Here is a 96521-nt window from a genome sequence, read left to right on the forward strand (position 1 = left end):
CTTCCCGTCCATCCACATCACCGGCACCAACGGCAAGACCTCCACCGCCCGGATGATCGAGCAGCTGCTGAACACCTTCGAGCTGCGCACTGGCCGCTACACCAGCCCGCACGTGGAGACCGTCACCGAGCGGATCAGCCTGGACGGCGCCCCGATCAGCCCGGAGCGCTTCGTCGAGGTCTACCGCGACATCGAGCCCTACGTGCAGATGGTCGACGCGGCGCAGCCGGTGCCGATGTCCTTCTTCGAGGTGCTGACCGGCATGGCCTACGCGGCCTTCGCCGACGCGCCGGTGGAGGTCGCGGTGGTCGAGGTGGGCATGGGCGGCTCGTGGGACGCCACCAACGTCATCGACGGGGCCGTCGCCGTGATCACCCCGATCGGGCTGGACCACACCGACAAGCTCGGCGAGACCACCGGCGAGATCGCGGTCGAGAAGTCCGGGATCATCAAGACCGGCGCCATCGCGGTGGTCGCCCAGCAGCCGCTGGACGCCGCCCAGACCATCCTGCGCCGGGCCGTCGAGGTCGACGCGACGGTCGCCCGCGAGGGCATGGAGTTCGGCGTGATCCGCCGTGAGCTCGCGGTCGGCGGCCAGCTGGTGACGTTGCGCGGGCTCGGCGGCGAGGAGTACGAGGACCTCTTCATCCCGCTGCACGGCGAGCACCAGGCGCACAACGCGGCGCTCGCGCTGGCCGCGGTCGAGGCCTTCTTCGGCGTCGGCGGCGCCCGCGGCGGGCAGCTCGACGTCGACAAGGTCCGCCAGGCCTTCTCCGGCGTCTCCTCGCCGGGCCGCCTGGAGGTCGTCCGCCGCAGCCCCACCATCGTCCTGGACGCCGCGCACAACCCGCACGGCGCCCGCGCCACCGTCGCCGCGCTCTCCGAGTCCTTCGGCTTCACCCGCCTGGTCGGCGTGATCGGCACCTCCGGGGACAAGGACGTGCCGGGCCTGCTGGAGGCCTTCGAGCCGATCCTGGCCGAGGTCGTCATCACCCAGAACTCCACCCACCGCGCGATGGACGTGGACGAGCTCGCGGCCCTGGCCGTCGAGATCTTCGGCGAGGACCGCGTCCAGGTCGAGCCGCGGCTCGACGACGCCATCGCCGCCGCCGTCACCCTGGCCGAGGAGGAGGGCGACCTCGGCGGCGCCGGGGTGCTGGTCACCGGTTCGGTCATCACGGTGGGCGAGGCCCGCCTGCTGCTCGGGAGGAAGTGACATGAGGACGCTCTGCTCCTCGACGCTGATCGGCGAGGCGCTGCTGGCGCTCTTCGCCGGGCTGGTCGCGATGCGGCTGTCCAGCGTCTCGACGGCCACCGTGTGGATCGTCACGGGCATCGCCATGGCGCTGTGCCTCGCGCTCTGCGGTGTGATCAACCGCCCGGGCGCGGTGCAGATCGGCTGGGCGCTGCAGATCGGCCTGATCGCCAGCGGCTTCATCCTGCCGACCATGTTCGGCCTGGGCGTGGTCTTCGCCGGCCTGTGGTGGTGCTCGGTGCACTACGGCCGCAAGGTGGACGCCTTCAAAGCCGCCCGCGCGGCCGCCGAGGCCCGGGTGGCCGCCGGGGCCTGAGCCCGCGGCCCTACCGGCCCGGGGCGCGGACCGGCGGACCGACACGCCGTGTACGCAAGGTAATCTCTGCCCTGTCGGCCCCGCCCCGCGACCCGACTGCCTGCCGAACCGAATCCCCAGGAGACGCACCGTGTCCCAGCGCACTCTCGTCCTGCTCAAGCCCGACGCCGTCCGCCGCGGCCTGGCCGGCGAGATCATCAGCCGCATCGAGCGCAAGGCCGGGTGGCAGCTCGCCGCCATGGAGCTGCGCACCTTCGACCGGGCGACGCTGGAGCGGCACTACGAGGAGCACGTCGGCCGCCCGTTCTACGAGCCGCTGCTGGAGTTCATGACCTCCGGCCCGTCGATCGCGATGATCGTCGAGGGCGAGGAGGTCGTGAAGGGCATCCGCATGCTGGCCGGTGCCACCAACCCGCTGGAGGCCGGCGCCGGCACCATCCGCGGCGACTACGCGACCATCACCCGCGAGAACCTGATCCACGCGTCCGACTCCCCGGAGTCCGCCGAGCGCGAGATCAAGATCTTCTTCCCGGCGCAGGCCTGAGCCGTCCCGGGCGCGCCCGGAGGACTTCGGCACCGCCCCGGTCGGGACCATTGGCCCGGCCGGGGCATTCTTATCGTGAAATAGGGAACTGAGGACGCCGACACGGCGTCCCAATGCTCGGAGAAGCGATCACCCTCCGGACAATGGACGGTATGCCCCACGTCGATGTCCGTTCCGCGCGGCGTGACTACGATGGACGCGACTCAAGGGCCCGGTAAGGCAGCTCAGCTGGTCTCCGCCCAAGCGCGGGCGCGTGTTTCGTCCACCCTCCATGAACTCCGAGCCCGGGAAGGCACCCACACCCCATGGCGAGCAACCTGTCGTTCATCGGCCGCGACTTGGCGATCGACCTCGGAACTGCCAACACGCTGGTGTACGTCAGGGGCAAGGGGATCGTCCTCAACGAGCCGTCAGTCGTCGCCGTCAACACCAACACCGGCGGCATCCTGGCGGTCGGCGCCGAGGCCAAGAAGATGATCGGCCGCACGCCCGGCAACATCGTCGCCATCCGCCCGCTCAAGGACGGCGTGATCGCCGACTTCGAGATCACCGAGCGGATGCTGCGGTACTTCATCCTCAAGATCCACCGCCGCCGCTACCTCGCCCGCCCCCGCGTCGTCGTCTGCGTGCCCTCCGGCATCACCGGCGTCGAGCGCCGCGCCGTCATCGAGGCCTCCTCCCAGGCCGGCGCGCGCCAGGTGCACATCATCGAGGAGCCGATGGCCGCCGCGATCGGCGCCGGCCTGCCCGTCCACGAGGCCACCGGCAACATGGTCGTCGACATCGGCGGCGGCACCACCGAGGTCGCCGTGATCTCCCTCGGCGGCATCGTCACCGCCCAGTCCATCCGGGTGGCGGGCGACGAGCTGGACAACGCCATCGTCCAGCACATCAAGAAGGAGTACTCCCTCCTCCTCGGCGAGCGCAGCGCCGAGCAGATCAAGATGAGCATCGGCAGCGCCTACGGCCTGGAGGGCGAGAAGGACGAGCACGCCGAGATCCGCGGCCGCGACCTCGTCAGCGGCCTGCCGAAGACCGTCGTCATCTCCGCCGCCGAGGTCCGCGAGGCCATCGACGAACCGGTCAACACGATCATCGACGCGGTCAAGACCACCCTCGACCAGTGCCCGCCCGAGCTGGCCGGCGACGTCATGGACCGCGGCATCGTGCTCACCGGCGGCGGCGCCCTGCTGCGCGGCCTGGACGAGCGGCTGCGCCGCGAGACCGGCATGCCGATCCACATCGCCGAGAACCCGCTCGACTCCGTCGCGCTCGGCTCCGGCAAGTGCGTCGAGGAGTTCGAGGCGCTCCAGCAGGTACTGGACGCCCAGCCGCGCCGTTAGCACCACGACGAGACATCCAATACTCAACTGAACGGGCCGCCGCCCGGGGCCCACAGCCCCGGCGGCCGCCAGGTACGAAGGGGCAGTACCAGCACCGTGAGGGACACACGAGAGAGCCGGCTGCTGCTCATCCTGCTGGTGGCCATCGCCTTCGCGCTGATCACCGTGGACATCAAGGGCGGTGAGGACTCCCCGCTCGGCCCGGCCCGGCAGGCGGCCGCCAAGGTCCTCGGCCCGGTCGAGCGCGGCGCGGCCACCGTCGTCGACCCCGTCGCCGACACCGTCCGCGCCTTCCGCGACACCGCCACCAACAGCGGCCGCACCGACCAGCTCGCCCGCGAGAACACCGACCTGCGGCAGAAGCTCGCCTCCTCCGACATGGCCGCCGGGCGCACCAAGCAGCTGGACGACCTGCTGCGCACCGCCGGCGCCGGCGGCTACACCGTCAAGGCCGCCCAGGTGATCGCGATCGGCCCGGCCCAGGGCTTCTCCTGGACCATCACCATCGACGCCGGCAGCGACGACGGCCTCACCCGCGACATGACCGTGATCAACGGACAGGGCCTGGTCGGCCGGGTCACCACCGTCGCCCCGACCACCGCCACCGTGCTGCTCGCCTCCGACCCCGGCTTCTCGGCCGGCACCCGGCTGGAGGGCAGCGGCGAGATCGGCTTCGCCTCCGGCGGCGGCGACAGCCCGATGAAGGTCTCCCTGCTCAACGGCAAGGCGCAGGTCAAGGCCGGGGACCGGCTGGTCACCTTCGGCTCGCAGAGCGGCCGCCCGTTCGTCCCCGGCGTCCCCGTCGGCAAGGTCACCGAGGTCCAGGCCAACGCGGGCCAGCTGACCAAGACCGTCCTGGTCGAGCCGTTCGTCCAGTTCACCCGGCTGGACCTGGTCGGCGTCGTGGTCGTGCCGCCGCGCACCGACCCGCGCGACGCCGTCCTGCCGCCCGCCCCCACCCCGGGCCAGAGCCAGGCCCCGGCCGCGCCCGCCCAGCCGCAGGCCTCCGGGCCCGCCGTCCCGCCCGCCAAGCCCAATGGGGGGAACTGAGCCATGCGCCTCGCCCGCATCCCCGTCTCCGCCGTCCTCATCCTGCTCGGACTGGTCCTCCAGGTCAGCGTGTTCGGCCGGCTCCAGCTCCCGGGGGCCACCCCGGACGTCCTGCTGCTCGTCGTGGTCGGCCTGGCCATGGTCTACGGGCCGACCGGCGGCTGCCTGGTCGGCTTCGCGGCCGGCCTGCTCGCCGACCTCGCCCCGCCCTCCGACCACGCCATCGGCCGCTACGCCCTGGTGCTCTGCCTGATGGGCTACGTCGCGGGCCTGCTGCGCTCGGACCACGGCCGCCGGCGTTCGGTCTCCGGCGCCCTGGTGGTCGTCGGCGCCGCGGCGATCGCCTCCACCCTGCTGTACGCGATGGTCGGCGCCCTGGTCGGCGACACCGCGGCCCGGCACGTCGGCCTCAGCGGCCTGGTGGTCAGCGCCCTGCTGTACGACCTGCTGCTGGCCCCGTTCGTGGTGCCGCTGGTGATGCTGCTCGGACGCAGCTTCGGCCGCGACCCGGTGACCGCCGCCAGCGACGACGACGAGGGCGGCCCCGGCCTCGGCACGCTGGCCCGCTACCGCACCACGCGTGAGGTCTCGTCCGGCCCGAAGTACAAGAAGCGGCGCGTGCCCGGCTTCGCCCGGCGCCCGTAACCGGCCCTCCCGGGCCCCAGAACTCCCGACCTCCCCGCACCCTGGAGCGCACGAGACGTGAGCAACATCCCCGAGACCGGCCGAACCCGGCGGGTGACGATCCGTCTGGTGGTGCTGCAGATCCTGGTGCTTTCGCTGCTCGCCACCCTCGGCGGACGGCTGTGGTACCTGCAGATCCGCAACGCCAAGGAGTACACCGCCAAGGCGACCGGCAACCACATCCGCGAGGTGGTCGAGCCGTCCGTCCGCGGCGAGATCCTGGACGCCTCCGGCCGGGTCCTGGCCGGCAACGAGACCCGGCTGGTGGTGTCCGTCAGCCGGACCTCGCTGATGCAGCAGAAGGACGGCGGCAAGGCGGTGCTGGGGCGCCTCGCCGACGTGCTGGGCATGCCGGCCAAGGACGTGCAGGAGAAGGTCCGGCTCTGCGACGCCAAGACCCCGCAGCCCTGCTGGAACGGTTCGCCCTACCAGCCGATCCCGGTCACCAAGGAGGCGACCACCCAGCAGGCGATGCAGATAATGGAGCGTCGCGAGGACTTCCCCGGGGTCACCGCGCAGCCCACCGCCGTGCGCCACTACACCGGCGTCGAGGGCGCCAACATGGCCCAGGTGCTCGGCTACCTCTCGCCCGTCACCGACGACGAGGTCAGCAAGACCGCGGACAAGACCGGCCTGGACCGCTACCTGCCGGCCGACCAGATCGGCCGGGCCGGCCTGGAGTCGGTGTACGACCGCGACCTGCGCGGCACCGCGGGCATCACCAAGCTGGAGGTGGACAACCTCGGCCGGGTGATCGGCACCGCCGGCACGGTCGCCCCGCAGACCGGCAACAACCTGGTCACCAGCATCGACGCCCGGGTGCAGAAGGTCGTCGAGGACAACCTCGCGCAGGCCATGGCCGACGCCCGGAAGACCTTCGACAAGGTCACCAACCGCAACTACGAGGCCGACTCCGGCGCCGCCGTCGTGATGGACGTCCACACCGGACGGATCGTCGCCATGGCGAGCGCCCCGACCTACGACCCCAACCTGTGGGTGGGCGGCATCAGCGGCAAGGACTACCAGTCGCTGACCAGCAAGGACTCCAACTTCCCGCTGCTGAACCGGGCCATACAGGGTCAGTCCGCCCCCGGGTCGACCTTCAAGGTCATCTCCACCACCGCCGCGGTGCAGGCCGGCTACTCGCTGGACGGCAGCTACCAGTGCCCGAAGAGCATGACCATCGGCGGCCGCGAGTTCAAGAACTTCGAGAGCGAGAACTTCGGCGCGATCTCCCTGGAGAAGGCGCTGGAGGTCTCCTGCGACACCGTCTTCTACGGCCTGGCGTACGACCAGTGGATGAAGGACGGCGGCATCAAGCCGAAGAAGGACCCGTCGGACTGGTTCTTCAAGACGGCCCACGAGTTCGGCCTCGGCGCCAAGACCGGCATCGACCTGCCCTCCGAGGTGGCCGGCCGGGTGCCGGACCGGCAGTGGAAGCAGTCCTTCTACGACAACAACAAGGACGCCTGGTGCGCGCAGGCGCAGAAGGGCGGCAACAGCTTCTCCGACCAGATCGCCAAGGAGAACTGCATCGACGGCTACCAGATGCGCGCCGGTGACGCCGTCAACTTCGCGATCGGCCAGGGCGACACCCTCGTCACCCCGGTCCAGATGGCCCGGATCTACTCGGCGCTGGCCAACGGCGGGACCTTCTACCGGCCGACCGTCGCCAAGGCCGTGATAAGCCCGGGCGGGGACCTCGTCCGCGAGATCGCCCCGCAGGCGGACGCCAAGTTCCCCGGCGACGAGAAGCTGCTGAGCTACATCAACCAGGCCACCGAGGGCGTCGTCAAGAGCGGTACCGCGGCCTGGAAGTTCGTGCAGGCCGGCTGGCCGCAGGACAAGATCGCGCTGCACGCCAAGACCGGCACCGCCGAGGTCGAGGGCAAGCAGACCACCTCCTGGCTGGCCACGTACAGCAAGGACTACGCGATCGTCATGACGATCAGCCAGGGCGGCACCGGCTCCGGCGGTTCCGGGGACTCCGTCCGCCGGATCTACCAGGCGCTGTACGGCGTGGACGACAAGGGCAACATCGACAACAGCAAGGCGCTGCTGCCGACGCCGCAGGGCGAGCTGCCGAAGTTCAACCCGGACGGCACCGCGGTCATCAAGCCGGCCGCGTACACGATCGACCAGGTGCCGGGCGCCGCCGTTCAGCCCGTTCAGGCCGTTCAGCCCGTGCAGCCCGGCCAGGCCGTTCGGCCCGCGCAGTTCGCCCAGCCCGCGCCCGTCGCCCCGTCCGCTTCCGTCGCCCAGTCCGCGCCGTTCGGGCAGTCCGCCGGGCCGGACGCGGCCGCGGCGACCGCCTGGCTCGACCCGGCGCCGCCGGCCGACAGCCCGGCGCCGTACACCGCGGCCGACGCCGCGCTCGAACCGAACCGCCCGGGAAGGGGACGGGCATGAGCTCCTACGGCTCCTACCGGCAGCTGCGACTGGCCCCCCAGCGCACCGGGGTCTCCAAGGCCCTGTCCAAGGACTCGCCGCTGTGGCGGCTCGACTGGATACTGCTGCTGGCCGCGCTGGCCCTCTCGCTCGGCAGCTCGATGCTGGTCTGGTCGGCGACCCGCGGGCGCGACAACCTGACCCACGGGGACCCGCAGTACTTCCTCTACCGGCACCTGACCAACTTCGTCATCGGCCTGCTGCTGTGCGCCGTGGTGATAGCGATAGGAGCCCGGCGGGTCCGCACCCTGGTGCCGTTCATCTACGTTGCCGTGATGGTGCTGCTGCTGGCGACGCTCAGCCCGCTCGGCTCGACCGTCAACGGCGCGCACTCGTGGATCCAGCTCGGTGGCGGCTTCTCCATCCAGCCCGCCGAGTTCGCCAAGCTCGCCATCGTGCTGGCGATGGCGGTCGTGCTGTCGGACCAGGTCGACGCCGGGGAGCGGGAGTTCCCCTCGCACCGGGCGGTGTTCCGGGGCCTCATCTGGGCGTGCGTGCCGATGGGCCTGGTGCTGCTGATGCCGGACGCCGGATCGACCATGGTGATGTCCGCGATCGTGCTGGGCATCCTGCTCGGCTCGGGTGCCGCCAACCGCTGGGTGCTCGGCATCCTCGCGGCCGGCGTCGGCGGCAGCATCGCGATCTGGAAGCTCGGACTGCTGAGCCAGTACCAGATCGACCGCTTCGCGGCCTTCGCCAACCCGCAGCTCGACCCGAACGGCGTCGGCTACAACACCGCTCAGGCCCGGATCGCGATCGGTTCGGGCGGACTGACCGGCAAGGGCCTGTTCCACGGCACCCAGACCGTCGGACAGTTCGTGCCGGAGCAGCAGACCGACTTCGTGTTCACCGTCGCCGGCGAGGAGCTCGGCTTCGTCGGCGCGCTGGCCATAATCGCCCTGGTCGGCGTGATCCTCTGGCGCGCCTGCCGGATCGCCCGCCAGGCGACCGACCTGTACGGGACGATCGTGGCGGCCGGGGTCATCGCCTGGTTCTCCTTCCAGGCCTTCGAGAACATAGGGATGTGCCTGGGCATCATGCCCGTCGCGGGCATCCCGCTGCCCTTCGTCTCCTACGGCGGTTCCTCGATGTTCGCGGTCTGGATGGGCGTCGGCCTGCTCCAGGCGGTACGCAGCCAGCGACCGATAGCGGCCTGAGCCCGCACGGTGGGGGCCGGTCCGGAGTGCTCTCCGGACCGGCCCTTTTTGCTGCTGTTCAATTAGTTGACAGTGCGTCAGATCTGGTTCAGCAGGCAGTCGGCGGCGGTGAGCACCGCGCGGGTCTGGTGGGCCAGCTGCTCCTGCACCGGGACCCAGCGCGCACCGAAACGGTGGCGCAGCCGGTCCAGGCTGTCGGCGACCACGGCACGGGCGCGCTCCCGGGCGGCCTCGGCGGCCGGCCCGCGGGCCTCGGACAGCAGGCGCAGCAGGACCGAGGCGACCCGCAGCGGCAGCCGGGCGGCGACCAGCCCGGCGGTGGTCGCCCGGGAGACGCTCACCGGCCCCGGGCACCACAGCTCCAGCCACTCCTCGGCGACCCGCGGGGCGACCGCCAGGTTGAACTCGACGGTGCGCACCAGCGCGCCGTGCGCCTCCCCGGCCCGGGCCGGGACCTCGGCGAGCAGCTCGCCGAGCTCCGCGGTGCGCGCGGTCAGCGCACGGGCCGCCTCGCGGACGGCCTGCGGCCCGGCCGGATGCGGGCCGGCGTCGCCGACGGCGTCCACCGCCCACATCGGCACCTCCAGCACCGCGGTGATCCCGCCGTACCGGGCCGGATAGGACCAGGTCGACAGCTCGGGCTCGTCCGGCAGCGCCCGCGAGGCGCGCCCGCTGCCCAGCTGCGGCATCAGGTAGGTGCCGGGCGCGGGGCTGGCCCAGCCGACGGCGTCGTAGGAGTCCACGTCGAGCGGCAGGCCCGCCCGGTCGGCGGAGCGGGCGAAGCGCTCGGACAGCCCCGGCACCGGGCCGGTCAGCTGGACGAAGGTGCCACCGAAGTCCACGCCGTGCAGCGAGCACTGCAGGAACGGGCGCAGCTCGTCGATCAGCCGGGTCAGTGCGAGGCTCTCCGGCATCGGCGCCCGGCCGGAGCCGGGGGCGGGCAGCAGTTCGGGCTGCTCCTCGAAGGCCGGGCGGAAGAAGTGCTCGTAGTGGCGGCCCATGGTGAGCGGCCCGTCCAGCCAGCCCGCGTTGAGCGCGGCGCCGTCCGGATCCAGGCACAGCAGCAGGTGCCAGGACAGGCCGGGCCGGGCGGGGCGCTCCAGCAGCACCTCGGCCAGCCGGACGGCGGCGGCCGTGCCGACCGGCTCGTTGGGGTGCGGGCCGCCCACCACGAGGACGGCCCGCGGGCCGCGGTCGACCGAGAGCAGCAGCAGCGGGCGCCCGGCCCGGGAGCGGCCGACCTCGCGCAGCCGGCAGCGGTCCGGGCGGCGCAGGGCGAGCCGTCGCGCCGCGGATTCGGCCTGGGCCTGCGTGGGGTAGCGGGCCGGCCCGGTGTCGAGGGTCCGCAGGGGCCGGACCCGCCGACCGGTGTCGGTCATGGTTCTCCTTGCGACCGGTCGTACGGCCGCCGGGGCGCGGGCGTGCTGCGCCACCGGACGCGGCCTGCGGGCCGGGGACGGGCTCTGCGGGGCCGGGGGAGGGGGCCTCGCGGGACGGGGGACGGGCCGCCGGGGAGTCGGCGCGGGCCGAGCGTACGACCCAACTCCCGTCTCCGGAAGGGGGTACAGGGCTCGGGCAGGGCCCCGTCAGTACCGCACGCGCCGTTCGGGCGTGTCAACGGCGGACGGCGCCCGGCGGCGCCCGCGCACCCTGCGTGCCGGGGCGGCCACCGGCGGGTGCCGTGGCGGGGACCGCGGCCGGGCGCGCGCCGCGGGCCGGCGCCCGCGCCCGGCTCCCGGGCCGACGGGCCGTTCCCCGGATTGGGCTACCCTTGAGGGTCACCCCTCCCGTGCCGGATCGCGGCACCGAATCACGTCGTAAGGGTTCCTAGTACATGACTGTCGAATCGGTCTTCCCACGCCTGGAGGCCCTCCTCCCGCACGTCCAGAAGCCGATCCAGTACGTCGGCGGCGAGCTCAACTCGACCGTCAAGGACTGGGACGCCTGCGACGTCCGCTGGGCGTTGATGTACCCCGACGCCTACGAGGTCGGCCTGCCCAACCAGGGCGTCATGATCCTCTACGAGGTGCTCAACGAGCGCGAGGGCGTGCTGGCCGAGCGCACCTACAGCGTCTGGCCGGACCTGGAGGCGCTGATGCGGGAGCACGGCGTCCCGCAGTTCACCGTCGACGCCCACCGCCCGGTGAAGGCCTTCGACGTGTTCGGCCTCTCGTTCTCCACCGAGCTCGGCTACACCAACATGCTGACCGCGCTCGACCTGGCCGGCATCCCGCTGGAGGCCAAGGACCGCACCGACGAGGACCCGATCGTCCTCGCCGGCGGCCACGCGGCCTTCAACCCGGAGCCCATCGCGGACTTCCTGGACTGCGCGGTGATCGGCGACGGCGAGCAGGCCGTCCTCGACATCACGGAGATCATCCGCGCCTGGAAGGCCGAGGGCCGCCCCGGCGGCCGCGACGAGCTGCTGCTGCGCCTGGCCCGGACCGGCGGGGTGTACGTCCCGAAGTTCTACGACGTGGAGTACCTCGCCGACGGCCGGATCGGCCGCGTCGTGCCGAACGCCCCGGGCGTGCCGTGGCGGGTGTCCAAGCACACCGTCATGGACCTGGACGAGTGGCCGTACCCCAAGCAGCCGCTGGTCCCGCTCGCGGAGACGGTGCACGAGCGGATGTCCGTCGAGATCTTCCGCGGCTGCACCCGCGGCTGCCGCTTCTGCCAGGCCGGCATGATCACGCGCCCCGTGCGGGAGCGAAGCATCACCGGCATCGGCGAGATGGTCGAGCGCGGGCTGAAGGCGACCGGCTTCGAGGAGGTCGGCCTGCTGTCGCTGTCCAGCGCCGACCACACCGAGATCGGGGAGATCGCCAAGGGCCTGGCCGACCGCTACACCGAGGACAAGATCGGCCTGTCGCTGCCGTCCACCCGCGTCGACGCCTTCAACATCGACCTCGCCAACGAGCTGTCCCGCAACGGGCGCCGCTCCGGCCTCACCTTCGCCCCCGAGGGCGGCAGCGAGCGCATGCGCAAGGTGATCAACAAGATGGTGTCGGAGGAGGACCTGATCCGCACCGTCGCCACCGCCTACGGCAACGGCTGGCGCCAGGTGAAGCTGTACTTCATGTGCGGCCTGCCCACCGAGACCGACGAGGACGTGCTCCAGATCGGCGAGATGGCGAAGAACGTCATCCAGAAGGGCCGCGAGGTCACCGGCCAGAACGACATCCGCTGCACCGTCTCCATCGGCGGGTTCGTGCCCAAGCCGCACACCCCGTTCCAGTGGGCCCCGCAGCTGTCCGCCGAGGCCACCGACGCCCGCCTGGCCAAGCTGCGCGACTCGATCCGCGGCGACCGCAAGTACGGCAAGAACATCGGCTACCGCTACCACGACGGCAAGCCGGGCATCATCGAGGGCCTGCTCTCCCGCGGCGACCGCCGGGTCGGCGCCGTCATCCGGGCCGTCTACGAGGACGGCGGCCGCTTCGACGGCTGGCGCGAGTACTTCTCGTACGACCGCTGGATGGCCTGCGCGGAGAAGGGCCTGGCCGGCACCGGCGTCGACGTCGACTGGTACACCACCCGCGAGCGCACCTACGAGGAGGTGCTGCCCTGGGACCACCTGGACAGCGGCCTCGACAAGGACTGGCTGTGGGAGGACTGGCAGGACGCCCTGGAGGAGGTCGAGGTCGACGACTGCCGCTGGACCCCGTGCTTCGACTGCGGCGTGTGCCCCCAGATGGACACGGCCATACAAATCGGCCCGACGGGCAAGAAGCTGCTTCCGCTGAGCGTCGTCAACAGCGCTGACCAGCAGAAGTAGGCGGCGGCGTGAGTGACACGGTGAGCGAGCTGTGTGACTTACTTCACAGTCTCTCGGAGGGTGAGCGGGAGCTCGTCCTGGGCGCGCTCGGTGTGAGCCGTGCTCCGGACGGGCCCGCCCCCGCCCCCGGAGAGGCCCGGCAAGGCGGCCGGAGGACCCCTCTGCCCGCCGCCCGGAGTGCCCCGGGCGTCGAGTCCTCGATCGAGTGGGTCTGACCCCTTGAGCGATGCGTGGAGCCCTCCCCGATCCGATCGGGGAGGGCTTTGTGCCTGTCGGGCGTCCTTGCTATGCCCGGGCGGGTAGAGAGCTGTCCGGCGCTGGCCGCAGAACGGAGGCCCCGTCCCGAGGCTGCCGAAAGTCGCCCTATCGGCGGATGGGCGCAGTGGCGGCGCTCCGCCCGATTAGGGCGTTGAGCACGTTGAGCGCTGCCTTCTGGCGCTGCGCCTTCCTCGACCAGACGGCTGGGCAGACGACGCCGAAGAACAGCAACGTCACCAAGATCAGGCCTGGCGCCGCTGAGATGACAGCGACTGTGGTGTTGCTCTGGAAGCCAGCCGCGATCGGGCCTACGCCAGTTGCGGCGACGCCGGCCGGAGCTAGCCAGCGGGAGGCTGCCCGCTGCGGTGTGAAGCCCGCAGCTTGGGCGCTTCCGGTGGACACGGGACTCCCCGTACCCTCGTGCATGTAGTTCTCCGGATGTTCTAGATGGGGCTACGAGTGATGACGGCTTCCTGTTGGCGCAGGGAGCCGTCGCTCCTTCCGGGGCGTATGGCTCAACCGACACTGGACACGATGCCAGAGCGCCCGCAGTTCGAAATCCCGCAGAAAACATCGCGGTACTGGGATACCTTGATATAGCCCCAGGTCAGGTGATCATGAGGGCCCATCAGTGTGGCTTGTGTCACAGTCATTGGCGAGGGGATTGTGATGTACTTCACAGTGATGGCGTGTCGCGCAGGCTTCCGTTGAGTGGGAACGGACCCTTGGCGTCCTTCGCTCGCCAGCTCCGCGAACTTCAGGAACGGGCTCAGGGAACCGTTGACTCGGCGGTGGCGCTCGGCGCGTCCCGGACTGCCGTCTACGAGGCGTTGAGGGGATCCCGCCTACCGAGCATCAGGAATCTAGACCTCATGGTCGAGGCTTGGGGTGATCGTGGGCTATCGGAGCGTGAGTCGTGGCGTCAGCGCCGGCGCGCCGCCGAAGAGGACCTAGCGGAGGAGGCTAGGCGTCGAGGTTCGGCGACGGCGGGTCGCACGCCAGAAGAGGAGGACTTCACGCGGAGGCTGCGGCAGCTGTGGGACAGGGCTGGCGGCCCGTCGACTGAGCGAGTGGCCCGGCACTGCGACCTCAGCGCCCGGACGCTCGACTCCTATCTGGATGGACGGACCATCCCGACAGAGGAACGGCTCCGTGAGCTCTTCGAAGGGCTGTCGGAGGTCTGCGATGACGATGGCGAGTGGTTGACTGCTGCCCGCGAGACCTTCATCGGCGAAGTGCTCTTCAGGGCGCGTACAGCGCGGAAAGAGGAGAGGGACAGAGTCAGGGAGATGGCTTCCGCTCTGCCCGCCGGGCAGCCCGCCGTCGAGTACGCCCCCTTCCCTGACGGTATTGGTGCAGTACCGGGTGTTCGTCTGGGGCAGCAGTTCGACAACCGGATGACGCTCTCCCGTGCCCGTGTGCACCGGGCGATGCAATCAGGGATCACAGGAACGGCTGAGCTCGGTGCCGAATCGATTGTGGTCAGCGGAAGGCATGAGGATGACGAAGATCACGGCGATGTGATCATCTATACCGGGCAGGGCGGACGAGACCCTGAGACTGGCCGGCAGGTACGGAACCAGGAACTGACACGCGGCAATGCAGCCTTGGCGACAAGTGCGACCACTGGTGCACCTGTCCGGGTTGTTCGTGCGGTTGACGGTGGATATCGATATGACGGGCTGTTCAGGGTTGAGGATGTCTGGTCGGAAGAATCTCGTTCGGGCTATCGGGTCTGGCGGTTTCGTTTGGTCTCGCTTCCCCCGGGCGGACAGGTGGTGGCTGCTCGAGATGCGGGTTCGGTGGCGGACTCCGTCGTAGGTGAGGAAGCACCTCGCAGCCGGTTGGAAACGGCGATCCAACGCATTGTCCGGAGCACTGCGGTCGCCAACTACGTCAAACGTGCGCACGATTACACGTGTCAAGTGTGTGGTGTCCGACTAGAGTCTCCGACCGGCGCTTATGCAGAGGCGGCCCACATCGTTCCCCTGGGGGCTCCGCATCGTGGTCCAGACATCGTCAGCAATGTCCTCTGCCTTTGTGCGAACCACCATGTGCTCTTCGATTTCGGCATGCTGATGATCAACGACGATCTGACCGTGGTGAAGCGATCTGACAGTTCCGTGGTCGGTCGACTTCGGGAGGTAGCGGGGCACGAAGTCGACCGGAGACGCCTTAGGGAGCACCGTGTGATGCACGGGTATGGGTCGGACGGTGTCCTGCGCTGAACTGGCGGATCTTGGAACGTCTCTCTCGGTTTCCGCCGAGGACGGCGCTTGCGCTTCGTGAGAAGCTGCCCGCTTTTGAGGCCGACCGCTGTTAGCTACCCCCTATGATTGACAGGTGTGCGGCGGCCGACTTGGACAGGCTCTCAAGAATGGCTTTGCCCTTATCCGGTGTTCCGAGCGACGGGCGGCCGATGATGCCGTTCTGGGTGTAGCCGGCCATACCGACGGTGAGGAGGTGGGGGCGTTCCGGGGCATCGTGATCGTCGCCCTCGATGCCGTCGCGGATGAGGTGGGGCGCGCCGTGGAGGAGGAGGGACACCTCAAGCTCTCCGCCATGCATGTCCTCGGCACCGCTGCTTTCCAGTCCGGCGGCTTCGCGGGCTCGGTGCCAGTCCTCGCGGACGGGGAAGAGGGCGATGCGCGGGCCTTCGGTGTTGGCCTCTTGGACGACGTTCGAGAGGACGTAGTTCCCGCCGTGCCCGTTTACGATCAACAGGCCGGGGACTCCGGATGCCCGGAGCGACTTCCAGATGTCGTTGATCACGGCGTAGAGCGTGGCGGCGCCGATGCTGACGGTGCCCGGCATGTGGGCGTGCTCGTGCGAGCAGGACAGCGTGACGGGCGGCAGGAGGAACAGGTCGTAGTCGGTGGCGATCCGTTGGGCGATCAGGCTGGCGACGACGGTGTCGGTGGTCAGGGGCAGGTGATCGCCGTGCTGCTCGAAGCTGCCTACCGGCAGCACGGCGACCTTGGCGCCGCGCCGGCGCTCGTCTGCGGAGGTGGCGGCCGTGATCAGTGCGTCCATGGGGCCAGCCTCTCTCATCAGGTCGGCAACGGTCGAGAGGGAGACCCACCGATCATCAGGGTCAAACGGCCGGTAAACGTGGCTACTTCGGGTACGGTGCTCCACCGGCGGAGCGCCGCACCGGCTGAGGACAATTCGGATATGGCGCGGGCGGACTCGGTGTCGAGGGCGATCGAAAGCGCCCGGTCGGCCGCGGTGGCCGCCTGCTCCGGCTCGCCGGAGACCGCGTAGGCGCGCGCCAGCCGGGAGAGGTACACACCCTGGTCGTTGCGGTAGATCGGCGGCAGGGCCTGGAGCTCGGCCTCGAACATCCCCACGGCCGTCCGGGGATCTCCGAGTTCGATCAGGCAGTTCGCGCGCTGCATCTCGATGTACGTCGGTGTGCAGTACGCCAGGTCGAGCGCGTCGTCCGCGTGCGAGTCATCCGGCTCGGCGGCGAGCTCGTGCGCCTCGTCGAACTTCGCCTGAGCGAAGCGCTGGTTACCCATGAGGGTGTGGCCCTGGGCCTCCTGCTGGGCGGCCAGTGCGCGGATGCGGAGGGTGGCGCCGGCCGCTCGTTGTGCGGCGCGGGCGAGGCTGATGGCCTTCTGGGCGTCGCGTCGGGCGGTGGCCTGGTTGCTCTTGCGGAAGAGCACGTAGGCGGCCATGACGTCGTCACCCGCCTCCTGCGCCCACTCCATGGCGCGGTCCGACCAGTACAGGGCCTGGTCGAAGTCCCCGAGATCCTGGTTCAGCCAGCCCAGGAACTCGGCCGTGCGGGCACCGATGACGAGGAGCTCGTCCCGGTCGCGGCCGCCGGTGTTCTGCTGGATGCGGTCGAGGAACTGGACGTGCCGGGTCACCGCGTCGAGTGCGTGGCGGGAGCCGAGCAGGTTCGCGGCCCGGTAGTGGCCGGGCATGACGCCGCGAAGGTGGCTGACGAAGAACTCGGGGTCGATCGGCGAGTTGAGGCGCCGCCCGTCGGCGGACGGTGCTGGCGCTCGGCGCCCTGGCGACGGGAGGGGCGTCTCCTGCTCCCACTCCCGGGCGGCCAGCCCGAGCATGTGCCCGGGGATGTGCAGCCTGTCCGCGATCCGTTCGATGAGCTCGATCTTCTCGATCCTGCGCTTCCCGGACGCGATCTCGCCGACGCGGCTCGGTGTCATGTCGCAGGCGCGGGCGATGAGCGAGGGGTAGATCCCGGCCAGCTTGAGCAGTCGGAACACCGAGGCGAAGTCTCGTCTTCGGCAGGCCGCGATCATCTCCGGATTGGAGAGCAGACCGGCCGGGAGCCGGTCCGGAACGCGAGCATCGGTCACCACAGCCCCCGCTGTCGATCGATAGACGCTGCAAGGAAGTTGATTACCTGTGAGTTTACCCACATTGGGTAATCACCTTGGGTACGAAGTTCGCACTCTCCCTCGGCAGCCTGGTGATGAGGGCCGGAGCATCCGGGCCTGATCGTCCCCGTGGGCACCGGAGGGTGGTGCGCTTTGATCAGCTTGGGAGAACCCCAGGGCACTGCTGAGTCGCCTGAGACGGACGGCGGGATACCCGCGTTCGAGGTGAGGCTCACCCGGCATCGAAGGTCGGTCGGCGTGGCCCGCCTGCACCTCCGTATCTTCCTGGCCCGCGCGCCGGGCGGACACCTCCTCGCGGAGGACGCCGTCATCGTGCTCGGCGAGTTGGTGAGCAACGCGGTGAAGCACGCCAGGGTGCCCAAGGGGCGGCGGATCTACGTCCGCTTCGAGATGGTGCTCGATCACCTCCGGCTGGAGGTGCACGACGCGAGCAGCGAGAAGCCGGTGATCCGGCGGTCCGTGGGTGTCGACTCCGAGTCGGGCCGGGGGCTGTGCCTGGTGGAGGGCCTGTCGGTCGAGTGGGGCGTCATGCCTCGGCCGGAGGGCATCGGAAAGATCGTTTGGGCTCTGGTGGGCCCGGAAGGCGGTGCGTCGTGAACAAGCGGGCGTCCGGGTCTGCGGCGACCCGGTGCTTCTACTGCGGTTCGGGGCTGTTGAAGGCGGCGACCCGGACCATCGTGGTGAACGGCCGGACGGTCCGGGTCCACCTGTGGCACCCGCGCCGTGCGGGGGAGGTGACCGGGAAGTGATGCCGCTTCGAGACCACGGCGAACCGGGTACGGACACCGTTGCGGCGGCCGGAGGATCCGGTCCGGAGGCGGGCTCCCCGTACCCGTTCCCGGTGATCGTGGAGGTCCGGGGCGTGACCTCGCCCGCGCGGTTCAACAAGCTGCCGGACGCGATGGCCGCGGTTCTGACGACGTTGGACGCACTCCCGCTCAGCCCGGACCAACAGGGGTACTTCGCCGAGCTGCTCGGTCCGTCGAAGGCGCAGGCGATCGGGCACCGGTTGGCGACGCACGGGGAGGTGCGGGCCCTGGCCTTCCTCGACCTGAGCCCGACGGTGGTCCGCCTGTACCCCGCCGGCCCCGAGGAGCCGCGGTGATTCGGCGCCTGCGGGCTTGGTGGAACCGGGCCTCGACCTGGTGGCTGTTGAACGGCCAGTTCTCCTGGCCCGTACGGGCCGTCTCGCCGGGGCGGCGAGTTGCGCACCGTGACGTGATGGCGTGGTGTGACGAGCCGGGCTTCGCTGATGAGCAGCGATCGCAGCTGCTACGGCGGATCTGCCGCGAGGAGTCCGGAGTTGAGGGCCCGCTGCTCAGCCTCAGTGAGACGGAACTGTTCCGCCGGATCTTCGACTCCGAGGGGCCGACGCGGGAGCGCACCTGACCTGATCAGGGACAAGTGAAGACGTGCCGGACCACCCCAAGACCTTGGCGGGAGAGGGGTGGTCCGGTGGGTTGGAACCCGGTGCCGATGGTATCGGGCTCCTCGGCATGTCTGTGCACGGATGGCCGGTTCGCTTCTTGACCAGGGGAGTTGGGGAACCAGTTGGACGGGGACGACGACTTCGGTGCGGAGTTGGCGGCGAGCCTCGACCCGGGCTCGTGGGTGTGGCTGCCGGGCGTGGACTACGCCGCCGGCTGGCGGGCCGCGAGACGGGCCTGTGGCGCGGCCAGTTACGCTTCTACGGCATAATCATTCGCCAGGCGAAGCGCCCTGCGCTGGTTGGTCAAGCTGTTGCTGACGTTTCCGCTGCTCATTCTGCAAGATTTCGACCCGCTCGGTAAAATCGGCAAGCGCATCCTCGTCGTCCGCGATAGAGCGATAGCGTCCGATCTTCAGATTTACCGAATTGAGCTCTTCTTCGAGAGCATCGGCCGTCTGTTGTAGATAGAAGCTTCGCTCGCGATACTTGAAGTAGCCAGTAAATCCAGCAGAGATTCCGACGGAGATGCTGGCGGCCACCGTAAGTAGCTTTCCCCTGGCGATCGAGTCCCCGAGCGCGGCGATCGTTGACGTAGCCAATGATCCCATGATGATCACACTTTGGAACGTATTGTGGATGGCTCTGTATCGAGTCCCACTTCGCTGATATCTCTCGATCGCACTGGGGATGCTCTCTCGATAGATATGCCTGCGTGAAGAGAGGTCGAGATTTAGGTGAGCGGCCAGCAATCTCTTCCTCTCGTGCGCCAGCTCCAGCTCCAGCTTCTGGCTTGCTATGTAACTCGAACTCCAATCTGTCGTATCGGACGCCACCATGCCAATCGCCATCCAAATCAGAATCAAATCGATAGGGATGCATGCAATGTTTATCCGCCACAGGCTAATGTGACCCCAAAATGCGACGTTCCCAATAAATAGGAGGAGGGTGAAGATCGGGGCTGCGGAGTATACTGAAAAATAGCGGAATCGATCAATTTTGGCTTCACGAATGTTTTTTTCGATAACCAGGATGGCTCTGCTCTGTTCAAGCTGGAGCTCAACCGGACCTAGGTCCTGTTCTTCTTGAGTCGCCACCTATCCCCCTCAAGCACCAACACATGCCGTCCCACTGGCCAAGCGCGGAAGATGTTAGCGGCCAAACGCTCCCGTGTCTGTCACTTCGAGAATTCCGCCAGCCTTGACGCGCGGGTGGTGTAGCGGTTTTGGTCGGTGTCCTGCCTGGTTTGGGGTCGAGCATGATCGGGGGGCCGTAAGCTGCTGCGACTCGGTCAGGGCTTTTGGGCCTGACCGCAGTTTGGCCGAGTGGCCCCCCGTTCTTGCTCGACGCGGGTCCCGGCCCGGGGAGGTGGGTAAAACCGCGGAGCCGCCCGGCCTCAGCCACGGCGGGTTCTAACCTCGGCGCCCTCTGGGTCGCACGTTCGGTGGGCGCGGCCTGCCGCCGCCGGCGCGGGGCGGAGACAGGAGCGGCGGCGAGCGGCAGGGCCGCGCGCTGCGCGCTGTGCCCGCCCTTGAGTAAGTGAAGAAGAGTTGCGACGCCTTACGTGCTGACAGCCCGTGCTTCAGGAGAACCGGCACCAGGCGTCGGTGTCGGGAGGTAGGTTCTTGCTCCTAGATGCGGCCACAGGGCGGGGAGTTTTCTCGATCATGTACGACGCTGAAGTCACGGCGGTGGCAACTGGTGCAGCAGGAACGCTTGTTGCGGCGATTGCAACGTGGGGTGCCGGAAAGATGCAGGTCGCAGTCGGTCACTTCTTCCGACGTGGCACGCCCCAGGAGCAGCGCGCAGCGATGGAGGCTGTGAACGCGACTGCGGCTGAGCTGTCTTCTGGCGGGGACGGCGCGAGGGCCGCCGCGGCTGCGGCATGGACGGAAGTTCTGGCGCAGTACCTGTCTGACCACCGCGACCTTCTGGGCGAAGTCGATGGCCTTGGGCGACCCGGGTCTGCGGTGTCGAGTGTGTGGAACCAGCACAACACGGGAACGGGCACCTTCGTTGGCGGGAACGTATACGGCGGTCTGACCATCCAACAAGGCGGCGGTCCTGATGACGGACGGTGAGCCAAAGGAGCAGCACAACCACGGCTCTGGCACGTTTGTTGGTGGAAGCGTCCACGGTGGCCTCTGGCAGATCTTCCTGCCGCCTTACGGCAAGAAGGCCTCTGATCCTGTCTCGTCAGGCGACGGGGTTCCGCAGCCGCAGTCGGATGAGACCGACTATGACGGTGTTGGCGGCTCAATGGTGGCCTGCTTGATCTTCGCGCCAGGCTTTGCTTACGGCAGCCTCCACGAGATGATGGGATGGCCGATGGCCCCAGGTGGGGCAGTTCCCGGAGTCGGCGAGCGAATCGGTATGGGTTTTGTTCTTACCTATGCATTGATAGCCCTTATTGCGGCATTCTTTGCCCGTCTTGCTCAGTTCTTCGAGCTCTGGTCGGAGCGGTGCGCCATCACGGCTTCGCAGACCAGGGGCCGTCTGGTTGCTGCTCCGCCAGCCCTGATGGCTCGGTTCACAGCGACAGTGTCCGCGTGGGCTGCGGCTGTTGCAGGGGTGCTGGCGTCGCTCTATGGCTGGAGTGCCTTTGGCGGGGACGTCTCTCGGCGAGCTCACGTTGCTCGCGTGAACTCGGCAGCCAACGCCACGACAGCCCGTGCCGCTGCCAGACGGGCAGCTGGCGGACCGAGCTAACTCGTCGCAACTTCAAAGACTTGAGCGGTCACGCTCCTGCGGTTCGGCTGGGCTTGTGGGCGTCGATGGCGTAGGTGAGGGCGGTGGTTTCGGCGCCGAGGCGGGTCTCTTCGAGGAGGAGGGGGAGGTCGGTAGCCTGGTCGCAGGTGATGCGGTGGGCGACCAGGAGGACGGCGGCCTCGGAGAGTTGGAGGGCTTCGCGCTCGTCGGGCTGGGGGATGCGGGCGCTGACCCGTTCGCGCCAGGTGAGGGCGTGGCCGGCGGCGGTGAGCGTAGCGTAGGCCTCGGTCGGGGTGGCGGCGGGGTGTTGGGCGAGCGGGGTGGCCTCGATGCGTTCCATGGGGAGCAGGAGGCGGTGGAGGGCGCGGCCGTCGCCGGTGGGGGCGGTGAGGAGGCGGTCGCAGCCGAGCATCAGTTCGTCCTGGTCCATCTCCAGCAGCGGCGCGGTGATGGCGTCGGTGCGGGAGCGGTAGACCGTGGGCTCTTCGGCGCGGTCGAACCAGGCGTCGAAGGGCGTTGAGAAGGTGTTGCCCTGGTCGGCGATGGTCCGGTCCAGGTTGGCGCTCGGGCCGTGGACGGCGGCGCGGACGAAGGTGCCGCGGCCTTGCTTCACGTCCAACTGACCCTCGCTGCGGAGGGCGGCGACGGCGAGCCTGACGGTCGGTCGGGAGACGCCGTAGGTCTCGGCGAGATCGGTTTCGGTGGGCAGCTGGGTGCCGGGGGGCCACTCGCCGGTGGCGATGGACTGGCGCATCGCCGCCGCCACCTGCTTGTGCAGTGCCTCGTTCCGAATGATCGCCATAGTGTTGACCCCTTGGTGCGGGCGCCGGGGGAGGGGCCCGCTTCGCGTGTGCCGTGTCGTTTTCGAGGGTTCGTGTGTGGCCGTTTGCCCTGGTCGGGCGGCATCTCTAGGTCTGTCATCAGTTGCTAGCCGTTAAACGTAAGCATGAATCGCTTGCGTCGGGGCGTCAAGGAGGAGCATCATCGCCAAAGGTAAGTACGTTTGACGGCTGACGTCATGCGGCCTTTGGTGTCAGAGGAGTGTGTGCTCATGCAGTCCATTCCCGTGGACGGAACCCGGCTCGGCACGATGACCTGCATCGTCGCCCCTGAGGCGCGGGTGGCGAACCGTGAGACCGGGGAGGTCAGGAAAGACCGGGACGGCCAGACCGTCTACACGGTCGGGGCCGCGGTCCGGCAGGACGGCCGGCGGGCCTCGATCATCGAGATCAGCGTGTCCGGCGAACCGGTCGGCGTGGTCGAGGGTGTGCGGGTGCACGTCACCGGCCTGACCGCCTTCTCCTGGGCGATGGGGGACCGGCACGGCCTGTCCTTCCGCGCTGACGCCATCACCCCCGTTCCGGTCGCTGCTCCGGCGGCTTCGCGCAAGGGCGGCGACGCCTGATGAGCAGTGCGACCCGCGTGAAGCTGCGGGGCCTGCTGCGAGAACTCGGTGACCTGGCCGAGGAGGTCGACCCGTTCGGGCGCGACGCCGAGGGGGTCCAGCTCTTCGACCACATCGCCGTCGTCGCCACCAAGGCCGCGGGCCGGGCTCGTGATCTGGAGACCGAAGCGCACAACGCGGCGATGGAGAACGGGGAAAGGCCGTGATCGTCCTCCAGCTGCTGTGGGTGATGATGCTGGCGACCGTGCTGATCGCGCTCAGCATGGCTCCGGTGCTGCGGCGCAGCTATCCGTATCTGTGGTGGTACCTGCTCGGCTACCCCGCCACGGTGATCCGCGTCCGTGTGACGTGGCGGCGCCTGACCACGAACCTCGGTCTCGCCGTGGCCAAGCGTCCGTCGCGGGCCCGGGTGGGTGACCTGATGGTTCGCGGGGATCCGCTGCGGCCGACGCCTCCCCGACTTGGTGTGGCGAAGTACCGGCGTGGCGGCGTCGACGTGCGGGTGCGGCTTCACCCCGGGCAGGTGCCCGAGCATTTCGCGGAAGCGATCGACGCGTTCACTCATGCCTGGCGGGTGCACGCTGTGCGGCTGGTCGCGGACGGGCGCGGGTTCGTCACCCTCTCGGCACTCGCCTGGAACCCGCTGATCGCGCCGGTGGCTCCGTACCGCTTGAAGGAACGGCTGCTGCGGGCGGTGGTCGGCCTGCTGGAGGACGGCCGGGCCTGGACGATCGACCTGCGGCGGGCACCGCACTGGCTGATCGTCGGGGCGACCCGCTCCGGCAAGTCCACCCTCATCGCCGCGCTGGTGAAGGAACTCGCCCCGCAGCGCGTCGCCCTGTTCGGCATCGACCTCAAGGGCGGCATGGAACTGTCCCTGTTCGAGGACCGGTTGTCGGCCCTCGCGGCCACCCGGGCGGAAGCCGCCCACCTGCTCGCGGAGTTGGTCGCGGAGACCGAAGCGCGCATGCAGCTCTGCCGCTCGGTCGGGGCCCGGTCCATCTGGGACCTGCCGCCGAAGCTCCGCAAGATGCCCGTCGTCGTCATCGTGGACGAGGTCGCGGAGCTGTACCTGGTCGCGACCAGGGAGGACAAGGCGGAGGTGGGGGAGATCTCCACCAACCTGCTCCGGCTCGCCCAGCTCGGCGCCGCGCTGGGCGTCCACCTGGTGGTCGCCGGGCAACGGGTCGGCTCGGACCTCGGGCCCGGCGTGACCGCCCTGCGGGCGCAGCTGGCCGGCCGGGTCTGCCACCGGGTGAACGATGCCGGGACGGCGGAGATGGCGCTCGGCGATCTCGACAAGGACGCCCTGGCCGCCGCTCAGCAGATCACCGCCGCCGAGCAGGGCGTCGCCATCACGGTCGGCGCCGACGGCCTGTGGATCCGCGCCCGGTCCGTCCGCATCACCCCCGAGCAGGCGCGTCGAGCGGCGCGGAAGTACGCCCGGCTGGCTCCGTCCTGGCCGGGCCTCCACACGGCGGACGAACCGAACGAAGGGGTCTACGTCTGATGGGCGGCGTACTCGTCCTGACCGCAGTCCTGGCCCTCGTCACCTACCTCCTGGTCCGCTCCGGCGAACTCAAGGTCTGGCACGTGCTCCTCGTCGGCGTCCTCGGCATCTACCTGGACCGCATCGGCTGGGCGGACCCCGTCGTCTACGCCGTGACCTGGCTCGTCCAAGGCCTCACCCACACCACCTGAAAGGCGCGATCACCGTGCCAACCCGACCAACCATCCAGCCCGCCCACCCCACCGCTACCCCCGGCCGCGCCACCGCATGTCTGGCCCGGCCGGGGCCCGGCGAACCCTGGCCCTGGAGACACCCGCCATGACCGACAGCTCCAACCCGTACGCCGACCCCACCGCACGCCGCGCCTTCCTCGACCGGGAGGCGCGGTTGCGCCAACTGCCTCTCATCGACCAGGACTTCGTCCGCCTCGGCGCGATGCCGGACCTGAACCGGTGGCTGGAGCAGATCCGCGCCACCGGTGGCTGCGCCGAACCGGTGCACCTCGCCGGGCACACCACCACGGTCGACCCCGACACCGGTGAGGTTCTGCGCCACTACTCGACCGCCACCGAACCCGGTGGCTGGCTCGCCGTCCGCTGCCGCAACCGCCGGGCCTCCCGCTGTGCGCCCTGCTCCCGGGAGCACAGCGGCGACACCTTCCACCTGGTCCGCTCCGGCCTGGTCGGTGGCAAAGGCGTCCCGGAGACCGTACGGACGCACCCGCGGTTGTTCGTCACCCTGACCGCGCCCTCCTTCGGACCGGTCCACTGGGCGGGTAGCTGCCACTCGGCCCGGCGCAGAAGGTGTGAGCATGGGGGTCAGCACGGTTGCGGTCGAACCCATCCGGACGCTGACCCCATCGTCGGGCAGCCGCTTTGCGTGGACTGCTACGACTACCCCAGGCACGTCCTGTGGAACTCCATGGCCCCGGCCCTGTGGAAGGCCTTCCGCGACAACCTCTACCACCACCTCGCTGCCCGGGCGGGCGTCGGCCGGTCCGAGGTGCGCACCCTGGTCAGGGTCTCCGCTGCCAAGGTTGCCGAGTATCAGAAGCGCGGCGCCGTCCACTTCCACGCCGTCGTCAGGCTCGACGGCCCGGATGGTTCCACTACTCCGCCTCCGCCCTGGGCAACAGGGGACCTCCTCTCGGAAGCCGTGCGCTCGGCGGCCACCGCCGTGGCACTCCCGTGCCCCGAGTCGGTGGCTTACGGCGGCGGACGGCTCAGCTTCGGTACCCAGCTGGACGCGCATCCCCTTATATAGGGGGGCGGCGGGCTGATCTCTGACGATGCGGTGGCGGCCTACGTCGCCAAGTACACGAGCAAGAGCGTGGAGGCCGCTGGCGCTGTTGACCGCCGCATCGAGTCGCTGGCGGAGATACAGGCGTTGCGCGTCAGCCCGCATGTCCGTGCCCTCATCGCCACAGCCTGGCGCCTCGGCGGCCTGCCGGAGCTGCGACACCTGCGACTTCGCGCCTGGGCCCACATGCTCGGGTACCGGGGGCACTGCCTCACCAAGACGCTGGCCTACTCCACTACATACGGGCAGCTCAGAGCCGCGCCGGCCGCACACGCCCGCGGCCTCTACACCGACCGGGACGACGAGACCGTGGTTGAGAGTGCCTGGCGGTTCGTCGGAACCGGTCACACCCCGGCCGAAGCGCTCGTCGCCGCCGGTATCGCCGAAGACCTCGCCACCAATCGGGAGGTCGCCCGTGTGGAACGGGCAGGGGAGAGAGCGTGACGGCCGAGCAAGCGGGGGCCAGAGCAGCGACGGCTTCGCGCGAGGCGGTGCCACGGAAGGCGCGCCGGCCCCCAGACATCGAGAGCGAGATCGTCATCGTGGACGATGAGGGTCACGAGGAGCCGTACGACTCCGCCAAGCACTGACCGCGACAGCCCCCGCCACGATGACGGGGGCTGTCGGCGTCAGAGCTTGCTCGCGAAGTCGTCCTCCTTGATGACCAGGCGATCGCGGTAGTCCTTGGGGATCCTGAGCTTGAGGTGCACGGTGGGCTGTCGCTGGCCCGGGACCTTGGTGCGGGTGACCTTGCAGGTAACGCCCACACGGAGCAGGTCGGCTGCCATGGCTTCCATGCCGCCCGCCTCCCAGTGCTCACGGAAGGTCTTGCCGTTGGCGGCGTTGACCCACCGGTCCTGGGTGGACTCGGGGTCGATGGTCGCTAGCTCGTCGATGAGCTGGTTCAGGGTCTCCTCGGCCTGCTCGCGGGTGAAGGTGGTGCGTGCGAAGCGTCCGCCGGGCTCCAGGCCCTTCATGTAATAGGAGATGGACTCCTCCAACTGCTTCTTCCGCTTCAAGGCCTCAGCTCCCTTGGCATACTCCCGGACCATGACCGGTTCGTCGCCGAGCACCTTGAGGACGTCCTGGACAAGTGCGGCGTAGACGCTGTCCGGGTCGTTCACTCCGGCTCCGCCGCCCTTGCAGCCGCCGCAGCGCATGTACTTGTACTGGACGCCCTTGGTGGTCGTGACCTGCACCGTGATGTTGGTGCTGCAGTCGTCGCACACGAAGACCCCGAGGAACTTGGTGGCGCCGCCTTCCTGCCGGGCGGGCTGGTTCTTCCCCCATCTGTCGAGGTCCCTGCCGAGCTGCGTGAACTCGTCCTCCGTGAAGATCGGCTCGGCGACCTTGATCGACCTGCCGTCCTTACCGAGGACCTGCTTCGACTTCCGTCCGATGCCGCTCTTGTCCTCCTCTACCCGGTACCCCATGAGAGCGGGGTTCCTGAGTCTCCGGAGATGGGTGGATGTGGTCAGCCCCTCGGATCCCGGCACGCCTGCGCGCTTGATGATCCGAACCTGACGCGACGCGGAGATCTTCGACGCCCGCCGGCGACTCCAGTGCAGCACCTTGTAAGCGGTCTCGTCGATGGCCAGGACGGTGCGGCCGTGCTCGTCCACGACTGTCCGGTAGCCGTAGGCCGGCTTGCCGACCAGCCACTCCTCCTGGGTCTTGGCGTAGTCCCACAGGCTGGTGACCCGGGTGGAGGTATTGGCGGCCTCGATCTCCGCGATCCCGCCGATCAGGGTGATCATGACTTTCCCGACCACGGTGGTCAGGTCGATGGCGTCGTTCTTGGAGACCAGGTTCTTCCCGTACTTGAGGCACCACTCGATCATGGTGCTGAGGTCCGAGAGGCGGCGTACGAAGCGGTCGAGCTTCCAGAACAGCAGGACGTCGAACTCGGGCGCCCGGTTGTTCAGCCAGTCCCCGAGCTGCTTGCGCTTCCACGGCGGCACCTTGGTGGCGCTCACGTTGAGGTCGCTCGCCACTCCTACGACCCGCACCCCCATGTCTCGGGCCAGCATCCGTAGGTCCAGCTCCTGGCGGACCGGCGACGTGGTCTCGTCCGTGAGAACACTCAGCCGGATGGAGAGGAGAGCCCGAGGAGCGTCCTCGGGCAGGAGCGCCTCCGCCCGCTTCAGATCCTTCAGGAGTCTGAGGTCCGCCGGCGACCACTCGGCGTCCACGTCGTACTGCTGCTGTCGCTGCGCCGATGCGGCGCGCTTCGCACCTCGTCCCATGGCAGGGACGCTAGCGAGACTTTTGGATCCATGTCCATACGGCCGCAGATGGACACTCACATCCAGATCGGCCCCACCGGCAAGAAGCTGCTGCCGCTGACGGTCGTCAACAAGTAGGCGCCGCAGGCCCGTCGGCCCCCGTCCGGTGCGAGCCGGGCGGGGGCCGGGGTGTGTGGCGGGCCAGGGGCGGGGCGAGGGGTGCGGCGGGGCGCGTACCCTTTGAGGTGACAGAGTCCGGACAGTGGCGGGAGCCCGCCGCGCCGGACGGGGAAACTTGACTAAAGGACTGAGCGACCCTGGCACGCCGTACGCCCGACGGTCCGCCGCCCGCGCCGACGGTGCAGCGGATTCGTCTCCGCTACACCAAGCGCGGCCGGCTCCGCTTCACCAGCCACCGCGACTTCCAGCGCGCCTTCGAGCGCGCCCTGCGCCGGTCCGCCGTTCCGATGGCCTACTCGGCCGGCTTCACCCCGCACCCGAAGGTCTCCTACGCCAACGCGGCCCCGACCGGGGTGGCGAGCGAGGCGGAGTTCCTGGAGATCGGCCTGGCCGCCGTCCGTGACCCGGAGCAGCTGCGGGCGCAACTGGACGAGTCGCTGCCGGCAGGTCTGGACGTGATCGACGCGGTCGAGGTGCGGACGCCGAACTTCGTGGAGCGCCTCGAGGCCTCCGAATGGCTGGTCCGGCTCGACGGCGTCGAGCCGGACGAGGCGGCCCGCGCGGTGGAGAAGTTCCTCGCCGAGGAGCGGATCGAGGTCGAGCGCCGGACCAAGAACGGCGTGCGGGTCTTCGACGCGCGGGGCGCGGTGGCCGCGCTCGGAGTCGTCGAGCCGCAGGTCGCCGCCGGTGCGGACACCACCTCCGGAACCGACCACGATGTTCGGACCGGCCGTCCCTGTGCGATACTGCGCCTGGTAGTACGACACGCCACACCCGCCGTACGACCCGACGACGTATTGTCCGGTCTCCGTGCGACGGCCGACCTGGCGCCGCCGGTCCCCGCAGAGGTGACCAGGCTGGCGCAGGGGCCGCTCGACGAGGAGTCCGGCACGGTGACCGACCCGCTGGCGCTCGACCGCGCCGCGGCCCCGACTGGCTGAGAAACGGCCGCCGGGCCGCGCGCACCGCGTCCGCCTAGCGGGCGGAGGCCTGGTCCAGTGCCTCACTGGACCCGACGGTCCTCCAGGGTTCCCGCGGCTCCCCAGGGGAGCGAGCGTCGTCGCAGCACAGGCCGGCCACTCGGGGCCGCCGACCAGGACGGTCGGTGGCCCGGGGCCCCGTCCGGGAGCCACCCGGGGTTGGGGGACGGCGCAGCTTGGGAAAACCTCAGAAGACTGGTCAGACCAGAAGACTTTCGACACCCCGCCGCGTGCGGGGCGCCGAGCGAGACTACGAGCCCCTGTGCGGCCTCGCGTCCGCGCGGCGGCACCGTGAAAGGGTCCGGCCCGAGCATCGTCGAGATGCCGGCCGCCCACCGGTGCCGAGCCGTGCCCGGATGTGGAGCCCGGGGGCCTGACGGGAGATCCACCCGCATGCTCGATAACACCGATCCGCAGCAGACTGCGGCCACGGAACAGAACGAATCCCCCGCCGCCGGCGGTGAGGGCGCGTCCGCCGCGCCGCCGCGCCGTCGTCGCCGGGCGGTGTCCCGCCCGGCGGGCACCCCGCAGGGTGCGGCCGTCGAGGCGGCCGAGACCGTGCTGCCGGCCGAGGCACACGAGGCGCCCGCCGCGGCGGCTCCGGCGGCCGAGCCGGCCCCGGCGGCCGAGAAGCCGGTCCGGGCCCGCCGCACCCGCAAGCGTGCCGAGGCGCCGGCCGGTGCCCCGGAGGCGGCCGTGACCGCCCCGTCCGAGGCCGCCCCGGCCCCAGCGGCGGAGCAGGACCAGCCGGCCGAGCGCGCTGAGCAGGTCGAGAAGAGCGCGAAGGCCGAGAAGGTCCAGAAGGCGGAGAAGGCCGAGCCGGCCGAGACCGCCGAGAAGCCCGCCCGGGCCCGCCGCACCCGCAAGCGCGCCGAGGCTCCGGCCGGCGCGCCCGCCGTCGAGGCGCCCGTGGCCGAGGCCCCCGCCGACAAGTCGGCCGCCGTGGAGGAGCCGGCCGCCGCCGAGCCGGTGGCCGAGGAGGCCCCCGCCGCCCCGGCCCGCCGCCCCCGCCGCCGCCGTGTGGTCGAGGCCGCGCCGGTGGTCGAGGCCCCGGCCGAGGAGCCGGTGGCCGAGGAGCCCGCCGCCGAGGAGGAGCCCGCCGAGGAGGAGGCCGTCGAGGCCCCCGCCGCCGAGCCGGCCGCCGCGCCCGCTCCGGCCGCCGAGGCCGAGCCGCACCACCGGGTGCGCCGCCGCGCCGTCCGCCCGGCCACCGCGGTCTTCCAGGCCCCGGTCTTCCAGGAGCCCGCCCCCTACGTGGCGCCCCCCGCGCCCCAGCAGCCCGCCGCCGCCCCGGCGCAGGCGGAGGCCCCGGCCGCCGCCGAGCGCGAGGACGACGAGTACGAGTACAGCGGCGTCGGCCGTCGCCGCCGGGTCCGTACCCGGGTCGAGCCGAACCGCCGCAAGCCGGCCGCCCAGGCCCCGGTCCAGGCGCCGGTCCAGGCTCCGGCCGTCGAGGCCCCCGCCGCGGTCGAGACGCCCGCCGCCGAAGCCCCCGCCACCGGTCCGGAGACCGAGGGCGAGTGGGAGGAGGACGGCCGTCCGTCCCGCCGCCGTCGTCGGGGCGGCCGTCGCCGCCGCCGTGGCGAGGCCGAGGAACCCGAGGCCGCCGCGGCCGTCGAGGCCGAGCAGCCCACCGCCGAGGAGCCGGCCGAGGCCGTCGCCGAGGAGGAGGACGAGGACGACGACCTGGCCGCGGGCCTGTCCTCGTCGCGCCGTCGCCGCCGCCGTCGCCGCCGCAGCGGTGAGGCCGGTGACGTCGAGGTCGCCGAGACCACCGAGGACGGCGTCCGCACGGTGGTGAAGGTGCGCGAGCCGCGCCGCCGCTCCACCGAGCCGTCCTTCGACCCGGACGAGGTGCAGTCCATCAAGGGCTCGACCCGTCTGGAGGCGAAGAAGCAGCGTCGCCGCGAGGGCCGCGAGCTGGGCCGTCGCCGGGTGCCGATCATCACCGAGGCCGAGTTCCTGGCCCGCCGCGAGTCGGTCGAGCGCGTCATGGTGGTGCGCCAGAACGGCCAGCGGACCCAGATCGGCGTCCTCGAGGACGGCGTGCTGGTCGAGCACTACGTCAACAAGGAGCAGGCCACCTCGTACGTGGGCAACGTCTACCTGGGCAAGGTCCAGAACGTGCTGCCGTCGATGGAGGCCGCCTTCGTCGACATCGGCAAGGGCCGCAACGCGGTGCTGTACGCCGGCGAGGTCAACTTCGGCGCGCTGGGCGGCCACGGCGGCCCGCGCCGGATCGAGTCGGTGCTGAAGTCCGGCCAGTCCGTGCTGGTGCAGGTCTCCAAGGACCCGATCGGCCACAAGGGCGCCCGGCTGACCAGCCAGATCTCGCTGCCCGGCCGCTACCTGGTGTACGTGCCCGAGGGCTCGATGACCGGCATCTCGCGCAAGCTGCCCGAGAACGAGCGCGCGCGCCTGAAGCAGATCCTCAAGAAGATCGTTCCGGACGACGCGGGCGTGATCGTGCGCACCGCCGCCGAGGGCGCCTCCGAGGAGGAGCTGACCCGCGACGTCCAGCGCCTCCAGCAGCAGTGGGAGGACATCCAGAAGAAGGCCGCGACGGGCAACGCCCCGGCGCTGCTGTACGGCGAGCCGGACATGACCGTCCGGGTCGTCCGCGACATCTTCAACGAGGACTTCACCAAGGTCATCGTCTCCGGTGACGAGGCGTGGAAGACCATCCACGAGTACGTCTCCAACGTGGCCCCGGACCTCGCCGAGCGGCTCCAGCGGTGGACCTCCGAGGTCGACGTGTTCGCCACGTACCGGATCGACGAGCAGCTGATGAAGGCGCTGGACCGCAAGGTCTGGCTGCCCAGCGGCGGCTCGCTGGTGATCGACCGCACCGAGGCGATGGTCGTCATCGACGTCAACACCGGGAAGTTCGTCGGCCAGGGCGGGAACCTGGAGGAGACGGTCACCCGGAACAACATCGAGGCGGCCGAGGAGATCGTGCGCCAGCTGCGGCTGCGCGACCTCGGCGGCATCATCGTGATCGACTTCATCGACATGGTCCTGGAGTCCAACCGCGACCTGGTGCTGCGCCGTCTGCTGGAGTGCCTGGGCCGGGACCGGACCAAGCACCAGGTGGCCGAGGTCACCTCGCTGGGCCTGGTCCAGATGACCCGCAAGCGGGTCGGCCAGGGCCTGCTGGAGTCCTTCTCCGAGCCGTGCGTGCACTGCAACGGCCGCGGCGTGATCGTCCACATGGAGCAGCCGAGCACCCACGTCCACGCCCCGGCCACGGCCGCGGGCGAGGCCTCGGGCAGCGGCAAGCGCCGTCGCCGGGGCAAGGGCGGGGCCGGCCAGGAGGAGCCGCAGGCCGTCGAGGCCGCCGTGGCCGAGACGGTCGTGGAGCCCGCCGAGGCCGTGGCCGAGGCCGAGGCCGAGCCGGTGCGCGAGGAGATCGAGGGCCAGCTGGCCCTGGAGGTCCCGGGCGTCGAGGCCCCGGCCGTGGAGGCCGTGGAGGCCGCGGCGGTCGAGGCCGCCCCGGCGGAGGCCCCGAAGGCAGCGGAGGCTCCGGCCGCCGCTCCGGCGGGCCGCACCCGCCGCCGCGCGGTGCGCAAGGCGACGGCTCCGGCCGGCTCGCCGCAGGCCGCCGAGATCGTGGTGCTGCAGGCGAAGGCCGACGCGGCGCTGGAGGCGGCCCTGGCCGCCGCCGCACCGGCGGTCGAGGCCGCCGCGGAGACCGCCGCCGAGGCGGTCGCGGAGGCCGTCGCCGAGACGGCGCCCGGGACCGTCGAGCAGGTCGTCGTCGAGGAGACCGTGGTCGTCGAGCCCGCCGGGGCCCCGGCCGCGGAGGAGCCCGCCGAGGAGCCTGCTGCCCAGGAGCCCGCCGAGGAGGAGGCGCCCGCCGAGGAGGCCCCGGCGCCGAAGAAGCGGGCCGCCCGCAAGACCGCCGCGAAGAAGACCGCCGCCAAGAAGACGGCCACGGCGGCCAAGAAGACCACCGCCCGCAAGACCGCCACCAAGCGGACGAGCGCGGCGGCCAAGAAGGCCGCGGCCGCCGAGGGTGATACGGCGTCCGAGTAGTGCCCGAGCCCGGGGCGGGATCCCTCCCGCCCCGGGCCGTACGGGCCGGTTTGCCCCCCGGGCGGCCGGTCCGTATTCTTGACCATCGGCGTGTCTACGCCACGCTCCCGAGCACATCACCTTCCCGAGGGCAGCGCGCACGCGCGCGGCGATCGGGAAGAGGCCCCTGTGTCCGTACCCAGGTGGCTGGCGTCGGGGGTTCCGACCGAGTTAGGAAAGTGGGTACCGCATGTACGCGATCGTTCGCGCAGGCGGCCGCCAGCACAAGGTCGCCGTCGGCGACGTGCTGGAGATTGACCGTATCGAGGCCAAGCCGGGTGACTCGGTCGAGCTCTCGACCATCCTGGTCGTCGACGGTGACGCCGTCACCTCCGACCCGTGGGTCCTGGCCGGCGTGAAGGCTCACGCCGAGGTGGTCGACCAGACCAAGGGCGACAAGATCGTCATCCTGCGCTACAAGAACAAGACCGGCTACCGCCGTCGTCAGGGTCACCGTCAGAAGCACACCGCGGTGCGCATCACCAGCATCGACTCGGTCAGCAAGTAAGGGGTTAGCGAGATATGGCACACAAGAAGGGCGCAAGCTCTACCCGTAACGGCCGTGACTCGAACGCCCAGCGCCTCGGCGTGAAGCGCTTCGGCGGCCAGGTCGTCTCGGCCGGCGAGATCCTCGTCCGCCAGCGTGGCACCCACTTCCACCCGGGTGCGGGCGTCGGTCGCGGTGGCGACGACACCCTGTTCGCGCTGACCGCCGGTGCCGTCCAGTTCGGCAACCGTCGCGGCCGCAAGGTCGTCAACATCGTGGCCGTCGAGGCCTGAGTCCCCGCGGACTCCCGGGTCGCCTAGCGACCCACAGCGAAGGGTGGGCCGGAATGTTCCGGTCCGCCCTTCGCGCTTTACGCAGCAAGCAAGCCAACTCATCCGCACTGGAGGCACACCCATGACCACCTTCGTGGACCGCGTCGAACTTCACGTCGCCGCGGGTAACGGGGGCCACGGCTGCGCCTCCGTGCACCGGGAGAAGTTCAAGCCGCTCGGCGGCCCGGACGGCGGCAACGGCGGTGAGGGCGGCAGCGTCATCCTCACCGTGGACTCGCAGGTCACCACCCTGCTGGAGTACCACCACTCGCCCAAGCGCAAGGCCACCAACGGCAAGCCGGGTGCGGGCGGCCACCGCACCGGCGCGGACGGCGAGGACCTCGTCCTGCTGGTGCCGGACGGCACCGTCGTCCTGGACCGCCAGGGCAACGTGCTGGCCGACCTGGTCGGCCACGGCACCAGCTTCGTCGCCGCCCAGGGCGGCCGCGGCGGCCTCGGCAACGCCGCGCTCGCCTCGGCCCGCCGCAAGGCCCCGGGCTTCGCGCTGCTCGGCGAGCCCGGCGAGGCCCGCGACATCGTGATGGAGCTCAAGTCCGTCGCCGACGTGGCCCTGGTGGGCTACCCGAGCGCCGGCAAGTCCTCGCTGATCTCGGTGCTCTCCGCCGCCAAGCCGAAGATCGCGGACTACCCGTTCACCACCCTGGTCCCGAACCTCGGCGTGGTCACCGCCGGCGACACCGTCTACACCATCGCCGACGTGCCGGGCCTGATCCCGGGCGCCAGCCAGGGCCGCGGCCTCGGCCTGGAGTTCCTGCGGCACGTCGAGCGCTGCTCGGTGCTGGTGCACGTCCTGGACTGCGCCACCCTCGAGCCCGGCCGCGACCCGCTGAGCGACCTGGAGACCATCGAGGCCGAGCTCGCCGAGTACGGCGGCCTGGAGGACCGTCCGCGCCTGGTCGCGCTCAACAAGGTGGACGTCCCGGACGGCCAGGACATCGCCGACCTCACCCGGGCCTCGCTGGAGGAGCGCGGCTACCAGGTGTTCGAGGTCTCCGCCGCCTCCCGCAAGGGCCTGCGCGAGCTGAGCTTCGCCGTGGCGAAGATCGTCGCCGAGGCGCGCGCCGCCAAGCCCGCCGAGGAGTCCACCCGGATCGTGCTGCGGCCCAAGGCCGTGGACGACGCGGGCTTCACCATTACCGAGGAGGACGGCGCCTACCGCATCCGCGGCGTCAAGCCGGAGCGCTGGGTCCGCCAGACCGACTTCTCGAACGACGAGGCCGTCGGCTACCTCGCCGACCGGCTCGCCCGCCTCGGTGTCGAGGAGCAGCTGTGGAAGGTCGGGGCGCAGGAGGGTGACACCGTCATCATCGGCCCCGAGGAGAACGCCGTCGTCTTCGACTGGGAGCCGACCATGGCCGCCGGCGCCGAGATGCTCGGCCGCCGCGGTGAGGACCACCGCTTCGAGAGCCCGCGCCCGGCGGTCGACCGCCGCCGCGAGAAGCAGAAGGGCCGGGACGCCGCCGAGGCGGAGTTCCTCGCCTTCGAGGCGCTCTCCAGCGGCCGCCAGTCCGCCATCGAGGGCGACGACGAGGACTGACCGGAAGCCGCGCCCACGCGCGAGGAGTGCTGAGCCGCGTGCCGGCTCGGCGGACGGCCCCGCCACCTGTCCCGGGTGGCGGGGCCGTCCGCGTCCGTCCGGCGCGGCCCGGCCGCTGCGCCGTCCGCCGATGACGGGCCACCAGATCTGACGGAGCGTCACGAGCGTTATCGGAAGGTCGGATCGGTGGCCCGGTCGGGGCGGGACCGCGGCCCGGCCCGGTCCACCCGGTGAAACACCCTGCGGGCGACCTGCGCGGATCGCGTAGATTGCGGGATTGACGGCCGGGCCCGGCCCGCCGCACCCGCACCACACCGGAAGGGCGTACAGCGAGATGAGCGAGGACTCACTGCGGGAGGAGGTGCTGACCGCACGCCGGATCGTGGTCAAGGTCGGCTCCTCCTCACTCACCACGGCGGCCGGCGGCCTGGACGCCGACCGGGTCGACGCCCTGGTGGACGCGCTCGCCAAGGTGCGCGCCCGACCAGGAGCGCCCGAGGTCGTCCTCGTCTCCTCCGGCGCCATCGCCGCCGGACTCGCCCCGCTCGGACTCGACAGGCGCCCCAAGGACCTGGCCCGCCAGCAGGCCGCGGCCAGCGTCGGCCAGGGGCTGCTGGTCGCGCGGTACACCGCCTCCTTCGCCCGCTACGGCATCCGGGTCGGCCAGGTGCTCCTCACCGCCGAGGACGCCAGTCGGCGCACCCACTACCGCAACGCGTACCGCACGCTGGACCAGTTGCTGGCGATGGGCGCGATGCCGGTCGTCAACGAGAACGACACCGTCGCCACCGCCGAAATCAAGTTCGGGGACAACGACCGGCTGGCCGCCCTGGTCGCCCACCTGGTCCGGGCCGACCTGCTGGTGCTGCTCTCCGACGTGGACGGCCTCTACGACGGCGACCCGTCCAAGCCCGGCACCAGCCGGATCGCCGAGGTGAGCGGCCCGCACGACCTCGACGGCATCGAGATCGGCAGCGCGGGCAAGGCCGGCGTGGGCACCGGCGGCATGGTCACCAAGGTCGAGGCGGCCCGGATCGCGACCGGCGCGGGCATCCCCGTGGTGCTCACCGCGGCCAGCCACGCCGCCGAGGCGCTGGCCGGACGGCCCACCGGAACGCTCTTCCGGCGCACCGGCAGCCGCACCTCCGACCGGATGCTCTGGCTGGCCCACGCGAGCAGCCCGCGCGGCGCCCTGCACCTGGACGCGGGGGCGGTGGAGGCCGTCGTCTCCGGCGGGGCCTCGCTGCTCCCGGCCGGGGTCACCAGGGTCGACGGGGACTTCGCCGCGGGTGATCCGGTGGACCTTCTTGCCGAAAACGGCCACATCGTGGCCCGCGGGCTGGTCAACTTTGATGCGAGGGAGTTGCCCCGCCTGCTCGGCCGGTCCACCCGTGACCTGGCCCAGGAGTTCGGCGCCGCGTACGAGCGCGAGGTCGTCCACCGCGACGACCTGGTCGTTCTGCGCGGCTGACCGGCCGATCGGCCGGCACCGGCCGTTCGGCGGAGCGCGGCCGGCGGGCCGCTCCGTACCGGGAGCGGCCCGGCCGCGGCGAGGAGGGGCGCAGCCGCACCCGTCGGCCGTGGGCCGACGGGCCGGTGGGGACGACAGGACATCGCCGAACAGGAGGCCGCCGGTGGAACGCAGGCGCGAGGCAGCGCTGACCGGAGGGACGGCGGGCCGGCGGCTGACCAGCATCGACGGCGGACGCGGGGACGGCCCCGCCGAGCCGGCCGGTCCGCCGCCACAGGGGCCCGGGGTGCGCGGGGCGCGGCCGCGGCGCGCGGAGTCGGCGGATCCGCCCGGGGTGCCCGAACAGGCGCGGCTGTGGCACGTGGTGCTGAGCGTGGCCGGGCAGGCCACTCCGCTGCCCGCGCTGCGCGCCTCGCTGGAACGGCTGGCGCACGACCACTCGTTCTTCCTGACCGCCCGGTACGCGACCGACCACGCCGAGATCCGGTACTGGGAGCAGGCCCGGGACCTGCACGACGCGGCGGCGATCGCGCTGCGGCTGTGGGGGGAGCACAAGGTGACCGCGAACCTGCCGCCGTGGGAGATCGTCGGCCTGGAGGTGGTCGACCGGGCGACGTACCACAAGCGGGTGGCGGAGGGCTTCGGCGATCCGCCGCCGCAACTGGGCGGCGTGCACCCGTACTGAGCATCGGGCCGCCGTGGCAAGGGGCGGGCCCGTGGCGAGAGGCAGGCCTGCCCGGGTACCCGTGCCGCGGTGTCCCGGGAGGCTGTTCGGATGGCGAAACGGCGGCGGGGCGGGGCGGCCGCAGTCGCTACCCTTGGCGGCATGACCAGCGACCTCGCCACCGCCGACAGCCCCGTCCTCGCCGTAGCGCGCCGTGCCCGGGAGGCCGCCGCCGTGCTCGCCCCGCTGCCGCGCGGCACCAAGGACGCCGCGCTGCTGTCGATCGCGGACGCGCTGGTCGCCCGCGGTGCCGAGATCATCGAGGCGAACGCCGAGGACGTGGCCCGGGCCCGCGAGGCGGGCACCGCGGAGTCGGTGATCGACCGGCTGACGCTGAACGAGGAGCGGATCGCCGCGATCGCCTCCGACGTGCGCGACGTGGCCGGCCTGCCCGACCCGGTCGGCGAGGTGGTGCGCGGCTACACGCTGCCGAACGGCCTGGACGTGCGCCAGGTGCGGGTGCCGCTTGGCGTGGTCGGCATCATCTACGAGGCCCGGCCGAACGTCACGGCGGACGCCGCCGCGCTCTGCCTGAAGTCCGGCAACGCGGTGCTGCTGCGCGGTTCCGCCTCGGCCTACCGCTCCAACACGGCGATGGTCGCGGTGCTGCGGGACGCCGTCGCCGCGGCCGGGCTGCCGGCCGACGTCGTCCAGCTGGTGCCGGGGGAGAGCCGGGACTCGGTGCAGGAGCTGATGCGCGCCCGCGGCCTCGTCGACGTGCTCATCCCGCGCGGCGGCGCCTCCCTGATCCGCGCCGTGGTCGAGGGCTCGACCGTCCCGGTGATCGAGACGGGCACCGGCAACTGCCACGTGTACGTGGACGCGCAGACCGATCTGGCGATGGCCGTCGGCATCCTGCTGAACTCCAAGGCGCAGCGGGTCAGCGTCTGCAACTCGGCCGAGACGCTGCTGGTGCACCAGGACGTCGCGGACGCCTTCCTGCCGTTGGCGCTGGCCGCCCTGGCCGAGGCCGGCGTGACGGTGCACGGCGACGAGGCGGTGCTCAAGGCCGCCGAGGGCAGCACCGCCACCGTCGTCCCGGCCACCGAGGAGGACTGGGGCGCGGAGTACCTCTCGTACGACCTGGCCGCGGCCGTGGTGCCCTCGCTGGACGCCGCGGTCGAGCACATCCGCCGCTGGTCCTCCGGCCACACCGAGGCGATCGTCACCACGTCGCAGGCGGCCGCCCGCCGCTTCACCCAGCTGGTGGACTCGACCACGGTGGCCGTCAACGCCTCCACCCGGTTCACCGACGGCGGTGAGTTCGGCTTCGGCGCGGAGATCGGCATCTCCACCCAGAAGCTGCACGCCCGCGGCCCGATGGGCCTGCCCGAGCTGACCAGCACCAAGTACATCGTCACTGGTGACGGGCACGTCCGCGGCGAGGCGGCACAGACCGTGGGCGGGGGCGCGGACGCCCGCTGAGCCGGGTTCCCGGGGCGCCCGTCACACGAGTGCCGGACCAACTGCCCTGAGCCACAGACAAATCGCCCGGCCGGTAATACGCTGAGCCCGTGGCTGACGATGTGGGGGGCTTGCCGTACCCCGACGGCGCCGACCACGGTGGTGCGGACGACGAGTTCGCCACCGTGGTCTTCGATGAGGCCTTCGTCCGGTCCGCCGCCGTGCACGAGCCGACGGCCAAGGAGCGGCAGCTCGCCGCAGCCGAGGCGCGGTTCGAGCCGGACACCGCGGGACCGGGCTGGGGCTATGACGTCTCGGCCGGTGACGGGCTGCCGCTGGAGCTGCGCCCGTACCCGAGCGGGCTCGACGAGGACCACCTCTATCCGGACCCGTGGTCGGGGCCGGGCCGGGCGGGCTCCCGCCGGTCCCGCAGCCGGTGGCGCCGCTACGATCCGGTGCGCGCCCGCGGGCGGTACGTGGCCCAGCAGCGCTGGCACCGGCCGGTCGCCTGGGTGCTCGCCGTGATCATGGGCGTGAGCCTGGTGGCGGTGGCCGTCGCGGCGATCTCCCAGGGCGTGGGCGGCGCGCCGCGGCGCCCGGAGTCCGGCAGCAGCAGCGCGGGGGTGGACCCGGGGCCCGCCCCGGCGGAGCCGTCACTGGTGGTCACCGCACCGGCCGGATAGACCGCACGGCCGGACAGCACCCGCCGACACCGGGCCGGGTCGCGCTGCCGTAGTCGGGGGCGTACGCCCGGGGCGGGCGGTCGCGCGGTGCCCCCGGCAATCTGCGCAGGGGCCCTCGTAGCGGGGCCGGTGTACGCCTACCCTGGTGTCATGGGTGACCCGCGCGAGCCTCCTGAGGGTACGCCCGAGGGCGGTTCCGGCAACGAGGACGAATTCCGGTCCGTCGTGTTCGACGAATCGTTCGTGCGGGCTGCCCGGATCCAGGAACTCTCCGCCCGTGAGCGCCTCGCGGGCTCCTTCGGCAAGGCCACCCGGCCGCGGGTCCGGCTCGGCCCGCTGGGCACCGTCCCGCGCCAGGCATTGGCCCTGCTGCTGCTCGTGCTGCTGGCCTTCGGGGCGGCGGTGTACTTCGGGGTGAACTCGCCGAAGGGCGTTCCGGCGCGGCCCGAGGGCAGTCAACTGACCGTCAGCCTGGTCGCGTTGAGTCCGGCTTCGGCCGTGCACCCGGTGGCCGACCCGGCGAACCCGTTCGCCGCGCTGCCGGCCGGCTACGGCGACGGGGCGGTCGGCCTGAACACCCCGGCCGGGGCCGCCACCGAGCACTTCAGCCGGGTCGAGGTGACCAAGGCGCTGGACACCGTGCAGCGCTACCTGATCGCCTCCTCGCTGTCGCCGGCGGCGCTGGTGCAGGGGGACACCGCGAGCGTACGGGCCTTCGTCACGCCGGGTGAGCAGGCGGAGTTCGACGCCGGCGTGGCCCAGCCGGTGGACGACCGGCACCACGCGCTGACCGGCTGGCTGGTCCGCTTCGACCCGGCGCAGGTGGCACTGGCCTCGGAGACCGTGAAGGTGGTCGGCGCGATGCGGATCGACGAGGCGGACAGCGGCACCCTGCAGATCACCACCGACCACACCTTCGTCTACGCGCTGAAGCCGGCCGGGGCGCCCGCCGGGTCGCCGGTCACCCTGGAGACGGTGCGGCGCGAGCTGACCTTCCAGTTCGACCGGGTGGACCTGGCCTCGGCGCAGCTGCGGCTGGTGGACTCGGTGGTGCAGGCCGGGCCGGCGCCGTGCACCGCCTCGATGGCGGACTTCCTGCGGCCGGTGCTGGCCACCGCGCAGGGCACCGTGGTGGCGCCGCCGCCGCCGGTCGATCCGGGCAACCACGCGCGGCCGGCCTGGCAGGTGTGCGGGGTGCTGGCGGGAGGCTGACCGGCCCGGCGGCGGTGGCGGTGGCGGGCCGCGGCGGTGGCCGCAGCCGCTCGGCGCCACGGCGGCCGTGACCCCGGTCGGGCCCCGGCCGCCGTGGCGCCGGTACGGCTCAGCTGCCGTCGCGGTCCGCGGCCGGTCCGCGGCCGGCGCCGGTGAAGGTGTCGCGCAGCTTGCCGCCGACGCTGGCGGCGCCGTCGGCCACGTCCCGCAGCAGGCCCATCAGCGGGTCCTTGCTCTCCTTCACCGAGGTCGTGTAGTGCTCGGCGGCCGCCTTCCACTGCTCGCCGACCGAGGCGTCCCGGTCGTCCGAGCGGCGCGGGTAGGCGCCGGCCAGGATCGAGCGGTACTCGTCGCTCTCCGCCCACTTCTTCAGCTGGGCGACCCGGACCACCGCGAACGGGTGGGTCTGCGGCAGCAGCTGGAGCAGCTTGAGCACGCCGTCGCGCAGGTCGCCGGCCTTCTCGTACTCCTCCGCCTGCTCGAGGAAGGCGTCGACGTTCATCTCGCCGAGGTCGTGCCCGCCGGCCAGCTTCATCAGGGCCCGCATGGACGCCTGGAGGTCCTGCCCGGCCAGCAGCCCGGCCCGGTCGCTGGACAGCTCGGCCTTGCGGAACCACTCCTTGAGCGCGGTGACCAGGGCCATGATCGCCAGGTTGCCGAGCGGCACCCAGGCGATCCGGGTGGCGATGTTGGTGAGGATCATCAGCATCGTCCGGTAGACGGCGTGCCCGGACATCGCGTGACCGACCTCGTGGCCGATGACGGAGCGCAGCTCCTCCTCGTCCAGCAGCTCGACCAGGCCGCTGGTGATCACGATGATCGGCGTGTCGATGCCGATGGTGTACGCGTTGGCCGTCGGGTCCTGGGTCACGTACAGGTCCGGCACCTGGTCCAGGTCGAGCGCGTAGGCCGCGTCGCGCACCATGTCGTACAGCTCGGGGAACTGGCGCTCGGAGGTCTTCACCGCCGTGGCCAGGAACATCAGCCGGATCGCGCGCTCGGAGACCAGCCCGGCGAGCTTCTTCAGGACGTCGTCGAAGCCCGAGAGCCTGCGCAGGGCGACCAGGGCCGAACGGTCGGCGGGGTGCTCCCAGGCCCGGGTGGAGATCTCCGGGAAGCGCTGACGGCGCCGGCTCGGGGTCTTCTCGAACGTGTCGGTCATGGTCTGAGTACCTCCTGGTCGAACGGCGGCCCCGGCCCGGTGCCGGCCCCCCGCTGCTCTTCGCCTGAAACGACTGTCTGTGCAACGTCCGCGGTTGCGTACTCGTCCCCGGGGCAGCGTACGCGGCGGGCGGAGCGGGCAGCAGGGGGCGGTGGGCGGACCGGGCGGCAGGGGTCGGTGAGTCGCGCCGGTGTGAGGCGGGTTTACCCTGAATGACCTGGAACCGAGACCGGACCCGGCCGCGGTAGCGAGCAGTTCGAGGAGCCCTCAGATGTCCACCGACGCGCTGGTCAGCCTGGCCGCCCCCATCTCCGGCGAGGCCGGCCCGGGCCTGTTCCTGCGGATCATCATGATCGCGTCCTTCGTCGGGGTCGGCCTGCTGGTCTGGGCCATGGCCCGCGCCTTCCGCAGCGGCCGGTAGTCGGCCCCGCCGGCTCCCGCGGGCTCACGCCCGGTCAGTGGCGGTGGGCCGCCGAGCGGTTGCCGGGCGGCCCACCGTACGATGACGGGTGGGCCCTCACCGGCCCGGAACCACCCCCAGGTCCGTTCACCGAGCCGAGAAGGTCCCGCCGACCATGAGCACTGCTGCTGCCGCACTCCCCGTTATGAACCTGCTCGCCGAGGGCGAGGGGGGCAACCACGACAGCCTGAACCCGGCCCTGACGGGTGGCGCCGCGCTGTTCATCCTGCTGCTCCTGCTCTTCATCACCACCCGCTTCAACCGGGACCGCTGAGCCGCGTCCACGGACCGCTCGGGGAGCGTCCGGCCACCGGGCCGGCCGCTCCCTCACGCATCTGCGGGCAACCCCCACCCGGCCGTTCCCGCACCGTAACGGGCGTCGCGTAAGGTGTGGCGGCATGGGAGAGCAGGCCGGGACCCCCGGCGGACCGGAACCGGTGAAGAAGCGCCTCGGCGTGATGGGCGGGACGTTCGACCCGATCCACCACGGCCACCTGGTCGCCGCCAGTGAGGTGGCGAGCGCGTTCCACCTGGACGAGGTGATCTTCGTCCCGACCGGGCAGCCCTGGCAGAAGAGCGACCGGCAGGTCAGCCCGGCCGAGGACCGCTACCTGATGACGGTCATCGCCACCGCCGAGAACCCGCAGTTCTCGGTCAGCCGGATCGACATCGACCGCGAGGGCCCGACGTACACCGTCGACACCCTGCGCGACCTCCACGCCCTGCACCCGGACGCCGACCTCTTCTTCATCACCGGCGCCGACGCGCTCGCCCAGATCCTGTCCTGGCGCGACTCCGACGAGCTCTTCTCGCTGGCCCACTTCATCGGATGCACCCGCCCGGGGCACACTCTGTCGGACGCCGGGCTTCCGGTGGGCGGGGTCTCCCTGGTGGAGGTCCCGGCGCTGGCCATCTCCTCCACGGACTGCCGCAACCGGGTCGCCAAGGGCGAGCCCGTCTGGTACCTCGTCCCGGACGGCGTGGTCCGCTACATCGACAAGCGGGCGCTGTACGCGCCGCACGGGACCTGAGCCGGGAGCGCCAGTGAGTGAGCGCAGCGAGGTGGGTGCATGAGCGAGCGCAACGGGCAGCAGCCGGAGGAGTGGTCCACCGGGCAGCACCAGCAGCCCTACCACGGGTATCCGCAGCAGCAGGGGTACGAGCAGCAGCCGGCGCAGTACGACCAGTACGAGCAGTACGACCAGTACGGGCAGCCGGTGTACGGGCAGGGGTCCTACGCCGGCCACCAGGGGTACCAGCAGGAGCAGGGGTACCAGGAGCAGCCGTACCAGCAGCCCTACCAGGGGTATCCGCAGCAGCAGGGGTACGAGCAGCAGCCGGCGCAGTACGACCAGTACGACCAGTACGACCAGTACGGGCAGCCGGTGTACACCCAGGACCCGTACGGCGGTTACCAGCAGCAGGGGTACCACCAGGGCTACCAGCAGCCGTACCGGGACGCCGCGCCGCCGGCCGCCGAGCCGCAGCCCGGGGCCGCCGGTCCCGCTCCCGCCGCTCCCGCCGCCCCGGGGGAACCCGCCGCCCCCGCGCCCGCCGCGGTGCCGCCGCCACGGCCGCGTCCGCGCCGGCCGGCCGCCGAGGCGCCCCCGGCCAAGCCCGAGCCGCCCTCCGAGCAGGTCTCCGGGGCACGGTCCGGCAAGGCCGGCTCCCGGGCGCCCAAGGACAGCTACGCCACGGGCGAGTTCACCTTCGTCGACGAGGAGGCGGAGGAGTCCGAGGACGTCATCGACTGGCTGAAGTTCGCCGAGTCGCGCAGCGAGGTGCGCGCCGAGCGCCGCCGCAAGCTGCGCAACCGGCTGATCGGGCTCGGCGTGGCGGTGGCGCTCGCGGCGGGCGGCGTCGGCGGCTACCTGTGGTTCACCGGCGACAAGCCGACCGCCGCCGCGGCGGCCGGCGGCCGCCAGGTCAACGTCGTCCACCTGCGCGACCTGCAGGGCAAGGTGTCCACCGCGCTGCTGGTCAACGACGCCTCCGGACACAAGGGCACGGTGCTGCTGCTGCCCGACAACCTGCGGCTGCCCGGTCCGGGCGACCCGCCGGTCACCACCGTCGGCCAGGCCATGGACGCGGTCGGCGCCTCGGCGACCCGCGACGGCCTGTCCACCGTGCTGGGCGCCCCGGTGGCGGGCACCTGGCGGCTGGACACCCCGTACCTGGAGATGCTGGTCTCCCAGCTCGGCGGAGTCCGGGTGGACACCAACGCGGAGACCCACGAGGGCGGCAAGCCGGACGGCAAGCTGCTGTCCGCCGCGGGCAAGAACACCCTGCTCAGCGGCAAGGCGGCGGTCGCCTACGCCACCCTGCAGGGGCCCGGAGAGAACCGGGACGCCCAGCTGGCCCGCTTCGGGCAGGTGCTGGACGCGGTGGTGCGCACCATGCCGACCGAGTTCAAGGACGCCAAGGACGACGTGCACCGGATGAACGCGGTGCTCGACCCGTCCCTGCCCGAGGACGCCCTCGCCGGCGTGCTCGCCCAGCTCGCCCAGCAGGCGAAGGACGGACACCTCGGCACCACCGCGCTGACCGTCAAGCCGGACGGCAGCCTGGACGAGGCGACCGCCGGCAAGCAGGTCAAGGACGTGCTCGGCGGCACCGTGAAGTCCGCGGCGGCCGGCGACGCGGCGGCCCGGGTCTCCCTGCAGGACGCCACCGGCAACGACGCGGCCGCGGCCGCGGCACAGGTCCAGATCGTCAACTCGGGCCTGACCTTCATCCCGGGCGGGGCCAAGACCGCCGCCCAGGCCACCAGTGAGATCCGCTACACCGACGACGCGCGGCAGGCCGCGGCGAAGTCGCTGGCGACCAGCCTGGGGCTGCCGGACTCGGCGGTGAAGAAGGTGGGCGACGCCCAGAACGCGGACCTGGTGGTCGTGCTCGGCAAGGACTACCAGCCGCCCAAGCAGTAGAGCGGCGGCCGCCCGGGCCTGGGCCGAGGCCACCCGATGCCGGGGCCCGGGAGAACGGTCCCGGGCCCGGCCGGTGCCGGGGGCGGACCCCGCCCGGTGCCGGTGGCCGACCCCGCCCGGTCCCGGCGGCCGACCGCACCTGCTCCCGGCGGCCCGGGAAAACGGTTCCGGGCCCGCCGGGGCGGCGTGAGATCCTGGAAGGCGACCCCCGGCCGTGTGCCGGGGCCGCCCCAAGCCGCCGAGCCGGAAGAACACCGTGACCGTCACCGACCACAGCCAGCAGCTCATCACCGTCGCCGCCCAGGCGGCGGCCGACAAGCTCGCGCACAACATCATCGCCTTCGACGTCAGCGAGGTGCTGTCGATCACCGACGCCTTCCTGATCGCCTCCGCGAACAACGACCGCCAGGTCCGCTCGATCGCCGAGGAGATCGAGGACCAGCTGCGCGAGCAGCTGGACATCAAGCCGGTGCGCCGCGAGGGCGAGCGCGAGGGCCGCTGGATCCTCCTCGACTACCTGGACATCGTGGTGCACGTCCAGCACTCCGAGGAGCGCTCCTTCTACTCGCTGGACCGGCTCTGGAAGGACTGCCCCGAGCTGCCGCTGCCCGAGGACGCCGTGGCCTCGCGCAACCGTCCCGACGCCATCACCGACGAGGCCGGCAACGCCGTCGCCCCGGCCGACGACTTCGGCAAGCCCGAGGACCTGCACTGAGCCGCGGGGCGCGGGGCCCGCGCATCGTCTTCTGGCGGCACGGCCAGACCTCCTGGAACCTCGAATCCCGCTTCCAGGGCACCACGGACATCGAGCTGACGGGCCAGGGCGTGCTGCAGGCGCAGCGCGCGGCCCGGCTGCTCTCCGGCCTGCGCCCTGACCTGCTGATCTCCTCGGACCTCAAGCGCGCCCGGCGCACCGCCGAGGAGCTGGCCAAGGTCACCGGGCTCGACGTGCAGCACCACGAGGGCCTGCGGGAGACCTACGCCGGCTCCTGGCAGGGCCTGACCAACGCCGAGATCCGCGAGCGCTACCCGGAGGAGTACGCGGCCTGGGCGGCCGGGGAGCCGGTGCGGCGCGGGGGCGGCGGGGAGCTGTCCACCGAGGTCGCCGACCGCTCGGTGCCGGTCGTGCTGGAGGCGGCCGCCAAGCTGCCGGAGAACGGCACGCTGGTCGTGGTCAGCCACGGCGGCACCATCCGCACCATGCTCGGGCGGCTGCTCGGCCTGGAGCCCCCGCTCTGGGAGTGCTTCGGCGGGCTGTCCAACTGCTGCTGGTCGGTGCTCGGCCAGGGGGCGCGCGGCTGGCGGCTGCTGGAGCACAACGCGGGCACGCTCCCGCAGCCGGTCATCGGCGACGACACCTGACGGCTCCGGCCCGGCGCGACACCCGACGGCTCCGGCCCGGGGCGGCACCGGCCGGCGCCGGTCCCCGCGGCTTCTCCGAGGGCCTTCCCGGGAGACTTCTCGGAAGCCTCCCGGGAAGGCCCTCGGGGGTCCTCCGGAGGTCGTGGGGAAGCGGCGGAGGGGCCGCGGACCGGGCGGATTTCGCAGTTCCGGGCCTGACCGGCTAGAGTCTTCCTCGTTCGCACGGAGGGAACGCGGCCCGGAAGGGAAGCGGGGGATCCGGCGAGTGCGGGGCTATAGCTCAGTTGGTAGAGCGCTTGCATGGCATGCAAGAGGTCTGGGGTTCAATTCCCCATAGCTCCACTCCGCATCGGCGGTCGTGGAAATCCAGGGTCGCCCGCGTCGCGGGGCTATAGCTCAGTTGGTAGAGCGCTTGCATGGCATGCAAGAGGTCTGGGGTTCAATTCCCCATAGCTCCACAGCAGTTCAGGAGGCCGTCACCCACCGGGTGGCGGCCTCCGGCGTTTCGCCCGGGCGCTGCCCGGCGCCCACCTCGGCGGGGTCAGGTCAGGCAGGTGTGCGCCCAGCCGCCCTGCGGCAGCGAGTTGAGCGCCTCGACCCGCTCGCGGTCCTGCTCGGCCACGGGGACGTAGACCACGATGTAGCACTCCGGCACGCCCGGCATCGTCAGATAGGTGGCGTTCAGGTTCAGCACGCCCACCTTCGGGTGGCGGAAGATCCGCAGCAGGGTCTCCGCCGGCGCGACCTCCTGGCGCTCCCACAGCCGCCGGAACAGCTCGCTGCGCGCCGACAGCCGCTGCACGTGGGCCTCCCAGGCCGGCTCGCCGACGTGCTTGCCGTACGCCGAGCGCAGCAGCGCCACCATCCGCGGCAGGGTCTCGTCGGGGTTCCCGCAGGGGTTGCAGCACGACGGCGCGGTCAGCATGCACCAGAGGGTGTTGAAGGCGACCCCGTGGAACCGGCCCATCCGCTCGGCGCCGAACAGCAGGCGGTACGGCTCGTTGTAGCCCAGGACGTCGAACCGGGTGTTGGAGACCGCCGCCGGCAGCGGTGCGAGCGAGTCCAGGATCACCTGGATCGACTGGTTCAGCTCCGGCGGGGCGGCCTGGGCGAGCGGCGAGGGGGACGTCCCGGCCAGTCGGAACAGGTGCTCGCGCTCGGTGCCGTCCAGCCGCAGCGCCCCGGCCACCGCCAGCAGCACCTGTTCGCTCGCGTTGATCGGACGCCCCTGTTCGAGCCACGTGTACCAGGTGACCCCGACCCCGGCGAGCTGCGCGACCTCCTCGCGGCGCAGCCCCGGCGTACGGCGGCGCGGCCCCGCCGGCAGGCCGACGTCCTCCGGGGTCACCCGCGCCCGGCAGGCCTTCAGGAAGCGGGCCAGCTCGGTGCGGCGGCGGTGGCGGCCGTCCGACGCGGTGGGGAGCTCCTCCAGCACTGTCATGCCGTCCATCGTGCCGCAGAGCGCCCGGGCGATACAGGTACTGCCGGTACCAGGATCGGCAGGCTCTAACCACCAGTACCGGAACCCGCCCAGGATGGCTGCCATGACGGACCTTCAGACCCGGCCCCGCGTGGCCGGAGGCACCACCACCCGGGCCCCGGCCGTGCGGCCGGGACTCCTCCTCGCGCTCGTCCTGTGCGGACAGTTCATGGCCGTGCTCGACGTCTCCATCGTCAACGTCGCGGTGCCCACCATCCGCACCGACCTGGGCGCCTCCGGCGCCGCCCTGCAACTGGTGATCGCCGGCTACACCATCAGCTACGCGGTCCTGCTGATCACCGGCGCCCGGCTCGGCGCCCGTTACGGCTACAGCCGGCTGTTCCAGCTCGGCCTCGCCGCCTTCACCGCCGCCTCGCTGGCCTGCGGACTCGCCCCCTCCACCGGCTGGCTGATCGCCTTCCGGCTGCTCCAGGGCGCGGGCTCGGCCCTGATGGTGCCGCAGGTGATGAGCCTGCTCCAGCGCACCTTCACCGGTGCCGCCCGCAGCCGGGCGCTCGGCCTGTACTCGGCGGTGCTGGCCGGCGGAATGGCCCTCGGGCAGGTGCTCGGCGGGGTGCTGGTCAGCGCCGACCTCCTCGGCACCGGCTGGCGGCCGGTGTTCCTCGTCAACGTGCCGCTGGGCGTGCTGCTGCTGGCGGCCGGGGCCCGGCTGCTGCCGCGGCTGCCCGGTGACCCCTCGCGCGGCTTCGACGTCCCCGGCCTGGTTGTGCTGGGCGCGGCGCTCGGCCTGCTGGTGGTGCCGCTGGTGCTCGGGCACGAACTCGGGTGGCCGGCCTGGGGCTGGGGGATGATCGCGGGCAGCGTGCTGCTGTTCGGCCTGTTCGCGGTGGTCGAGCGGGGGGTCGCCCGGCGGGGCGGGCAGCCGCTGATCCCCGGACGGGTGCTGCGCGCCCCAGGGCTGCTGCCCGCGGCGGTCGGCCTGTTCGCGATCATGGCGGCCTTCGCGGGCTTCATGTTCTCCTTCGCCCTCCACCAGCAGGCCGCGCTCGGCCACAGCGCGCTGCGGGCCGGCCTCTGCTCGGCGCCCGTCGCCGTCGGCTTCGGACTGTCCAGCCTGCACTGGCACCGGCTGCCGGGCCGGCTGCACGGCGTGCTGCCGGTGATCGCCGCGGTGTCGCTCGGGAGCGGCTACCTGCTGCTGGGGGTGCTGCTCGGCGGCGGCGCCGAGATCGGCGCGGTGCCGCTGGCGGAGATGGCCGCTCTCGGCCTGATCGCCGGCTGCGCGTACGCGCCGCAGTTCGCCCGGGCGCTCGCGGGGGTGGCGCCGGGGGATGCGGCCGATGCCAGCGGGGTGATGGTCACGGTCATCCAGCTCGGGCAGGTCGTCGGGGTGGCGGTGCTCGGCTCGGTGTTCCTCGGGCAGGTGGACCTGCCGGCTCCGGCTGCGGAGTCCGGGCACGCGCTGGAGGTGACGCTCGCGGTCAACGCCGTCGGGGTGCTCCTCGCCGCGGGGTTCGCGGCGCGCAGCCGTCGGGCGGCGCGGTAGGGGAGCGGGCGGTCGGCGGGCTTTCCCGTCGGGGCGGCGCGGTAGCGGAGCGGGTGGTCGGCGGGCCTTCCCGGCGTGCGGTCGGGGGCGTCGCCGGGGCGCGGTGGTGCGTGCCCCGGGGCGCGGCCGGGACACGCTCCGGGGCGCGGCCGGGACATGCTCCGGGGCGGGCCGCCCGGCGCGGCCGGTCTCGCTCCCGGGGCGCGGCCGCCGGGGCGGGCCGCACCTTGGGAAACGGATTTCGGGAGCACGCCCCGGACCGTGTAAAGTAGTCGATGTCGCCGAGGGAAACGGACGGAAACGGCCGAGGAACCCGGTGACATCGCAGGTCAAGGGGCTATAGCTCAGTTGGTAGAGCGCTTGCATGGCATGCAAGAGGTCTGGGGTTCAATTCCCCATAGCTCCACAGTGATCAAGAGCCGCCTCCCGTCACGGGGGGCGGCTCTTCGCCGTTGTGTCCATGCCACCGGCGGGAGGGCCGGAAAGACCGCTACCGTCGTGGCATGGCCGATCTGCAGCGAAGGCGGAACGAGGAGCTGGCCCGGATACTGCACCAGCTCGGCTGGAGTCCGGAACGGCTGGCCCGCGAGGTCAGCCTCGCCCTGCCGCCGGGCCTGGCCATCAGCTCCACAGCCCCGTACAAGTGGCGCGACCGCGGCATGGTGCCGCGCAGTCCGCACGACCAGACCGTCTGCGAGGTGCTCAGCCGCACCCTGGGCATCGCCGTCACCTACGAACAGCTCTGGGGCCGGATGGGCGGCCACCGCGGCGCCAAGATCCTCTCCCCCCGGCTGCTGACCGACCCGTGGACCGCCGACACCGCCCAGACCGCGCTGCGCGAGGCCGCCACCGACGCCGGGCCCGTCCGCCTCACCGACCTGTTCCGCAGCGCCGACCTCGACCACGCCGCCGAACGACTGGCCTCCGCGCCGCCACCGGTCGGCGGCGGCGAGGGTGCGCTGCGCGTCGACCCGGGACTCGTCGGCGAACTCGGCCTCTCCTTCCGCAGCAAGCAGCGACTCGAACGGTCCTGCGGTGGCGGTCTCGTCCTCGGCCCCACCCGGGCCGAACTCGCCATGCTGGCCAAACTGTTGGAACTCGGCGCCTACGACGAACGGCTCGGCCGCGAACTGTACGGGACGGCCAGCAGGCTCGCCCGGCTGGCCGGCTGGGCCGCGTACGACCTCGGCCACGACGCGGCCGCCCAGCGGGCGTTCGTCGCCGCGCTGCGCGCCGCCCACGTCAGCGGCGACCCCCGGCTGGGCGTCGCCGGGCTCGGCGCGCTGGTGGTGCTCGCCACCCAGGCCGGTGGCGGGCGGGGCCTGGACGCCGTCACCGCGCTGCGCACCGCCCTGGAGGCCCACGGGCCCGTGCTCAGCGCCACCTCCCGGGCGCGCCAGCTCGGCCGGATCTCCCGCGCCCACGCCCGCTGGGGCGAGGCGGAGCAGGCGGAGGAGGCTGCCGCCCGGGCCTTCGCCGAACTGGACGGCGTGCCGGGGACCGAGGAGGCCCGGGCCGATCTCGCCGGGATGGTGGGGGAGGGACGGCTGGCCCTCGGCCGGTGCCGGATGGCCAAACCGCTGCTCGCCGAGGCCGTCGCCGGGCTGGGGCCGGGGCGGGCCCGCTCCAAGGCGCTGCTGATGGTCCGGCTCGCGGAGGCCCACCGGCGGCTCGGCGACCAGCGGGAGGCGGCCCGTACGGTGGCGCAGGCGCGCGCGCTCGCGGCGGGGATGCAGTCGGAGCGGCTGGCGAAGGCGCTGCGGGACTTCGACGCTGCGGGACGGGCTGCGGCGCGGTGAGGCGGCGGGGGTCGGTGTGCGGTGGGGCTGGATGGGTGCGGCGGCATACGGCATGCGGCATGCGGCACGAGGCCTGCGGGGTTCGGCGTGCGTCGTTCGATGGTGTAGGCGTGGTGCGGCTGGGGTGCGGCCTCGGGCGGCAGCGGGCCGCCGGTGCGCCGGCCCGCTGCGGTCCGGCTGCGCCGGGTTCCGACGGGCGGTATACCCGGGAGTGGCCTGACCTGCTTGCGGTACCCTGAGCCCATGCGAACCGTGCGCCTGCTCCTTAGCCGGCCGCGCTGACCAGGACCGGCCGCGCCCCAGGGCGGTGCCGGAGTCGGCGTGGCGTCCCCTCCTGCGAGGGGATTTTTTGTTTTCCGCCCCCGCCCGCGTGGTGGGACGGGTCCACGGGCCGCCGCGTGGCGCGGTTCGCCAACTGACATCGATGGAGCTTGAAGGACCATGAGCGAGACGACCCCTGCGTCCGGCGCGGCCGAGACCGCGACCGAGCCGTTCCGGTACAGCGCCGCGCTGGCGGCGGACATCGAGTCCCGCTGGCAGGACCTCTGGGAGAAGGAGGGCACCTTCCACGCCCCCAACCCCACCGGTGCGCTGGCCGACCCGTCCGCGGGCGACGTCGCCGCGAAGCCGCACAGCTTCATCATGGACATGTTCCCGTACCCCTCGGGCGCGGGTCTGCACGTCGGCCACCCGCTGGGCTACATCGCCACCGATGTCTTCGCCCGCTACCAGCGGATGACCGGCCACAACGTGCTGCACACGCTGGGCTACGACGCCTTCGGCCTGCCCGCCGAGCAGTACGCGGTGCAGACCGGCACCCACCCGCGGGTCTCCACCGAGGCCAACATCGCCAACATGCGCCAGCAGCTGCGCCGGCTGGGCCTGGGCCACGACCCGCGCCGCTCGATCTCCACGATCGACCCGGACTACTACCGCTGGACCCAGTGGATCTTCCTGCAGATCTTCAACTCCTGGTACGACGAGGACGCGCGCAAGGCCCGTCCGATCGCCGAACTGGTCGCCCAGTTCGAGTCCGGCGAGCGTGAGCTGCCGGGCGGCCGCGCCTGGGCCGAGCTGTCCGGCGCGGAGCGCGACGAGGTGCTGGGCGAGTACCGCCTGGCCTACGCCAAGGAGGTGCCGGTCAACTGGTGCCCGGGCCTGGGCACCGTGCTGGCCAACGAGGAGGTCACCGCGGACGGCCGCTCCGAGCGCGGCAACTTCCCGGTGTTCAAGTCCAACCTGCGCCAGTGGATGATGCGCATCACCGCGTACTCCGACCGCCTGATCGCCGACCTGGACCTGCTGGACTGGCCCGAGGCCATCAAGCTGCAGCAGCGCAACTGGATCGGCCGCTCCGAGGGCGCCCGGGTCGACTTCGCCGTCGACGCCGGGACGATCACCGTCTTCACCACCCGGCCCGACACCCTGTTCGGTGCCACCTACATGGTGCTGGCGCCCGAGCACGGCCTGGTCGACTCGATCGTCCCCGCCGCCTGGCCCGAGGGCGTGCCCGCCGAGTGGACCGCAGGCGCCGCCACCCCCGCCGAGGCCGTCGCCGCCTACCGCGCCGAGGCCGCCGCCAAGTCGGACGTCGAGCGGCAGGTCGACGCCAAGGTCAAGACCGGCGTCTTCACCGGCGCCTACGCCGTCAACCCGGTCAGCGGCGAGTCCGTCCCGGTGTTCATCGCCGACTACGTGCTGATGGGCTACGGCACCGGCGCCATCATGGCCGTTCCCGCCCACGACCACCGCGACTTCGCGTTCGCCCGCGCCTTCGGCCTGCCGATGCGCTGCGTCGTCGAGCCCACCGACGGCCGCGGCGAGGACCCGGCGGAGTGGGACGACGCCTTCGACACCTACGACTCCGTCATCGTCAACTCCTCCCGGGACGGGCTGACCCTGGACGGCCTGAGCGTCGTCGACGCCAAGGCCGCCGTCACCGCCTGGCTGACCGAGCGCGGCATCGGCGAGGGCACCGTCAACTACCGCCTGCGCGACTGGCTGTTCAGCCGCCAGCGGTACTGGGGCGAGCCCTTCCCGATCGTCTACGACGAGGACGGCGTGATGCACGCGCTGCCCGAGTCGATGCTGCCGGTGGAGGTCCCCGAGGTCGACGACTACTCGCCGCGCACCTACGACCCGTACGACTCGGACTCCTCGCCGGAGACCCCGCTGTCGCGCAACGAGGGCTGGGTCAACGTCGAACTGGACCTGGGCGACGGCGTCAAGAAGTACCGCCGCGAGACCAACACCATGCCCAACTGGGCGGGTTCGTGCTGGTACGACCTGCGCTACGTCGACCCGACCAACGCCGAGGCCGTCGTCGACCCGGCCAACGAGCAGTACTGGCTGGGCCCCACCGCCGCCAAGCCGGCCGGCGGCGCCGACCTGTACGTTGGCGGTGCCGAGCACGCGGTGCTGCACCTGCTGTACGCGCGCTTCTGGCACAAGGTGCTGCACGACCTGGGCCACGTCTCGTCCGTCGAGCCGTTCCACAAGCTGTTCAACCAGGGCATGATCACCGCCGACGTCTACCGTGACGAGCGCGGCTTCCCGGTGCCCGCCGCCGAGGTCGAGGAGCGCGACGGCCGGTACTTCTGGCAGGGCGAGCCGGTCAAGCGCGAGGCCGGGAAGATGGGCAAGTCCCTGAAGAACGCCGTCGCCCCGGACGACATCGCCGACGAGTACGGCGCGGACACCCTGCGCCTGTACGAGATGTCCATGGGCCCGCTGGACGTCTCCCGCCCCTGGGACACCCGGGCCGTGGTCGGCTCGTACCGCTTCCTGCAGCGGCTGTGGCGCAACGTCGTCTCGGAGACCACCGGCGAACTGGTCGTCACCGAGGAGGAGCCGGACGAGGCGACCCTGCGCGCCCTGCACAAGGCGATCGACGGCATTCGCGGCGACATGGCCGGGCTGCGCTTCAACACGGCCGTCGCCAAGGCGATCGAGTTGAACAACTTCCTGGTCAAGCGCGGCTCCACGCCGCGGGTGGTCGCCGAGCAGCTGGTGCTGATGGTCGCGCCGCTGGCCCCGCACATCGCCGAGGAGCTGTGGCGCCGCCTGGGCCACGCCGAGTCGCTGGCGCACGCCGACTACCCGGTCGCGGACCCGGCGTACGTCGTCGACGAGTCGGTGACCTGCGTGGTGCAGATCAAGGGCAAGGTGAAGGCCCGGCTGGAGGTCGCCCCCACCATCACGGACGCCGAGCTGGAGGCGCTGGCGCTGGCGGACCCGGCGGTGGTCGCGGCGATCGGCGACGCGGCGGTGCGGAAGGTGATCGCGCGGGCGCCGAAGCTGGTGAACATCGTGACGGGCTGAGGTCCCGAGCCGGCTGGGGTCGTCGACTCGGTCGGGGGCTCCGAGCCGGCTGGGGTCTCCGACTCGGTCGGGGTCTCCGAGCCGGGTGGGGTCTCCGCGCCGGCTGCGGTTCGCGACCGAGGCCGGCTTGATCGGGCGGGTGTCCTCCGGGGCACCCGCCCGGTGCTTTCCCGGGAGGTCCGGACGGGGCCCCCGACCGGTGCTCCGGCCGGTGCCTGCGCGTTGCCTGCGCCGTTGCCTCTCCGTGGGTGATCTTTCCCGGTCTTCCCTGATCCTCCCTGCGGGAAGACCCCGGATCTGTCCCTGATCCGTGCCCGCGAGCACCCTTCGGACCGCTCCCGGGCCGGTGCGGCGGGCTACGGTGGAACCCTGGGCAGTGCAGCCCGCGTTGGGTCCGATGGGAGCCGGAACGGCGGCGGAAGGTGGCGCGCGATGGACGTGTTCGGCGTGATGATCGGCTTGGTCCTGCTCTTCGGGATCGCGGTGCTCGCCTTGGCCGTGGTCGGCACGGTCAAGGCGGCCAAGGCCGTCACCGAGAAGGTCGGGAAGCACGAGGCGAACGCCCGGCGCGCCGTGGAGACCGCCGCCCTCAAGGCGAGGACGTACACCAGGATCGGCCCGCCGGCGCAGATCGCCAACGTCCGGCTCAAGCTGCGGACCTCGCTGGACGGCACCCGTCAGGTGCTGGAGAGCGGGCTGTCGCAGGACGGTCAGCTCGGCGAGTCCCTCGCGCTGCTCACCCGGCTCGACGCCCACGCGGCGGAACTCGACGGCCAGCTGCGGATGCTGGAGCGCGAGCCGGACACCGCGCGGATCGCGGCCAAGCTGCCGGAGCTGCGGGAACGGGCTGAGCGGATCACCCATTCGGCGGAGACCATGCGCTGGGCGGCGCAGGACCGGATGCAGCGGTTCGCGGAGGACGAGCTGAGCCGGCTGAGCCAGGAGTGCGAGAGCGAGGCGGGGGCGCTGCGGCACTGGGACTCTGCTGGTGCTGGTGCTGGTGCTGGTGCTGGTGCTGGGGGTCTCGGTGCGGGTGCGGGCGTCGGAGCGGCGCGGCCCGGGCTGACGGACGGCAAGGGGCGCCCGAGCGCGGAGGAGCTGCTCGGGCTGACCGATCCGCTGGTGAAGCTGGCCCAGCGGCTGCGGAAGCCGTCGGCCGGCCCCTCGGCGGGCTGATCCACCGCCTCCTCCCGGTGCGGGGAACGGCGCTGTTCTCCCGGACGCGTGGGGAGTAACCTCCGGCTCATGCCCTCCGACCTCGCACTTGTCACCGATTCAACGGCCTATCTGCCGCAGGAGGCCCTCGACCGGCACGGGATCACGGTGGTCCCGCTGAGCGTCGCGGTCGGTGACTCGGTCCTCAGCGAGGGCGTGGAGATCTCCCCGAAGGACGTCGCCGAGGCGCTGCGCGCCAAGCAGCGGGTGACCACCTCCCGACCCAACCCGGAGACCTTCGCCGCCACCTACCGGGCGGCCGCCGAGTCCGGGGCGAAGGGGATCGTCTCGGTGCACATCTCCGGAGAACTGTCCGGCACGGTCGAGGCCGCCCGGCTGGCGGCCGCCGAGGCGCCCGTGCCGGTGCGGGTGGTGGACAGCCGGCTGGTCGGCATGGCGCTCGGGTACGGGGTGCTGGCGGCCGCCGAGGCGATCGCGGCCGGTCGGGGACTGGCGGAGGCGGCCGGAGCGGCGGAGCGGCGGGCGGCCGGGACCAGCGGTTTCTTCTACGTGGACACCCTCGAGCACCTGCGCCGCGGCGGCCGGATCGGGGCGGCCCGGGCACTGCTCGGCTCGGCGCTGGCGGTCAAGCCGCTGCTGCACCTGCACGGGGGGCGGATCGAGCCGCTGGAGAAGGTGCGCACGGCCTCGCGGGCGATCGCCCGGCTGGAGGAGATCGCGGTCGAGCGGTCCGGGGACGGGGTGGTGGACATCACCGTCCACCACCTGGCGGCCGAGGACCGGGCCGAGCCGCTGGCCGAGCGGTTGCGGGCGCGGGTGCCGGGGCTGCGGGAGCTGTACGTCGGCGAGGTGGGGGCGGTGATCGGCGCGCACGTCGGGCCGGGGCTGCTCGCGGTGGTGGTCTCACCGCGCTGAGGCGGCGGGTGGAATGGTCAAGTTTCGCGGGTCGCCACCACTCGTGTGAGTGACGTTTTTTATCCACAACCCCGGAGTTATCCACAGGGTTTCAGTAATTTCCGCGCGGCCGCCGTCGGGCCCCTAGCGTCCTCGCCATGACGACCCTGAACCTGGGCGCGGCGAAGCGCCAGACGATCAACGAGACGGTACGGCTGCGGATGGCGGCGCTGCTGCAGACGGACGATGAGCCGGCGGGCGGCGAGCCGACGGGTGACGAGCCGGTGGACGGCGAGCGGTTGGGCAGTGAGCGGGCGGCCGCCGAGCGGGCGGCCGGTGGGCGGAGGGGCGGCAGTCGGGCCGCCGGCGAGCGGGTGGGCGAGGGCGGGGTGGTCGGCGAGCGGGCGGCCGACTCCTCCGCAGGTCTCTCACCGCCCTCAGTTCCGTCCCCAGCCGCGTCCCTCGCCGCGCCTCCTCCCGCTATCGCCGGGGTGGCACCGCCGGAAGCGGTCCACCTCGCCGAGCCTCCGCCGACCGGCGGCGCGCCGCCCCGGTTCGCCGCTGCCCTGGCGCTCGACCGGCGGGCCGTGGCCGGGCTGGCGATCCTGCTGCTGTTCGCGGTGGGCTACGCCGTGCAGCACTTCTGGCTGGCCAGGCCGGAGGCAGTGGCCGTTCCGGCGCTGGCGGCCGCCTCGGCGCCGTCGGAGCCGGGCCTGCCCGCGTCCTCCTCCCCGGCGGGAGCCGTCGCTTCCGCCGGAGCCGCCACCGCCCCGGGCTCCTCCGGAGCCGGACCGCCCGAGGTGCCCGCGGGTCAGGGCGCCGGGGGCGCCGTCGTGGTCGACATCGGCGGCCGGGTCCACCTGCCAGGCCTGCACACCCTGCCCGGCGGCTCCCGGGTGGCCGACGCCCTGCGGGCAGCGGGCGGTCCACTGCCGGACACGGACACCAGAGGGCTCAACCTGGCCCGGTTGCTGGCGGACGGTGAGCAGATCCTGGTCGGCGAGCCGGCCCCGGTTCCGGCCCCCGCCCCGGTCTCCGGGGGAGGCAACGGACCTTCCGGCGGCGGCACGCCCCGACCACCCGTCAGCCTCAACCGCGCCACCCTTGAACAGCTCGACACCCTGCCGGGCGTCGGTCCGACCCTCGCCCAGCGGATCCTCGCCTACCGCACCTCGCACGGCTCGTTCCGCACGGTCGACCAGCTCAGGCAGGTCAGCGGGATCGGAGCCCGGACCTTCGCCGAGCTCCGCCCGCTCCTGACGCTCTGACACCCGTCCGCTGCCCCAGCCCCTGTCCTTTCTGCCCCCGAACTCCTCCGCCCCGAAAGGAGGTGCCGCCATGACCGCCGCCGCCACCGCGCTGCCGCACACCCGCTCCTCGCCCGCCGACTTCCGACTGCTGCTCCCCGCCGTCTCGGCCTGGGTGGTCACGGCGGTCCTCCTGCCCCTGGAACCGCCGCCCTTCGTCGTGGCCCTCGCGCTCGCGGGTGTCGCTGCGCTCGCCGCCGTCCCGCTGCTCGTCCGACCGGGCCTGCTGCGCCGGCGCGGAGCCGCGGTGACGCTGGCCGCCGTCCTGCTCACCGGAGCAGCGGCCGCGATCGCGACCCCACTGCACACCGCAGACCTGCACCGGGGCCCGCTGCCGGAGCTAGCCCGCGCGGCCGGGCAGGCCGGGCCACGCGCACCCGGCACGACCGCACCCGTGGTCGAGGTGGAGCTGACCGTCACCGGGGACCCCGCGGTCCACGACTCCCGGGGCGGCACCACCGGCGGCCAGGTCCTCCTCACCGTGGAGGCCGTCGCCGACCGCGTCACCGTCCTCCCGGACGGGCATGCCACCCGCACCCACACCCCCGTGACCGTCATGGCCCGAGGGCGTGAGAGCGAGCCCTGGCTGCGCCTGCTCCCCTCGGAGCGGCTGGCGGCGGAGGCAGAGGTCCGGCCACCGGGGGAAGGCCACGAGATCGAGTCCGCCGCCCTGTTGACCGTCCACGGCCCGCCCCGGCGGCTCGCTCCGCCGAGCCTCCCGCAGCGGATCGCCGGGCGGCTGCGCGAGGGACTGCGCACGGCATCCGACGGGCTACCCCCCGATGCGCGCGGGCTGCTCCCGGCGCTGGTGGTCGGGGACACCTCCCGGCTGCCCGACGACCTCGTGGACGCCTTCCGGGCCACCGACCTGCTGCACCTGATCGCCGTCAGCGGGGCCAACCTGGCCATCGTCCTCGGCGCGCTGCTCGGACCGCCCGGTCAGGCCGGCACTCCCGAACGGCGCGGTCTGGCCGCGGTCCTGGGGCTCTCGCTGCGCACCAGCGCCCTGCTGGGGACGGCCCTGACCCTGGCCTTCGTGACCGTGTGCCGCCCGGAGCCCAGCGTGCTCCGGGCGGCCGGGACGGGTCTGATCGGCATGCTCGCCCTGGCCACCGGCCGCCCCCGCCAGGCCGTACCGGCCCTCGCCGGGGCCGTACTGGTCCTGGTCCTGCTGGACCCGTTCCTGGCCCGCTCCTTCGGCTTCCTGCTCTCGGTGCTCGCCACCGCGGGGCTGCTGGTCCTCGGGCCGCGGTGGGCCGAGGGGCTCCGGGCCCGACGCTGGCCGCACCACCTGGCTGGCGCGCTGGCGGCGACGGCGGCGGCGCAGGCACTGTGCTCGCCGGTGACGGTGGTGGTGTCCGGACACATCAGCCTGGTCGCCATCCCGTGCAACCTGTTGGCCGAACTCGCGGTGGCCCCGGCCACGTTGCTCGGTTTCGGCGTACTCGTGCTCCAGCCGTTCCTCCCCGCCGCGGCCCGACTGCTCGCCGAACCGGCCGGAGTGCCGACCGGCTGGCTGGCCTTCGTGGCGCGTCGCGGAGCCGAACTGCCGGGCGGCCAACTGACCTGGCCCGGCGGCTGGCTCGGAACGGCGACGGTCGCCCTCGCCACCCTGGCGGTCTGCTGGGCGGCACCGCTGCTGCTGCCGCGACGGACGGAGCCCGGCAGCTCCGCGCGCGTCCGGCGCCGCCCTGCCCGGGCGCTGGTGACGGGCGTCCTGCTGGTGGTGCTGCTGGCCGTCCTGCTGCGGCCGCCGCAGCTCGCCCGGATCGCCACCGGCTGGCCACCGCCCGGGTGGCGGCTGGTGATGTGTGTGGAATTCCCTATTGAATCTTCGTGTTGCAGCAGCTCGTGTTGCGAGTGGAGAGGGACGTGTTGAGCAAGACCTGGCAGGTGCATTGGGTGATGAGGGGCCAGTCGGCAGTGGTGATTGATCACCCTGTGCTACGAGGCTGGACCGACCTCGATCAGCGGGAGGAGGCCAGCCGGATCGACCCCGGAGACGTCTTCATGACGGACCCGAACTACAGGGTGGACCCCAGGCTGACGCACTTCCTCACGCGCTCCTCCTTCGCGCATCTGGCCAGAGAGACGCGGCGGAACTACGCCGGGGACTGCTGCCTGTTCTTCAACTTCCTTTGGCAGCACGGCAAAAACTGGTACGAGGCTACTCCAGAGGACCTGCTGGACTTCGAGGACTGGCGGCGCTGGTCGCCGCGGAACCCGCAGCGAATCGGCGGCTCGAAGTGGAACAGGGAGCTCGCGGCACTGACCCGGCTTTACAAGTGGGCCGTACGCAAGGGCTACATGGCGGTCAGCCCGGTCGTGGAGCACGAGGTGATGGGCCGCCACGGCGACGTGGTGAGTGTTCCCGCTGCCCGCGCGAAGGACGTGCGGTCGAGCAACGTGAAGTGGCTGACGCCCCGCGCCTACCGGCTGTGGAGGGACGTGGGGCTGCGCGGCTACACCGCGGAGGGCCGCCGCGATCCGTCGTGGCGAGGCCGCAACGACGACCGCAACGCCGCCTACTCCGACCTGCTGTTTTCCTCGGGGATGCGGCGCTCGGAGGGCGGCTCGCTGCTGACGATCGAGGTCCCGGCCCTGGAAGAGAGCGTCAAGCGCTACTTCGACGGGCGCCTGGCGAGGGCGACGACGAAGAGCCGGCGCGAGCGGACGTTCTACGTCGCGGTCGAGTGTCTGCGGGCGATCGACGCCTATGTGAGGACGACGCGGCGGGCGGTCGTCCGCCGGGCCCAGGTCAACGGCCGCTACGAGGCGATGGACGGCATATGGCTGGTGGAGAAGCGTTCCGGCTGGCGGCAGTCGACGCTCCATATCAGGGACGAACGGGGACAGGCGGTGGAGCGGGGGTTGACGACGCTGGATATCGAGGAACGCCAGCGGCTGTTCGTCGAAGGCGAGGGTGGGCTGGAGCCGCTGTGGTTGTGGTTGTCGGAGGACGGCCGGCCGTTCCTGCCGCACTCTTGGGAGGCGGTCTACCGGGCGGCGTCCGAGCGGTGCCAGCGCGTACTGGAGGGCCACGTCGCCCAGCCGCCCTACTTCACACCGCACATGGCCAGGCACTCCTTCGCGCTGAAGATGCTGGTCGCGCTCCAGCACGCGCTCGACAAGCGGTTCGGGCTCACTCCCGAGGAGAGGCGGGACTTCCGGCTCCTCTACGGCGATGCCTGGCGCATGGTGAAGGACCTCCTTGATCACCAGAGCGAGGAGACCACCCGCAAGATCTACCTCGCCCCCGTCTCCGACCTGCAGGTTCGTTCGCTGCTGCTGGACGAGGCCGACCCCGGCACCAACGAGTTGCTGGCCCGGATCGCGAAAATGTCGGAGCGCGTGCTGGACAGCGAGGTCGTGGCATGAGTGCACGAGGACGACGAGCGCCGCTGCCCGAAGGCGAACACCACCGTCGGCAGCCGTTGGAACCCGGCGGCGTGGTGGTCCAGCACGTGGCCGAGGACGGCGTGAGCAAGGCCAGCTACGACTTCGGCCAGTTGGCGGTCGGCCCGCGACTCCAGCGGGAGTTCGCCGAGGTCTTCGCGGCTCAGGCCGGACCCGACGGTGCTTGGAAGACGCTGCCGTCCAGCCGGGAGTCCTGGCTGATCCTGCTCTACTTCAGCCGGTTCCTGGCCGAACAGGACCAGGTTCCCGAGTCGCTGGGCGAGCTGGCGCCCGAGATCTGGGCGGCCTGGCGCCTGAGCCGGATGCCGAACTCGACCGGCTCCCGGCAGATCCGCAAGGTCGCCCGCTTGCTCAGGGACCACCCCGCAGTGCCCGAGGAGACCCGGAGGCTGATGACGAGGCGGGTGCCGAAGGAGAAGAGCACGGAAACGGCCTACTCGCCGGAAGAGTTCGACGAGATCAAGCTGACCGCGACCCGTTTGTTCCGGCCTGCACTGCACCGCATCCGCGCGAACTGGCAGCACCTCCAGGACTGGAAGGCCGGCCGCTTCGACGAAGGCAGCGAGGACTGGCTCGTCGGCGAGGCCCTGGACCACCTGGTCCGCACCGGGGATACGCCGACCTACATCGGCAAGGACGGTCGCCGGCGGCCCAGCTTCCGGCACAGGAACGGGCTGGGCGGGAACTCGGCCGAGAAGACGTGGATGCGGCTGTTCCTGTCCACCGACGAGGCCAGCGCGCTGATGGTCCTGATCATCGCCGCCTACGGCTGGAACGCGACCCCGGTCATGGAACTGAAGGTTCCCGCAGCGAGCCCGGACGCGGGAGGCGAGGGCCAGGTCATCTACCGGGTGGAGCTGGAGAAGCGGCGACGCGATCAGCCTGCGCGCTACGAGACCCGGAACCTGACGGACTGGGGTGCGGACTCTCCGGGACGACTGATCACGCACGCCATCGAGGCGACCGCACCGGCCCGCGCGGCTCTGGAGCATCTGGGGGCGCCCACCGACCGGCTGATTGTCTGGCGGATGGCCCAGTGGCGGGACGTCTACGGCGAATCGGGCGCGGGGATGTTCGACGGCAACATCCACGCCCACGTCTGGCGAAACTGGCGTCGCCAGCTGGGCGACGGGAAGACGCTGAACCTTCGGCGTCTGCGCAAGACCGTGGTCATCGCGCACCAGCGCACCCCCACCCAGCACAGCCAGGACACGCACGACGGCGTCTACGTCCTGCCGGACCCCCGCACACACGCCGATGCCCAGCCGGTGATCACCGCTGGTGTCGAGGAAGCCGTCGCCGCGGCCAAGGCGTCCTTCACGGCACAGGTCACCCGGGCGGAGACGGACGCGGCCTCGGACACGGCGACCGCCAGCTGCAGCGACTACACGCACAGCCCGTTCGGCACACCGGGCCTGCCGTGTCGGGCGTCGTTCCTACTCTGCATGGCCTGTCCGAACGCGGTGGTCACCCCGCGTCACCTGCCGCGGCTGTCCTACCTGCTGCAGATGCTGGAGGAGCTGAAGGCGGTGCTCGCGGCGGACGTGTGGGACCAGGACTGGCGCGAGCACTTCGAGCGGCTGCGGGACTTGCGGAAGGCCCCCGACTTCACCGACACCGAATGGAGCGACGCCCTGAACAGCGTCAGTGCCAAGGACCGCGAGGTCATCAACCAGCTGCTGAGGAAGGGATTCGACAAATGAGCCTGGCACCTGACCTGCTGGTTGTCCCGCCGTCGGCCAACGGTTTCATCGTCGACCCGGACACCGTTCCCGAACAGCGCCGCGCTCTCCTCTCGCGCTACGGCGACGAGAAGTGGTCCCTGCTCGCGCTGACACAGAATCCATCGGCGACGGACGACCTCATCCAGTGGGCTTGGTTCCCCGAGGTCTTCCGGGAGCCGTTCCGGTTCGCCGCCTGGACGATGATCAACTACCCGCTGCCGGACATTGACATGATCCGGCACGGGGCCGCCATGCGCTCCAAGCTCAGCGCGGGCCGCGTGCTGAGCACGGTCAACCAGTGGTCGATCTTCGCCCGGTGGCTGACCGAGCACGGGATCACCACGCTGGCGCGGGTGACGGCCGAAGATCTGATCGACTTCGCCGCGCATCTCGACAAGGTCCGCGGCCTGGCCCGCAACACGGTGACCTCCCACCTGATCGCCCTGTCGCGGCTGCACTACTACGGACGGCTCTACCTGCCGCCGCAGGACCGGCTGGTGGAGCCGCCCTGGCTGTCGGAGGGGCTGGACGACTACCTGCCGGCGGCCTCGCCGCTGGGGGAGAACGTCACCGAGCCGATCGCCCCGGCGACCATGGGCCCGCTGCTGGTCTGGGCTCTGCGGTTCGTGGAGGACTTCTCGGACGACATCATGACTGCCAACGACGAGTACCGCCGTCTGTTCGCTGCCGGGGATGCCCTGCGCGGGCCGGGGCAGACGGCGCCGGCCGACGGCCTGCTGGCCTTCCTGGAGAACCTCAAGGCTGAGGGCCTGCCGATCCCGACGGCCACGGTGAAGGGTCGGCCGCTGGCGGTTCCGGGGACGTTCCTCGCGGGGAAGACCGGGGTACCGGTCAACAAGGTCGACCGGATCATGCGCGAGCCCGTCTGGCGGGACTACCGCCTCGCCAACCCGGGACCGTGTCTGCTGGAGACACCCGTCACCGCCACACTGGGCGGCGAGCCCTGGCACGAGCCGTTCGAGTTCTACACTTTCCCCGCGCTGGTCATGCACCTCGTCACCGCCTGCTACATCGTGCTCGGCTACCTGACGGGCATGAGAACCGGGGAGATTCTCGGGCTCCAGAACGGGTGCTGCCCGGACCCCGGCGGCGAACCCGGGGCGGCCAAGCGGCACCTGATCTACGGGAGGCAGTTCAAGGTCGCCCGCGACGAGGACGGCAACCACGACTCCGCCGGAGTCGTACGCGAAGCCCCCTGGGTCGCGGTCCCGCAGGTCGTGAGAGCGGTCCGGGTGCTGGAACGGCTGGGCGGCGACCACGATGGACTGCTGTTCGCCGCCGAGGTCTACGACCCGCGGAACCTCGAACGCCGAAGCGGCAGGTCGTTGGCGATCGCCACCATGAGCAACCGCGTCGAGAGGTTCACCGCGTGGGTCAACACCCACACGCGGAGCCGGGGGCGGCAGGCCGAGGTGATCCCGCCCGACCCGCACGGCCGGGTCGGCACCGGTCGCTTCCGCCGCACTCTGGCCTGGCACATCGCCCGCCGGCCGGGAGGGCTGGTGGCGCTGGCGGTCCAGTACGGTCACATGCGCACGTTGATCAGCCAGGGCTACGGCTCTCGGACCCGCGGCGGCATCCACGACCTGCTGGACTTCGAGACGGCCCGGACGGTCGCCGAGCACCTCAGCGAGGTGCACGAGGCCATCCAGGAGGGCGAGGGCGTCTCCGGCCCGGCGGCCCGCCGACTGATCCACGCCGCAGCGCAGGAACACGAACGTTTCGGCGGCATGATCGCCACCGTCAAGCAGGCCCGCCGCCTGCTGGCCGACCCGACCCTGAACGTCTTCGAGAACAAGGAGGCCTTCCTGTTCTGCAACTACGACCGGTCCAAGGCCCTCTGCCATCCCGGCCGGGGCGGCAAGAGCGAGGCGCCAAGCCTGGACCGCTGCCGCAGCAACTGCGCGAACATCGCCCGCACCGACCAGCAGGCCATCCACCTGCGGGAAGCGGCAGGCAGTCTCCGGCAGCAGGCCGACTCCCGGCTCGTTCCCGAGCCGCTGGCCGACCGGCTGCGGGAGCGGGCCGAGACCCTGTCGGAGCTGGCCGACAAGCACGATGCCGACCGTGTCACCGCCGGATAGGACTCCACTGATGAGCCAGGACAAGGAACGCGACAGCATCCGGGCCGCGATGGACCGGCTGCTGGCCGGCACCCCGCTGAGGTCGGACGGCGCCCTGACGGTCGTCGCGCTGGCCGTCGAGGCGGACGTGAAGCGGCACGTGCTCACCCACCGGCACACCGACCTGAAGGACGAGTTCTATGCCAAGGTCAGGGCCCAGGGGCACGTCCCCGACAGCGAACGCAAGCTGCGGGATGAGCTGAAGAAGACCAAGGAACGGCTGGCCGAGGCAACCGTGGAGATCAAGCGCCTCCAGGGCGAGGTCGACATGTTCGCCCGCGTGGTCAACGTCCTCGAGGTCGAGAACGACCAGCTCCGCAACCAGCAGGGCCGCAAGCGGGCAGCGGTGGTGCCCCTGCCCACCGCACCCAGCCGTTAGCTGTGTCAGCAGACGCGGCCTGGTGGCCCGATTCCGCGGAACCGGGCCACCAGGCCGCTCCCGAATCTGCTGGATTTCTGGCCGAGCGCAAAACGACTTCGATCAACGTCAGCCAGAATGTCGAGGCCATCTGAGCCCGTGGCCTGTGAGAAATTTCCGATGGGCCGGTTTCATCGGCCAGTCAACGAGGCACACTAGAACCATTCCGCGTCTCACGGATGTTTCTTCACCCAATAAGGTCGTTCACGAATGACAGATAATCCCAAGCCGATAGAGCTGGAACTGCTCGCTGCCGTCGGAACCAGTGACGACATTGTCGCGCACAAGACCGCGGCGGCGGGTCCCTCTGACGAGGAGGTTCCGGCTGCGGGCGCGACTGGCCCTAGCCCGGTCATCATCCGGGCATCCGATGTGGGGAATTTCAGCGAGGATACCGTCCGAGATGGTCCCCGGCAGGGATTCAATGAGGGACTCCGAATAGTTCGGGGAGACGATAAGCGCTCATACAATGGGGATGTCACCGTCGATGGCGCGATCATCGAATCCATGGCCGGAGCCGCGCTGTCGACCGACGACGGAGAGCTCCAGGTTGCCCACGTTCTGGTCGAGCGGCACAACCATGACGGAGGGAACTGGGGCCCGGCCAGAAAGGCGACCGGGGTTGAGAAGGGGATCGACTGCGAGGCTGACGACCTTGCCGACGATACTCGCAAGCTCTCGATTCAGGTCACAATTCCGCCTGAGAACGGTGTCTTGCAGAGGCTCGGCAATGGCCACCCTGTCGATCGCAACCAGCAGGCAGCCGAAGCAGTTGAGCTTCTACGGCAAGCTGTCGCGAAGAAGCACCAGAATGACCTGAAGCACCGGCCAGCCCGAGGCGGGAGCAAGGTGGTCCTGGCCATTGATGCCACAGACCGGGCTGGATATGCATTCCAAGTCGTGGTGAGCGACTTCCGGGCACTTCACGGAGAGTGGGCCAAGGGTCTCGGATTTGAGGCAATCTGGCTGGTCGGCCCAACGGCACAAACTACCTATCGGCTTGATGTCTGATCAGGCGGCGACGCCGAGCTCGCTGCGGGTCCGGTGCAGGAAGTCGCGGACGGCGGTCTCCCGGCGCCATGGGGCCAGGGCGGCGTTGAACTCGCGGACGTAGTCCTTGGCCCGACTCGATTGGACGCGGGCGAGGATGTCGACGGCCTGGTTGCCGAGCGTGAGGCCCTGGTCGAGGTCGTTGGCCTGGAGGTGGGCGGTCCCGACGATGGCCAGGCGCATGCCGACGGAGCGGGTGAACACCCCGGTCGGCATGGCGGCGGCCTGCGTATTCCAGGCCAGGGCGGCCTTGGGGTTCTTCAGGTCGCGGAAGATCTCGGCGGCGTCCGCCGAGAGCCGGGCATGGTGATAGAAGTCGATCCAGGCGGGCTCGTCGGCGTCGTCGTGGGCCTGGTCGAGCAGGTTCTCGGATGCGGCGAGCGCGGCCGAGGCGGCCTTGGCGTTGTTGTCGCGGGCATGGGCCCTGGCCTCGATCAGCTTGGTGAAGGCCAGCACCCTGGGAGCCGCCTCACCCTTGGCGCGCTGGAAGGCGCCCTGGGTCATGTCGATGGCCTCGCTGGCGAAGCCCCTCAGCAGGGTCTGCATCGCCATCGTGGTCAGGACATAGCAGCCGAGCTCGACGTCGCCTCCGGCCCGGGCGAGGCGGAGGGCCTGGATGAAGTGCCGCTGGGCGGCGTCGTGCTGGCCGACGTCGAAGGCCGTCCAGCCGGCCAGGCGGGACAGCTCGGCGGTCACCGAGAACAGCTGGCGGCCCACGTCGTCGCTGAACGAGCCGTTCAGCAGCGGGACCGCCCGCTCCTGAAGACATGCCGTGACGGAGTTGGCCTTCCAGTTCCCGCCGCCGTATTTCGAGTCCCATCGCCGGGCGTCGTCGGCGGCCTCCCGCAGTTCGGCGATGTCGGCGGTGCCGACCCGGCCACGGCCGCGATGGGCGGCGGCGTCGTCGGCGGGGGTGACCAGCCAGCGGGTGAACGGGGTGGTGAACGCGGAGACGGCGAAGCCCGTTCCGGTGAGGAAGTCGCGGCGGTTCACAGTGCTCCAGAACGAAGTGGCGACGCGGACGGCGTCGGCGGGGTCTCGCGGGAAATCCAACCCCACCGCGGCGTCCGGTGTCTCCGCATCCGCCATACCGATCTCCGCCAACTGCACCGGCCGGCCGAGCCGTTCGCCGATCGCCTGGGCCAGCAGCTTGGGCACGGGCCAGTCGGGGACCATGCCCCGGCGGCACCAGTTCGCGACCGAGGTATGCGTATATGTCGTGGTCAGTCCGGCTTCGTGGGCGAGCTGGTTCACGCGCAGGGCCAGCGATTTGTGGCTGGCCCCGTCACACTTTTCGATCATCCTGGCCAGCGCGTCGTTCGGCGGCTTGGCCCGGCGGGTGGTCGACGCCACAGCGTCCCCCTCAATCGGTCCCGCGCGGCTCTGCGCGGAAGTCGTACGCGACTGGGCACGAGAAGTCGTACATCCGGCATCTGACGCCGGATCACCGAGGGTATTGCCTTCGCCGCTCGCGGTGAACCGCTTTCGCGAGTTGTGAGCCCCCTTGCGAGCCCTGCCCCGGCCCGGCCGGACGCGGTTGTCTGATGCCCCGGGCCTCCGCCGGACCGGACCACAGACCTTCCGGCGGAGGCCTTCACCGATTCACGCTCGGGGGTGACAACCAGATGTGCGGAATCGCAGGACTGGCCGGCGCGGACGCCGCCCGGCACCAGAGCACCGTCGCGGCGATGGGCCTGGCCCAGCACCACCGCGGCCCGGACGGAACGAGGCACCTCACCTCGGCCGACGGCCGGGCGGTGCTGTCCATGAACACCCTGCTGATCGTCGACACCACCGCCCAGCCCGGCCCCTACCTGGACCCGGCCAGCGGCGTCGTCCTCACGTTCAACGGCGAGATCTACAACTACCGGCAGGTCGCCGCGGCCTGGGGCATCGACCTGGAGCCCGGCGAGACCGATGCCCACCTGGTGCTGCGGGCCTGGGCCAAGCTCGGCCCCAGCTGCCTCGCCGGCCTGGACGGCATGTTCGCCCTGGCCGCCTACGACCCGCGCGAGGGGCGGCTGTTCCTCGCGCGGGACCGGCTCGGCGAGAAGCCGCTCTACTGGCGCCTGGACGGCGGGCGGCTCGCGTTCGCGTCCGAGGTCACCACCCTGACCGGCTACGGCACCGCGCCGCTGGTCGTCCGCCCCGAGATGCTGTCCATCGAGACGCCGACCGGCGCCGACACCCCGTTCCAGGGCATCCAGCTCCTGCCGCCGGCCGGGCTGCTGGCCTTCGACGTCGCCACCGGCTCGCTGGTCCAGCGGACCTGGTGGCGGCTGGAGGGCCTGGAGCCCTGGCAGGGCGACTACAAGACCGCGCTCGCCCGGTTCTCGACCCTGCTGGCCGACCGGATCCCGATGCGGGCGCCCGGCTCCGACTTCGCGCTGCTGCTGTCGGGCGGGCTGGACTCCTCCGTGCTGGCCTACCTGATGCGCCCGCAGGTCTGCGTCACCGTCCGCTACCCGGGCCAGGACCGCCTCGACGAGTCGCAGATCGCGGCCGTCGTCGCCCGGGACATCGGCGCCGAGCTGGTGGTCATCGAGCCGACCGCCGCGGACTTCACCCGCGCGCTGCCGGAGATCATGCACGCGCTCGACTACCCGATGGGCAACGCATCCACGTTCTCCGAGCACATGGCCTACCGGGCGATCGCCGAGCGCGGCATCCGCGTCGTGGTCGGCGGGCTGGGGCCGGATGAGTTCCTGATGGGCTACGTCCGCCACGCGCTCGTCCTGTTCGGCCCGGAGGCGGTGCTGGGCGCCGGGCTGGAGGCCTACCGGCCGCTAGCGTCCAAGCTCCTGAACGAGGCTGGCGGGCAGCTGGAGCCGGCCGAGGCGATCGTGAAGCTGATCCTGCGCGGGCAGGACCCGGACGGACGGCTGCGCGAGCTGGTCGCCGATGCCCTGACCCGGGCGGACGGCGATCTGGCGCGGGGGCTGACGCTGGCGGACCTGGCCACGGCCTGGCGCCCGCTGGTCATGACCAGCGACAAGCTGGCGTCCGCCTTCGCACTCGAGCGGCGCTCGCCTTACCTGGCGCGGGACCTGGTCGAGTTCTCCTACCGGCTGCCCATCGAGCACAAGATCTCCGACCCGGCGGCCGGGAAGCGCATCCTGCGGGACGCCGCGAAGGCCCTCGGCCTGCCCCGGGAGGTCTGGGGCAGCCGGGACAAGCTCGGCTTCGCCTCCCCGGTCCCGAGCTGGCTCTCGGGCCCGCTAGAGCCCTGGGCGACCGCCCAGATCAGCTCCGCGCTCGACCAGGCGCCGCGCGGGCTGCAGCCGCTGCTGGCCGGCGGCCTTCGTCCGGGCGGCCGGTTCGACCGCACCCGGATGCAGGCCCTGATGGCGGCGGCCTGGTTCTCCGACCGGACGCTGGCGGCTGCGGCATGACAGGCCGTCGGCTCACTACGGTGAGCGGATGGACTCCCAGACTCTCTCCACCGAGCCGTCCGCCACCACACCGCGCGGAGCGGTCGCGATCATCACCAACCGGCGCGGCGAGCTCCTGCTGCATCTGCGCGACGACCTCGACGGCATTGCCTGGCCTGGGCACTGGAGCCTCCTGGGAGGCGGCTGCGACCCTGGCGAGGCCCCGGCCGAGGCGATCGTCCGCGAGCTCGACGAAGAAGCCGGCCTGGCCGTCGACGGCGGCCTGGCCGAGCTGTTCGAGACCCCGGACACCCACGGATCAGGGCAGATCATCAGCTTCTTCGCCGCCTCCTGGGACGGCGACGAGACCACGCTGCCGCTGGCCGAGGGCGTCAAGCTCCAGTTCTTCGCCCCCGAGCACCTGACCGTTCTGCCCATCCCGCCGTTCATCCGCGACGGCATCCACCGGTTCCTCGCCGCCCAGCCTGGCGCCTGACCGCCCCGTCCTCGAGGGGTCGGGATGCCTGGCCGGGCGGCACCCCGCCCCCTCGGAAGGACACGTTCGTGAAGCTCACCGTGATCGGCTGCGGCTACCTCGGCGCGACCCACGCCGCCGCGATGGCCGAGCTCGGCCACCAGGTCCTCGGCATGGACACCGACACCGACAAGGTCGACGCCCTGAACAAGGGCCAGGCCCCGTTCGTCGAGCGCGGCCTGGACGACCTGCTCGCCAAGCACACCGCCGCCGGCAACCTGCGGTTCACCGCCTCCTACGCGGAGGCCGCCGAGTTCGCCGACATCCACTTCCTGGGCGTCGGCACCCCACAGCAGGACGGCAGCGGCGCCTACGACCTCACCCACCTCCACACCGCCGCCCGGCGCCTGGCCCCCAGGCTCGGTGACGGCGCGGTGATCATCGGCAAGTCGACCGTCCCGGTCGGCACCGTCGCCCAGCTGCGGAAGACCCTGGACGAGCACGTCCCCGCCGGGGCGAGCGTCCGCCTAGCCTGGTCGCCGGAGTTCCTGCGCGAGTCCTTCGCCGTCCAGGACACCCTGCAGCCGGACCGGATCGTGCTCGGCATCGAGGACGGCGACTCCAGCAGCGAGGCCGTCTTCCGGGCTGTCTATGCCGACGTCCTGGCCGCCGGGTCGCCGCTGATCGTCACCGACCTGCCCACCGCCGAGCTGATCAAGGGCGCCGCGAACGCCTTCCTCGCCACCAAGATCTCCTTCATCAACGCGATGGCCGAGCTCTGCGAGCTGACCGGCGCCGACGTCCAGCAGCTCGCCCTCGCCCTCGGCTATGACCAGAGGATCGGCGCCAAGGGCATGCGGCCTGGCCTCGGGTTCGGCGGCGGCTGCCTGCCCAAGGACCTGGCCGGGTTCACCCACCGCGCCGAGGAGCTCGGCGCCGAGGTCGGCCTGCTCCGCCAGGTCGCGGCGATCAACCGGCGCCGGCGGGAGCACACCGTCGAACTCGCCCGCGAGGCGCTCGGCGGGACCGTTGCAGGCAAGCGGATCGCCGTCTGGGGCGCCGCGTTCAAGGCCAACACCGACGACATCCGCGACTCCCCGGCCCTCGCGGTTGCCGACGCCCTCCACCGGGCCGGCGCCGAGGTCACCGTCCACGACCCCGCCGCAATGGAGAACGCCCGCAGGGCCTACCCCATGCTCGAGTACGCCGACGACCTGGCCGCGGCCGTCACCGGCGCCGGCCTGCTGCTGCACCTGACCGACTGGTCCCAGTACTCCGACGCCGACCCGGCCGACCTCGTCGGGCACATCGCGGTCCCCAGGGTCATCGACGCTCGCGGAACCCTCAACGCCGAGCGCTGGCGCGCGGCCGGCTGGACCTTCCGCGCCCTCGGCCGCCCCTGACCCGCACCGGTCACCTGGTTTCCGACAGACTCCCGTCCCGGCGCCGCATGCTCGGCGCCGGGACGGGTCCGGCACCACTCGAAGCAGGAGATCAAGGAGGAGCACATGAGTGACACCCCCACCAGGTCCCGCGGCGCCGAGCTGCTGGCCGGTGAGTTCTCCGAGTTCGCGGCCGACCTCGCCGCCGACGTCGCCAAGGAGAACCCGGACTTCAGCGTCGACTACATCGACCTGCTCGTGACCGCCTGGGCCGATTGGGCGACCCTCGTCGCCGACGACCCGTTGGCCGGTTACGCGCTCACCGTCGACATGGACGAGGTTTGGCACGCCGCCCTGCGGCGGACCCGCAAGAACTTCGCCTTCATGTCCCGCCTGACCGGCGGCCGGTTCATCCACCACGAGCCCGCCGACAACTACGGCACCCCCGGCAAGATCCGCGAGACCGTCGCCGCCCTGGTCGCGGTCGGCTACGGCACCGCTCCGGAGGTCTACTCGGCGGCCGACGCGGCGGACTGCAGTGGCTCGGACTGCCGCCCGGCAGCCCCCTGCCCGGGCGGCGACGTCGCCCCGGTGCTCGAGCTGACCGCCTGATCCACCACGCGCGAGTGCCCCCGAGCCTTCCGGACAGTTCGGGGGCACAGCACGCTCAGCCGCTGCTGCCCCGGCACGAGCGGGGCAGGACACCAGCCAATTTCAGGGGGTTTCCAAGCATTGGAAACCCCCTGAAATTGGAAACTTTTCGACCCGCAGGCCACCTACCTCGGCCGCTGGCCCGTTGACCTCTGCCGGGTTGGCTTGAAAACACAGCTCGGGCACCGGGCGTTACCTTGCGACAACCTTGAGTGTCGGCGGCGCCCCCTACAGTCGCTGAGGCATTGTCAACCAAGGGGGCACACACATGACTTCACCGAAGAAGCCGAAGTCGCGGCGCTACTACAGCTCCGGCACCGTCGCCGGGCTCCTCACCCTGGCCCGCGGCGGCTGCTACTGGCCCGGCTGCCACGAGCCCACCATCCGCATGGTCAAGGGCGAGCCCGTCCAGAACCTGATCATCGCCCACATCGTCGCCTTCGAGGACAACGGCCCCCGCGCCGAACCGACCTGGTCCGAAGCTCAGCGCAACCACTTCTCCAACCTGATCCTGCTCTGCACCCCCCACCACAAGACCATCGACGGCCCGAGCCGCGACGAATATCCGGTCGAACTGCTGCACGAGTGGAAGAAGGCCCGCGAAGCAGACGGCGTCGACGCGCTCGAAGGCCTCGGAGACCTCAGCAAGGCCGACCTCGGAGAGATGATCCGCGAGGCCCAGGCCGAGTTCGTCGACCTCCTCGGCCCGGCCCTCGACGAGTTCGCGAAGTCCGCCCCCGAACTCGCCTCCTTGCTCAAGCTGGCCACCTCCGAGTTCGCGGACCTGCGCGTCCACCGCAGCGGCGTCTCCGAGGACACCGCTCTGCTCCTGAACAATGCCGCCCGCTCGCTGCACGGGCTGGAGGACAATGCCAACACGCTCAGCCAGGCGGCACACGACCTGCGGGGCCTGACGGACAGCGCCAACACGCTGGCGGATGCCGCGGACGACCTGCACGGGCTGGCAGACAACGCTGCGGCGATCGCTGGAGCCGCCCAACGACTGCGGGGCCTGGAGGGCATCGCGATCAGGCTGTCGAATGCCGCGGACACGCTGGGGAACCTGGAAGGCCAGTCATACGAACTCAAGGAAGCCGCTCAGGAGGTCCTTCGAGCGGCCGACGCCCTGAACGCAGCTCGCCGCAACCGGTGACAAACCCTCCGCCCCCTGTCCCAGCGGCGACGTCACCCCCATCAAGCTGAGCGTCTGACCACCACACCACACACGGGTGCCCCTGAGCCGTCCGGACTGCTCGGGGGCACCCGCGCTTCGCGCGAAGTTCGTCCCGATGGCGGAGGGATCAGCACGCCCTTCAGGTCGTTGAACAGCGCGCCGCCACACTCAGGCGTCCCCACCCTGGAAAGCCCGGCCATGATCAATGATGTCCACGCGCGCACCACACTATGGTCCCTGACCTCGTCAGATGTCGGCACAGTCCCATGTCCGACCTGCGGGGCGGGGCCTCGCCAGCAGTGCGTGACCCTGCGGGACCGGCCGCTGACGAATCATCATCGAGGCCGCATCACCCGCTACCTCGACATCCGCTTCGCGCTGCCCATCCCCGCGCAGAACGACCCGAAGGAGCGGCGGCGCGCGCCAGTGCTGACCGGCCCCGGCCTTCGAATCGAGCGGGTCCCCGATCAGAAGCCCTGGCGGCTCCCCCTGTCGGACATGGCGGATGTGATCAGCGCCAGCTTCGTGGACCTCGTCAAGGTCGTGATCGCCGAGTCATGCGGCGTCGAACGCACCGGCCTCATCGACCTCCTCTATGGCAGGGACCGGATCTGCGAGTCGATCGACGCACTCACCTACGGGCTCCACGACCTCCAACTACGCAAGGAAGAGCACATCCGCGCCGGCCAGGAGGAAGATCCCGTCATCAAGCAGTGGGACGACCAGGCCAACAACGTCCGCCGCCGGCTCAACGAGGCCAACGCCGAGCTGAAGCGCCAACGGCTGACCGAACTGAACCGCTACGGCCTCGTCCCGAGCAACACCACGCCGACCGACGATCCGATCAGGTTCGCCAAGGGCCTGCTCGGCGACTTCCTCCGCGACGAACGAGCAGCCTTGATGGCTCAGGCCGCAACCGCCGCCGGTCTGAGCCCCAGAGCCTCCGTCCAGGTCTCCAACCAGCTGGAGAAGATCCACTGGTGCATCGAGCGAGGGCTCTTGAAAGCCCCCGTGACTCCCGAGGTCAGCACAGTCCTGGACTTGGACGACGCGCGATTCCGCCTTCGCGTTCTACAGGACGCCGGGCGCCAGCAGGGGCGCGACGATGCCCTCTGCCACCCACTCGTTCTGCACCGGTGGCAGGACCAGCTCGAAGCGCTCCGCAAGCACCTGGCAGCTGACGCGCAGAACCCGAGCCACCAAGCGCTCGTCCCCCTGTCCAGGACCACCGCACAGCGCAGCCAGCCCGACATCGCCGCACGCCGACGACTGTTCGCGAGCCTGGTCCAGCGCACCAACGAGAACAGCCGACTCAAGCAGACCCTGTTCGACTCCACGACGATCGCCGAGCGCTGTGATCCAGAGCACGAAGCCCTGATGCAGTTCGTCCAGCCAACCTACGAAGAACTTGTCCGACGGCACCCCGACCTCTTCCGGCTGATCCGAGAGATGACCGCACCCCATGAAACCCGCTACGGGCGGTTCATCGGCTGCGACCCATGGGAGCGCCGAAGCCTCCGCAAGGAGATCATCAACCGCCTCCGGCAGCACCAGGAAGCCAAGACAACCCACTGAACCCGACGGTCTGGGAGCACAGCGCACCTCATTACGAAAACCTAAGCATCACCGACTGTCATCGACGAGGGTGGCAAGTGCCCGTGGCTGGCTAGGCTTCGACGACGGCATGCCGCAACACGCTTGGACTTGACAGGGAAGATGTCGGTCAGGGAGACATGTTGGCCCTTCGAACGGGAGCGTCGGACAGTGCGGTGGTGATCGACGCCGGGCCGGATCCGAACGCCGCCGATCGGTGTCTGCGCGATCTGGGCGTCACGGTGGTGCCTCTCCTGTTGCTGACCCATTTCTTCTTGGGGCAGTTCAGTTCTGTCTCACGACTTCCTCGGGGTGATCACGGGGGCCGCGACGTTCGTCAGTGGTTTGAGGTATCTCTCCTATCAGCGCTGTCTCAGGAGGGGTGAACGGTGCAGGTGTTCTTCGTGAACGCGAAGCTGGCGAAGCGGCACATGGACAGTCCGGTGATCTCCGGGGAGGAGGTCGGCAGGCTGCTCGATGATCGGGCGATCGCAGACGGCACGCCGGTGTACCTGGATGACGAGACGATGATGCCGATCGAGCCGCTGTGTTCCTGGGGGCGGAGCCTGTCGGACGGCGAGCTCGCCGAGGGCACGCTGAAGGACTACGGGCGGATCATCGCGCGGGTCGCCGACTTCCAGGAACAGCGGGGCCGGGGCGTGCTGTCGGCCACCGAATCTGATCTCCAGGCGTACAAGAAGGTCCGCACCCAGCTGCAGACCAGGCCGGTCGGCGACGTCACGTGGGGCAAGGAAGCCCAGCTCATCGACCAGTTCTACGAGCATCTGGTGGAGCGGAGCGTGTTGCAGAAGCGGCCGAGGCGGATGGTGGTCCGAGGCCGGCGCATCGAGCAGAAGATGGACATCCGCCACCTGTCGTTCGGGCAGTACCGGTACTTCCGGGACGTCGGCCTGGGCGGCCAGTTGCCGGACTCGAGCGTGAACCGGTCGTTCCGAGGCTCGGCTCCGCACCGCAACCGGGCCGCCTCGGATCTGGCTCTGGGCACCGGGATGCGCTGGCGGGAGTGGGCGACGGTGCTGCTGCCGGAGCTGGGCATCGGGGTTGGGCATCGTGTCGACGAGGTGACCTTCACAGTCCAGGCATGCGCGAAGTACGGCAAGGCCCGCACGATCTACGTCCCGCAGGACTCGATGGCCTCACTCGACCCTTACCTGCTGATCGAGCGGCCCCAGCAGGCGGCGATGTCCGCCCGCAACCTGGGGAAGCGGTACCGGGATCTGTTCGTCGTCTCCCGGATCGACCACGACTCCGGGCTGGTCCACGGCATGCTCGACGGAATCCGGCGGGAGTTCGTGATGTCCGCGATGGACGCCGGGCTCCGGCGGATCACCGTCCACGAGACGGAAGTTGGCCTCGAAGCGCTCGCGGTGTTCATCTGCCGAGGCGGGTTGATGCCCGGCGCTGACTCCTGGAAGCGCTACCGGCACGCGGCCTGGCGCCGCATGGTCGCCCTCCAGGACGACAGCACTCCGCCGCTGCCCCGCAGGAGGTGGCGCTGGCACGACCTGCGTCACACCTACGCGCTTCAGCTGCTCAGCTACCTCGAGCGGCAGATGGACGGCGACGAGCCGGATGCGGTTGCGCGTCGCCGCCGGCACCGTTCCTACCTGGCCAGTCACACCCGTCTGAATCCGCTGCTGATCGTCAGCCGCAGACTCGGACATCAGAGTCCGGCCACCACCTACGAGTACCTGGAGTACACGGACGACCTGCTCTACGACTTCGACGAGGCATTCCGGGGCTGGGTCGGGGAGGTGGGCAGCGAGGCGACCTACGCGCAGATCGCCGCCCACGCGTTCGACCTGGAGAAGGGCAGGTCTGCCTGATGCCCCGCCGAGGAGCGTTCAGCAGGGATTTTCCGACCGTCGAGGCGGAATCGGCGGGGGTGGCGGGAACGATCGGCGAACGGGTCGTGTGGGCCACCCGTGCCAGGAAGTCCACCACCAACACGTGTCGGATCCACCCAGGCAAGTATCAATGTTCTCGGCTGGCAGCCGAGTTGGCGGACGAGTGGGTCGAGTACACGGCCGCGGCCGGGCTGTCGGCCGGGACGGTGCAGTCCTATCAGCAGGCGATCGACCGGCTTTGCGTCTCAGTGGACGCCGCGCTGGGCCATGATGCTCCGCGCGCGTCCCTGGCAGCCGACCATCCCGACGTGGCACGGGCCGTTGCCGCCTGGGAACGCACGCTTCCGTCCGGGTTCGCTCCGTCCTCGATGCGGCCGGCCATCCTGGCCGGGGCGATCCGGGTGCTGATCCGCAGGCGGGTCGAGCACCCCGACCGGCCGGTTGCCCCGCGCATCGAGGCGTTCGCCCGGTCCGGCACCGGAGTGCCGATCGGGGAGAACAACGAGCTGGACGAGTTCTCCCGCAAGGAGAAGCAGGCCCTGGTCCGGGGCGCTTGGGCCGCCGTCATCGCTCTGGAGAAGCGCTTGGCAGCCGGGTGGGACCTGGCCGCGCAGGGCCGCCATCCCGACGACGGCTCGTGGATGTCGCTGCGGGACCTGCTCTGGGGGCTGGCGCACGGAGCGATCACGCCTCATGACATCCACGAGCATCTGCCCGTCCCGCGGTTGTGGCCGCAAGAGCTGATCGGCTGCATCAGGAAGCCGGACGGAACGCTGCCCCGCGCCTCGAAGACCGCCCTGGACCGGTGGCTCGTCGCCCAGCTCTGGCCGACCTCGTTCGATCTGCATGCCTTCCGGGTGCTGCTGATGGACGCCACCGGGCATGCCCCGGAGGAGGTCAGCGGACTGCGCGAGGACGACGTGGAGTTCGTGCCCGGCGGGGTGCGGCTGACACTGGTCAAGAAGCGGGCCAAGCGCCGCTACTACCGCTCGTTCAAGGACGACAGCTCCTTGGAGATGGCCGACGTCGTCGAGACCGAGGAGTTCAAGGACCGGCCGCGGCGCGAGCCCAGCGCGGTCGTCCGGCGCCTGATGGCCGTCACCGAGAACGCCCGACTGCGAGCCGGCAACCCGGACCGGAAGCTCTTCATGAGAGCGACCGTCGATGTCGACCTCACGCTGAAGTTCGACGAGTGGAGCCCCGAAGCGCCCCAGGCGCGGTTCAGCGAGTGGCTTCGCCGCAACCAGATCACGGTCAGCGGCTCCACGGACATCCGCAGGCTGCGCAAGTCGACCAAGGTGGAGAAGGTCGTCGTCTCGCGCGGCCACATCGCGGATGCCGCCGACGACCACTACGAGGAGACCTTCAAGGGTCACTATGCCCAGGGAACGACGCTGCGGGTGATCTCGGCCGAGGTGATCAACTCGGCCCAGGAGCACTGGTTCCGCAAGGCCGTGGACGGCCCGACCGTGCTGACCTCACAGGCCGCCGACGCGGCCGAGGACACCACCAAGCTCCAGGCCCTGGGGCTGACCGAAAAGCAGGCGGGAGACCTGGTCCAGGGCGAGCTCGACATGGGCGTCACGCACTGCACGAACCCCTACGACTCGCCGTTCAGCCCGGCCGGCGAGTTGTGCGCCGTCGCCCCATTGCGCTGCCTCGAGTGCCGCAACGCCTGGGTCATGCCCAGTCAGTTGCCCCAACTGCTGCTGTTCAAGGACCACTTGGACCGGCTGCGGCAGCGGCTGAACCCCGTGCAGTTCACCGCTTTGTGGGGCCAGTCCTACACCAACTTGACCGCGGTCCTGGACGACCGCACGGAAGCGGAGATCACCATGGCCCGCAAGCACATCGCCGAGGGCGGCATCCACCTGGACCTGCCGCTGGCCGCGCACGTGGAGTTCGACGCATGACCGCCGCCCTCCCCAGCCCGCGGACGTCGTCGATCTTCCGTGACGACGAACCGGTCATCCAGAGCCATTCCCTGCTGCCGGCCGCCCGGCAGCCCGGCGCCCGCCTCCCGCTGTTCGGCGACACCGACGTGTGGGACCTCAACGGAGTGGTCCGCCGCAACGCCAACCTCTCCGAGTCCATGTGGAGGATCAAGTTCACCAAGAACCTCGCCCAGGGCTGGTGGAACCTGACCGCCCGCGAGTTGGCCATGGTCATGGCCAACCCCCGGCATGAGGCGGTGATCGATGCCGGAGTGCACCTGCAGCCCGATCCGTTCGACCTGTCGACGGTCATCCAGCACATCTCCCACCTTCGGCGGATGGCCGAGTTCGGACGCCGCAACGGCCTGCCCGACCGGCTGGACGGCTGGCGGACGAACGACTTCAAGCGCTTCACCCGGTGGCTGCACGAGGAGAAGAAGCTCATGGCCGGGACCGTGATGGGCTACGTCGTGGTGATCAAGCGGCTGCACGAGGTCGGACCCGCGCTGTCCTGCGGCGGGGTGCCGGTCGACCCATGGCAGGGGATGAGCGCGCGCAAGGCGGCGAAGTACGCGGTCTCGCATGAGGTGTCGACGCCGGTCATCCCGCCGGACATCTGGTTCCCGCTGGTGCGGGCGGCCTGGGTCTATGTCCACACCTTCGCGCCGGACGTGCTGCGGGCCTTTCGCCGCTACGAGGAACTGCGAGCCGGCGTCGTCGAGATGCAGCGTTTCCCGCGGGGCGGAGTCGATGAAGTCCTGGATGCCTGGCTCGCCGATCCCGCCAACCGGATCCCCGTCCACGCGCCGGAGACCCCGCTGCGGCTCGGTCTCCAGAAGGAGGGAGCGAACTGGAACCTGCTCGCCCTGTTCATCGGCTTCGCCACTTCCGACAGGATCTTCTCCACCGGATCCCGGGCCGGCCGGGACCGCCGCGCGAGGGTCCTTCGCGAGATCGAGGCCGGGCGGGCGACCACGACCGGGCTGATCGACGGCCTCGCGCAGGTGACGCGCCCGGACGGCAGCACCGGTCCCTGGCATCCGGGGCTGGACGCACGAGCGACGAACCGGATGCTGTTCAAGCTCCGGGACGCCGCGTTCTGCCTGGTCGCGGCCTTGTCCATGATGCGTGACAGCGAGATCCACGAGATCCGGCGCGGGTCGGTGGTCGAGCACTACAACGCTCCGGCGATCGCCTCCGCTCTGGACAAGGGCCACCGGGGCCGGCCGGGCAAGCACTGGTGGATCACCGAACCCGTCGCCGAAGCGATCACCGTCGCGGAGGCCGTCTCGGTCCACGCCGAGCGGGTCTTCGCGCCGCTGAAGCGGCCGGAGAGCACGGAGGCCGCCCACGGCGACCAGATGATCGACTCGTTCGTCGCCGCCGTCAACGCCGGACGCGCCTGGAGCGGCCTGGAGGAGATCCCCGCAGGCAGGGTCCGCCCGCACATGTTCCGCCGGACCATGGCCATGCTCACCGACCAGTTCCCGGGCTCCGAGATCGCCCTCGGACTGCAGCTCAAGCACGTCGCCCGTCGCGCGCTGGCCAACCGAGCCACCCTGGGATACGCCGCCCCCGACACCCAGTGGGCGGAACTGCTGGACACCGCCGTCGACGCCGCCCGGTTCCGGCGGCTGAAGGAGCTGTTCGGCCTGCACAAGGACGGCAAGCCGATCGGCTACGGGCCCGGCGCCGACCGGGTCAAGGAGGTCTTCGACGAGATCACCGCCACCGTCAAGGCCCGCGGCGGTGACGCCCGGACCGAGGAAGACCTGCTGCGGCAGGCCCGGATCACCATCCGGTTCGGCGCGCTCAACAACTGCCTGTTCGACGAGGCGAATCCGGCCGGCGCGGTCTGCCTGGAGAGCGCTGTCGTCCCGGCGGGCTACAGCGGGCCGCTGCACGAGCGGTGCCGTCCGGACCGGTGCCGCAACAGCATGATCGGCGTCGAGCACATCGCCATCCACGACTCCCACCGCCGCACCCAGCTCAAGCTCCTTCAGATCCCGAAGCTGCCCTCGCCCCGCAAAGCCCTCATCCGCCGCGAGATCGAGCGCGTCGACGCCGTCCTCGCCCAGATCCGAACGGAGGAGTCGTGACCACCACGCCCGACCGCGCCCTGACCGACGACGGCGTCACCGCCCAGACAGCTCAGGCCCTTCGCGCGGCGATGCAGCGGCTGTTCGCCGGCAAGCCCCAGCGCACGGACGGGCGACTGACCAAGCAGAACCTGTGGCAGGAGGCCGGCGTCAGCCGGGCCACCATGAACCGCGCGCACACCATCCTGGCGGAGTGGGACGCGCACGTCGCCGAGCACGGCACCGCCACCCCGGGGGAGGCCCGCCGCGACGAGGAGATCCAGGAACTGAAGCGGAAGCTGGCGGACAAGACCCGCGAGAACACTCTGCTGCAAAAGCGCCTGGACGCCGCCGCGACGGCCATCGCCGCCTTGCACCATGACAACACCCTTCTGCGGGAGGAGCTGGCGGCCCGCGGCGGAACGGTCATCCCGCTGCACCGGCCGCGCGGCCATGACCGGCAGGAGGTCTGACCGGGCATCATAGGCAGTCGTCCCACACTGTGGGCAGGGCGTTCGCGTCATGAGAGCGCTGACAACTACTGTGGTGCCAGCGAAGGGCATATGCGCTCGCACGGGGGACTCCGCTGGTCGGAGGGAGCCGGCCTTCGGCTGGCAGTGGTTGCGACGGCGGAGGAACAAGCAGGCCCCGTGAGGCACGACGAACGCGGCGATCAGGCGGGCGGGAGCCCGATAGGCGGGCACTTGGCCCTTTGGCGGGCCCGCCGGGCGGTCAGCGTCGACGAGCTCGCGTCGCGGACCGGGATCTCGCCGGGCCGCATCGCGGACCTCGAGGGCGGCCGGGAGTGGGTGGACCGCCGCCGCGACCTGGCCGCCTTGGCCGGGGCCCTGCGCTTGGACGCCGCCGAGCTGACCGGGCAGCCCTACCCGCCGGCCGGCGGCGAGCACACGTTGGTGCGGTCCGTCGCCTTCGAGCTGCGGCGCGAACTCGCCGAGACAGGAGGGGCCCAGCCGACCGGATCGGTGGAAGACCTGGATGCCCGGACCGAGCGGGTGCTGGCGGCCGAGGCGGCCGGGGACGAGCACGCGCTGGCCCTTGCGCTGCCGGGCCTGATCCGCCTGGGCGACACCGTCGCCCGGACCGCCCCGGCCGCCGCCCGGCAGTGGGCGGCCGAGCTGCGAGTGCGCGGACACGTCGCGGCGGCCGGACTGCTGCGGCGCGTCGGTTACCGGGACCTGGCCTGGATGCTGCTGCACCGGGCCCGCCCCGGCGGGCCGGAGCCGGTTCCGGTCCTGGTCGAGGAGGTTCGGCTGCTGATCGACATGGGACTGCCGGAATTCGCGCTCGCCCGCGCCGAGCGGGCCGAGGACGCCATCGGCGATGGGGACCTGCCGCTGCTGGCGGCGGTGGCGAACGCCGCCGCCGGGCAGCGGGAGACGGCCGAGAGGCTGCTGCGGCAGGCGGCCGGACGGGCCAGGGACGCCCGGGAACGCTCGGCGGTGACGGCGGCCTGCGTCCAGGCCGCGGCGGAGGCCGGGGCCTGGGATGAGGTGATCGAGCACGCCCGGTCAGCGGATCTGGACGCCCTGGAGAGCGCCGGGCGGGCCCGGGTCCTGGTGACCGCCGCGAGCGCTCACGCGCGGCTCGGCCAGGACGAGCGGGCAGCGGCCCTGCTGGCCCGGGCCGAGGCCCTGGCCCCGCTGCGGGTCCGCCTTGCCCCGTTCGCCCGCGAGTTGCTGGCCGTCCTGCCCGTCCGCGTCGGCGACCCGGGGACAGCCGCAACCGTCCGGCGGATCGCTCAGCGGGCCGGAATGCGGTGACTTCGCGCTCTCCAGTTCAGGGAAAGGTGTCCTGACGGGTCCTCTGATCGCCCTACGCTACGGATGGGTCACCGGAAACTGCGAGGGTGGGGCGCGATGAGCCAAGATCAGGCCCAGCAGATCGGCCAGCGGCTGCGAACGGCCCGGCGCCAGCGCGGGATGAGCCTGCGGACGCTGGCCGGCTTGTCCGGGCTGTCGGCCGGCTTCCTGTCGATGGTGGAGAACGGGCAGCGGCACCTGGACCGCCACGGGCACATCACCGCCCTGGCCGAGGCACTGAAGATCGCTCCGTCCGAGCTGACCGGGCAGCCCTACGCGCCTGCTGATCCCTCCACCGCGACCGCGCACGAGGCGATCCCCGCGCTTCGGCTGGTCCTGATGGGCATCAACCTGGGCCTGCCGCCCGACCAGAGCCCTCCGGGCGGGCCGGTCGGCCTGCTGGCCGGCAGGGTCGCGGAAGCCAACCGGCTCTACCACGCCTGCGAATACGGCCAGGTCGCCGCCGCCCTTCCGGGCCTGCTGGGCGATCTGCACGCCGCGGTGGAGGCCGCCACGGGCCGGCGGCGCGAGCGACTGCTGCAGCTGCTGGCGGACGCCTACCACCCGGCCTGCACCCTGCTGCTGAAGAACCTCGGCTACACCGACCTGGCGTTCATCGCGGTCACTCGGGCCGCCGAGGCGATCGCCGAGCTGGACGACCCGATCTATCACGCCCTGTCGGGGTTCTTCCACACCCACGTGCTCATGGCCGCCGGCAGCCCGGCACAGGCCCTGGCCCGCGCCGAGCAGGCCGCGGACCAGGTCGAGCGGCACCTGGCGACCCCGGCCGCACACGCGCTGCTGGGCGAACTCCACCTGATCCAGGCGACCTGCCTGACCCAGGACGTCCGCCGCTCGGGCGCCGAGCGGACCCGCGAGGTCCACCAGCACCTCGCGGAAGCCGCCGACCTGGCCACCCGCACCGGCGAGACCAAGGCATGGCACCTGAACTTCGGCCCCACCAACGTCGGCATCCACCAGGTGAGCCTGAACACCGACCTCGGCCGGCACGGCCAGGCCGTCACCGCGGGCGGAGGAGTGCGCCCGCAGATCCTGGCCGCACCGGGCCGGGAGGCCGCCTTCCGCGCGGACCTGGGCCGCTCGCTCGCGCACCTGCGCGGCCGGGACGCCGAGGCGGTCGCCTCGCTGCTGGCCGCCGAACACGTCGCGCCCCAGCGCATCCACGCCAACGCGCTCGTCCGCGACACTGTCTCCGACCTGTTGGACCGGCAGCTGCCCACGCACGCCGCCCGGGACCTGCGCGGCCTGGCCCACCGCATGGGTCTGCAGCTCTGAACCGCACAATGATCCGATGGCGACGAACAAGTACGGGGCGGTCTGCGCGGCCGCGGACTGCCAGACCTACGTCCCGCCCGGTGGTGGAGTGCTCATCCGCGCCGAGCGGGGGTGGCTGACCTACTGCCCCGCCGACGACCCGAACCTGGGGAAGGTGCGGGAGTCCTACGGCGGTCCGAGGGACCCTGACGACGAGGGGCCGCACGAGAGCGTCGTCGTCTTCCTGCACGAGCGCCTGGAGGAGGAACTGGCGGCAGCCGGGGCGGCGGGGATCACTCCCTGGCGGCACTGGCCCCGCCGCAGCCAGCGGGTGGTCGACGGCCACGACGAACTGGTGGTGGAGACCTCGCTGCGGGTCGTCGCTGACCACATCGCGACCTGGGGTCCCTGGCCCGCGATCCTGAACGCCGAGAGCCGCTACATGGTCATCAACCTGTTCGAGGAAGCTGAGCCGGGACCGGCCCGCGAGGCTCTGCGGGATGCGGTGAGGGCCTTGGCCATGGCCTACCGGGAACACCCCGACTACGACCCGGCCTGGACGCTCCACGAGCCGTGACGGCGCGTTGAGCACCAAGGTTATCTAGGGTTGTCAACCCGATCACCGAGGTCAGAGGATAGTTCGTGCCTTCTGGCACGTAAGGCATGTTGGGTGGTACAGGACGCCCGGTAGTGGTGGGCAAGTGGAGCGCATCGGCGGCTGGGTGCGGCAGTGGGGGCGTCAACGGCGATTAGAAATGAGACCGACGGCAGAGGCAGATACCGCAGGGCCGCGCGGGCAGCCGTGCAGGTGACGATAACGCGCTGTGATCGTTGGCCAGCTCATGAAGCCGTTGATGATCGTCCCGCTCTGCGGCGTGGGCGCAGGTGATGGTGTTCAAGGCCGCCGCCCGCATCGCCCGCGCCCAGCCCAGCGGATCCTCGCCCTCCTCCTCGCCGCTCTCTCAGCGGTCGTCGGAATGATGTCCTCTCCGGCGCACGCCGTCGTAGGCGGTCACGACACCGCCCCAGGGGCGTTCCCGTACATGGTGTCGGTCCGCTGGTCCTCCTCGCATAGGTGCGGCGGCGTCATCATCAGCGACCAATGGGTCCTTACCATCGCGCAGTGCGTCGAGGGAAAGTCGCCGTCCGATCTCGTCGTGCGGGCGGGCACGGACAGGCATGCCACGCCCGGCGTGGACTTCAAGGTGGCCGAGGTCATCACCCACCCGGACTACGACAACTGGACGAACGACTACGACATCGCCGCCATCAAGATCGACGGGCAGTTCTCCCTCGGCACTGGTGGCATCGATAAGGTCGCGCTGCCGACGAGCGACGCGGACCCGGCCCCTGGCACCGCGGCGGAGGTCGCGGGATGGGGCGCAGTGACAGCGAGGGAAGGAGCGGCACTCTCCGAGACCTTGCAGGTGGCATTGGTGCCGCTGATCGCCCGCGACGTCTGCCAGCAGAAGCACAACGGGTTCAACGCCATCACCGACCGAATGCTCTGCGCGGGTTGGGACGAAGGAGGCGTCGACGCCTGCACGGGAGACGAAGGCGGCCCCCTGGTACAGAACGGAGTTCTGATCGGCCTGGTGTCGTGGGGCTACGGCTGCGCCAGGCCCAACCGCCCCGGCGTCTATACCAAGGTGGGAGCCTTGACTGGCTGGATCACCGAACTGACTGAGGTCGCCCCCGAAGTGACCACGACGCCGTAGCCCCGCTCTAGGATCCACGCTGTACGGTTGCGGCCCGCCTCTCGAAGCGTCGAGAGGCGGGCCGCGCTGCAGCGCCGCCGGTGGCCGCGGCCCCGGACGACGGGCACGGCGTTCGCCCACGCGCTGGAGCGGGTGGACGAGAGCGGCGCGCTCCCCGACACAGGACGACCTCTGGTCCCAGGCAGGAACCGCAGGCCGTCAGCAGGGGTGCCGGTTCGAGAGGCACACGCATGTCCACCGGCTCAACGAACCTGCTGTCCCGGCGTCGTAGCGGCCGGCGGCCGCGTCAACGCGCTGAACCGCTATCGCCCCGGCTGTGCAGTCCGCTGCCGCTGTCCCAGGACCGACTACTGGCCCCCGCTCTAGTCCTCGGTGCAGGGGATAAGGAAGTCGTCGTAGGACCGCTTCACGTCGATCTTGCGGTCCTCGCCGTAGTAGCCGCCGACCTGGGTGTAGGACACGTCGAGGTCGCGGATACCGCACTTGATGAACCCGATCGATCCGAAGCTCAATTTGCTGCTGCGGGACTTCTGCTCCCAGGAGTTCCTTGCCGCGACCGTCGGGCCGCCCTGGGCAATGTTGGCGCCCATGTGGACCGTGGCGAAAATGCTGGCGCTGTAGAGCGGGGTGGCGTTGTACCAAGCGCCACCCCACCAGTAGGTATTCCTGTCGGTCTCGATGAACATGGCAGACCGCCCTTCGCGGTCGTAGACATGCACGCAGGTGCGGAAGTCGGTGAAGGTGTAGCCGCCCTGGCCGTAGACCTCTTCCCAACGGGTGCAGTGTGTGCCGACTGCGGGGTGGGCGCCGTCGTCGGCAGACGCCGTCCCGGGGGTCGCCAACGCGGATACCACCAGGGCGGCAGCTGCGGCGGCGACGCTGGCCATACGCCTGATCTTCTTCATCTCATCCCTTCGCGATCTGTGTCACTTAGCGTGCGCACCGCGAACGAAGAGAGCACGAGGCAGGCAACGGCCCCGCGAGCACTTTCACCCTGATGGGTCGCGCCATGGCCGTGAGTGTTACTTCCTCGACCGGTACGCCGCATCAACCGTGATCAAGTGATTGGCGCTAACGGCTATACGGATGTTCCCCGCGGTCGAGGTAGCCAACGTGCCTAACACCCCTTGGATACTGTTAAGGCAAGTAGGAGAACACCATACTTGCCTCACATGCCTGACGGCTGATCAGAACCCCAGATAATGTTGGAGTCGTACTCGACTGGGCGCGTTCACTCGTACTCCCCCCACCGCCTGTTTCTGGCGTCTCATCAGGGGCTCTCCCGCCGGGGAGGGCCCCTGATCGCTGTCCCGGGGCAGTGTGTTCACAGTCGTGAACACCGCAGCGTGTTCTCCCCCTTACCTTCTGTGATCCCGGGGTGTCCGAATGCCGCGGAGGGAGAGGGGCTGTGATGTCCGCCGACGCGTTGAGCCACGTCTTCAAGGTCCTGTCGATCGACGAGCACGTTCCGCTCGCCCGCAGGGAGACCCGCAAGGTCCTCGCGAGCTGGGGTCTGGAGGGCGGGCTGGTGGAGATGTCCTGCCTGATCGTCAGCGAGCTGGTCACGAACGTCGCCCGGCACGCGGCTCTTCTCTCGCCGACCGCGACGGTCGAACTGGGGTCGGACGGGGCCGAGTTGACCGTGTCCGTCGCGGACGCCCATCCCTACCGGCCCAAGGCCCTGCCCGCTCCGCACGGCACGGGCGGCTGGGGACTGGCCCTGGTCAAGGGCCTGGTCGAGGAGGTCCACGGCAGTCACGACGTCGTGGACGACGCCTCCACCGGCGGCAAGGCGGTCGTGGTCCGCCTGCCGCTGGCCCCGGCCGCGGCCTGAAGTCCCGCACCGCCGCACATCGCACGACCGCTCCTCGCGGACACCGGCCGGCCTGGCCGTGTCCTGCCCGCACACGACTGCGAGACGGAGACAAGAGATGCTCGAATCGGTTGCCCACCTGGAGAAGGTGGCCAAGCAGTGGAACGTCAACACCGAGGACGTGCTGCTGATCGCCCTGAACGCCTGCGGCGCCCGCTCGCCGCTGGCCAAGCCCCGCATGCGCTTCCAGCTCCGCCTGGACTCGCGCCCCGCCGACCCGCTGTTCCTGATCCTGTCGCTGGGCCGCCAGGACTCCCCGTTCGAGCTGGACGAGCACGAGCTCCGCCTGGGCGGGGTGAAGGTCGGCGAGGTCGACGGCATCGAGGACGACGACGCCGTGCTCGGTTACTGGCGCAACGGGAAGAAGATGCTCACCCTCAACTCCAACGCCCGCTCTCAGTGCACCGGTTGCGTGTTCTGCCCGAACACTCTGGAGGACGCCTCCGACCCGAAGATCAAGGCCCTCGACTTGGCCGGCTACCTCGGCGCGCTCGCCGCGAACTCCGGCATGGAGGACCTGACGCCGGTCGAGACGGTGACGGTCTGCACCGGCTGCTTCCTCCATGAGCACCTCGCGCTCGAGCACCTGGCGGAAGTCCGTACGGCGATGGGTGCGAACGGCTGCACCGGCACCCTGCACTTCCTGTCCTCGGTGCTGACCACCGAGGCCGGGCTGGACGCCGCCGCCGGCCTGGGGCCGTTCCACCTGACCCTGACCGCTGAGTGCTTCACCGAACGGCGCCAGATCCTCAAGGAGTCCAAGGCCAAGCTCACCCCCGAGGAGATGGTCACCGCCCTCGGGGCGGCGAAGGAGAGGGGGATCACCACCGACTTCACCTACATCGTCGGCCTGGACCCGATCGAGCCGGCCGTCGAGAACCTCAAGGACTTCGTCCCGGTGACCACGACGTTCCCCCGGTTCCAGACCTACCAGGCCCACAACCCGTTCATGGACGTCTACCGGACTCCCGGCTCCGACACGATCGAGTGGCACCTGACGATGCGCCGCAACATCGAGGAGCTGTTCGCGGACACCGGGCTGCGGCCGGCCTGGTGGCAGAACTACCGCAGCCCGTGGTGCTTCACCTTCGCCGGTGAAGAGCTGACCGGAGCGAGGATCTGATGACGGCCACCACCCCCCTCGAGGCGGCTCGCTGCGGCGACGCCCGGTCGGTCCGGGAATCGGGCACGGTCATCCGCGAGGTCCAGGCATGGCGCCTGCCCCCGCAGGGCGCGGGACTGCCGGACGGGCTGCCGAAGGAGATCGCCGCTGTTGCGGTCGAGCCGGCCGGGCCCCAGTGGGCCGAACACCGCGAGCGGTTCGCGCTCTGCCTGGTCGCCGACGGCGGGCTGGGCTGGCACGGCCCGGTCAGCGAAGTGGTGCTGCAGGTGATCCGCGACGACCACGCGGCCGGCCTGATCGGTCACGACGCCGCCGAGCACCGCCGCCTGCCTTACCGGAGGACGACCGGCCGCCACCGGCAGGGTCCGCACGTACGGCAGGCCGCGTCCGCGATCGAGCTGGCCTGCTGGGACCTGGCCTCGGCCGCGTCCGGCCGGAGCGTGGTCGACCTGCTCGGCGGGCGGGTCCGCTCCCGCGTCCCGGCCTACGCGTCCGCGCTCGGTCTGGACCCCACGCACCCGGCCGCGGCGGATGCGGCGGCCTGGATCGCGGAGGCCGGGTTCTGGGGCCAGAAGTGGCCGCTGACGAAGCAGTTGATCCTCGCCGGTCCTCGCGCGGTTGCCCAGGTTCTGGGCCGGCTGCGGGAGGCCGCCGGGGAGGGGCCGTTCATGGTCGACGGCCTTCGCCGCTGCCACCTGGACGACGCGCTTCGGCTGCTGCCGGTCCTCGCGGACGTCGGGGTCCACTGGGCGGAGGAACTGGTCCCGGCCGGCTCCTGGGGCTGGCAGCGGCTTCGATCGGTCCACACCGGGGTTCCGCTTGCGGCGGGCGAGCACGCGGTCGACGAGGCCGAGCAGGCGAGGCTGCTGACCGGCGGGCAGGTGGACGTCTGGCAGGTCGACGCCGGCTGGGGCGGCGGCCTCGCCCGGGCACTGCACACCGTCGAGACCGCCGCGGAGCTGGGCATCCCGGTCTTCCCGCACGGCGCCCACCTGGACGCCGCCCTCGCGCTGGCCGCCGTCTGCTGCCGTGACAAGGTCCCGGCCGTCGAATACCACCTGACCGTCGAGCCGCTGCGGCAGCAGATCCACCACCAGCCGCTGACAGCCGGCGGCGGCTGGATTGCGGCCCGCACCGCCCCGGGGCTGGCCGAGCGGCTGCGAGTCGTGGGCGATGACCCGCTGTGGTCGGTGGGCCGATGACCGGCCGGCAGATGCGGCCGCGCTTGACCGGGGCCGAGCGGAGCTCGCTCTGGGCCCCGGTCCGCGGGGTCTGCTTCGACCTGGGCGGCACCCTGGTGGTCACCGACACCCACCCGACCACCGGTCAGGTCGCCCACGTCCTCGGAAACACGCTGGAGGAGGCCCGGGAGGTGATGAAGGGCCGCGCAAAGCGCCGCCGCGTCACCCCCGCCGACCTGGCCGCCGATCTCGCCCGCGACTTCGGTCGCCCGGAGGCGTTCGAGCCGCTGCACCGGGTGCTGGAAGGCGCCCGCACCCGGGCGGCGTCCCCGCAGCTGTTCCCGGACGCCCTGGCCGCCCTGCAACTGCTGCGGGCCCGCGGGTTCGCACTGTTCGCGATGACCAACTCGCTCGGCTCCTCGATCCCCGACCAGGAGCCTCCCTTCCACGCGCTGCTGGACGCGGTCGTCTACTCCGCCGACACCGGCTTCTGCAAGCCCGAGCCGGGGGCGTTCGCCGCCGTCGAGGCCATGGCCGGCCTGGAGCCGCACCAGCTGCTGCACGTCGGGGACTCCGCCCTCGCGGACGCCGCCGGGGCCGTCGCCGCGGGCTGGCACGCGGCCTACCTGCACCGTCCCGAGGACACCCGGCTGCCGCAGCTGGCCGAGCCGCCGGCCGTCACGATCCGCACCTTGCGCACGCTCCGTCACCTGCTGCCCGCCGGCAGCTGATCCCACGTCACCGAGGGGGAGGTCCACCCATGGACCAGAGCGCCAACACCATGCACGACCCGCTGGCCACGTCAGTTCCCTTGTTCGACCCGTCGGCGATGCCGCTTCGCCAGTGGTGCACCGGCAGCCGGGAGGACCCGCTCACCGGGCTGGTTGCCTTCCCGGACTTCCACACCTCCATCCCCCGCGCGCTCGCGGCCGAGTTGGAGGAGGGCGGCCTGGTCGCCTTGGCGATCGGCGACGTCGACGGGCTGAAGGAGCACGTCGAGCAGACCAATGCCACCGACGCGGCCAGCTTCGGGCACCTGGCCGGGAACCAGGTCATGGCCCGGCTCGGCGCAACCACCCGCACCTGGTTCCGCGACCAGCCCTGGGAGGCGGCCTGCGCGGCCACCTTCGGCGGCGACGAGGTCATCATCGCCGCCGCCGTCGACGACCCGGCCGCCTTCCACCAGGCCCTCTGCGGCCTGCGCGACCGGCTCGCCGAGGTGCTGCCCACCCGGGTGTCGTTCGCGCTCGCCGTCGCAGGTCCCGGCCACCTGCCCGCCGGCCGGGCGGGGAACGCCTGGAAGCACACCTTCACCGACCGGCTGCTGGCCACCGTCGACCGCTGCCTGTTCGCCCACAAGGCCGTCCGCCGCACCGCCGGGACCGAAGGCGGCGTCATCGCCGTCACCGAGGCTCCCGGCACCGGCCCGACCGGCACGCTGCAGCCGCTGCCGGAGCCCGGCCGGGTGCTGCACGTGACAGCCCGGCCCTCCCGCCTGGGCGGCCGGCCCGTCCTGCTGCTGCCCTGCCAGGGCCCGGCCGGCCTGCGCGGACGGCGGCTTCGGGTCACCTTCCCCGAGGCCGGCGCCCGCACCCTGGTCGCCGTCTCCGCCGCCGGCCAGGCCGCCCTGCCCGTCGAGCACCTCGCCGACCGGGCAGGCGTCCCCCTGGTCCTGCGCGGAATCCGCGAGGCCGCCTCGCACCGCGTCCCCGACGACCTGGCCGCCGCCCTGACGGAGGCCGGGGCCGACTGGGCGGCGCTTCCGGCCCACGAACGCGCCCAGATGCTCCACCTGATCACCGAGTCCGCCGATCCCCAGGTCCGCGCCGACCGCATCACCGCGGCCGTCGCCGCCGCCCGCACCCGGAGCCCGAAGTGACCACCGCTCTCAGCACCACCGACCCCGGTCCCGCCCCGGCCGGGGCCGGCTTGCCCGACTGGGGGCAGGCCGCCGCAAAGGCCCGCGCCGCCGTCCCGGATGAGGCCGTCGACGCCTGCTGGCGGGCCCTGAACTACCTGTCCGCCGCCCAGCTCTATCTCGCGGACAACCCGCGCCTGGCCCGGCCGCTGCGGCACGAGGACCTCAAGCCGCAGCCGCGCGGCCACTGGGGCGTCTGCCCGCCGGTGAACTACCTGCTCGCCCACCTCGGCCCGCTCATCTGCCACCGGCCGGACGGCTCCGAGCTGCTGGTGCTGCACGGCGCCGGACACGCCGGACCGTCCGCTCTCGCCCACGCCTACCTCAACCAGAACCTGCCCCTGACCGGCGGCGACGCCTGGTCGATGGCCGACCTGCGGGCCCTGATCGCGAGCTTCCCCGACGCCCGGCGGTTCGGCTCGGAGATCACCCCGCTGATCCCCGGCATCCGGCACACCGGCGGGCAGCTCGGCCCCGCGCTCGCCGTCGCCCAGGGCATGGCCCTGGACGCTCCGCACCGTCTCGTCGTCCCGCTGATCGGCGACGGCGAGCTGGAGACCGGCGCCACCGCGGCGGCTTGGCTCGCCCGCCGGGCCTTGGTGGGCGCCGGCGAGCACGGGGCGGTGCTGCCCGTGGTGCTGGCCAACGGGCTTCGGATGGGCGGCCCGTCCCTGCTGGCCGGCCTGACCGGCGAGGAGATCGCCGCCTACTTCACCGGGCTCGGCTATCGGCCGCTGGTCGCCGACGGCCACGACCTGCCCACTTTCCGGCGCCTGCTCGGCGAGGCGTTCACGATGCTCCGGCCGCTCGGCGAGGCGGGCCCGCAGCCCGTGGTGGTGCTGACCATGCCCAAGGGCCACACCGGCCCCGAGCACGTCGCGGGCCGGCGGATCGCCGGGACACCCGCCGTCCACAAGACGCCGCTGGCCAATCCGCTGGAGAACGACGCCGAGTTCGCCGCCCTCGCCGACTGGCTCGCCTCCTACCGGCCGGCCGAGCTGCTGACCGCCCAGGGCCGCCCGGCCGACCTGGTCCGCCAGGCCCTACCCGGCCCCGCCCGCAAGCTGTCCGCCGCACAGCCGGCGGTCCGGCTCGGGACCGGGCCGCGGCGGAGTTGGGCGGATGTCAGCGCGGTCCTGCGGGCCCGCGCCGAGCGTCCCGGCTTCCGGCTGTTCAGCCCGGACGAGATCGTCTCCAACCGGCTCCGTCTCGACCTGGACGGCAGCATTCCCGACTGGGCGGTGGAGATCCTTAACGAGGAGGTCTGCCATGCCTGGCTGCAGGGCTACACCGAGACCGGCCGAGACGCGCTGCTGGCGACCTACGAGGCGTTCGCCCCGGTCAACACCAGCCTGCTGGTCCAGCACCTCAAGCACCGCAACCTGCGTTACGCGGCCGGGCACGCGAACCTGCCCTCGGTGAACTACCTGATCACCTCGCTCGGCTGGCGCAACACCTACACCCACCAGAACCCCGGCCTGGCCTCGGCGATGCTCGAACTCGAAGACCCGTCGGTGCACATCTACACCCCCGCCGACGCCACCCGGGCCGCCGCCGTCCTCGCGGCGATGCTCGCCAGCCGGGATCGCGTCAACTTCCTGATCACCGACAAGCACGGCGGGGTGAACTTCCCGCCCGGCCCGTTCCGCGACGAGCTCACCCGCGGGGCCGCGATCTGGCCCCACCTGGCCTTCGGCCGAGGCCGGCCGGACCTGGTCCTGGCCTCCGCCGGGGACGTCCCGGCCCGCCAACTCGCCGAGGCCGCACGCAACCTCCGCCGGATTCGCGCCGCCACTACGATCCGATACCTGCACATCAACGACCTCACCGTCCTCGGCCCGGCCGGGATCTGGCCGGCCGCGCTGACCCGGCAGGCGTTCACCAACCTGTTCGGCATCGACTGCCCGGTCCTGCTGGCCGTCCCCACCTTCCCCGGCGCCGTCCGAGCCCTGCTCGCGGCCCGCGGCGAGGCGGACCGCTTCCACGTGGTCGGCTACCGCGACCCCGGCCGCCCCGTCAGCACCGACCGGCTGCTGGAGCACGCCGGGCTGTCCGCCCCGGCGCTGTCCGCCCGCGCGACCCGACTCATCGAGGAGCACAGCAAGTGACCCGCCCCCTTCCGGCCCCGCCCGACCCGGACCAGCTCGCCGCGTTCGACCGCGACGGCTACCTGGTCCTTCGCGACGCGATCAGCGCCGACCTGCGGGAGAGGCTCGCCGAGGCGAGCCAGCGGCTGCTGGCCACCGACCGCACCGCCGGCCGGGACCGCAGCACCGACGGCAAGGACGGCTTCCGCGGCGTCGTCGCCATGGACGACGCCTTCCTGCCGCTGATCGCCAACCCGGCCGTCCTGCCAACCATCGTCGGCCTGCTCAGCCCGAACCTGCACCTGATGTCCAGCAACCTGATCCACATGCCGTCCATCCCGCCCGGCGGGAAGCGCACCATCCGCGTCCCCGAACGGCACGGCTGGCACCGCGACATGGCCGCCGCCACCCGCGACCTCGGCCCCGCGAAGGTCCCGCGGCTCGCGATCAAGGCCGCCTACTACCTCAGCGACATCACCCCCGACGCCGGCCTGACCATGGTCCTGCCCGGCAGCAGCCACGACCCCGGCCCGGTCACCGTCCCCAAGGGCGCCATCGACCCGCCCCGCGCGATCACCCCCGACCTCGGCCCCTGCGATGTCCTCCTGTTCGAGAACCGCACCTGGCACGCCGGCGGCCTCAACACCTCCGGCCGCCCCCGCCTCGCGGTGATGATGCAATACGGCTACCGCTGGCTCGCCGACCTCGACGACCCCGCCCCGCACCTGCGCGAACGCACCGACCTGGACGACGTCGAACGCCAGCTGCTGGGCGCCCCCGACCGCAACGAGGACGGCTCCGTCACCCACGAAGGCGCCGGCGCCTGGGCCGTCCAGCAGTGGTGGGACCGCGTCAACCAGACATCCGCGCATTCCTCCTGAAAACCACCCGAACCGCACCCGCGTCCGCGAAAGACTGGTGACCATGACCGCCTACACGCCCAGCGAGCTGTTCGCCTCCACCGCCCCCTACTACGCCAAGTTCCGGCCCGGCTACGACCCGGAGCTCTACGACCTGCTCAAGGAGAAGTTCGCCCTCGACGGCACCCAGCGCGTCCTGGACCTGGGCACCGGCACCGGCGTCCTCGCCCTCCCGCTCGCCCGCCTGGTCGGCGAGGTCGTCGCCATCGACCCCGAGCCCGGGATGCTCGCCGAAGGCCGCAAGCTCGCCGACGCGGCCGGCATCACCAACATCACCTGGCTCCAGGGCGATTCCACCACCCTGCACACGCTCGACCTCGGCCAGGTTCTGCTGACCGTGATGGGCGCCGCGTTCCACTGGACCGACCGCGACCAGCTCCTCAAGGACCTCGACCACCTCATCGCTCCCGGCGGGGCCGTCGTCCTCGCCTCCGGCGGCGCCCCCGGCGACGTCGAACCCGCCCCCTGGCTGGAGGTCATCACCGAAGTCCGCACCCGCTACCTCGGCCCCGAGCGCCGGGCCGGCTCCAGCACCTACAGCCACCCCAAGGAACGCCACCAGGACGTCGTCGCCCGCTCGCCCTTCTCGAAGATCGAGATCGCCCGCTGGGACCGCACCCTCACCCGCACCCTGGACGAGGTCGTCGGCCTGCAGTTCTCCTACAGCTACTCCAGCCCCGCCCAACTCGGCGACCAGAAAGACGCGTTCGAGCGCGACCTGCGCGAAGCCCTCACCGCGTTCAGCCCCCAGGGCCGCTTCGACGAACTCATCCGCACCGAAGCGATCATCGCCACCCGACCCTGACCAACACCGGGAACCAGAGCGAACGAGATAGTGGGGGGGGGGGGGGGGGGGGGGGGGGGGGGGGCGCCCCCCCCCCCCCCGCCCCCGGCCGCCGCCCCCCCCCCCCCCCCCCCCCCCCCCCCCCCCCCCCGCCGCCCCCCCCCCCCGGGGGCCCGGGGGGGGCGGGGGGGGGGGGGCGGCCCGGGGGGCCCGTGGGGCGGGTGGATCGGGGAGAATGGGCGCGGATCAGCGGGTACGGCGGT

At 71.5% G+C, this 96521-nt stretch carries 78 protein-coding genes, 3 tRNA genes and 1 pseudogene (1 of these 82 only partly in view); 72 read left to right on the top strand and 10 right to left on the bottom strand.

The window, feature by feature from the left end:
• The 8 genes from ACGF07_RS22605 to rodA form a co-directional block, all read left to right on the top strand.
• A protein-coding gene (locus ACGF07_RS22605; RefSeq protein WP_392901468.1) for a bifunctional folylpolyglutamate synthase/dihydrofolate synthase crosses the window boundary here: on the top strand, positions 1-1216 show its 3' portion. Its footprint begins 176 nt before the window's first position; only the last 1216 of its 1392 coding nucleotides appear in the window; its start codon lies off the left edge, out of view; its stop codon occupies positions 1214-1216.
• 1 nt (position 1217) lies between these two features.
• Complete coding sequence (locus ACGF07_RS22610; protein WP_350741893.1) at positions 1218-1571, top strand: DUF4233 domain-containing protein; 354 nt, start codon at positions 1218-1220, stop codon at positions 1569-1571.
• A 130-nt stretch (positions 1572-1701) separates the two neighbouring features.
• Entirely contained in the window at positions 1702-2115 is a 414-nt protein-coding gene (gene ndk / locus ACGF07_RS22615) for a nucleoside-diphosphate kinase (RefSeq protein WP_350741891.1), read from the top strand.
• Between the two features lie 317 nt (positions 2116-2432).
• Positions 2433-3458 (top strand): rod shape-determining protein, encoded by a 1026-nt coding sequence (locus ACGF07_RS22620; protein ID WP_350741910.1) that lies wholly within the window; start codon positions 2433-2435, stop codon positions 3456-3458.
• Between the two features lie 96 nt (positions 3459-3554).
• Positions 3555-4508 (top strand): rod shape-determining protein MreC, encoded by a 954-nt coding sequence (gene mreC / locus ACGF07_RS22625; RefSeq protein ID WP_392901469.1) that lies wholly within the window; start codon positions 3555-3557, stop codon positions 4506-4508.
• A 3-nt stretch (positions 4509-4511) separates the two neighbouring features.
• A complete protein-coding gene (gene mreD / locus ACGF07_RS22630; RefSeq protein WP_350741887.1) occupies positions 4512-5153 on the top strand; it encodes a rod shape-determining protein MreD in 642 nt (213 codons plus the stop codon).
• 57 nt (positions 5154-5210) lie between these two features.
• Positions 5211-7601 carry a penicillin-binding protein 2 gene (mrdA, locus tag ACGF07_RS22635; protein ID WP_392901470.1) on the top strand — a complete coding sequence of 797 codons (2391 nt, stop codon included), beginning with the start codon at positions 5211-5213 and terminating at the stop codon, positions 7599-7601.
• Positions 7598-8797: a rod shape-determining protein RodA gene (rodA, locus tag ACGF07_RS22640; RefSeq protein WP_392901471.1), complete on the top strand. Its 1200-nt coding sequence runs from the start codon at positions 7598-7600 to the stop codon at positions 8795-8797. Before mrdA ends, rodA begins: the two co-directional genes overlap by 4 nt.
• A 77-nt stretch (positions 8798-8874) precedes the next feature.
• Here the strand turns inward: rodA and ACGF07_RS22645 are convergent, their stop codons facing one another.
• Positions 8875-10176 carry a M14 family zinc carboxypeptidase gene (locus ACGF07_RS22645; RefSeq protein WP_392901472.1) on the bottom strand — a complete coding sequence of 434 codons (1302 nt, stop codon included), beginning with the start codon at positions 10174-10176 and terminating at the stop codon, positions 8875-8877.
• Positions 10177-10631: 455 nt separating this feature from the next.
• Here ACGF07_RS22645 and ACGF07_RS22650 point away from each other — a divergent pair, with 455 nt between their 5' ends.
• Both ACGF07_RS22650 and ACGF07_RS22655 read left to right on the top strand, forming a co-directional pair.
• On the top strand, positions 10632-12575 hold the full coding sequence (locus tag ACGF07_RS22650) for a TIGR03960 family B12-binding radical SAM protein (RefSeq protein WP_392901473.1): 1944 nt from the start codon (positions 10632-10634) through the stop codon (positions 12573-12575).
• 1328 nt (positions 12576-13903) lie between these two features.
• On the top strand, positions 13904-15061 hold the full coding sequence (locus ACGF07_RS22655) for a YDG/SRA domain-containing protein (RefSeq protein WP_392901474.1): 1158 nt from the start codon (positions 13904-13906) through the stop codon (positions 15059-15061).
• 91 nt (positions 15062-15152) lie between these two features.
• On the opposite strand, the gene ACGF07_RS22660 is transcribed toward ACGF07_RS22655, so the two are convergent.
• Together ACGF07_RS22660 and ACGF07_RS22665 are read right to left on the bottom strand one after the other, a co-directional pair.
• Positions 15153-15866, bottom strand: a complete 714-nt coding sequence (locus ACGF07_RS22660) for a creatininase family protein (protein ID WP_392901475.1) — start codon at positions 15864-15866, stop codon at positions 15153-15155.
• Positions 15867-15883: 17 nt separating this feature from the next.
• On the bottom strand, positions 15884-17164 hold the full coding sequence (locus ACGF07_RS22665) for a hypothetical protein (protein WP_392901476.1): 1281 nt from the start codon (positions 17162-17164) through the stop codon (positions 15884-15886).
• A 279-nt stretch (positions 17165-17443) separates the two neighbouring features.
• Here ACGF07_RS22665 and ACGF07_RS22670 point away from each other — a divergent pair, with 279 nt between their 5' ends.
• The 3 genes from ACGF07_RS22670 to ACGF07_RS22680 all read left to right on the top strand — a co-directional run bounded on the left by ACGF07_RS22670 (position 17444) and on the right by ACGF07_RS22680 (position 18595).
• Entirely contained in the window at positions 17444-17803 is a 360-nt protein-coding gene (locus tag ACGF07_RS22670; protein ID WP_392901478.1) for an ATP-binding protein, read from the top strand.
• A 151-nt stretch (positions 17804-17954) separates the two neighbouring features.
• Positions 17955-18311: a hypothetical protein gene (locus tag ACGF07_RS22675; RefSeq protein ID WP_392901480.1), complete on the top strand. Its 357-nt coding sequence runs from the start codon at positions 17955-17957 to the stop codon at positions 18309-18311.
• Between the two features lie 116 nt (positions 18312-18427).
• Positions 18428-18595, top strand: coding sequence for a hypothetical protein (locus ACGF07_RS22680; RefSeq protein ID WP_392901482.1), 168 nt, complete (start codon positions 18428-18430; stop codon positions 18593-18595).
• A 309-nt stretch (positions 18596-18904) separates the two neighbouring features.
• On the opposite strand, the gene ACGF07_RS22685 is transcribed toward ACGF07_RS22680, so the two are convergent.
• The gene (locus ACGF07_RS22685; protein WP_392901484.1) at positions 18905-19729 is read right to left on the bottom strand and encodes an SLATT domain-containing protein; all 825 of its coding nucleotides are present in this window, start codon (positions 19727-19729) and stop codon (positions 18905-18907) included.
• Between the two features lie 570 nt (positions 19730-20299).
• Here ACGF07_RS22685 and ACGF07_RS22690 point away from each other — a divergent pair.
• Positions 20300-20713 carry a hypothetical protein gene (locus tag ACGF07_RS22690; protein ID WP_392901486.1) on the top strand — a complete coding sequence of 138 codons (414 nt, stop codon included), beginning with the start codon at positions 20300-20302 and terminating at the stop codon, positions 20711-20713.
• A gap of 656 nt (positions 20714-21369) precedes the next feature.
• Here ACGF07_RS22690 and ACGF07_RS22695 read toward each other — a convergent pair.
• Positions 21370-22143: a GntR family transcriptional regulator gene (locus ACGF07_RS22695; protein ID WP_392901488.1), complete on the bottom strand. Its 774-nt coding sequence runs from the start codon at positions 22141-22143 to the stop codon at positions 21370-21372.
• 249 nt (positions 22144-22392) lie between these two features.
• Here ACGF07_RS22695 and ACGF07_RS22700 point away from each other — a divergent pair, with 249 nt between their 5' ends.
• From ACGF07_RS22700 to ACGF07_RS22720, 5 genes and pseudogenes are all read left to right on the top strand, one after another.
• Positions 22393-22746, top strand: coding sequence for a hypothetical protein (locus ACGF07_RS22700; RefSeq protein WP_392901490.1), 354 nt, complete (start codon positions 22393-22395; stop codon positions 22744-22746).
• Positions 22746-22952: a hypothetical protein gene (locus tag ACGF07_RS22705; protein ID WP_392901492.1), complete on the top strand. Its 207-nt coding sequence runs from the start codon at positions 22746-22748 to the stop codon at positions 22950-22952. The genes ACGF07_RS22700 and ACGF07_RS22705 overlap by 1 nt, the downstream gene beginning before the upstream one ends.
• Positions 22949-24256, top strand: coding sequence for an FtsK/SpoIIIE domain-containing protein (locus ACGF07_RS22710; RefSeq protein WP_392901494.1), 1308 nt, complete (start codon positions 22949-22951; stop codon positions 24254-24256). Before ACGF07_RS22705 ends, ACGF07_RS22710 begins: the two co-directional genes overlap by 4 nt.
• Complete coding sequence (locus tag ACGF07_RS22715) at positions 24256-24447, top strand: hypothetical protein (RefSeq protein ID WP_392901496.1); 192 nt, start codon at positions 24256-24258, stop codon at positions 24445-24447. The genes ACGF07_RS22710 and ACGF07_RS22715 overlap by 1 nt, the downstream gene beginning before the upstream one ends.
• A 244-nt stretch (positions 24448-24691) precedes the next feature.
• A pseudogene (locus ACGF07_RS22720) lies at positions 24692-25999 on the top strand (replication initiator).
• Positions 26000-26184: 185 nt separating this feature from the next.
• Here the strand turns inward: ACGF07_RS22720 and ACGF07_RS22725 are convergent.
• The gene (locus ACGF07_RS22725) at positions 26185-27801 is read right to left on the bottom strand and encodes a recombinase family protein (protein WP_392901498.1); all 1617 of its coding nucleotides are present in this window, start codon (positions 27799-27801) and stop codon (positions 26185-26187) included.
• Between the two features lie 338 nt (positions 27802-28139).
• Between ACGF07_RS22725 and ACGF07_RS22730 the strand changes: the two genes are divergently transcribed.
• The 10 genes from ACGF07_RS22730 (at position 28140) to ACGF07_RS22775 (ending at position 40885) form a co-directional block, all read left to right on the top strand.
• Positions 28140-28901 (top strand): TIGR03936 family radical SAM-associated protein, encoded by a 762-nt coding sequence (locus tag ACGF07_RS22730; RefSeq protein WP_350741869.1) that lies wholly within the window; start codon positions 28140-28142, stop codon positions 28899-28901.
• Between the two features lie 432 nt (positions 28902-29333).
• On the top strand, positions 29334-32975 hold the full coding sequence (locus ACGF07_RS22735) for a ribonuclease E/G (protein WP_392901500.1): 3642 nt from the start codon (positions 29334-29336) through the stop codon (positions 32973-32975).
• A gap of 229 nt (positions 32976-33204) precedes the next feature.
• The gene (rplU, locus tag ACGF07_RS22740; RefSeq protein ID WP_030233759.1) at positions 33205-33522 is read left to right on the top strand and encodes a 50S ribosomal protein L21; all 318 of its coding nucleotides are present in this window, start codon (positions 33205-33207) and stop codon (positions 33520-33522) included.
• Positions 33523-33536: 14 nt separating this feature from the next.
• The gene (gene rpmA, locus ACGF07_RS22745) at positions 33537-33794 is read left to right on the top strand and encodes a 50S ribosomal protein L27 (protein WP_030058248.1); all 258 of its coding nucleotides are present in this window, start codon (positions 33537-33539) and stop codon (positions 33792-33794) included.
• A 121-nt stretch (positions 33795-33915) separates the two neighbouring features.
• Positions 33916-35391, top strand: a complete 1476-nt coding sequence (gene obgE / locus ACGF07_RS22750) for a GTPase ObgE (RefSeq protein WP_350746966.1) — start codon at positions 33916-33918, stop codon at positions 35389-35391.
• Positions 35392-35725: 334 nt separating this feature from the next.
• Complete coding sequence (gene proB, locus ACGF07_RS22755; protein ID WP_350746963.1) at positions 35726-36862, top strand: glutamate 5-kinase; 1137 nt, start codon at positions 35726-35728, stop codon at positions 36860-36862.
• Between the two features lie 163 nt (positions 36863-37025).
• Entirely contained in the window at positions 37026-37547 is a 522-nt protein-coding gene (locus ACGF07_RS22760; RefSeq protein WP_350746961.1) for a hypothetical protein, read from the top strand.
• A 141-nt stretch (positions 37548-37688) separates the two neighbouring features.
• A complete protein-coding gene (locus ACGF07_RS22765) occupies positions 37689-39011 on the top strand; it encodes a glutamate-5-semialdehyde dehydrogenase (protein WP_392901503.1) in 1323 nt (440 codons plus the stop codon).
• Between the two features lie 89 nt (positions 39012-39100).
• Complete coding sequence (locus tag ACGF07_RS22770) at positions 39101-39673, top strand: hypothetical protein (RefSeq protein WP_392901505.1); 573 nt, start codon at positions 39101-39103, stop codon at positions 39671-39673.
• 150 nt (positions 39674-39823) lie between these two features.
• Positions 39824-40885 carry a hypothetical protein gene (locus ACGF07_RS22775; RefSeq protein WP_350746953.1) on the top strand — a complete coding sequence of 354 codons (1062 nt, stop codon included), beginning with the start codon at positions 39824-39826 and terminating at the stop codon, positions 40883-40885.
• Positions 40886-40994: 109 nt separating this feature from the next.
• On the opposite strand, the gene ACGF07_RS22780 is transcribed toward ACGF07_RS22775, so the two are convergent.
• Positions 40995-42047 carry a M48 family metallopeptidase gene (locus ACGF07_RS22780; protein WP_350749300.1) on the bottom strand — a complete coding sequence of 351 codons (1053 nt, stop codon included), beginning with the start codon at positions 42045-42047 and terminating at the stop codon, positions 40995-40997.
• A gap of 271 nt (positions 42048-42318) precedes the next feature.
• Here ACGF07_RS22780 and ACGF07_RS22785 point away from each other — a divergent pair, with 271 nt between their 5' ends.
• The 8 genes from ACGF07_RS22785 to ACGF07_RS22820 all read left to right on the top strand — a co-directional run bounded on the left by ACGF07_RS22785 (position 42319) and on the right by ACGF07_RS22820 (position 47254).
• Complete coding sequence (locus ACGF07_RS22785; protein ID WP_392901507.1) at positions 42319-42468, top strand: hypothetical protein; 150 nt, start codon at positions 42319-42321, stop codon at positions 42466-42468.
• A 154-nt stretch (positions 42469-42622) separates the two neighbouring features.
• On the top strand, positions 42623-42781 hold the full coding sequence (locus ACGF07_RS22790; RefSeq protein ID WP_350749306.1) for a hypothetical protein: 159 nt from the start codon (positions 42623-42625) through the stop codon (positions 42779-42781).
• A gap of 124 nt (positions 42782-42905) precedes the next feature.
• Entirely contained in the window at positions 42906-43538 is a 633-nt protein-coding gene (nadD, locus tag ACGF07_RS22795; protein WP_350749308.1) for a nicotinate-nucleotide adenylyltransferase, read from the top strand.
• A 39-nt stretch (positions 43539-43577) separates the two neighbouring features.
• On the top strand, positions 43578-45434 hold the full coding sequence (locus ACGF07_RS22800; protein WP_392901509.1) for a LytR C-terminal domain-containing protein: 1857 nt from the start codon (positions 43578-43580) through the stop codon (positions 45432-45434).
• A gap of 256 nt (positions 45435-45690) precedes the next feature.
• Complete coding sequence (gene rsfS, locus ACGF07_RS22805) at positions 45691-46149, top strand: ribosome silencing factor (protein WP_350749314.1); 459 nt, start codon at positions 45691-45693, stop codon at positions 46147-46149.
• A complete protein-coding gene (locus ACGF07_RS22810; RefSeq protein ID WP_350749316.1) occupies positions 46146-46796 on the top strand; it encodes a histidine phosphatase family protein in 651 nt (216 codons plus the stop codon). The genes rsfS and ACGF07_RS22810 overlap by 4 nt, the downstream gene beginning before the upstream one ends.
• A gap of 269 nt (positions 46797-47065) precedes the next feature.
• Positions 47066-47138 (top strand) — tRNA-Ala (locus tag ACGF07_RS22815).
• Positions 47139-47181: 43 nt separating this feature from the next.
• Positions 47182-47254 (top strand) — tRNA-Ala (locus tag ACGF07_RS22820).
• An 83-nt stretch (positions 47255-47337) separates the two neighbouring features.
• Here ACGF07_RS22820 and ACGF07_RS22825 read toward each other — a convergent pair.
• Positions 47338-48237, bottom strand: a complete 900-nt coding sequence (locus ACGF07_RS22825) for a helix-turn-helix transcriptional regulator (protein WP_392901511.1) — start codon at positions 48235-48237, stop codon at positions 47338-47340.
• Positions 48238-48340: 103 nt separating this feature from the next.
• On the opposite strand from ACGF07_RS22825, the gene ACGF07_RS22830 reads away from it, so the two are divergent.
• From ACGF07_RS22830 to ACGF07_RS22890, 13 genes are all read left to right on the top strand, one after another.
• The gene (locus tag ACGF07_RS22830) at positions 48341-49783 is read left to right on the top strand and encodes an MFS transporter (protein ID WP_392901513.1); all 1443 of its coding nucleotides are present in this window, start codon (positions 48341-48343) and stop codon (positions 49781-49783) included.
• A gap of 333 nt (positions 49784-50116) precedes the next feature.
• Positions 50117-50189 (top strand) — tRNA-Ala (locus tag ACGF07_RS22835).
• 97 nt (positions 50190-50286) lie between these two features.
• Positions 50287-51582, top strand: coding sequence for a hypothetical protein (locus ACGF07_RS22840; protein WP_350745910.1), 1296 nt, complete (start codon positions 50287-50289; stop codon positions 51580-51582).
• A 441-nt stretch (positions 51583-52023) separates the two neighbouring features.
• Positions 52024-54903: a leucine--tRNA ligase gene (leuS, locus tag ACGF07_RS22845; protein ID WP_392901515.1), complete on the top strand. Its 2880-nt coding sequence runs from the start codon at positions 52024-52026 to the stop codon at positions 54901-54903.
• Positions 54904-55335: 432 nt separating this feature from the next.
• The gene (locus ACGF07_RS22850) at positions 55336-56079 is read left to right on the top strand and encodes a hypothetical protein (RefSeq protein WP_392901517.1); all 744 of its coding nucleotides are present in this window, start codon (positions 55336-55338) and stop codon (positions 56077-56079) included.
• Positions 56080-56148: 69 nt separating this feature from the next.
• Positions 56149-56994 carry a DegV family protein gene (locus ACGF07_RS22855; protein ID WP_392901519.1) on the top strand — a complete coding sequence of 282 codons (846 nt, stop codon included), beginning with the start codon at positions 56149-56151 and terminating at the stop codon, positions 56992-56994.
• A 137-nt stretch (positions 56995-57131) separates the two neighbouring features.
• On the top strand, positions 57132-58241 hold the full coding sequence (locus ACGF07_RS22860) for a helix-hairpin-helix domain-containing protein (RefSeq protein WP_392901521.1): 1110 nt from the start codon (positions 57132-57134) through the stop codon (positions 58239-58241).
• Between the two features lie 70 nt (positions 58242-58311).
• The gene (locus ACGF07_RS22865) at positions 58312-60159 is read left to right on the top strand and encodes a ComEC/Rec2 family competence protein (RefSeq protein ID WP_392901523.1); all 1848 of its coding nucleotides are present in this window, start codon (positions 58312-58314) and stop codon (positions 60157-60159) included.
• Entirely contained in the window at positions 60153-61658 is a 1506-nt protein-coding gene (locus tag ACGF07_RS22870) for a site-specific integrase (RefSeq protein ID WP_392901525.1), read from the top strand. Before ACGF07_RS22865 ends, ACGF07_RS22870 begins: the two co-directional genes overlap by 7 nt.
• Positions 61655-63400 carry a hypothetical protein gene (locus tag ACGF07_RS22875; RefSeq protein WP_392901527.1) on the top strand — a complete coding sequence of 582 codons (1746 nt, stop codon included), beginning with the start codon at positions 61655-61657 and terminating at the stop codon, positions 63398-63400. The genes ACGF07_RS22870 and ACGF07_RS22875 overlap by 4 nt, the downstream gene beginning before the upstream one ends.
• The gene (locus ACGF07_RS22880) at positions 63397-65526 is read left to right on the top strand and encodes an integrase (RefSeq protein ID WP_392901529.1); all 2130 of its coding nucleotides are present in this window, start codon (positions 63397-63399) and stop codon (positions 65524-65526) included. The genes ACGF07_RS22875 and ACGF07_RS22880 overlap by 4 nt, the downstream gene beginning before the upstream one ends.
• Positions 65527-65536: 10 nt before the next feature.
• Positions 65537-65944 carry a hypothetical protein gene (locus tag ACGF07_RS22885; protein WP_392901531.1) on the top strand — a complete coding sequence of 136 codons (408 nt, stop codon included), beginning with the start codon at positions 65537-65539 and terminating at the stop codon, positions 65942-65944.
• Between the two features lie 249 nt (positions 65945-66193).
• The gene (locus ACGF07_RS22890; RefSeq protein WP_392901533.1) at positions 66194-66994 is read left to right on the top strand and encodes a hypothetical protein; all 801 of its coding nucleotides are present in this window, start codon (positions 66194-66196) and stop codon (positions 66992-66994) included.
• Here ACGF07_RS22890 and ACGF07_RS22895 read toward each other — a convergent pair whose 3' ends face one another.
• Entirely contained in the window at positions 66995-68386 is a 1392-nt protein-coding gene (locus tag ACGF07_RS22895) for a sporulation protein (protein ID WP_392901535.1), read from the bottom strand.
• A 272-nt stretch (positions 68387-68658) separates the two neighbouring features.
• Between ACGF07_RS22895 and ACGF07_RS22900 the strand changes: the two genes are divergently transcribed.
• The 14 genes from ACGF07_RS22900 to ACGF07_RS22965 all read left to right on the top strand — a co-directional run bounded on the left by ACGF07_RS22900 (position 68659) and on the right by ACGF07_RS22965 (position 86372).
• Complete coding sequence (locus ACGF07_RS22900; RefSeq protein WP_392901537.1) at positions 68659-70425, top strand: asparagine synthetase B family protein; 1767 nt, start codon at positions 68659-68661, stop codon at positions 70423-70425.
• Positions 70426-70453: 28 nt separating this feature from the next.
• Positions 70454-70900, top strand: coding sequence for an NUDIX domain-containing protein (locus ACGF07_RS22905; RefSeq protein ID WP_392901539.1), 447 nt, complete (start codon positions 70454-70456; stop codon positions 70898-70900).
• Between the two features lie 68 nt (positions 70901-70968).
• Positions 70969-72282: a UDP-glucose dehydrogenase family protein gene (locus ACGF07_RS22910; protein WP_392901541.1), complete on the top strand. Its 1314-nt coding sequence runs from the start codon at positions 70969-70971 to the stop codon at positions 72280-72282.
• A 105-nt stretch (positions 72283-72387) separates the two neighbouring features.
• Positions 72388-72873, top strand: a complete 486-nt coding sequence (locus ACGF07_RS22915) for a hypothetical protein (RefSeq protein WP_392901543.1) — start codon at positions 72388-72390, stop codon at positions 72871-72873.
• A 307-nt stretch (positions 72874-73180) separates the two neighbouring features.
• Complete coding sequence (locus ACGF07_RS22920) at positions 73181-74065, top strand: hypothetical protein (protein ID WP_392901545.1); 885 nt, start codon at positions 73181-73183, stop codon at positions 74063-74065.
• A 324-nt stretch (positions 74066-74389) separates the two neighbouring features.
• Entirely contained in the window at positions 74390-75661 is a 1272-nt protein-coding gene (locus ACGF07_RS22925; RefSeq protein ID WP_392901547.1) for a hypothetical protein, read from the top strand.
• A 407-nt stretch (positions 75662-76068) separates the two neighbouring features.
• Positions 76069-77526 (top strand): hypothetical protein, encoded by a 1458-nt coding sequence (locus tag ACGF07_RS22930; protein ID WP_392901549.1) that lies wholly within the window; start codon positions 76069-76071, stop codon positions 77524-77526.
• 329 nt (positions 77527-77855) lie between these two features.
• Positions 77856-79460, top strand: coding sequence for a hypothetical protein (locus ACGF07_RS22935; RefSeq protein WP_392901551.1), 1605 nt, complete (start codon positions 77856-77858; stop codon positions 79458-79460).
• On the top strand, positions 79457-81580 hold the full coding sequence (locus ACGF07_RS22940; protein ID WP_392901553.1) for an integrase: 2124 nt from the start codon (positions 79457-79459) through the stop codon (positions 81578-81580). The genes ACGF07_RS22935 and ACGF07_RS22940 overlap by 4 nt, the downstream gene beginning before the upstream one ends.
• Positions 81577-82032, top strand: a complete 456-nt coding sequence (locus tag ACGF07_RS22945; protein WP_392901555.1) for a hypothetical protein — start codon at positions 81577-81579, stop codon at positions 82030-82032. Before ACGF07_RS22940 ends, ACGF07_RS22945 begins: the two co-directional genes overlap by 4 nt.
• Positions 82033-82263: 231 nt before the next feature.
• A complete protein-coding gene (locus ACGF07_RS22950; protein WP_392901557.1) occupies positions 82264-83340 on the top strand; it encodes a helix-turn-helix domain-containing protein in 1077 nt (358 codons plus the stop codon).
• Positions 83341-83436: 96 nt separating this feature from the next.
• A complete protein-coding gene (locus ACGF07_RS22955) occupies positions 83437-84675 on the top strand; it encodes a helix-turn-helix domain-containing protein (protein ID WP_392901558.1) in 1239 nt (412 codons plus the stop codon).
• Between the two features lie 16 nt (positions 84676-84691).
• Positions 84692-85231 carry a DUF6221 family protein gene (locus tag ACGF07_RS22960; RefSeq protein WP_392901560.1) on the top strand — a complete coding sequence of 180 codons (540 nt, stop codon included), beginning with the start codon at positions 84692-84694 and terminating at the stop codon, positions 85229-85231.
• 247 nt (positions 85232-85478) lie between these two features.
• Positions 85479-86372 carry a serine protease gene (locus tag ACGF07_RS22965; protein WP_392901562.1) on the top strand — a complete coding sequence of 298 codons (894 nt, stop codon included), beginning with the start codon at positions 85479-85481 and terminating at the stop codon, positions 86370-86372.
• A gap of 362 nt (positions 86373-86734) precedes the next feature.
• Here the strand turns inward: ACGF07_RS22965 and ACGF07_RS22970 are convergent, their stop codons facing one another.
• Entirely contained in the window at positions 86735-87277 is a 543-nt protein-coding gene (locus ACGF07_RS22970) for a hypothetical protein (RefSeq protein WP_392901564.1), read from the bottom strand.
• A gap of 506 nt (positions 87278-87783) precedes the next feature.
• Between ACGF07_RS22970 and ACGF07_RS22975 the strand changes: the two genes are divergently transcribed.
• The 8 genes from ACGF07_RS22975 (at position 87784) to ACGF07_RS23010 (ending at position 96279) form a co-directional block, all read left to right on the top strand.
• Positions 87784-88206: an ATP-binding protein gene (locus ACGF07_RS22975; RefSeq protein WP_392901566.1), complete on the top strand. Its 423-nt coding sequence runs from the start codon at positions 87784-87786 to the stop codon at positions 88204-88206.
• 97 nt (positions 88207-88303) lie between these two features.
• A complete protein-coding gene (locus tag ACGF07_RS22980) occupies positions 88304-89368 on the top strand; it encodes a radical SAM protein (RefSeq protein ID WP_392901568.1) in 1065 nt (354 codons plus the stop codon).
• Entirely contained in the window at positions 89368-90570 is a 1203-nt protein-coding gene (locus tag ACGF07_RS22985; protein ID WP_392901570.1) for an enolase C-terminal domain-like protein, read from the top strand. Before ACGF07_RS22980 ends, ACGF07_RS22985 begins: the two co-directional genes overlap by 1 nt.
• A complete protein-coding gene (locus ACGF07_RS22990) occupies positions 90567-91280 on the top strand; it encodes an HAD family hydrolase (RefSeq protein WP_392901572.1) in 714 nt (237 codons plus the stop codon). Before ACGF07_RS22985 ends, ACGF07_RS22990 begins: the two co-directional genes overlap by 4 nt.
• Positions 91281-91309: 29 nt before the next feature.
• Positions 91310-92428, top strand: coding sequence for a hypothetical protein (locus tag ACGF07_RS22995; RefSeq protein ID WP_392901574.1), 1119 nt, complete (start codon positions 91310-91312; stop codon positions 92426-92428).
• A complete protein-coding gene (locus ACGF07_RS23000; protein ID WP_392901576.1) occupies positions 92425-94575 on the top strand; it encodes a phosphoketolase in 2151 nt (716 codons plus the stop codon). Before ACGF07_RS22995 ends, ACGF07_RS23000 begins: the two co-directional genes overlap by 4 nt.
• Positions 94572-95435 (top strand): phytanoyl-CoA dioxygenase family protein, encoded by an 864-nt coding sequence (locus tag ACGF07_RS23005; protein ID WP_392901577.1) that lies wholly within the window; start codon positions 94572-94574, stop codon positions 95433-95435. Before ACGF07_RS23000 ends, ACGF07_RS23005 begins: the two co-directional genes overlap by 4 nt.
• A gap of 43 nt (positions 95436-95478) precedes the next feature.
• Entirely contained in the window at positions 95479-96279 is an 801-nt protein-coding gene (locus ACGF07_RS23010; RefSeq protein ID WP_392901579.1) for a class I SAM-dependent methyltransferase, read from the top strand.
• The last annotated feature ends 242 nt before the right edge of the window (positions 96280-96521 follow it).

The sequence above is a fragment of the Kitasatospora sp. NPDC048194 genome (assembly GCF_043202455.1).
Classification (GTDB): domain Bacteria; phylum Actinomycetota; class Actinomycetes; order Streptomycetales; family Streptomycetaceae; genus Kitasatospora.

Coding starts and splice junctions, on each gene's coding strand:
- ACGF07_RS22700 (WP_392901490.1), top strand. CDS start 22,393: ATGCAGTCCATTCCCGTGGACGGAACCCGGCTCGGCACGATGACCTGC.
- ACGF07_RS22980 (WP_392901568.1), top strand. CDS start 88,304: ATGCTCGAATCGGTTGCCCACCTGGAGAAGGTGGCCAAGCAGTGGAAC.
- ACGF07_RS22725 (WP_392901498.1), bottom strand. CDS start 27,801: ATGGGACGAGGTGCGAAGCGCGCCGCATCGGCGCAGCGACAGCAGCAG.
- ACGF07_RS22905 (WP_392901539.1), top strand. CDS start 70,454: ATGGACTCCCAGACTCTCTCCACCGAGCCGTCCGCCACCACACCGCGC.
- proB (WP_350746963.1), top strand. CDS start 35,726: ATGAGCGAGGACTCACTGCGGGAGGAGGTGCTGACCGCACGCCGGATC.
- ACGF07_RS22890 (WP_392901533.1), top strand. CDS start 66,194: ATGACAGATAATCCCAAGCCGATAGAGCTGGAACTGCTCGCTGCCGTC.
- ACGF07_RS22860 (WP_392901521.1), top strand. CDS start 57,132: ATGACGACCCTGAACCTGGGCGCGGCGAAGCGCCAGACGATCAACGAG.
- ACGF07_RS22775 (WP_350746953.1), top strand. CDS start 39,824: ATGGGTGACCCGCGCGAGCCTCCTGAGGGTACGCCCGAGGGCGGTTCC.
- ACGF07_RS22660 (WP_392901475.1), bottom strand. CDS start 15,866: ATGGACGCACTGATCACGGCCGCCACCTCCGCAGACGAGCGCCGGCGC.
- ACGF07_RS22915 (WP_392901543.1), top strand. CDS start 72,388: ATGAGTGACACCCCCACCAGGTCCCGCGGCGCCGAGCTGCTGGCCGGT.
- ACGF07_RS22735 (WP_392901500.1), top strand. CDS start 29,334: ATGCTCGATAACACCGATCCGCAGCAGACTGCGGCCACGGAACAGAAC.
- ACGF07_RS22680 (WP_392901482.1), top strand. CDS start 18,428: ATGGCGTGGTGTGACGAGCCGGGCTTCGCTGATGAGCAGCGATCGCAG.
- ACGF07_RS22715 (WP_392901496.1), top strand. CDS start 24,256: ATGGGCGGCGTACTCGTCCTGACCGCAGTCCTGGCCCTCGTCACCTAC.
- ACGF07_RS22955 (WP_392901558.1), top strand. CDS start 83,437: ATGAGCCAAGATCAGGCCCAGCAGATCGGCCAGCGGCTGCGAACGGCC.
- ACGF07_RS22695 (WP_392901488.1), bottom strand. CDS start 22,143: ATGGCGATCATTCGGAACGAGGCACTGCACAAGCAGGTGGCGGCGGCG.
- ACGF07_RS22960 (WP_392901560.1), top strand. CDS start 84,692: ATGGCGACGAACAAGTACGGGGCGGTCTGCGCGGCCGCGGACTGCCAG.
- rpmA (WP_030058248.1), top strand. CDS start 33,537: ATGGCACACAAGAAGGGCGCAAGCTCTACCCGTAACGGCCGTGACTCG.
- ACGF07_RS22650 (WP_392901473.1), top strand. CDS start 10,632: ATGACTGTCGAATCGGTCTTCCCACGCCTGGAGGCCCTCCTCCCGCAC.
- ACGF07_RS22785 (WP_392901507.1), top strand. CDS start 42,319: ATGTCCACCGACGCGCTGGTCAGCCTGGCCGCCCCCATCTCCGGCGAG.
- ACGF07_RS22880 (WP_392901529.1), top strand. CDS start 63,397: ATGAGCCTGGCACCTGACCTGCTGGTTGTCCCGCCGTCGGCCAACGGT.
- ACGF07_RS22645 (WP_392901472.1), bottom strand. CDS start 10,176: ATGACCGACACCGGTCGGCGGGTCCGGCCCCTGCGGACCCTCGACACC.
- ACGF07_RS23010 (WP_392901579.1), top strand. CDS start 95,479: ATGACCGCCTACACGCCCAGCGAGCTGTTCGCCTCCACCGCCCCCTAC.
- ACGF07_RS22825 (WP_392901511.1), bottom strand. CDS start 48,237: ATGACAGTGCTGGAGGAGCTCCCCACCGCGTCGGACGGCCGCCACCGC.
- leuS (WP_392901515.1), top strand. CDS start 52,024: ATGAGCGAGACGACCCCTGCGTCCGGCGCGGCCGAGACCGCGACCGAG.
- ACGF07_RS22790 (WP_350749306.1), top strand. CDS start 42,623: ATGAGCACTGCTGCTGCCGCACTCCCCGTTATGAACCTGCTCGCCGAG.
- nadD (WP_350749308.1), top strand. CDS start 42,906: ATGGGAGAGCAGGCCGGGACCCCCGGCGGACCGGAACCGGTGAAGAAG.
- ACGF07_RS22920 (WP_392901545.1), top strand. CDS start 73,181: ATGACTTCACCGAAGAAGCCGAAGTCGCGGCGCTACTACAGCTCCGGC.
- ACGF07_RS22675 (WP_392901480.1), top strand. CDS start 17,955: ATGCCGCTTCGAGACCACGGCGAACCGGGTACGGACACCGTTGCGGCG.
- ACGF07_RS22970 (WP_392901564.1), bottom strand. CDS start 87,277: ATGAAGAAGATCAGGCGTATGGCCAGCGTCGCCGCCGCAGCTGCCGCC.
- ACGF07_RS22940 (WP_392901553.1), top strand. CDS start 79,457: ATGACCGCCGCCCTCCCCAGCCCGCGGACGTCGTCGATCTTCCGTGAC.
- ACGF07_RS22765 (WP_392901503.1), top strand. CDS start 37,689: ATGACCAGCGACCTCGCCACCGCCGACAGCCCCGTCCTCGCCGTAGCG.
- ACGF07_RS22800 (WP_392901509.1), top strand. CDS start 43,578: ATGAGCGAGCGCAACGGGCAGCAGCCGGAGGAGTGGTCCACCGGGCAG.
- ACGF07_RS22885 (WP_392901531.1), top strand. CDS start 65,537: ATGAGCCAGGACAAGGAACGCGACAGCATCCGGGCCGCGATGGACCGG.
- ACGF07_RS22900 (WP_392901537.1), top strand. CDS start 68,659: ATGTGCGGAATCGCAGGACTGGCCGGCGCGGACGCCGCCCGGCACCAG.
- ACGF07_RS22830 (WP_392901513.1), top strand. CDS start 48,341: ATGACGGACCTTCAGACCCGGCCCCGCGTGGCCGGAGGCACCACCACC.
- ACGF07_RS22985 (WP_392901570.1), top strand. CDS start 89,368: ATGACGGCCACCACCCCCCTCGAGGCGGCTCGCTGCGGCGACGCCCGG.
- mreD (WP_350741887.1), top strand. CDS start 4,512: ATGCGCCTCGCCCGCATCCCCGTCTCCGCCGTCCTCATCCTGCTCGGA.
- ACGF07_RS22610 (WP_350741893.1), top strand. CDS start 1,218: ATGAGGACGCTCTGCTCCTCGACGCTGATCGGCGAGGCGCTGCTGGCG.
- rodA (WP_392901471.1), top strand. CDS start 7,598: ATGAGCTCCTACGGCTCCTACCGGCAGCTGCGACTGGCCCCCCAGCGC.
- ACGF07_RS22840 (WP_350745910.1), top strand. CDS start 50,287: ATGGCCGATCTGCAGCGAAGGCGGAACGAGGAGCTGGCCCGGATACTG.
- ACGF07_RS22705 (WP_392901492.1), top strand. CDS start 22,746: ATGAGCAGTGCGACCCGCGTGAAGCTGCGGGGCCTGCTGCGAGAACTC.
- ACGF07_RS22995 (WP_392901574.1), top strand. CDS start 91,310: ATGGACCAGAGCGCCAACACCATGCACGACCCGCTGGCCACGTCAGTT.
- ACGF07_RS22690 (WP_392901486.1), top strand. CDS start 20,300: ATGTACGACGCTGAAGTCACGGCGGTGGCAACTGGTGCAGCAGGAACG.
- ACGF07_RS22850 (WP_392901517.1), top strand. CDS start 55,336: ATGGACGTGTTCGGCGTGATGATCGGCTTGGTCCTGCTCTTCGGGATC.
- ACGF07_RS22875 (WP_392901527.1), top strand. CDS start 61,655: ATGAGTGCACGAGGACGACGAGCGCCGCTGCCCGAAGGCGAACACCAC.
- rplU (WP_030233759.1), top strand. CDS start 33,205: ATGTACGCGATCGTTCGCGCAGGCGGCCGCCAGCACAAGGTCGCCGTC.
- ACGF07_RS22855 (WP_392901519.1), top strand. CDS start 56,149: ATGCCCTCCGACCTCGCACTTGTCACCGATTCAACGGCCTATCTGCCG.
- ACGF07_RS22780 (WP_350749300.1), bottom strand. CDS start 42,047: ATGACCGACACGTTCGAGAAGACCCCGAGCCGGCGCCGTCAGCGCTTC.
- obgE (WP_350746966.1), top strand. CDS start 33,916: ATGACCACCTTCGTGGACCGCGTCGAACTTCACGTCGCCGCGGGTAAC.
- ACGF07_RS22990 (WP_392901572.1), top strand. CDS start 90,567: ATGACCGGCCGGCAGATGCGGCCGCGCTTGACCGGGGCCGAGCGGAGC.
- ACGF07_RS22865 (WP_392901523.1), top strand. CDS start 58,312: ATGACCGCCGCCGCCACCGCGCTGCCGCACACCCGCTCCTCGCCCGCC.
- ACGF07_RS22975 (WP_392901566.1), top strand. CDS start 87,784: ATGTCCGCCGACGCGTTGAGCCACGTCTTCAAGGTCCTGTCGATCGAC.